Origin of the sequence: Ensifer meliloti (assembly GCF_030064585.1) — a bacterium.
Classification (GTDB): Bacteria; Pseudomonadota; Alphaproteobacteria; order Rhizobiales; family Rhizobiaceae; genus Sinorhizobium; species Sinorhizobium meliloti.
In genome coordinates this window covers 625,594-739,495 of record NZ_CP120366.1, presented here as the reverse complement: position 1 = coordinate 739,495, position 113,902 = coordinate 625,594, and the positions used below count along the sequence as shown (strand labels likewise).

Here is a 113,902-nt window from a genome sequence, read left to right as displayed (position 1 = left end):
TACCGCTCCTTTCATCGCATTCCCACAAACCCGGTCAAGCTGAGGATCGTGGCACCGCTCGGCGCAACCGCGGGGTTCCTGGATGCCGCTGGTGGCGGCGGATGGGGCCCCGTCGCGACCACCGGTCTGCTCGGCGCCGGTGGACAGCCGCGCTTCGTGATCGGGACGGTCAATGCGAGCGAGTTTCTGATCGCACTTTCAGTGTCTCTGAGCTTCCTGGCCACGGTTCTAACCGGTCACTGGGAACAGGCTGGCGATTTCCGCGATCATCTTACATCCATTGGCGGGCTGATTACGGGGGGTGTGGTGGCGGCGCCTTTTGCAGGGTGGGTGGTCAAGGCACTGAAGGAGAAAACTCTCCTGCGGCTCGTCGGATCTTTGATTACGCTTTTGGCCGGCTATCAGACGCTCGAACTTACCGGGTTTCTCTGAACACCGGTTTCTCAGATGGCATAAAGCTCAATCGGCTTCTCAAAGCCCTTGAGGCGGTATTCCCGGCCCTCGCTTGCCGCCGTTTGGCTCTGCGCGCGCTCGCAAACGGCCCTGGTCACGAGGATTCGCCCCGCCTCGGCGGCGGATTGGGCCCGCGCGGCCGTATTCACAACCGTTCCGATAGCAGTCAGATCGCGGTGCGATCGGCCGAACTCTCCGAAGCTGGCTTCACCGGTGTCGATGCCGATGCCGACACCGAGCTCACCTCCGTCTAGGCCGGCACCTTCCGCGAGGCGAAGCTCACGGCGCAATTGGCATCGGCGCTGGATCTCCCGCGCGGCGAGCACCGCCCGCTCGGCGTGATCCTGGTGGGGGATCGGAAAGTTGAAGATCGCCATGATCGCGTCCCCGACCGTCTTGTTAAGAAGGCCGTCGAACTCCCAAATCGCCGCGGAACATTCATCGTAGAAATCGTCCAGCAGCGACGAAACAGTATCGGCCGAGAGTGACTGCGAAAGCGCGGTATAGCCTCGCAGATCTGCAAAAAGGACGGACACGTCAACAGTGATCTTGCGGGCCTTCATCACCCGTGTGAACATGAGTTCGCAGACCGTGCAGGTGTTAGGGTTCATCCGGCTCGGGCGGATTCCAAAGGCACGGAAGGGAATGGAAGCCGGTCCGCGCAGGGGCACGGGAATACGCATCTGCTCCCAGCATCCCTTGCAAATCCTGGATCGAGACATGTTGCCGCCGCCTTGCTTGCGTGACGCAATGCGACTTTCGCATAAATGGGTCACAAAATCTCGCGAAAATCCTTGGGTGTCTGTGACTGAAACCGCGATGGTCTGCTAACCTTCAGACAGTTCTTCGGCTGTTGCAGCTATAGGTGCATTCCACAAGGAATTATTGACGTACTTGAAAGCAAGTATGCTGATAATTGAGGCGACTATAAATAATATGACGAGACGCATGAAGCTTTTTTCCAGGTTCGTTGCCGTATCTAGCAACTCTCCGGTAGGCCTCGTAGTCCCAGCACATCCGGTTGGGTTGGGAATCGCCTACTAGCTGAGCAGTCATTCACGGATAAGCCTAGGGAATAGTTGCCTGCCTGCTCATTCGGCGGCAGCCGGCGTTTCCGGCCTGCCCGCGCGATCAGGTCCGACCAACTTTCCTCAACGATCCTGTGTTTGCGCGACAGGCAGATAGACTTTGGAACCGACGCGATCTCCACCACTCAAGGAGCCCCCGACCAGCAGGTAGGCTGATATTCCGAGGACCGACAAAAGCAGAATACTTACGGGCAGTCCCGTTGAGGCGTGATGTTCCGGTTCCTGATAATTCCATCCAGTCATTCGAACGTACTCCACTTTACACAAAGTGAGAACGAGCCAGCGATGCAGCAGTTCCTGCAACGATGGTTGAACCTGGGTAACGATGTTCGAGGTGTTGTAACGAGCCGACATTATACCATGCCGTCGCTGCCGCGGAGGGGTTATTGGCGGGGTATCATTCCGCCATGTTCACCGTCCGTTCCTAGCTATTTCAGGCGTGGCTCAGGCTAGAGCGGGATGAGGGAAAGTGCGTGCGGTTTCAGGTCGCTGGAGATGCGGACGCACTCCGCTAAGTTCCTTTACCAGAACACGTCGTAGAGGGTAATAAAGACAATCATTCCAATACAGACTGCTGGCGTCGACCTGATCGCGAAGTCGACTGGATTGAATTGGTATCCGAAGCCTTCAACATAAGATTTCATGACTTGTCTCCTCCCGGTGAGCTGTCTGGGACCCAAAACGGTTAGAGCACCCCAGGAAAGGTGTCGTAACGGTTCTCCGTCCGGACCTCTCGCTTCCTTCGGAAGCGACATTCGCAAGATTCGGTCAGGACTTGCGGAGCTTGTTGGGCTCCACGGCAGCACGAATAAGTGCCGCCATACTTTAGTACCTCAGCAGCAGAGAGAGCTTTCGCCAACTCTTGCGCCGTTGAGGATTAGATCGATTACCGAGAGTTTATCGTAGGACCTTAGAGCCACGCCCCTCAATGAGTACGGTATAATTGTTGGGGCATAAATATGGCGAAACCAAGTTTATCCAGGAATTCCTGATGAAAACCTAGAAAATCAACGCGAATTTTTTTAACGTCTCCGGATATTACTAGAGTGCCGACCTCCCATATTCTTGGTATTTTTCTCACGGATACCGATAAAGTTTCCTGCTCGGTCATTCAGGATTTTATTTTTACTTTGCAGCGGCAGGCCGCCGAAAACGCTCTCGGGCACGAGCTTCGCCTCGCGCATGCTGCATGGCTGGGTTGCGAATTCCGCTCTACGATCGGAGCGAGACTGTTGTATAGTCAATTCATCGAAGCGATGCACCTCCTCCCGCAGAGCTTCGATATGCGAGCGACCTTTCCTCCTCCCGAGCTCGCTTGCGGGATCAGCGCTACTCCTCCTCCCGGAATGCTGATCGGTTCTTTTGGAAAAGCCTGCCGCACCTCCTCCCGCGGCAGGCTTTTTCATTTCTGGTCAGCCCGAAGACTGCGTCACAGCGCCAGGGCGAGCTGCGGCTCGCTCCGATCGTCCACCGTATCGAGAGACGAGAGCGTGACCCCGAGCAATCGAATGCCTTTTGGGACTGGAAAGATTGGTGACAGGAGCAGCTCCGCGATTTCGCTCATTTCTGCGACGCTCGCTATCGGCGCGACGATGGTCTTGCTTCTGGTGATCTGCGTGAAATCTGCCCACTTCACCTTCAGTGTCATGGTCTTGCCGCGAATGCCGCTGGCTTCACAATAGTGCCAGACCTTGTCGATCAGAGGCTTGAGGCCCGCGCGGGCCGTCTCAAGATCATGAACATCCTCCCGAAACGTATCCTCGGCGCCGATCGATTTTCGGATGCGGTCGGGCTTGACCTCACGCTCGTCAATGCCGCGGGCGATCCAGTAGAAATACGGCCCCGACTTGCCGAAATGCTGCTGAAGGAAGGCGAGATCACGGGATTTGAGATCGGCGCCGGTTTCGATCCCAAGCCTTTTCATCTTCTCGGCCGTTGCCGGTCCGACGCCGTGAAACTTTTTGACAGGAAGCGCCTGCACGAAGTCTGGACCGTGCTTCGGCGTGATGACGAACAGCCCATCGGGCTTGCGCTGATCCGACGCCATCTTCGCAAGGAACTTGTTGTAGGAGACGCCGGCGGACGCGGTGAGGTGCGTCTCGGCCCTGATCCTGCCGCGGATCTCTTCCGCGATCTCGGTTGCGAGCTTCAGTCCCCTGAAGTTCTCGGTGACGTCGAGATAGGCCTCGTCCAGCGACAATGGTTCGACCAACGGCGTGTATTCGGCGAAGATCGCCTGGATTTGCCGCGACACGGCCCGGTAGACGTCGAAGCGGTGCGGAACGAAGATCAGCTCCGGACATTTGCGCTTGGCCGTCACCGAGGGCATAGCCGAGTGAACGCCGAATTTGCGCGCCTCGTAGCTTGCGGCCGCCACCACCCCGCGCGCCTCCGGATAACCGACTGCGACCGGTTTGCCTCGAAGCTCCGGATTGTCGCGCTGCTCGACCGAAGCATAAAATGCGTCCATGTCGATATGGATGATTTTGCGCACGCGGCCGCCGGGGGAAGGGGGCAAGTGTCCCATCGCTCTTGTCATCGTCCTGGCCCTCCGCCGGCGGGCATTCATTTGCGCTCGCTATAGCGCTGTCTATTCTATCCGAACCTCCATCGCCTTCTTAGCCGTAAAGTTGCTCGAAATTGATGTGGATGACCGCCACTCCAATTGGGTTGCCGAGGACGTGCGGAGACGAGCACCACGCGTCCTCGGACGATAGCTGTTTTAGCTGATTTCCGGAAGCTCGTTGATCAGCTTGTCGAGCGTGATGGGATACTCCCGTACCCTTATGGCGGTGGCATTGTAGATAGCGTTCGCCACAGCTGCCGCGACGCCGCAGATTCCGAGCTCGGCGATACCTTTGGCCTTGATCGGCGAGGACATCGGATCGGTCTCGTCGAGGAAGACGACCTCCTGATGCGGAATGTCGGCGTGCACCGGCACCTCGTAAGCGGCGAGATCGTGATTGACGAAGAAGCCGCGCTCCTTGTCGACGACGAGCTCCTCCGACAGGGCGCCGCCCACGCCCATTGTCATCGCACCGATCACCTGGCTGCGTGCGGTGATCGGATTGAGTATCCTGCCAGCGGCGCAGACCGCCAGCATTCGCCGGATCCGTGTCTCTCCTGTTGCGACATCGACCGCGACCTCGACGAAATGAGCGCCGAAGGTGGATTGCTGATGGGTCTTGGTGAGGTCACCAAATTCTATCTGGTCCTCCGCCACGAGCCCCTCATCGCCGGCAGCTTGCGCAAGCGGCATGCGCCGGTCTCCCGACCGGACTTCACCTTCTGCGAAGATCGGGTCGTCGGCGCTGTTGAAACCGAGCTTCTGCGCCACGGCTTCCCGCAGCTTGGCGCAGGCCGCGTATACGCCGGCTGTGGAGCAGTTTCCTCCGAACTGCCCGCCCGAGCCCGAGGAAACAGGGAAGCGCGAATCTCCCAGGCTGACGGCGACCTTCTCGATTGGGACACCGAGCATTTCGGCCGCCGTCTGGGCGATGATCGTGTAACTGCCCGTGCCGATATCGGTCATATCGGTCTCGACCGTGACGATGCCCTCGCGGTCGAGCCGGACGCGGGCGCCGGAGTTCAGCACAAGATTGTTGCGGAAGGCCGCGGCCACTCCCATGCCGATCAGCCAATTTCCTTCGCGCCGAGCGCCAGGTTGCTTGCTCCGCTCTCGCCAGCCGAAGCGCTCCGCGCCGGTGCGCAGGCAGCCGACGAGATTGCGGTGCGAGAAGGGCCGTTCGGGATTCTCCGGATCGACCTGGGTGTCGTTGATGATCCGGAATTCGACGGGATCGAGAGCCAACCTTTCGGCCATTTCGTCGATCGCGATCTCCAGCGCCATCATGCCGGGCGCCTCGCCGGGAGCGCGCATCGCGTTTCCTTCTGGAAGATCGAGTGTCGCAAGCCGCATGGCTGTCATCCGGTTCTCGCCGGCATAAAGCAGGCGAGTCTGCTGGACGGCCACTTCGGGACCACCGCCCGGGAGGTCCCCGGACCAGCTTTCATGCGCGATCGCCGTGATCTTGCCGTCGCGCCCTGCACCGATCCTTATCCTCTGGATCGTCGCCGGGCGATGTGTGGTGTTGTTCATCAGGAAGGGGCGGGGGAGGGCAACCTTTACGGGGCGCTTTGCTTCACGCGCGGCAAGCGCCGCCAACACCGCATCCGCGCGCAGGAACAGCTTCACCCCGAAGCCTCCACCAATGAACGGCGACATGAGATGCACCTTGTCCTTGTCGATCCCAAGCGTCGTCGCGAGGTCAGTCCGCCACCAGTCGATCATCTGGCTCGATGTCCAGACCGTCAGGTCGTCGCCGTTCCACGCGGCGATGGAAGCGTGCGGCTCCATCATGGCATGCGACTGGTCCGGGGTGGTATAGACCTGGTCCAACTTGACGGGGGCTGCTTCGAAGGCGGCATCAAAGTCGCCCGCCCCGGAGTCTCCGCCGCCTTCCGGCTTGACAGCGCTGTCCTTCGCCGCGGCCAGATCGAAGGCGCCTCTTTCCTCGGCATAATCGACCTTGACGAGCGCGGCGGCGGCGCGGGCCTCCTCGAATGTTTCAGCGACCACGACGGCAACCGCCTGGTGGTAGTGCTGAATTTCGGTGCCGCCGAAGAGCTTGGCGGTGTTATATTTGCCCTTCTTCAGTTCCCCCACGCCATCGGAGGTGACTACCGCTATCACGCCGGGAGCATTCCTCGCGGCCGCGACATCCATCGACCTGATCCGGCCCTTGGCGATTGCCGAACCGACGATATAGCCATAGGCATAGCGGGTATTCGGATCATGCCACTCATAGGCATAAATTGCTTTGCCGGTGGTCTTGAGCGGACCGTCGATGCGGGCGATGGGCTTGCCGATTACCTTGCCCTGATCAATCGGGTTCGTCGTTGCTGGTGTGTCGAATCTCATCATCTCATCCCTTCGCTTCGACAAGAACCGCGCTCAGCGCGCGTTCGACAAGCGTGAGCTTGAAGGCGTTCTGTTCCGTCGGGCGGGCACCGGCAAGAAGCATTGCCGCCACCGCCTTTGCTCCGTTCGCCAGCTCCTTTTCGGCCGCCTCGTCACGCCATGGTTTCGGCGCGATACCGCCAACCGCGACGCGGCCAGTCCCATCCGGCTGCACGACGGCGCCGACGGAGACGAGCGCAAAGGCGTAGGAGGCCCGGTCACGAACTTTGCGATAGATCTGCTTGCCGCCAGCCGGCTTCGGCAGGACGACCGCGGTGATCAACTCGCCTCGCTCAAGGACATGTTCGATATGCGGCGTGTCACCGGGAAGGCGATGAAGATCTCCCATCGGGATGCTGCGCGTCGTGCCGTCGGCTCGCACGGTCTCCACGACGGCGTCGAGGGCGCGCATGGCGACCGCCATGTCGCTCGGGTGGCTGGCAATGCAGGCATCGCTGACGCCAACCACCGCAAGCTGGCGACTGAAGCCAGCGAGAGCCGAACAGCCGCTGCCCGGTTGTCTCTTATTGCACGGCTGGTTGGTATCGTAGAAATACGGACAGCGGGTGCGTTGAAGCAAATTGCCCGCGGTCGACGCCCTGTTGCGCAACTGTCCCGATGCCCCCGCGAGCAGGGCGCGCGACAGAAGAGCGTAATCACGGCGGACCCGTTCGTCTGCGGCAAGATCCGTATTGCGGACCAGGGCGCCGATACGCAGACCCCCTTCCCGCGTAGCTTCGATCCTGTCCAGACCCAGTCCGTTGACATCTACGAGATGTGTCGGCGTCTCGATCTCCAGCTTCATGAGGTCCAGGAGATTGGTGCCGCCGGCGATGAATTTCGCGCCATCTGTGGCGGCCGCGGCCCGCGCCGCCGCTTCGATCGACGAGACGCGCTCGTAACTGAAAGCTCTCATGCCTTCCTCCCAGCGACTTCTGTGATGGCTTCGACGATGTTCGAATAGGCGCCGCAACGACAGATATTGCCGCTCATGCGCTCGCGGATCTCGGCGGGCGTGATTTCGGCCGGCGCCGTGAGATCCACTGTCACATGGCTTGGAATATTGGCCTTGATTTCATCGAGCATTGCAACGGAGGAACAGATCTGGCCGGGCGTGCAGTAGCCACACTGGAACCCGTCGTGTTTGACAAAGGCGGCCTGCATCGGATGGAGGTTCTCCGGCTGCCCCAAGCCTTCGAGCGTGGTGATGCTGTCGCCCTCGTGCATGATGGCGAGCGTCAGGCACGCGTTGACGCGGCGGCCTTCAATGAGAACCGTGCACGCTCCGCACTGACCGTGGTCGCACCCCTTCTTGGTACCCGTCAAATGCAGATGCTCGCGCAGCGCGTCGAGAAGCGTCGTTCGGTTATCGAGCTGAAGCTCCCGGCGTTCGTCGTTCACCATGAATGTGACCTTCGTGCTCTGGGGTGCGGTGGAGGCTTTGGTCTGCGCGTGACCGAGCGAGTGTGCGCTCACCACCGTCACGGTAGCGGCCGAGGCGGCGAGCAGGTCGCGCCGCGAGATTTCAAGTGCGCCAGGACTTTGCATATCCAACTCCATGTCTTGATGACGAAAGGTCTAAAGCGCGTCGCATCCATAGGATTTATACGCCGCGCTTTAGGTCTTGTTGTGCATGCCGTAGTCGCAAAAACCGCTGCACACCTCTGGCGACATGCATTGGGACCAAGCGGCCGTGAGCCGCGAATGCGCAACAACCAAGCCCGAGAAATGATCCGGCAGGCGCGTTCACAAGTGAGTTAGGGCGGGTAGCGCGTGTGACTACCGTCCCGATGCCGATAAGGCCTATGAACGGAGTTCATGAATGGCGGTGTTGAAGCAGGCGCCTTCCTAGAAGACGCGACTTGACGAAATGGGCATCATGTAACATAGTTTGTTACATGAGTGAGAGTGACCGCAGAATGAGATTTCCCAGCGTCAATGGTCCAGCTTTTACCGCGGCGCATGCCAGTTCGTATGTCGAAGGGACGTCGAGGAAAGTACCGGGGTTGGCCGCTCTCCATCGCATGACGTCGATGTTGGTCGCGGAACGTGCGCCGGTGCAAGCGCGGGTTTTGGTGCTCGGCGCCGGCGGCGGTATGGAGCTCAAAGCTCTCGCCGACGAGAATTCAGATTGGAGTTTTTGCGGCATTGACCCGTCGGCGGACATGCTTCGTGTCGCAGAACAGACGGTGGGACCCCATTTGCCGCGTGTCCATCTGCAGCAGGGCTACATAGGCGCCGCACCGGAGGGGCCGTTCGACGCGGCTGTCTGCCTGCTCACGCTCCACTTTGTTGGTCGCGCTCAACGTCTCGACACACTCGAACAGATTCGTCACCGTTTGGTGCCGGGCGCTCCGTTCGTCGTCGCGCACATTAGTTTCCCGCAATCGGAACCTGAGCGCTCGACCTGGATCGCCCGCCACGTCGCGTTCGGCGGAACAGCCTCCGGCGAAGCTGAAAGTGCAAGACAGGCGATCGCCACGAAGTTATCGGTTCTCTCGCCAGAGGAGGACGAGGCGGTGCTTCGCAAGGCGGGCTTCTCGGATGTTCGCTTGTTCTATGCGGCTATGACCTTCAGGGGCTGGGTGGGATACGCCTGAATTCTCAACATCCTGCAGTGCTCATGGTTTCCCCGTCCGGCGCCCGCGATAGAAGATCATACCGGCGTGATGCAGAACGCCGTCGATAAAATCTCCATCCGCGGTAAAGCCGGTATCGTCCCAATAATCGATATGCGTGCCCATCACTTGGTAGCGTCCCTCATAGGCGCGCTCACGCGTACCGCGGGCCTCGATATAGCGACCATTCGGCAGGAGCTCATGGCGGATGTAACCGTCTTCTGTGACCCAAAGGCCGACATAGGGGTGATTGGCCTGCATTTCGGCTTCCTCGGCTTTTACGGATTGGCTTAGGAGTGCGGCGGTCATCAAGGTCGCAAAGGTACGCTGCACGGCGATCTCCTCGTGATCGGTGATTGCGGGATTATGCTGCGGCTGCGCAGGGCCGAAACAGACATTTCGGTTCCGCCCCCGACCAGCGGTCATTGGGAACGCGGCTCGTTGTTGTCGACAACCGCGTGATAGGTGGCGAGATCGAGAAAAGCTTCGGCCTCGACCACCGCTCCGTTCTTCATCGGGAATATCCAGACGAACTTATTTCTGTAAGGCGCTCCCGAAGTCGTGGTTGCCGATCCGTCGAACCGGACGATGACCGTGTCTCCATCGGCCCAGATATGATGCACCCTTGGCACCAGAGGGGTTACGAGACGGCTGATCAGGGGAGCTGAGGCCCGCTCGACAAAATCCTCGACGCCACGGTAAGTGCCGGCCACGGGAGCGGAACCGTGGATTGTCCAGACGACATCTGGCGCGAGAAGCTCTGCAAAGATGTTGCCGCCTGCTCGCCATTTCTCGAATGCCGCGCGCACCGTGGTTCTATTCTGCGTCTCGATATCGGCGGCAGGATGGTATCGGCATGCGCCGGTCCCATGCTGCCCATAGCCGTCGAAGCGATCAGCAGCTTGCGGACGCCGCCGGCGAGGCGATCTGGCAATAAGGAAAAGATCATGGAATATTCCTTTCGTCGGGACGCGGGAAAAAGCCCCGAGATCGGTTCGCGCCGGGTCAATTGCCCGATGCGGTCGGTCTGATCGTGATCTCGGTGGTGTCCACGCTCTGCGGGCCTCGATCACCTGCCGGACCGCACGGGCGATGTCGGCAGGCTGAAGCGCGATGGCGCGATAGGTGTCCATCGCCGCCATGGTCTCCTCGTGGGTGATGGTTCCAGCAAGTTCGCTTTCGACGACGCCGGGATTGACGCAGGTGACGCGGATATTGGTACTCTCCTGGCGCAGTCCGTCAGAGATCGCGCGGACTGCGAACTTCGTTGCGCAATATACCGCGGCTGTGGGTACGACCGACAGCGCTCCGATCGAGCCGATATTGATGATCTGCCCGCTACGCTGTGCCTCCATGATTGGCAATACGGCCCCGATGCCCCAAAGCACGCCCTTGATGTTCACGTCGATCATGCGCTCCCACTCGTCCACCTTAACTGCGGCAAGCGGCGAGAGCGGCATGACGCCGGCATTGTTCACCAGGACGTCGATGTGTCCCCAAGTGTCGACCGCGGCCTGCGCAAAGGCTGCCATGGAGTGACGGTCGGTCACGTCCAGCACCTGCGCCAGGGCGGTACCTCCTGCGTCTCGAATCTCCGTGGCAATGGCCTCGATACGAGCCAGGCGGCGTGCACCCAACAATATTTTCGCACCGGCGACGCCAAGCTCTCGAGCGATGCCCTCGCCGATGCCGCCGGAGGCGCCGGTGATCAGAATGACCTTGTCCATGTTGTACTCCGTCCTTTGATTTGCACGGAGAAGATGGACTTTAATGACTGTCGCCGGTATCCATCGCTCAGTGAACTCGATGGTTAGCAGTGCTATACAATGAAGATAGATATGAACCTTCTGCCGCTCTTCCTGGCTGTCGCGGAGGAGGACAACTTCCGTGCTGCCGCCGATCGACTCGGTGTGACCCGCTCGGCTGTCAGCCAAGGAATTCGGCGGCTCGAAGATGCCTTTGGCACGACGCTCGTCACCCGCACGACGCGTTCAGTTCGCCTGACCGAAGCGGGGGAGCGTCTGCGCGAGGCTTTGTCGCAGCCCTTGTCGGACATTGGGACGGCGCTAGATCGGGTAGCGGGTGAGGATGAGCCCCGAGGTCTCTTACGGATCGCCGTCACCTCTATCGCCGAACAATTCCTTTCCGGTCCGCTCATCGCTTCCTTTGCTCAGGCCCATCCGAAGGTGGCGATAGACGTTACCGTCACGGACGAGGAGTTCGACATCGTGGCCGCCGGTTTCGACGCGGGCGTCAGGCTTGGCGAGGTGATCGAGCAGGATATGATCGCGGTGCCGCTGACGGGCGATCAGCGCGAGCTGGCCGTTGCTGCCCCCACCTATCTCGCAGTCCGCGGCACGCCGGCGCACCCGCGGGAGCTGGTCCATCATCGCTGCATAGGCTGGCGGCGAGCGCCGAATGTCGCGCCCTACAGGTGGGAATTCGAGGAGAATGGTGTGCCCTTCGACGTTGCGGTCGAGCCTCAGATTACCACCAATGACCTGCGCTTCATGCTCCGCTCAGCACTCTGCGGGGCCGGGATCACCTTCGCAACGGAAGAAACCTTCCGCCCGTTCGTGGAAACCGGTGAACTTGTTCCGTTGCTGCAGGATTTCCTGCCGCCGTTCCCCGGTTTCTTTCTTTATTTCCCTCAGCGCCGCAACATGACGCCAAAGATGCGAGCTTTGATCGATCATATACGGCGGTGGCGATAACCGGCGCTTCCGGCGCAGCGTCGAGAAGGTCCCACGCTCGCCCGAATTCCTTATCTTTTCTTTATGTGGTCGCCAAACCATCCCAATCGATAATTGACGCGGCGCGGGCGCATCATCCGGATCTTGGATCAATCTGGAGAGTACCCATGTCCGATTTTCTTTTCCTTGCCGCCGGTATTGGCGGCCTTGCCGCGCTCGCGCTTTATGCGCGCGCCCTGAGCCGGCTTTAGGAGGGTCCGATGGCCGAGGCTTTGATCGGGCTCGTCGTCGCCGTCGCGCTCGCGGTCTATCTGATCGTGACGCTTGTCCGGCCGGAACGCTTCTAGAGCGTTTCCGCTTTTCTCAGAACCGCGGAAACGCTCCAACCTTTCATTTTGCCGCAACTCCGCACGGAGAACCGCTGCGCGTTTTTCCTGGAATTGCTCGAGCGCTCCTTCACCCCACGGAGACTTCTCATGTCTGTCATCGGATGGCTGCAGATCAGCCTCCTTTTTCTCGCCGTCCTCGTCGTCGTTAAGCCGCTGGGGCTTTACATGGCTGCGGTTCTTTCCGGCGAACGCAATGTCCTTTCGCCGATTCTCGCACCGGTGGAGCGTGGTCTTTATGGTGCCGCCGGCATCGATCCGGCACGGGAGCAGGGCTGGCTCGCCTACACGCTCTCGATGCTCGCTTTAAGCATTGCGGGCTTTGCGCTGCTCTACGCGTTCCTGAGACTTCAGACATGGTTGCCCTTGAACCCGCAGGGCTTCGGCAACGTGCCACCGGACCTCGCCTTCAACACCGCCGTCAGTTTCGTCACCAACACCAATTGGCAGAATTACGGCGGGGAGACGACGCTCAGTCACTTCAGCCAAATGATGGGGCTGACCGTGCAGAACTTCGTTTCGGCCGCCACCGGCATTTCGATCGCGCTTGCCGTTACCCGCTCCTTCGCCCGCTCAGCCGTGCCGACGATCGGCAACTTCTGGGTCGATCTCACCCGTTCGACACTCTACGTCCTCCTGCCGCTTGCCGTGCTGGTGGCGGTCGCCTTCGTGGCGATGGGCCTGCCGCAGACGTTCCGCGCCTCGGTGGAGGCCACGACCCTCGAGGGGGTGAAGCAGACCATCGCTCTGGGCCCGGTTGCCAGCCAGGAAGCGATAAAGCAGCTCGGCACCAACGGGGGCGGCTTCTTCAACGTGAATGCCGCACATCCGTTCGAAAATCCGACTGCGCTTTCCAATTATCTTAATATCTTCGCGATGCTGTCGGTTTCGGCGGCGCTGCTCTACACATTCGGGCAACTCGTCGGCAACCGGCGGCAGGGCTGGGCCTTCATCGCCGTCACCTATGCATTTCTGATCATCGGTGTCGGGGTCGTCTATTGGGCCGAAGCGGGGGGAAATCCGGTCCTGTCGCAGCTCGGTCTCGACCCGGCTCTCGGCAACATGGAAGGCAAGGAAGTCCGCTTCGGCCAGGCGATGACTGCGCTTTACGCGACGGTTACGACCGGGCTTTCGGATGGCGGCGTCAACGGCATGCACGGCTCGTTCACCGGCCTCGGCGGTCTCGTTCCGATGTTCCTCATGCAGCTCGGCGAGGTCCTGCCCGGCGGCGTCGGCTCGGGCCTCTACGGCATGATTGTCTTCGCGATCCTCGCGGTTTTCGTCGCTGGTCTTATGGTCGGCCGCACTCCTGAGCTGCTCGGCAAGAAGATCGAAGCGCGCGAGATGAAATACGCGATGCTCGCCGTGCTCATTCTGCCGGCTGCAATCCTCGGCTTCACGGCGATTTCAGCCGTCACGCCCTCGGCCGTCGCCAGCATCGGTACGCCCGGGCCGCACGGGCTCTCGGAAATCCTCTATGCCTATACGTCGGCCGGCGGCAACAACGGCTCGGCCTTCGGCGGGCTTTCGGGCAACACGCTCTGGTACAATACGACGCTTGGCTTTGCGATGCTGCTCGGCCGCTTCGCCTATGCCGTGCCGGTGCTTGCCATCGCCGGCTCGATCGCCGCCAAGACGCGCGCCTCGGCATCCAAGGGTACGTTCCCGACCGATACGCCCCTCTTCGTCGGTCTCCTGATCGGTATCATCCTCATTCTCGGCGGGCTGCAGTTCTTGCCGGCGCTCGCGCTCGGTCCGATCGTCGAGCATTTCGCCATGCTCTCCGGCCAGACCTTCTGAAGGAACCAGGCATGTCAAACAAACCCAAGACCCCGAACCTCTTCGACCCGAAGATACTCTTCCCGGCAGCGAGAGCCGCTTTCGTCAAGCTTGATCCGCGCCAGCTCGTGCGCAATCCGGTGATCTTCGTCACCGAAGCCGTGGCGGCGTTGGTGACCCTCTTCTTCGTTCTCGATGTGGCAACCGACGGCGGCAGCCTGCTCTTCTCGGGCCAGATCGCCGCCTGGCTATGGTTTACCGTTCTCTTCGCCACCTTCGCCGAAGCCGTTGCCGAGGGGCGCGGCAAGGCGCAGGCCGACTTCCTCCGCCGTACCAAATCGGAGCTCAGCGCCCGCAAGCTTGTCGCCCCCGAGGGTCGGGAGACCAAGGAAACCCCCGCCACCATGCTGAAGGTCGGGGATCTCGTCCTCGTAGAGGCCGGCGAATTGATCCCGGGCGACGGCGAGGTCGTCGAAGGGGTCGCCTCGGTCAACGAGAGCGCGATAACGGGCGAATCGGCCCCGGTGATCCGCGAGGCGGGCGGCGATCGCTCCGCCGTCACCGGCGGTACCGAGGTGCTTTCGGATTGGATCAAAGTCCGCATCACGACCGCCCCGGGTTCGACCTTCGTCGATCGCATGATCGCGCTCATCGAGGGGGCGCAGCGGCAGAAGACGCCGAACGAGATCGCGCTGTCGATCCTGCTTTCCGGATTGACGCTGATCTTCCTGATTGCCGTGGTGACGCTCTGGGGGCTTGCCGCCTATTCGGCGACCGTGCTTTCGGTGACCGTGCTTTCCGCCCTGCTTGTCACGCTGATCCCGACGACCATCGGCGGATTGCTTTCGGCGATCGGCATCGCCGGCATGGACCGGCTGGTTCGCTTCAACGTGATCGCCACCTCCGGCCGCGCCGTCGAGGCTGCGGGGGACGTTGACACGCTGCTCCTCGACAAGACCGGGACGATCACCTTCGGCAACCGCATGGCAAGCGATTTCCTGCCCGTGCCGGGCGTAACCGTGGAGGAGCTCGCCGATGCGGCGCTCCTCGCAAGCCTTGCCGACGAGACGCCGGAGGGCCGCTCCATCGTGGCGCTCGCCACCGGCGAGTTCGGGCGCCGGGCGTCCGAGGCCGGGATAGATGCGATCGTGCCCTTTGCCGCTGAAATCCGGTTGTCCGGCGTCGATCACGGCGGCCGTCGGCTGCGCAAGGGCGCGGTCGACTCGGTTCTGAGATTTGCCGGCCTGTCCGACAGCAATACCCCCCAGGAATTCCGGCAGGCGGTCGACCGGGTCGCCCGAACCGGCGGCACGCCGCTCGCCGTCGCCGACGGCAACCGGCTGCTCGGCGTGATCCACCTGAAGGACATCGTGAAACCCGGAATCAAGGAGCGCTTCTCCGAATTGCGCGCCATGGGGATCCGCACGGTAATGGTGACCGGTGACAACCCGATCACTGCCGCGGCAATCGCCTCGGAGGCCGGCGTCGACGATTTCCTCGCCGAAGCGACTCCGGAAGACAAGCTCGCCTATATCCGCAAGGAACAGAAGGGCGGCCGGCTGATCGCCATGTGCGGCGACGGCACCAACGATGCGCCGGCGCTCGCCCAGGCGGATGTGGGCGTCGCCATGCAGACCGGCACGCAAGCCGCCCGCGAAGCGGCCAACATGGTGGACCTCGACTCGAGCCCGACCAAGCTGATCGAGATCGTCGAGATCGGCAAGCAATTGCTGATGACGCGCGGGTCTCTCACGACCTTCTCGATCGCCAACGACGTGGCGAAATACTTCGCCATCATCCCGGCGCTCTTCGTCACCACCTATCCGGCGCTCGGCGCGCTTAACATTATGGGCTTGGCGTCACCGCAGTCGGCTATCCTGTCGGCCGTCATCTTCAACGCGCTGATCATCGTGGCGCTCATTCCGCTGGCATTGAAAGGCGTCAGGTACCGTCCCGTCGGCGCGGCAGCCCTGCTTCGCGGCAATCTCCTCGCATACGGCCTCGGCGGCCTGCTCCTGCCTTTCGCTGGGATCAAGCTGATCGACCTTGCCGTCTCGAACCTCAACCTGGTGTGATCATGCTCAACCAACTCCGTCCCGCCCTCGTCCTGACCTTCGCGCTAACCCTCATTACCGGGCTTGGCTATCCGCTGCTGATCACCGGCGTGGCGCAGGCGCTGATGCCGGCAGAGGCGAATGGCAGCCTCGTCCGCAAGGGCAGCGTCCTCGTCGGATCGCAACTCATCGGCCAGAATTTCGCCTCGGAGAAATATTTCTGGCCGCGTCCTTCGGCGACCGGCCCCGAGCCCTACAATGCCGGCGCTTCGAGCGGTTCCAATCTCGGGACGACTTCCGGCAAGCTGAAGGAGCGTGTCAGGGCCGATATCGAGAGGCTTCGCGCCGCAGGCATGGGGAGTGCGATCCCCGCCGATGCCGGCATGGCTTCCGCATCGGGTCTCGACCCGCATATCTCGCCCGAATTCGCCAGGGTCCAGATCGCCCGGGTTGCGAAAGCGCGCGGACTTCCGGAAGCCGATGTGGGCGCGCTCATCGACAGGGCAACGCAGGGCCGTCTGTTCGGGGTCGTAGGCGAGCCGCGCGTCAATGTGCTAGAACTGAACCTTGCCTTGGACGCGCCGAGGACCTGATCGAGCTCGAGACGTTGCATGCCCGACAATGACCGCGACCTGAAGAGCCGCCCCGATCCGGACGCCCTGCTGGCGCTCGCCGAACAGGGCAGGAGAGGCAAACTCACCGTCTTTCTTGGTGCCGCACCCGGTGTCGGCAAGACCTATGCGATGCTGACGCGTGCGCGGCGCCTCAAGGAAGAAGGCGGCGATATCGTCATCGGGCTCGTCGAAACGCATGGACGCGGCGAGACCGCGGCCCTGCTCGAGGGGCTGGAAGTCCTGCCGCGTCGTCAGGTGCTCCACAACGGACGGACGCTCCACGAATTCGACCTGGACGCGGCGTTGGCGCGGCGCCCGCGCGTCATCCTGGTCGACGAGCTCGCCCATACCAATTTCGGCGAAAGCCGCCACCCCAAGCGCTACCAGGATATAGAGGAACTGGTCGATGCCGGCATAGACGTGTGGACGGCACTCAACATCCAGCACCTGGAAAGCCTCTCGGACGTGGTTGCGCAGATTGCCGGCGTGCCGGTGCGTGAGCGCGTCCCCGACACGGTTCTCAATCGCGCTGACGATGTCCTACTGGTGGACCTGCCACCGGCCGAACTGATCGAGCGGTTGAAGGAGGGCAAGGTCTATCTGCCCGACAGCGCCAAGCGCGCCGCCGATCGCTTCTTCCGCCTGGGCAATCTGACAGCGCTGCGCGAACTCGCGCTTCGCCGGACGGCCGACCGGGTCGACGACCAGATGGTCGACTATCTCAGGCAGAACGCGATCGAGGGTCCCTGGGGGGCCGCCGAACGGCTTCTCGTCTGCATCGGCCCCGACGCTTTATCCGAAAAGGTGGTGAGGACGGCAAGCCGGCTCGCTTCGGGCCTGAATGCCGACTGGCTCGTCGTTTCCCTCGAGCGCGCGGACGGGGAGGCGGAGAGCAGCGGGGCGATGCGACAGCTCGACGAGACTTTCCGGCTCGCAGAGCAACTGGGCGCCGAGACGCGCCGTATCATCGGCAACGACTTCGTTGAAGAAATTCTGAAGCTCGCAAGGCGGGAACATGCGACGCAAATCGTGATCGGCACGCGCCGCCACCGTTTCCCGCTGGGGCTCTTCCGCCGCTCCTTGCCGGATGCGCTTGCCGCGCGAGCGGCCGGCATCGCCATCCACCTCGTCACTGACGGGAGCGCACCCGCCGTAAAACCGGCGGCCAGACGCAGAAGCACGCTTCCGGAAGGGTGGGGGCGGGGGGTTGCCATCGCAGCCGGTACGGCTGCAGCCGCGACAGCACTTGGCCTGCTGATCGAGCAATTCGTCGTCCTGCAGAATATCTCGCTTCTCTTTCTTCTGGCTGTGCTCGTCTCGGCGACTTACGCGGGCTATGTCGCTGCGATCGCGGCCGCGCTCATTTCGGTTCTCGCCTATAATTTCTGCTTCATCGAACCGGTCGGCACTTTTACGGTTGCCGAACCGCACGAAGTCTTTGCCCTCTTCGTGTTCCTCGCGGCGGCGATGCTTGCCGGGGGGCTCGCCTCCCGCGTTCGCGAGCAGGCGAAGACAGCGAGGCGGCGGGCCGCCGCGACGCAGGCGCTTTACGATTTTTCCCGCAAGCTGTCCGGTACGGCAAATGCCGAGGACGTGCTATGGGCGGCCGTCACGCAAATCCACGCGACCCTTCGGCGCAACGCGGCGCTGCTGTTGCCGGAAGACGGAGATGTCCGCTTGATGGCGGCCTGGCCGCCGGATACGGAGCTCGGCCTTACCGACACGATGGCGGCGCGCTGGGCTTTCGAGAAGAAGGAGGCTGCCGGCAACGGTACCGGCACGCTGCCGAACAGTCCCTTCCAGTTCAGGCCGCTGATGAGCCCGCATGGAGTCGTCGGCGTCTTTGGTTTCCTCCAGGAAGACAAGCCGCTGGAAATAAACGAGGAGCGAGCGCTTGCCGCGATCCTCGACCAGACCGCGATCGCCGTAGACAGAGCACGTCTCTCGCGCGAGATCCTCGACCAGGCTGCGCAGCTCGAGGGCGAGAAGTTCCTCGCGGCGCTGCTTTCGTCCATATCCCACGACCTCAGAACACCGCTCGCGACGATCACCGGAGCTGTGACAAGCCTGCGGCAACTCGGCGAGCGGATGCCGGAGGAGAGCCGGGACGATCTCCTCAAGTCGATCGAGGAGGAGAGCGGCAGACTCACGCGCTTCGTTGCCAACCTGCTCGACATGACCCGCATCGAAGCCGGAACGGTAAACGCCAAGCGCGATTGGGTCGATGTCGCCGATGTGGTCCATTCGGCTGTGGAGCGTGCGCGGAAGTACTTCCCCGGCCGCGTCTTCGAAACGAGCATCGCTCCGGACTTGCCGTTGATCCGCGGCGATAGCGTGTTGCTTGGTCAAGTGATCTTCAACCTGCTCGACAACGCTAACAGGTTTGGGGGTGACGAGCCGGTCAGCATCTATGGGCGGCGGGAAGAAGATGAGATCGTGCTCTCGGTGACCGACCTCGGTAAAGGCATCGCCCCGGCCGACCTCGACCATGTGTTCGACAAATTCTTCCGCAAGGGAAAGCCGGACGGCCGTTCGCTCGGCACCGGGCTTGGCCTTTCCATCAGCAAGGGCTTCGTCGAGGCGATGGACGGGCGGATAAAGGCGGAGAGCCCGGCGATGAAGCGCCGCGGCACGCGCATTTCCATGCGGTTCCCGGTGGCTGAAACCGGTATCACGGAGAAGGAGCGCGGATGACCGCAGAGCGTATCCTCGTCGTGGACGACGAGCCGCAGATCCAGCGCTTCTTGCGCCCGGCGCTCGCAGCCGCCGGCTACGAGGTGATAGAGGCGGCAAACGGCGCGCAAGCACTCAAGGCGGCTGTGACGGCGGCGCCGGACGTCGTGATCCTGGATCTCGGCCTTCCCGACATGGACGGCAAGGATGTGGTGGCCAATATCCGCGCCTGGTCCCAAGTCCCGATCATCATCCTTTCGGCGCGTGACCGTGAAAGCGAGAAGATCGCTGCCCTCGACCTCGGCGCCGACGACTACATCGAGAAACCCTTCGGGATCGGCGAACTGACGGCGCGTATCCGCGCGGCGCTGCGCCATCGCATCCAGATGGCAGGAGGCCAGGCGCAGCTGTCAGCGGACGGCCTTTCGATCGACATGGTCAAACGCGTCGTGACGCGCGACGGCGCGGCGCTCCGGCTGACGCCAAAGGAATACGACCTTCTCGTTATGCTCGCACATCACGCGGGTCGCGTGGTTACCCACAGGACGCTGCTTACCTCCGTCTGGGGCCTCGCCCACGGGGAGGACCTGCATTACCTGAGAGTTTTCATCGGTCAGCTGCGTGGCAAGATCGAACGCGATCCCGGCAATCCGAAGATCGTCCGCACCGAACCCGGCGTCGGTTACCGCTTCGTCGGCGACGAGGATTGAGGAGCTCGTGCAGCCGACCACATCGCCAATTCCCGGAAACGCGCAAATTCTCTGCAGCCTAGAGCAATTCCAAAAAATGAGCAGCGGTTTCCCAATTGCGGCAAAACAGGGCGGGGCATTTCCGCGCGGAGAAACGTGAATTTGACTCTCGTCGCACTCCAACAGATCTACGTGACGTCTGAGGCGTTCATGTGCAGCCTCTCATTCGTTGGGCTCTGGTCTGTTACTTCGGGTCGTCGCGCCAGATGCGCTCGACGGCGATGAAGGTAAAAGACGCCGACCAGGCAATCAGAACGAGCCCATTCAGGCCCTCCAGACCGGCGAGAATTCGCATGTCGCCTGTCGCGTAGACATCGCCGAATCCCATCGTGCTGTAACAGGTCAGCGAGAAATAGAAGAAGTCTGTGGCGCTTGAGCCTGCCAGCCCTGCAAGTGAACCGAACTCAGGATGATAATGCATCCAGGCAAAAGCCAGAGCGTAAAGGCCTACGCCGAAGAGGTGAGCCACAAAGGCTGACCCGAGGAAAACGACCATTTCAGCTCGTTTTGAAAGCACTTTGCGTCGACGCAGGATCGCTACGCCGGTCATGATTTCAAAATGAGTGGCGCTCGTTACGATGATGAGTGCGGCGGAAAGCAGACAGACCAACACAATCCCTGGCACTTATCAACCTCGCCCTGTGCTTGCCGCAGTATGATAGGCGCTTACCTTCAAACGCACCAACTCGACTCGACGACGCTGGTACAGCCACCATAGCAGGACATATTGCGGATTGGGAGTTTCGGTCTATCGGGCCCATCCCTGTGTGTTGCCGTTGCCGAGGCTGACGGTGTAGGCAATAGCGGGTGTAAAGGATAATGCATCCCGGAGTCAGCGCGGTCCGCCGAGCATTTCCCCTTAGCTCTAACGGGCACCCCCTTCGAAGCGCCGTCAGAGGACAGCCACTGCACCAACCACGCATTGCTGAACTCTACCGCCACATGGTGCGCATCCGGGCTGCGACATCGATGCGGATCTGCTTTGCGCTACGCTCGGAAACATTGGGGCTGGCGACTGGCCAGTTTGCACTCTCGAAGAACTGAAGCAATGTCGCGGGGATGAAGCGTGTGCGGCTTGCGTAGACATGGCGGTCACCCTGCGCGTGCTGACCGCCGGTGAAGAAGCGTTGCGGCACCATCAGCGTCAGTTGGTCCTTGGCGCGTGTCATACCGACATAGAGAAGTCGCCGCTCCTCCTCCAGTTCGTGGCTGGTGCCTGTCGCCAGGTCTGACGGAATGCAACCGTCGACCACGTTGAGCATGAAGACGGAGCGCCATTCCTGCCCCTTGGCCGAATGGATGGTCGAAAGGATAAGATAGTCTTCGTCGAGTAAAGGCACGCCAGCCTGGTCGCTCGTCGCGTCCGGCGGATCGAGCGTCAACTCCGTGAGGAAGCGCTCGCGGCTCGGATAGCCTGCGGCGATCTGCTCGAGTTGCACGAGGTCGGCCCGGCGCGTTTCGGCATCCTCGTGTATTCGCTCGAGATGCGGTTCGTACCACACCCGTGCCATCTCTATTTCCGTCGGCCATGCGGAACCGGGTTTGCGCAGGGCCTGCAGCAACTCGACCAAGGACATCCAGTCCGTGCCGCTCCTCGGCGGAGCTGGGACTTCGCCAAGCGCCATCAACGGCTCGGGATCGGCCGCAATCGTGTCCAGGATCTTGCCCGCGGTCTGCGGGCCGACTCCCGGCAGCATCTGCAGGAGCCGGAAGCCCGCGACGCGGTCACGTGGGTTCTGTGCAAAGCGCAGCACGGCCAGCATGTCCTTCACGTGGGCGCTGTCGAGGAACTTCAAGCCTCCGAACTTTACGAAGGGGATGTTGCGGCGGGTCAGCTCCACCTCAAGGGGGCCGCTGTGGCTCGAGGTGCGGAACAGGACGGCCTGCTGTTTCAGGAGCATCCCGGATTCACGATTGGCAAGCACCTGCTCGACGATGCAGTTCGCCTGATCGGCCTCGTCCTTCACCGTCAGCAGCTTGGGACGTTCAGCCGACTCGCGGTCCGTCCAGAGGTTCTTGGTGAAGCGTTCCCGCGCCAGGTCGATAACCCCGTTGGCGGCTGCGAGGATCGGCTGGGTCGAGCGGTAGTTGCGGTCGAGCGTGACGATCTCGGCCGCCGGCGCGAATTGCTTCGGAAAGTCGAGAATGTTGCGGACCGTCGCCGCGCGGAACGAGTAGATCGACTGCGCGTCGTCGCCGACGACCGTCAAGCCGCGCCCGTCGGGCTTCAGGGCCAGCAGCACCGAAGATTGGAGCTTGTTGGTATCCTGATATTCATCGACGAGGACATAGTCGAACCGGTTGCCGATATCGTCGGCGAGGGAGGCATCGCTGACCATCTGCGCCCAATAGAGAAGCAGGTCATCGTAGTCGAGGACGTTCTGCGCCTGCTTGGCCTCCACGTAGCCGGCAAACAGCTCCTGCAACTGTTGTTCCCAGCCAGCTACCCACGGGTACCAAGTGCGGAGCACTTCATTCAGTCGCATTTCCGCGTTCACTGTCCGCGAATAGATCGCCAGACAGGTGCCCTTGGTCGGAAACCGACTTTCCGTCTTCGAGAAGCCGAGTTCGTGGCGTATCAGGTTGATCAAGTCGGCGCTATCCTCGCGGTCGTGAATGGTGAACTCCGCATTCAGTCCGATCTGTTCGGCATAGATTCTCAGCAACCGTGCGCCGATACCGTGAAAGGTCCCCGCCCATGAAAGGGCGTCCGTCATCATTCCGGAACTGCGGCCGAGCACCTGTGCGCAGATACGCTCGACGCGGCGCGACATCTCAGCCGCGGCCCTCCGCGAGAAGGTCATCAGGAGAATGCGGCGGGGGTCGGCCCCGTTGACGATCAGGTGAGCAACGCGATGGGCCAAGGTGTTGGTCTTCCCGGAGCCCGCTCCGGCGATGATCAACAGCGGGCCTGCTTGGGCGCCTTCTTCTGCTCCGATGCCATATTCGACTGCGCAGCGCTGTCTCTCGTTCAGTTTCTCCAGATGGGTCGCCGTCGCCATTCACGTACCTCGATAAGCTCTTTGATGTCCGGCCGCGGCCTTAAGAACGGAGGGGGAACATACAAGCCCGAGCGGCCGTTGGAAAGTGGGGCGTTCGCATGCGCATTTGCCGCGTTGTGCTCGCGAGTTCTTGCCAATTCCTGCCAATCCCTATGGTCTTGTCGCATGGGCACGATAAACATTTCCCTGCCGGACCAGCTAAAGAGCCTCGCAGATGAGCAAGTCGCCGGACGAGACTGTGGGACTAGCAGTGAGTATATCCGGGAATTGATACATCGAGACCAGGAACGCCTCGTATTGCGCAGGCGCCGGAGCCTCGTCGGCACGGACCGTCCCTGCCCACGCGGATTACTTCACCAGTCTGCGCGACCGGACCCGTGGTCTGCAGGGCAGTGAAGAAAGTTTCCCCGGGGACTAGCCCGCAGTACCGCTTGTAAGTAAACGGCCGACGCCGCTTGGCCAACCGTCAAGCTCCAGGCGCACGGCTGCAAGCACGCCGCGTAAGGCACTGGGCAAGCGCGGACTTTCGTCAGGCGGTCGGTGCGGCGGTGAAAACCGCCAGTTGAGCGACGAAAGCGCGCTTGTATGCGGGCCGAGCTTTGCCGCGGGCCACATAGGCCGAGAGGTTCGGATATTCCTCAAGTATGCCCGAGCCCTCCAATCTGCGCAGCACCGTCACCATTAGGAGGTCACCGGCGCTGAACGCCCCGTCGAGCCAGTCGGCGTTGCCAAGTCGGCCGGAAAGTTCGCCCAGCCGCTTGCGGATGCGTTCGTCAATGAAGGGCAGGCGCTGCTCGTACCAGGTCTCGTCTTCCAGGTACTCGGCGACCTCGCGATCAACGATCGGCGGCTCCACGGTGTTGAGCGCGGCGAACATCCACGTGATCGCGCGCGCCCGGGCATTCGCATCGTCCGGCAGCAGGCCCGCATGGCGCTCCGCGATATGGAAAACGATGGCCCCTGACTCGAACAAAGCGAGATCGCCTTCTTGATAGGTAGGAATCTGCCCGAAAGGATGGAGCGCGAGATGCGCGGGTTCCTTCATCGCCTTGAACGAAAGAAGGCGAACGCCGTAGGGCTGGCCCACTTCTTCGAGCGCCCAGCGAACGCGCATGTCACGCGCCATGCCCTGGCCGCCATCGGGCGACCGCTCAAAGGCGGTAATGGTAATAGTCATGCTGCTCTCCATAGCTTGTCCGTCTTGAAGACGGCCGGCCAAACGAGATTCCGACACCCTGATACCATAAAGCGGAAGAAGCTTCTTGGCAGCTTCCGACCCAAGCTTCATAGGAGTTCTAATACCCGCTGGCGCAGAAGTGTTGCTGTCCGCTCGGAAGCAGACTGCCGATTTCCCCAGTCGTCCCTGACCTTGCCCAGATAGGCCTCACGCGCATGGATCAGCGTGCCAGCCTCCTGGTCGGGCATCTGGTTTGCCGCCCATGTGGCTGCAGCATCCTTGGTGATGAAGTCACCGGTGGCCGATGTACGCCACATGCGAGCAAGGGTCAGCAAGACGTTCCGCTCGTCCCCCTGTAGACTGTCGACCAATAAGGGGAGTGCATCGCGCATGGCGCGGCGAACTTGTTCCGGCGGAATCGAGGGCAGAAACTCCTTTGCATCGGGACCGAAGAGTGGAACGGCCTCTTGTCGCGCCTGCGCAAGCACCAGCGTATTTTCCGGATCGGACACGGGAACCGGGAGTTCTTCGGATTCAAAGGCCTCCCGCAACCATTCGCCATAGATGAATTCAGCCCGAACAGGAAAATTCGGTGTGGCGATATCTGCCCGCAGAAACACCATCAGTTCGATGCATCGGGGAGTTCCGACCGCACGCGGATGACGACCGGAAATCCGCAGCAAAGCCGCCAGAAGATCGCGACGCTGTTCGTCGGCCACGGGGCAGTCGACGATGGCGAGGAGGTCGACGTCACTCTGCGGTCGCAAGCCACCCGAAACTGCCGATCCATGCAGATAAACCGCAAGAAGCGCCTCCCGAAGAATGCTGCGGATGGTTTCTGTCGCTGCCAGTGCCTGGTCAATCTGCTGTCTGTCCGCTCTCATTGCTGGGCTCGATTTACTTGGAATATGGCAAGGAAGCGTACCAAGCTGTTCAACTGATATGAAGACTCCTGTGGTGCAAAGCAGACCTCCCATGCGCAGCCGGCGCCGGAATTGGGCGCAGATTCGTTTGGATCAAGCCGCACTCGACTCGCCCGGGTCACCATCGCGCAGCCACTGCACGTCACCCGGGGAGAGCGTAACCGAGAAAGCGTCGAGGCTGTGGTTGAGCTCGGCGAGCAAGCGCGGGCCGATCAGCGGGATGACACGGCCTTTCTGCGCCAGAACATAGGCGAGCGCTATTTGAATGGGGTCTTTGCCGAGCTTGCGCCCGAGTGCGATCGCCCGGTCTCGCCGAGCGAAGTTGCCTTCGGAATACCAGGAGCGGGCGAGTTCCAAATCGTCCAGCTTGCCGCGGCCTGCACGGTCGGTGAAGAAGCCGCGCGCCTGGCTCGACCAAGCGAAATTGGTGACGTCATTTTCCTCCAGCCAGCGCATCCAGGCGTCGTCCGAGGACGAGATGCAGCCAGCCCAGACCGGCTGGACCATCTCGGCCAGCGAGAAATTATTGGAAAGCACGCTCGGTTTCGTCTTGCCCGCACGCTCGGCGTAGGCGATTGCCTCTTCGAAGCGTTCGCGTGTCCAGTTCGAACCGCCAATCGGGCCCCGGATGCGGCCGGCCTTCACCTCCGCGTCCATGGCGTCGACGAATTCGCCGACGGGGATGTCCGGATTGTCGCGGTGCATGAAATAGATGTCGACATAATCCGTGCCCATTCGCTCGAGACTGCTCGTCAGTTGCTTGCCGATCACGTCCGGATAGCAGAGCGGACTGTGCGCGCCCTTGGCGATGACGACCGTTTCCTGGCGAACGCCGCGGCTGCGCATCCACTCGCCGACGAGCCGGTCCTGCAGGCCATTGCCGTAGAGAAACGCGGTATCGACCAGATTGCCGCCCGCCTCGAAAAAGGCATCGAGTACGATGGCGGCGGATGAGAAGGTCGAAAACTCCATGAGGCCGAGCGCAGCAAGCGAGATCTCCTTCTGCAGGCCGTCGATGCGGCCGCTCCGCACGAGACTCGTCTTGCGGGCAAGCTTGTCGCCGCGCACCGTCCGGGTCCGCGTGGTGTGTTTCTCGCCTTCGTATTCCAGACCGATCGCCGCACGCCACTTGTCCATCACACGCAGATTTCCGAGTGTGTCGGCCCGGCTCATGCCCGGATATGCAAACTCCGTGCGACCCGCCCGGATCGCGTCGCCGGCGGCCTCGACCTCGAAGCTGTAGAGATGGCGCGGCTCGACGAGCGGGACTTCCTCCTGGCGGCCGTCGGCGTGGACAATGCGGATGATGCTGGTGCCTCCCGGCTTACCGCCCGCGAACCAGAATTGATCGACCTCGATGCGGCCTTTTGTGCCGAGGATCCGCAGCACGTTTTCCTGCTCGAGAGACACCGAGCAGGAAAGCTCGGCGATGATGCCATTCGGGAAGGAGAGGAGGCCAGAGGTCCACTCGTCGACGCCCGTCCGGCCAAGATGGCCGAGAGCCGTCACCTCGGCCGGCTCCATCACGCCCGATGACGTGCCGATGCCCGCAATAAGGCGTGCCATGGAGGTGGTGTAGCCGCCCACGTCCAGTATGCCGCCGCCCGCCATTTCATTGGAGAAGAGGCGATGCCCCTCATCGAAGGGCAGCTTGGCAAAACCGAAGCTCGACTGGATCTTGCGCACGTCGCCGACCATGCCGTTCTTCACGAGCTCGACGATCCTGGCGGTCAGCGGGTGAAGCCGATACATGTAGGCTTCGGCCATGAAGGTGCCCGCCTTGCGGGCGGCCTCGAACATGGCGTCCGCCTCCGCTGTCGACAGACCCATCGGCTTCTCGCAGAGCACGTGCTTGCCCTTTTCGGCGGCCTTGATCGCCCATTCCGCGTGAAGCGGATGGACCGTCGCGATGTAGACCGCATCGATTTCCGGGTCGTCGATCAGTGCATCGTAGCCGTCGACGATGCGCGCGCCCGGGAAATCCTCCGCAAGGCCGGACTTTGCCGGATTGCGGGCGCCGATCGCGACGACCTTTCCGTTGGCGGATTGCAGCGCGCCGGCGAAGAAGTCCTTCGCGATGGTGCCGGGGCCGAGAATGCCCCAGCGGATCCTGGTCGGTTCGTTCATATCGTACCTACTTTGGTTTGGTTTGAATGGATGGCCTTACGGACCGTCACTGTGCGCTGGCCGTCGCCGGCGAAGAGATAGGCGTCGTGCGGATCGATCGAGAGCGACACAGGGGCATCAGCGGCTATCGGCGTCACCTGGCCGATCTGCACCGTGACGTTGCCGGTGCCGCTCTCTGAACTGACGCATTGCAGGGCGCCAGCGTCGACATAGAGGATCGTTTCGCGGCCGAGATGTTCGACGAGGCGTACCTTGCCGGAGATCGCAGCCCGCGTGGTATCGTCACGGGAGAGGCGGATATTCTCCGGCCTGATGCCGAGCGTAGCCCTGTCGCCAGGCTTGAGGGCCACGCCATCGGCCAGCGACACGGTCATGGGCGCAAGACCGGGTGCCGAGATCGCGGCCGTCGCACCGGAGACACGGTCGACAGTCACGTCGAAGAAATTCATGCGCGGCGCGCCCAGAAAGCCCGCGACGAAAAGGTTTGCGGGGTTGCGATAGAGGTCGAGCGGTGAACCGACCTGTTCGATCGCGCCGCGGTTCAGCACGACGATGCGGCTCGCCATCGTCATCGCCTCGACCTGGTCGTGCGTGACATAGATCATGGTCGCGCCGAGTTCGGCATGCAGGCCCGATAGCTCCACGCGCATCTGCGTTCGCAACGCCGCATCGAGGTTCGACAGCGGTTCGTCGAACAGGAAGACGTCCGGCGAGCGCGTAATTGCGCGTCCGATCGCGACGCGTTGGCGCTGTCCGCCGGAGAGCTGCTTCGGCCGTTTGTCGAGCTGGTCCGTGATCCGAAGTATCTTCGCTGCGCGCGCGACGGCGGCGTCGATCTCCTCCTTCGGACGCTTCGCCATGCGAAGCCCGAAGCCCATATTTTCTGCGACCGTCATGTGGGGATAGAGGGCATAGGACTGAAAGACCATGGCGATGCCGCGATCGCCCGGTTCTTCCTTCGTCACATTGCGCCCGCTGATCAGGATCTGCCCAGAGGAGATCGTCTCGAGTCCGGCGATCGTCTTCAGGAGGGTGGACTTGCCGCAGCCAGACGGCCCGACCATGACGATGAACTCGCCTTCCTCGACGGAAAGGTCGATTCCGCGAAGGGCATGGTAGGCCGTAGCTCTTCTCGATTCGGTGAAGTTCAAGGCTCTTCATGGCGTTACGCTCGTTTTGGTTCCTGGGCTTGGCATGGATCGGCGAGGAAGCTGCAGTCATCCCTTCACGGCTCCCATGGTAAGTCCTGCGATGAAATGTTTCTGCATGAGGAAGAACATGACGACTGGCGGCACGGCGACGATGATCGTGCCGGCCGAGATCAGGTTCCAGGCGGAGACCCATTCGCCGCGCAGGTTCGCAAGGCCTGCCGTCACCGGCTTGACGTTGTCGCTGACCGTCAAGACCACCGCCCAGAAGTAGTCGTTCCAGATGAAGGTGAAGAGCAGGATGGCGAGCGCCGCCAATGCCGGCCGGACGAGGGGCACGACGACGTGGATCAGGGTCTGGAAGGGTGTCGCACCTTCGGCACGCGCGGCCTGGAACAGTTCGTCGGGCAACGCGGCGATGAAGTTGCGCATGAAGAGCGTCGCGAAACCGGTCTGGAAGGCGACGTGAAAGATGATAAGCGCCGTCGTCGTGTCATAGAGGTTCAGCCTCACCATGAGGTCGCGCACCGGAATCATCATGATCTGATGCGGCAGGAAATTGCCGCCGACGAAGAGCGCGAAGATCAGCATGTTGCCGGGGAAGCGGTAACGCGCGAGCACGAAGCCCGCCAGCGTCGAAAGGCTCAGCACGCCGATCACCGAGGGAATGGTGATGACGAGGCTGTTGAGGAAATAGCCCGCCATCGGCGTCTGCGTAAAGACGGCCGTGTAGTTCTCGACGACGGCGATTTCCGTGGGCCAGCCCCAGAGATTGCCGCTCATCACGTCCGCCATTGAGCGGAATGAGGTAAGGATCACGGCGAAGAGCGGCGCAAGCCAGATGATGAGGATCGCTCCGATAAGCGTCATGTACAGCCTGCGGCTCGCATGCGCCGTTTCGGGAACGGGACGGGGGTACATCAGGCGCCCCTTTCTTCCGCGCGGATGATGCGCGTGAGGTACCAGGTGATGAAGACGGCCATGATCACGAAGAGCACCGAGGCAATCGCGGCGCCATAGCCGAAGCGGTAGGAAAAGATCGACTGTTCGAACATCTGGTAGGCCAGCACGGACGACGAGCCGAAGGGGCCTCCCCGCGTCATGACCGAGATCATGTCGAAGGAGCGCAGCGCACCCACCACCGTCACGGCGAGTGCGATGAAGGTGACTTGTGTCAGTTGCGGCAGCACGATGTGGCGCAACATGTTCCACCCGCGCGCGCCGTCGACGCGGCCGGCACCGACCAGTTCCTCGCTCAGGTTGTTGAGTCCGGCCAGGTAGAGAACCATGCAAAAGGCGATCTGCGGCCACAGGGCGGCGATGACTATGGCAAAAGTGACTAAATGTTCGTCCGACAGCAGGGCCGGAGCGTTCGCCCCGAATGCTCGGAAAATGAGCGCCAGTAGTCCGAACTCCGGAGTGTAGACCCAGGTAAAGACCACGCCGACGGCCACCGAGGCGAGCACCAGCGGTATGAAGAACATCGATTTGACCACGCGCATCCCCTTGATCTTCTGGTTGACCAGTAGCGCGATCGCGAGCCCTATCGGCGGCGCGAGCATGAACATGACGAGCCAGATGAGGTTGTTCTTAAGCGAGACGTAGAATTGCGGATCGTTTATCAACTCGCGGTAATTGCCCAGGCCGATCCAGATCATGGGACCGAAGCCATCCCAGTCGTGCAGGCTGATCCACAGGCTTTGGACGGAGGATGCCAGGATAACGACGGCGAAGAGGATCGCGCCGGGCAGGATCAGGAGTGTCGGGGTCAACCACCAGCGGTGGCGGCGCCAAAGGCTCGTCATGCATGGAAGTCCCTGTTCATGGGGAATGAAAGGACCGGGACCGTAGCAGCCCAGCCCCGATGCTATTGAGGAAGGTCTCAAAGCTTGAAGATCCGCCGGCGAGTTCCTTCGAGCCGCTGCAGGATGGCGTCCCGGCGCTCCGGTCGTGCCATGAACTCTTGGAAGCCGACAAGACCGGCCTGAGCCATGTCAGGATCGGTGTCCCGATCGTAGAATTGCGAGGTGCCGGCAACTGCTTTGAGGCTCTCGACGGCGGCGTTGACGAGCGGATCCTTGCTTGGCGGCAGGTCGTTGCGCGGCGGAACATTGCCGCCCGGTTCCAGATAGGCGGCCAGATTCTCCGGCTTGTAGAAATGTGTCAGGAATTCGCGCGCGCCCGGCTTGTTCTTGGCGTTTGTCGGAATGTGTACGGAGTTCAGCGAGAATTCCTCATAGCGGCCGAGGCCATCCTCGATCACCGGGAAGGGAGCGAAGGTAAGTTGCGGCAAGTCTTGTTGAGGGAAGGCCGCCCGTACAAACGCGCCGAGGTTCATCATTCCGGCCCGCTTCTGAGCGAGGAAAGCGCCTGCCTCCTGCCAGCCGAAGGAGGTATGGTCGGGCGTGAAGAAGCCCTGCTTGATCAATTCTTCCCAATGTTCGAAGACCGGCTTCAGCGTCTCATCCGTGTAGGCCATCTCGCCGTTCATCAGCGCGAAACGCTTGTCGAGACCATTGATACGGAGGTTCATCTGGTCGAACCATCCGGCCGCTGGCCAGAGGTCCTTCGTGCCCATGGCGACCGGCGTCAGGCTCGCACTCTTGCACTTCTCGCCGAAAGCAAGGAGATCGTCCCAGGAAGTGGGAACCTTCAGCCCGTGCTCGTCGAAAACGTCCTTGCGGTAGAACATGCCCCAGAGGGTGCCGCCTGTCGGCAGGCCGTACTGCTTGCCCTCGACCGTCACCGAACCGGCGGTAGCGCCCAGCACATCGGCGTATTTCTCCTTTTCGAAAAGGTCGGAGATGTCGTCGAACAGGCCGCGCGTCACGAAGGCGCGCATGCGGTTGCCCGAAAACCAGAAGCAGACGTCCGGCGCACCGGCGACGAGGTAGTTGCGGATCGCCGTTTTGTGGGCCTCGTGGTCCATATTGTTGACGACGACCTTGGTGCCGGCCGCCTTTCCGAAATCGGCTGCAATGCGCCGCAGAACCTCCGCCGTATTGGCATTGCTCTCGGCGGAGATGATCGTCACCTCGCTCGATTGCGCGAGAGCGGGAATTGGAAACCCGCTCAAGGCGGTGGAAACCCCGGCGGTGCCCTTGAGGAACGTACGTCGGGACAGGCTGCGCTCAATCCAATTGAAAGTCACTCGATAATCCTCCCTGGAATGGCTCGATCGAGGCGCTCGCCCCGTCTCCTCCCAGGGCTGGCCGCCGGCAAAAAGGATCCCCGCGCCGGCGACGCAATGCGTCGCCTGCATTCACTGTAGGGATTTCTGCATTTCGGCCGATCGCGGGTGATGCCCGGTTGATCGGCGCGCTCAGTTATGCATAGTCGGGAGAACGAGGCAATATTTAATTTACAAAATAAAATAATATGAGCGACGTGAGAACCAAGGGTGACCAGAGCACCACGCGTGCGATGAACCGCCGCCTTATCCTGAACCTGCTCCGGCGCGAGGGCGCAAAGAGTCGTGCCGAAATAGCCGCCGCCACGGGCCTCAGTCCCGCGGCTGTCACCTTCGTGGTGAGCGACCTCATCGAGGAAGGATTGCTCATCGAAGGTCAATCCGTAGCCGGCGCACAGGGGCGGCGTCCGATTCCGGTCGCCATCGATTATGCGGGCGGCGTAGCGCTGGGCTTCAAGTTGATGGCAGGCAGCGTCGAATGCGTAGTCACTGATTTAGAGACGACACCGCTCGCTTCACTGCGGCTGCCGCTGCCGGCGCATGATCCCGATACGATTGCCGAGGCACTCGCCGCAGCGGCGCCGAAGCTGGTTGCACTCGCCAACCGGCCGGCCGCCCGGCTCGCCGGGATTGGCATCGCTATGCCCGGCGTCATCGACAACCAGCGGGCGGTGTGTGTCCGGAGCAATCGGTACGGTTGGGACAATGTACCACTGGGCGATCTCGTGGCGAGCCGGATCGGGGTTCCCGTTTGGCTGGAAGACGACACGAATGCCTATGCGATCGCCCAGCAGCTCTTCGGCCTCGGACGGCATTACAAGACCATGGGTGTGCTTGCGATCGGGGTAGGGGTAGCCTGTTCTTTGGTGCTGGATGGTAAGCTTTATCGCGGTGCGCACGGCGCGGCCGGCAAGTTCGGCCATTTCCCGCATATGGAGGGCGGCAGACCCTGCGAATGCGGCAAGCGCGGCTGCCTTATGTCCTACTTCTCAGAGCCGGCGATGCTTCAAACCTGGCACGAGCGCAGCGGCCGACCGGAGACGGACGGACGAGCCGAAATGGTCGCCGCCATCGCCGCGGGCGACAAGGCCGCTCATTCGGTCATGCGTGAAGCGGGTGAAACTTTGGGCCGGCACCTCGCCGGTCTGATGAACGTCATCGATCCGGAGGTAATCGTGGTCGGCGGCGAAGCAGTCGCCTACGGCGACGCGCTCTTCGGACCCTTGCGAGCGACCCTTGAACGCTTTGCATTTCGTCAAGCACCGCCTGTTCTACTCGATTGGGAGGACGATTCCTGGGCCCGGGGTGCCGCGGCGCTCGTCACTCAAAAGCTATTCGACTTCGAGACAACGGCGGGCAATGCTTGAGCGCGCCTTAATCGCGGCCTCGCACCGTAGCCGCCACGTCTTCCAATGCTCGCGGCGACCACTGCCACGATTTGCCATATGAAATGCAACTCGCGAGTTCATCCGCCGGTGATCTTGCCAGCAGGAGGTGCTCCCCTAGATGGGCAAGGATGGAACTTCAGGAAAGTGCAGTTGCTGCCAGTCGCATGAGCGCCTCCCCGCAGGTGCGGTATCAGCCGCGCAGCCCGGCTGTCATGGCCGAAGTGGAGCGCCTTCTCGCGGGCCGCACGCGTGACATCCGTCTCAGGGGTGAGCTCGGTCGCCTGTTCCAGGAGCGTTCGTGGTCGCGGACGGCCAAGATCATTCGCGCGTGGATGATATGGGTGACCTTGCTGGACGTACTGACGCTGGGTCTCAACGCGATCTTGCTGCCGAAGGCGGTCGCGCTGTCCATGCTTCCGCCGGCCTGCCTTCTCCCGCCCGCGGCTCTGGCCACCGCCTTCATCTGGCGAAAGCCGCGCGGCGTCTGGCTGCAAAGAGTGTCTTTGCTTGCAGGCTTGTTCCTCATCCTCCTGTCGGTTGCGCTGGTTGGCGTGAGCGCGGGCGGCGAGTTCTATGAACGCCACTTGAACATCATGCTGTTCGTCGCCATCACGGCCATCATCATTTTCGCAATTCCTCTGGCCTGGACGATGACCGTCGCCTCTTTCGCGCTCGGCCTTTACCTGATCTTTCAGTTGCAGAATCCGGGCCTGGAGAGGGGCAGTGCGGTGGCTGGGACGCTGTTTTTCGCCAGCGGGATTATCGCGACCGTCGTTGCCCGACGTACGATAACGATCCTCGCCCAGAAGACCTTCCTTCTCGAGCTTCGCGACATGCGGCGGGTGGCGGAGCTTGCCGACGCCAATGCCCGCCTCGAGCGCCTCGCCAAAACTGATCCCCTGACCGGGATCGCCAACAGGCGCTGGATGATGGAGACGCTCAATCGTCTCTGGAGCTCAGGCGCGGAGCGGCGGCCGGGTACCGCCATGCTGATGTGCGATATCGATGACTTCAAGAGCCTGAACGATCGTCTTGGTCACGCCGAGGGTGACCGATGCCTGGTGAAAGTTGCCGGGATCATTCAGAGCAGCGTCAGGCGAAACCGCGACCATGTAGCCCGCTACGGCGGTGAGGAATTTCTCGTAGTGCTTCCGGGCGCCAATGAAGAAGCTGCGGTGGCGACGGCTGAACGTATCAGGGCAAGCGTCGAAGCCGCCTCCCTCCCGAACCCCGCATCCCGTGTAGCGCCTTACGTCACCCTCAGCATTGGCGTAGCGGCGCAGGCGCCGGGTGAAGAGATCGTTGCGCCGGAGAAGCTTCAGAACCAGGCCGACGCGGCACTCTACCTGGCCAAACAAGCGGGCCGCAATCGCGTGGTGCTCTACCAGCCCGATCTGCCGACCGTATAGCGGCGCGACGAGAGCGGGATTAGGAAAGGTCCGCTTTGACGCCGGTATGCAGGTGCCGGGACGAGGCGCGCGGCGCGCAACGCACAGGGCGCTGGGCCTTTGTTGTCGCCGGGCCGGTCCAGAGATCGGACAAAGTGGCGCTGAGAGCAGAATCTCATTCGTGCGGATCCCGCTGAACAGAAAGAATTTTCCAAAAGTTACGCGATCGCGGGCCGGCCATTCATTCGTCGGCATCTGGATGCGCCCGCTTTTCGGTCTCGACGGGTTCAAGAAGAAATGACGACAAGGAACACGCTTCTTTTCGGTGCAGCGCTGGCGGCGGCGACCGCCGCTGTGGCAGTCGATCACCACAATCATCCCGTTCCGCGCGCCCAGCCAGCAGCGACCTCCGGTTCGGCAGGAGGGGCAGCACCCTGTGCCGCAGGTGCCCCGTGCTCCGCTGCCGCGCCGTGCGCCGCCGGCGCTCCGCTCGCAGCACCACCTCCACCACCCGCGCCAATGCCGTCCGCGCCTTGTGCCGCGGGAGCGCCCTCAACGGCAGCGGCACCCAAGCTCGCGCCTCCGCCGCCGGCTCCCCTGCCGACCGAGGGGAAGAAGCTTCCGCCGCCTCCGCCGCCCGCTCCCTTGCCGGTCCAGGGAAATGGCTGAGGAAGCCGTAGAACTCGCGCGCCGCGAGATCGCCTACTGCGAAACCTTGCTCGCCAAGGGCGGCCTCAACGTGCTCAGCGAGACCTTTCGCGACACGGCTGAAATCAAGGCCTGGGACCACTACCCGACCGGCGATGTGTTCGACCCGACGAGCGGCGCGCAGTGGTTCTATCACTGCCACCCGGCTGAAGAGGGGGCGGAAGAACACGGCCATTTCCACTGCTTCTTGCGACCGCAAGGACCGCAAGGGCCGATCCACCATCTCGCGGCCGTCGGGGTTGACGCTCACGGGCGCCTTCTGTGGCTGTTCACGGTGAACCAGTGGGTGGTCGGCGATGACTGGCTCGGCGCGGAAGGCACGATCGCTCTTTTGCCGCGCTTCGACGTGCAGATGCCGCGGCCGTCTTATCTCGTGAACCGTTGGCTGACGGCAACTTTCACCGCCTACGAGCAACAAATAACCGAACTGATCCGCGAGCGCGACCGCGCCTTGATCGCACACCGCCCGCCTGAAGGCGTCGAAGCGCGCCAGGACCGTGCGCTGGAGGTCACTTCGGAGCTCAAGCTCTCAGGTCGATAGGTGTACCCGACCCCTTGCGGCCGACGCGCGGTGGCGGCATTTCAACCGCTCCCGGGCCGCATTAGTTCGGGCAGCCCGGTTCGCCCGGTTGGCAGACTGGTCGCTGCGGTCTGCGACGGTCACTGTCACCACCGCGGTTACGATTGTCGTCGCCGCGGCGGATGACGCGATCGCCATTATCACCCCGACGTTCGAAGTTCTGGCGGTTGCGATCTCCGCGGTTGCGCAGTTCACGGTCGGAGTCCGGCTGCGTGTCGACATTCGGCCTGCGGCTGGGCGCGCGATCGAGACCGGGTAGGCGGTCCGGACGATCGTCAAAGTCCCGGCGTCTTTCAGGGGTGCGGCTAAAATCGGGACTCCGCTCCAATCTCCGGTCGAATTCCGGGCGCGGAGCCGGCCGCGGCTCGAAACCAGGTCTGCGGCCGGGCGGCCGGTAAGGTTCCGCACGGCGATCCGGGCTGCGATAGACGTCTGGTCCGCGGCGCCAGCGGTCGCGGTCGCGATAAAAATCGCGGTCACGGTAGTGGCGATCCCAATAGCTGCCGAAGCTGAAGACAACGACGGGAATACCGAGCGGGCGATAGTATCGAGGCCCGACCGAAATGCGGCGCTGTTGATAAAGTGCTTGGATATACCGTCCATGCACCCAGCCACGACCGTCGTAGAACTCCACGTCGCACCATGGCACGTCGGCAAGACAGCCGTAGATTTCAATGGATTCGCCGGCCGGAATCACGGTGACCGCCGGATATGCTGTGCTTGGGCCCGCGCGCATATTGACGTTCGCCGTCGCGAAGCCTTCTGCCGCCTGAGCGATGGCCGGAGCAAGCACGAGCAGCCCGGTCGTGACAATTTTCAAAAGCGTGGATTTCATGTTTTCAACTCCCTGGAGGCATGCATCGTGCCACCACATCCGGAATTTGATTTACTTCGGGCTTTTTTCCGGTTCCCGGGCATCGTCGGAGCGCCTGCCGGCTTGTGTCAGGCGGCCACCATCCTCTTGTGTTTCAATGGTTTATAGCGCCTTTTGCATGAACCCAGCTTGAACGCTGGGGCCGCGCCCCCCGCAGGAAGCCGATGAGCTTGACGACGGACGCTTCCAGTCTCTTCAGCGCCTGTGCCTGGCAGAAATGGGCTCTGAGTGCGCCGAGCCTGCCAGGGAGCATCCACGGGACGTCGGTAAAATGCGCCTCACACCAAACAATAAGGGCGGGCACGAAACCCAGCCGCAATTGAATGAGGATCATCCAAGCGACGACCGTCCCGCGAGCATTCACATGTCAGTCGCTTGACGAATCATCTACGGACGGTTCTCCCGTCGCGACGGGAACGGCTTCGGCACCTGAAGGGGATGGAAAAACGGGCTTGAGGAGCATTGGGAGGATGCGATGCAAGAGGGCGCCGCCGAGCGGCACGGCATTCCACCCGGAGGTGCGGTTGCCATAGGTTTCCGCCAGGCCACGGGGCTCGTCCAGGAGGGTGAGCAGCAGGTACCTGGGATTGTCCGCCGGTACGATGCCCATGAAGGAGGTCACGTTGAGAACCTTGGAATAGCGGCCCTGGACCACCTTTTCAGCCGTGCCGGTCTTGCCGCCGATTACGTAGCCGGGGACATCGGCCTTCGTGGCTGAGCCGACGGCGGCGTTGAGGCGTAGGAGGTGGCGTATCGCCTCACTGGTGTTCGCAGACAAGAGACTCTCCGCTATGGTCCGTTCGGACACGGGACTGTCCTTTATGAAGGTGGGCCTGATCAGCCTTCCGCCGTTCGCCAGAGCGGCGACGGCCATGCTGGCTTGCAGTGGCGTGACGGCGATCCCGTGGCCGAAGGAAACGGTTGCCGTGGTCACCTCGCTCCAAGAGGATGGCCGCAGCGGTGCGGCGCTCTCCGGCAGCTCGGTCGCAAGCTGAGACAGAACGCCGAAACGTCCGAGAAAAGTCCGCAACGCTTCGGGGCCGAGCGTCATTGCCATTTTCGCCATGACGATGTTCGAGGAGTGAATGAAGGCTTCGGGAACGGTGAGCGGCCTATATTTCCCGCGATAGTCATGGATGCGTTGCCGGCCAAAGCTCAACGGTCTGCTTGCATCCACGACGGATTCGAGATCGAACCGGCCCGACTCCAGCGCCATTGCGGTCGTCAGAGCCTTGAAGGTCGATCCCATCTCGAAAACGCCGGCGGTAACGCGATTTATCCGGTCGGGCTTGAAGGCATCCACGGGATTGTTCGGGTCAAAGGCCGGATAGGAGGCGAGCGCCAGTATTTCGCCATTCGTGACGTCGAGGAGGAGCCCGGCACCCGCAGCAGCTCCGAATTTCGTGACGGCTTTACCGAGTTCCTGCTCCATGGCGTACTGAACGCGCAGATCGATTGAAAGCTCGACCGGCTGGAGATCACGCCCCTTAAGGGCAAGGCCGGCGCCGCGTAGGTCGGCAAGCCAGTTTGCATCGATCCATTTTTCGATGCCGGCGATGCCGAAATTGTCGATGTCCACGGCGCCAAGGATATGGGCAGCCAATGAGCCGTTCGGATAGAGCCGTTGATTTTCTGGCCGAAAACCGACCGCCGCCAGTCCCGAATCGATGACCGCCTGCTGCTTGTCCGGAGGTATCTGCCGTTTGATCCATGTGAAGGCGTCTTTGCTACGGAGGCGGGAGTGGAGTTCGCCCGCGTCGAGTTCCGGGAAGATCGCCGTGAGTTTCTCGACCGCCTCGTCCAGATCGGGAATCGATCGCGGCTCGATGTAGAGTGACGCGATCGGAATGTCGGTCGCGAGCAACTGCCCATTCCTGTCGACGATTGCGGGTCGTCCACCTGGAGCCCTGTCATAGGGGAGGCGGGTTTCGCGGCCTGCCTCTTCCTCCATGCCGAGTTGCGCAAGTCGTATGAACGCGCCGGCGAAAATGGCCGCAAATGCTGCCATAATGCAGACGATGCGTAACCGCCTGCTGCGTGCCCTGCTCCGCGGGGCGAAGGCGTGCTTCCTCATTTCGATCCCTCGACGAGATAAGAGGCAATTGGCTCAATAGAGGCCGTGGGGGGCGGTCAGAAGCTGCTCGCGCAGCGCGGCAGGGAATTCGGCTCCCTCCGCTCCGAACCCGTCTATGACGGGACATTCGGTCAAGCACGGCCCGGTTCCCGGTTTGAATACCTCGACAGCCGAACCGGGATCTCCTGAAGCGGCTCGCTTGCCCGTGCGGCGGTTTACGCTCGCGAAGGTCAAGCCTTGCGGAACGGGAAAGTCCACGGCAGGTCTGCCGCTCATCGCCACCTTCATGAAGTCAATGAAGATCGGGGCCGCAAGTCCGCCGCCCGTTTCGCCATAGCCCATCGGCTTCGGTGCGTCGTAGCCCATGAAGATGCCGGTCACGAGCGTCGGGGTGTAGCCGACGAACCAGACATCCTTCTCGTCGTTGGTGGTCCCGGTCTTGCCGGCGACGGGGGCGCCGAGCTGCGACACTTGGTGCGCCGTTCCACGCTCGACCACGCCGCGCAGCATCGATGTCACCTGATAGGCCGTCATTGGGTCGAGCACCTGCTTGCGGGTGTCGCGAAGCACCGGCTCCTCCTGATGCAGCCACCTTGTGCGTTGCATCGATCGCAGGCGCGATCCGTCGTGACGGAAGATCGTACGCCCGTGACGATCCTGGATGCGGTCGATCATCGAGGGCTGCACGGCGTGTCCGCCATTGGCGAGGACCGCATAGGCCGAAACGAGCCGCGTCAGCGTCGTTTCGCCGGCTCTGAGCGACATCGGCAGATAGGGAGCGAGCTTATCGTAGAGGCCGAAGGCGCGGCCGTATTCGGCAACGAGGTCCATGCCAAGATGTCGGGCGAGGCGCACCGTCATCAGGGTTGCGGCTCATCTCAAGCCCTGTGCGCAGAGTGGAAGGACCGCCGAATTTTCCATCGTAGTTCTTCGGTTTCCACAGACGGCCCGCCCCGTCCGGCATCGAAAAGGGTGCGTCCATGACCAGCGTCGCCGGGGTGTAGCCGGTATCCAATGCGGCCGCGTAAACGAACGGCTTGAAGGCTGAGCCGGGCTGACGAGATGCCTGCGTCGCACGATTGAAGCGTGACTGTGCAAAGGAAAAACCGCCAACGCTCGCCAGCACGCGCCCTGTATTCGGGTCCATCGACACGATCGCGCCCTGAACTTCCGGCATTTGGCGCAGGAGATAACCGTTTCCCACCTTCTCGACATAAATGACGTCCCCTGGCGATAGGACCTTGTCGATGGAGTCGACCTGCCTAATCTTGCCTCCGGCAGCAAGCTTCAATGCCCAACGCATGGTATTTCTGCCGATAAGGCCCGTTTCAGGGCTGGTCGGCGAGTGCTCGGGACCAAGCTTTGCACGGCGCAGTCCGATGCCCACACCTGCATCGGAACAGGAGAGCACCACGGCGAGCTGCCATTCCTTCATATCCGTGAATGTCTCGTGCTTAGCCAACGCCGTCGCCCAGTCTCCGGAAATGTCGATATGCGCGACCGGCCCCCGAAAACCCCGCGCTTGGTCATAGTCGACGAGGCCGGCGCGCAGCGCCATCAGCGCAGCCGCCTGAAGGGTCGGGTCAAGCGTCGTGCGCACGGAAAGCCCGCCATCATAGAGAGCCGCCTCGCCATATTGCCCCGCGACTTCCCGGCGCACTTCCTCAACGAAATAGTTTGCCTCTGCCATGTCGGGGTTTTTGGCCTGAGGCTTAACCCCGAGAGGTCTCGCCATCATGTTGCTTGCCTGCGCGGCGCTAACGAAGCCGTTGCGTTGCATCTGGCCAATCACCCAGTTGCGCCGGCTGACCGCGCGTTCGGGATGCCGGTGCGGGTTGTAGTTGTTGGGTCCCTTCGGCAGGGCAGCGAGATACGCTGCCTCGGCAACGGTCAGCTCGCTGACGGACTTGTCGAAATAGGTCAGCGCACCGGCGGCGATGCCGTAGGCCCCGAGCCCCAGGTAGATGTCGTTCAGATAGAGCTCGAGGATTCTGTCTTTGCTGAGCGAGTGCTCGATGCGGATGGAAAGCACCGCCTCCTTGATCTTGCGTCGAAGGGTTCGATCCGAAGAAAGCAGAAAGTTCTTGGCAAGTTGTTGGGTGATTGTCGAGGCGCCGATCAACCGTTGGCCGGAACCCAGGTTCACGGCATTGGACCAGGCAGCCTTGAAGACACTCAGGACATCAATTCCGGAATGGGAGTAGAAGCTCTTGTCTTCCGCCGAGAGAAAGGCTGCCTTCACGCGCTCGGGGATCGCGGCGATGGGCAGATATAGACGCCTTTCCCTGGCGTATTCGGCAATGGGCGTTCCGTCATACGCGTAAAACCGCGTCATGAGCGCCGGCTCCCATTCTGCAAGCTTGCGGTGATCCGGCAGGTCGTTCGCGACTTCCCACAGATAAACGACACCGATGCCGAAGATACCCAGCAATGCAGCCGAGGTGATGCCGAAGATATAACCGATGAGCTTCATGCTGATACCAATGGTTCAGACCAGACAAAAACTTGACACAGGAATAGGCGCCGTCCGTCGCAGATGCCGCGAAGGTCGTGATTGAATGCATAGAGCGGGGTGAAGAAAGTGTGCGGTTTTCTGCTCGAAGCCCGATCTAACCTATTGGAATCGATCACGTTCATGGTTTTAGGTCGACCCAGCCTAAGATCATCGTGATCTTGTGTTGCTTTGAACTGCGGAGAGAATGGCAGAAGCGATAGCACTCGACAAACGAGCAATCTTGCGGCTAGGCATGAATCAGATTTGGCCTTAACCGAAACTGATTCCATGGAACTCCCAAAACTGCCCCTCAATGCATTGCGTGCCTTCGAGGCATCGGCGCGGCACTGCAGCTTCACCCGTGCGGGCCTGGAGCTACGGGTTTCGCAGACTGCAATCAGCCATCAAGTGAAGTCGCTCGAGGATCTGCTTGGCGTCAAGTTGTTCCGCCGGCTGCCCAGGGGCCTTGCCCTCACCGATGAGGGGTCGGCGCTTGCCCCGGTAATGAGCGATGTATTCAAGCGCATGTGCGCGACCCTAAGCCGTTTCGAGGAAGGAAATTTCCACGAAGTCGTGACCGTTGGCGTCGTCGGCACCTTTGCAATTGGGTGGCTCATGGAGCGGTTGCCGGATTTTCATGATGCACATCCGAGCCTGGACCTGCGCATCCTGAGCAATAACAACCGCGTCGATCTGGCCGGCGACGGTCTCGACTTCGCGATCCGGTTCGGCGACGGGTCATGGCATGGCACGGACGCAATGCACCTGTCGGCCGCACCGCTATCGCCAGTCTGCTCGCCTCAGATTGCCGCTCGGCTGAAGGAACCGGTCGACCTCGCTCGAATCGAGCTGTTACGTTCGTACCGATCTGATGAGTGGGCGCAATGGTTCCGGGCAGCGGGAGCCCAGCCTCCAATCCTGCGCGGCATGGTTTTCGATACCTCGCTGGCGCTGGCAGAGGCGGCCGCCCGGGGCTCAGGTGCAGCCCTTCTGCCGATAACCATGTTCGGGCATTATCTCGAGAGCGGGCGTCTGGTGCAGCCTTTCGACATCACGGTTGCAGCGGGTGACTACTGGCTGACATGGCTGAAGTCACGCCAGTTCACCAGGGGTATGATCGCGTTCAAGACGTGGCTGAAGCAACAGTTGCCTGACCGTTCCGGCGTGCTATAGGCGGCAGCGTGGCGGCGAGGTAGGCACGCCTGCTCTCGCGATCTCTGCCTTCAAGCTGGTCGCCGCGCCCTCATATTAAAGGGCGAGCTCGCTGTCCTTGATGTCGCTGATCGGTGCGAGCATCGAAAGTTCGAACGGGCGCAACGCGCTGCGGGCGGCCGTGAGGTGCGGCCAATCGGGATTGACGAGCGCGCCGCGGCCCAGCGCGATCATGTCCGCTCCTGATTCCATCACCTGTTCAGCGCGCGCAAGATCGTGCAGGCTGCCATTGGCGATGAGGAAGAGACGCGGCGCATGGCGGCGGGCAAGCGACACGAGAGAAATTTCGCCCCCTTCGAAGGCCGGTCGCCATGCTTCGAACTCCGTCACATGAGCGAAATCAGCCGGGCTCTCGGCCAGTGCCTCGAATACTCTCGCCGCGCCCTGTTCCCGCTCTGCCCATTTGTGCCGGAAGTCGTTGACCTTCCCCTGAGAGAGACGCAGTCCGAGCGGCACCGATGGGCCGATCGCCGCGCGCACGGCCTTGAGCACTTCGAGCGACAGGCCGAAGCGAGCGACGATGTCGCCACCCCAACGGTCCTGGCGATGGTTGGTGTAGTCTGTGAAGAACTGATCTAGGAGATAGCCGTTGGCGCCGTGGATCTCGATGCCGTCGAATCCGGCGACCTCGATCGCCAGGCGCGCCGCACCGGCGAAGCCCTCAATCGCCGCGGCGATCTCTGCTTCGCTGATCTCGCGCGGCATGGCATAGGGACCGTCGCCGCGGTAGCCGGTCATCTGACTGCCCTTCGGGCGGATCGCCGAGGGACCGATTGTGTCGGAACGATAAGGATTGCCCTGCGACAGCGCGCCGCCATGCATGAGTTGTGCGAAGATGCTGCCGCCGGCCGCATGGACCGCATCGACGGCGCGGCGCCAGGCATCCGCCTGTTCCCGGTCGGTCAGGCCAGGCTGACCCGAATAGGTCTGCGCATAGGCCTTGTCGGTGTAGATGCCTTCGCTCGTCACCAGGCTGAAGCCGCCGCGTGCGAAGCGCTGATAGTAGCGCACCATGCGTTCGCCCGGCACACCAGCGCACGAGGCGCTGATGCGTGTCATCGGCGCGACCGACAGGCGGTTGGCGAAATCGAGACCTTTGAGGCTGGTACCGGTGAAGACCGGTGAGGGGATGATCGCCGGTGCGTTCATGTCAGTGGCTCCCGTCGAGCGCAATCGCCTCGATCTCGATCATTGCTTTTGGCGAATAGAGCGAGGAAACCTCGATGATGCTGTCTGCGGGATAGGGCGCGGAGAACCACTTGCGGCGCAGCTCTACGATCTTTGTGAAGTTTTCCATGGAGCGCAGGAAGATCGTGACCTTGACGACTTTGTCGAGCCCAGAACCGGCGGCCTTCAGGGCGCGATCGAGATTGCCGAAAGCCTGCTCGGCCTGGCGATCGAAGTCGCCTTCGCCGACGATCTCGCCATTGTCACCGATCGCCGCCTGACCCGAAACGAAGACGAAGCCGTTAGCCTTGATTGCCTGCGAGAGCAGGAACGGCGCACAAGGATCTGGCTTCGTGACGACCTGTTCGAGAAACATGGGTGTCCTTTCATGCTTGAGTCATTCTCAGCTCGGCACTGTCGCCTTGCTTGTCGAGGGCAATATGTTGGTCCCTTCGTGCATTGACAAAGGAACATTTCTCAGTCGATAGATGAGATGTACTCATGCGTGGGGAAGTGATGAGAAAGCTGCCGCCACTTGGCGCATTGCGCGTCTTCGAGGCTGCTGCCCGCCGGCTGAGCTTCAAGGACGCTGCCGAGGAACTCAACGTTTCCGCGACCGCCGTCAGCCACCAGATCCGCCAGCTGGAGGAGATGCTGAACGTCAAGCTCTTCGAGCGCGCAACGCGGCAGGTGCATCTGACCGCCGCGGGAAAGACGCTGTTTCCAGTGCTGCGCGAGGGCTTGGATCGCTTCGAACAGGCGATCGCAGACGTGCACCGCCAGCAGGCAGGCCAGGTGGCGCGGCTCACTTCCACCGTCGCGTTCGTAGCGAAGCGGCTGGCGCCGCTCGCGGGTTCGTTTCGCGAGATGTATCCCGATTGGACGTTGCGACTCGACGCCTCCAACCGGGCCGTCGATCTGGAGGCAGATGCGGACGCCGCCATCCGTTTCGGTGGTGGGAACTATCCGGGCCTCGTCACGGAGCCGCTTTTTGCGGATCGCTTTGCGCCGGTCTGCGCGCCGAGCCTCGCTCAGACCAGCGCTGCTGATCTCCGGCTTGCGACGCTCATCCATTTCGATTGGGGTCCGGCACGGCGTGACGATCCGCGCGCACCTGTGTGGCGGCAATGGCTGGCACGGGCCGGCGTCGAGGACATTGACTCGAGTGCGGGTATTTCCTTCACCGACGAGATCCATGCGGTCCAGGCCGTGGTGGCCGGGCAAGGGATCGGGCTGCTGAGCCTTACGCTGGTGGCGGAGGAGCTTGCCTCCGGCATCCTCGTCCAACCATTCGAGTTATCGCTTGAAGGCGACCGCTACGATCTCGTCTACAGCCCGCGCATGGCGGACCGGCCTGCGACGCGCGTGCTGCGCGACTGGGTGATGGCGCAGTTCGGCGGCACGGTCCATCAACTCGGCCCACGGCCAGCTTCGCAGCCTCGCGCTTAGAGTAGAGCGTTGAAGCTACGCCCATCCGCACGGAAAACCGTTTCGCCCTTTCCTGGAAGTGCTCTAACGGACCTCAGGCATCGTGACCGGCATGCCAGCCGACAGCGCCTGCAATCGTAGTTCGCTGCCAGTCAGATCAGCAACCGTGCCGCTCGTCCTTGCTTGCGTTCCGCATTGTTGTAATAGGTCGCCGCCTGCATCACTGACTTATGCAGTGACTGCTGCATCGCTTCACGCCGCGGTTTGCCGCCCCGGTCAGATAGCCGGATCTTAGGCCATGAGCCGGCCGGGTCGCCAAGTACAGGATCGTCGTCAACGAGGTCATCTACACGCAATCCTGCAACTTCGGACCGAGGCCGCCCGCCAGAAGCAAACGCGGTCAAAAACAGCGCGCGATGACGCACGTCAACCAGCCGATCGCTGGCACAGGCTTCGAGAAGTTTTGCGAGTACGTCGCCGGTGACTGCCTTCCGGCTCTTGCGCTGCCGTGGCCGAGCGCTGGCGAGGACGGCAAGCCGCAGGGCGGATTCCAGCGACGGCGCGCCGAAAGCGCCGGTCAGGCCGCGCCAGCGGGTGAGGATCGACCAGGTGGTCAGCCGGCGGCGCACCGTCCCCGGTGCGTGCGGGCGCAGGGCACGCAATCCGGCCGCGGACCTCCGCCGGCATGCCGTGGGTAAGGTCCTCCTTGCGCTTAACCGGATGCCACAGGTGATGGGCAACGAATTCCGGGGGCAGCGATTCCGGCGCAGGCCCGGGGAGGGCGCTCCCGTTGCGAGCCGGCACCAGGCCTGGATAGCCGAGCTCCGTGAGCGTATTTTCGCCCATGCCCTCACTGGCGAGGTGCTTGAGGGTCGCCAGGTCGTCGTCGGTCAGCAGCGCGGCGAGCTGGTCGCGCCGGTCGAACGGCAGTATGGCGTCGAGCGCCGCGCCGCGGCTGGCAATGGCTGTCGATGGCACGATCATCGCGGCAGCCCGTCTTCGTCATAGAGATCATCGTGCGCCGACGTCATATCATGTTCCCGGCCCGGCTTTCCTTCCGCAGCGCGCAAATGGCGTCAGTCTTGCCAGATGCCTCACGTGCGACTATATTTCGCCTCAAGTGAGCGGAGATCAACAAATGTTAGCTTTTGAGAATGTTGCCGATGTCTTGGGTTTGCCGGCGAAGGAAGCGGCGGCCCGCTCTCCGCTCGGACTGATTACGCGCATAGAGGGAGGGTTGCCCGTCGCGGCATTGGAGCGCGTGGTCCACCTTCTGGCTCCCAATGACAGCCAGTTCAAGTATCGCTTGGTGCCGAAGGCGACCTATGAACGCCGAAAGGCGACGCTTCGGCTCTCACCGGACGAGGGGATGCGCGTCGCGCGTGTCGCCCGTGTCTGGAATCTGGCGCTGGATGTTTGGCAAAGCGAGGAGGAGGCCCGTGATTTCCTGTTTCGGCCTCACCCCATGCTTGAGGACAAACGTCCGATTGATGTGGTCATTCAGAGTGAGATCGGCGGCGAACTCGTCCTGGAAACCCTCGCAAACCTGAAGTACGGCAGTGCTGCGTGAGCGCCCAGATTCTTGATCGGACGCTGTCGGCGTTTCGAATAGGCGACCCGAAAGGGACCTATCCCATATTCGACGCAACCGGCTCAACCATAGCCCCGGGGCGCTGGAACACGCCGGCAAGTCCGATCATCTACAGCAGCGAGCACTATTCAACGGCGGTGCTCGAAAAGCTGGTGCATGGCAGCGGCCGATTGCCGCCAAACCAGCACTACGTTGAAATCACAATACCGCGCGGCTTTACCTATGAGGTCTTTTCGCCGCCGGACATCCCAGGCTGGGATATGATGCCGCCAACAGTGAGCAGGGGATTTGGCGAGCAATGGTGTCTCGAAAGGAGGAGCGCAATCTTGCTGGTCCCCAGTGTTGTCGCCCGGCTCGACCAGATTATTTTGATAAATCCAGCTCATCATGAGTTCCCTGAAATACAGGTCAGCCTGCATCAGCCGGTTTACTGGGATCGGCGCCTCTTCGGATCGTAACTGTGCGGGTCACCGCGCCTGCTCGGCTCAGATGATCATACTGGCCGCTCTGCCCTGGTTACGGTCGGCGTCATCGTCTTTGTTCGCCACCTGCGTGGCAGGCTTTGCTTTTATCGTTTCCGCAGGAGGTCTAGCGCGATTTTGCCACTCTCATTGATCAATTTCCCAATGAGGAATTCCAAGGAGGAGGGATCGTGGAAGTCAGCGCCAGTGACAGTGAGCTCGTCGCGGTGATGAGACAGTATTTGTCGCCAAAGCCGAGCTGGAGAGCTTGAAAGCACAACTGGAGGCGGCACGACAGAGCCGGCGAGGCGATCGCGTACTCCACGCTTCTCGTTAGAACGCTGAGCACGCCGCCGACCTGCAGCGCTCGCATCGCCTCAAGAGAGAGAGGGCGTCGCTGATGCAGCGTGCTGAAGTCTGGGGCAGGGCAGCATCGGGTGCTGACGAGCACGATAGATGGACGCGGAAGCGGAGTCGGAAGAATTGCGGTCGTTTGAGAAGCGGACCGATGCTCTCTTCCGTACTTAGTCACGCTTAGACGATCAGCCGGGCCGCTCGTCCATTCTTCGCTCCGCGTTGTTGTAGTAGCTCGCCACTTGGGTCACCGATTTGTGCAGTGACTGCTGCCTCGCTTCGGGCAGGGAAACACCGCGGTTTGCCGCCTCCGTCAGATAACCGGATCTCAGGCCTTGTCCCGAAAACAGCGCCGGATCGAGGCCGCCTGTTTGCAGCGGGCTTTCAGGACCAGGTTGCGCTCTGCCGGATCATCTCGTCAAATTGACAAATGTGCTACTGAGTAGCAAATTAGGCTCAAAGGAGTTAAACCGATGAGTGTCAAATCGTCGATTTCGCTGACCGACCAGCAGGATGCCGCTGCGCGACTTGCCCGACCTCGAATGGTTGGAGGAAGCGGTACTGCTCAGCTCGGCCGGCCGGCGCTCGTAGAGGAGGAGTTCGCGGAGGCAGGTTCGGATGGTGACGACCAGGGCTAGCCCAAGCTCATCTGGTTGCGGCGAACCGGCCAAGTGCACTCCGCTTCCCGCAGAGGGCGGCTACTCGATCATATAGCCCAGCGCCCGATCACCCGCGCGTCGCTTCGCAGCCATGCGGGCCAGAACCGGAATGGTGTTGCGACATAATCAACGACCACGACGCTGCGATTTGCGGGTCATGGCCGAGCTGCTTTTGCACATTTCTCTCCGCCTTTGGCATGGAGACGGTTTGCCCGTTCGCTGGTGGAGAGCGGCCGGTATTCCAGCATGAGTTCCGTTCTTCAGCAGGGCCTAGAACTGCTTCGCCAAAAGACGGAAACTGAGACCGTCGAAACGGCAGCGCTTGGCGAATTGGTCCAGCGGCGATTGAACGGACCAATGATTTCTGCGACGGAAATGGAAAGCCGCGTCGCGGCAATGATTGAGCGGAAGCGACGGGTTGTTCGTGTGGACTCTTGAATATTCTGAGGATGCCGAACGCGATTTCGAGTTGATCTTCGATCATCTGTTTGACGCCTATGTCGAACTCGGGGACTCGCCTGACGAGGCTGTGGAGCGCACAGCTGAACGGATCCGCAAATTGCGTGTCGAAATCGATCGTCTAGTCGATACGCCCTATATCGGGACTCTGCGGCCTGATATTCATTCCGGAATCCGGTTTCGTCGGCGGGACAAGGCGGCTATTTGGTTTCTACGGGCAGAACATAGCCGCACAATCATTGTCGCGGCAATTTTCTACGGCGCGCAGGACCACATCAGAAATATGCTCGCACGTATGCTTGCGGGATAAGGTCCCTACAGCCCCGAGGCCGTCGTCAGATTGACCCTAAATCGGTCGCGTCGGCCGATCGGCATCGTCAAGAACAACATGTCGAGCCGGGCATCATCGAAGCCTTCGCCGATATAGCGGCCCGTCGCAAGGATCAGGCGCTCAGCGTCGTCAGGGACATTCAAGCCGCACTGGCTTGCTTGCGGTCTTTTGCGGACATGCCGCCGCGCAGCACTACGAGATTTCTCACCAACTTTGATGCCTGGCCCGGGCGACCATTCCATTTTCGTTCGCCTACCCGCCTATAGCGGCATCGAGTCTAACGGCGAGTGAACCACACAAATTGAGGAAGACCCCAATCAAATGCCAAACGACACCCGGATGCCCGCCCGGTGTCGGGGCACCTCAAGCGTCCGTTGTTAGACCAGACGATACCTTGTAGGTTGGAACGACACCCTGGAGATTGGAACGTGGCGCTCAAGCGGATGGACAACGTCGGAATCGTCGTGGAAGACCTCGAAGGAACGATTGAGTTCTTTCGCGAACTCGGCCTCGAGCTCGAAGGAAAGGCCACGATCGGAGGAGAATGGGCCGGACGTGTCACTGGGCTGGGCGATCAGCATGTCGAGATTGCGATGATGCGCACGCCTGATGGACACAGCCGGCTTGAGCTCTCACGCTTCCTCACGCCACCTATCGTCGCAGATCACCGGAACGCCCCGGTCAATTCCCTGGGCTACCTGCGCGTCATGTTCACCGTAGACGACATCAGCGAGACGCTGGAGAGGCTCCGCACCCGCGGCGCGCAGTTCGTAGGCGAAGTCGTCGACTATGAAGACGTATATCGGCTTTGCTACATCCGTGGCCCCGGAGGACTTCTCATCGGACTCGCCCAGGAACTCGGCTGAGCGCGATGTTAAGACAAATAGCGAAGGGTGACCCAATGTCAGCGAGCGCGTCCGGGACCCAGTTTACTCAACTTTGGTCCGCGATGGTCGCTCTGAGTGGCCGACGTGGCTGCACGGGATGAAGGTTCGTAGTGGCAGCTGGACAGGAGCAGGATCATGAAGGACGAGCGTCTCTCGGTACAGAAGTCTCGTCATGATGGTTTCGGCGAACCTGCGGGTTCATCTGGCGAGCAACTTTCAGCGCGGCTTCGCATTTATCCTGGAAGGCCTTTAAGACCTCATCGAGGTATTCCAAGCCGTGAGTTTTCATGACGCAAGCGATGTCGAACATGTCGCGGGGCTGCATCGCGGCGCCGCGGTGTAAACCTTCTTTGCCATGATCTCGCCGGGGGTCTCGAGCAGAACCTGTCGGCCGCGCACCTCCGCTCTCACGGCCGGGTTGCCGGCAGGCTGCGGGCACAAGTCGATCTCGCCAACATTCTCGAAAACAATCTTCAATGTCCGCGATCCATCGGACTCATAGCCGTCAGGGTTGATGTCGAGAGCGTATCCCTGTGTCTTCGGATTCAGATATGGCAGAAGCTGCGGATCATCTAGGAAAATGTCGACGTCGAAACTCTCATGGTGATGGATCTGGAGCATCAGGGCCGTACCGCCCCCAAAAGTCCAACCGCCGATCATAGTAAGTTCGGAGTTTGCTTGTTCGATGATGCGGCAAGCCTGTTCAAACAGGTCGCTCCATCTGCTGACCGGGTTTTCGACCAACTACGCCGCCCGCGCCAAAGGGAGGGGGTATCCGGCAAGTACGGAGAACTTCCGTCCCAGATCGGAGGCGGCCGTCGGATCAACGTGCATTTCGTCCAGGAACGAGATCTGAAGACTCTCGTCGGCCTCGGAAAAGAAGGAAAATGCTGAACGATCGAAAGAGACTGCGCCGGCAGGATCGGAAATCTTCGACGCCAGCTGCTCAGCCGAAAGGGTTGTCCCATAAGCGGCGTTGACAGTGGACAGAACCTTTACTGCAACGATCGACATCTTCCTGAAACATAGAACACCTGGAATTCTACACATACCGCGGCGATGTCTGCGAAACAAGGATCGCAGGCGAAGAGGTAGACTCCGGCGAACTTGAGTTCTGCCGGGGCCGCACGCGACGGCCGCAGGCTTTCCGGATGGTTTTTGTTTCGGCGTTCTGTTTAGGAGGAAGGCTGGCGGATCGTTAGGTCAGTCCGGCCGCAACGGCTCTGAAGCTTCCTTCCCGGCCGAAAAAGATCGCCGGAAATGTCGATGGCGACGACATGTCATGAGAACGTGTCGATGGGATCACAATTTATCGACATGTCGCGTCGTCAGCAATGCCGGTGGGCGCAAATTTCCGCCTGCCGACGGCTTCAAAGCACGCTGACGTGGCTCGGATGCCTCGCCACGCAGCATCCCTTCGACTGGTAAGCGGTGCGCCCGCTCCGACCCGCTCGGTCCGACCGACAGCTCTCCTCCTCGCAGGCCTGTCAGTCACTATGCAGCCCGGTGGATCTTTTCCCGCGCCAGGCTTTTGTCTTTTTCGCAGGAACTCTATCGCGATTTTGCCATCCTCATCGGTCAATTCCTCAAAGAGGAATTCCAAGTAGGAGGGATCGTGGAAATCAGCGCCAGTGACCGCGACCTGATCGCGGTGATGAGACGGTATTTTGCGGCTCATGCCGAGCTGGAGAGCTTGAAAGCACAATTGGAGGCGGCACGACAGGCGGCCGGCGAGGCGATCGGCGTGTTCTACGATCCCCGCCAGAACGCCGAGCACGCCGCCGACCTGCAACGCTCGCATAGCTTGAGGGAAGAGATGGCGTCGCTGATGCAGCGTGCTGAGGCCTGGGGCAGGGCAGCATCGGGTGCTGACGAGCACGATAGATCGGCGGCGGAAGCGGAGCCGGAAGAATGAGGGTCGTTTGAGAACCGAGCCGATGCTCTCTTCGGGGCGTAGTTACGCCTAGACGATCAGCCGGGCCGCTCGTCCATTCTTTCGCTCCGCATTGTTGTAATAGCTGGCCGCCTGGGTCACCGACTTGTGCAGCGACTGCTGCATCGCCTCTGGAAGAGGGATGCCGCGGTTGGCAGCCTCGGTCAGATAGCCGGACCTCAGCCCATGGGCCGAAAACAGCGCCGGATCAAGGCCGGCCTGTTCACAGCGTGCTTTCAGGACCAGATTGACAGACTGCGGCGTCAGCGCCCGTCGGTCGATGTTGCCCCACTGATCGATGCGCCGGAACACCGGGCCGTCCTTGATTTGCGCGTCGGACAGCCATCGCTTCAACACGGTCACCGGCCGGCCGATCAACAGCACATGTTCGTTCTCATCGGCGGTCGTCGTCTTGGTGCGGCCGAGGCGGATCGACAGGCAGGGCAGGGGAGGGGAGTTTTCGTCGGCGGGATTGGCGCGCACCGGCTCCTCGTCGGCGAGATCCTCGACGCGCAGCGCCGCCACTTCCGAACGGCGCCGGCCGCCGGAAGCGAAGGCGGCTAAAAGCAGTGCCCGGTCGCGTGCATCCACAAGTCTATCACCGGCGCAGGCCTCAAGCAGTTTCGTCAGGATATCGAGGGTTACCGCCTTCTTGCTCTTGCGCTGGCGCGGGCGGTTGCTCGCCTTGACCGCCAGCCTCACTGCGCTCTTCAGCGACGGTGCACCGAAGGCGCCGGTGAAACCGCGCCAACGGGTGAGGATCGACCAGGAGGTCAGCCGCCGCCGCACCGTGCCCGGCGCGTGTGGCCCGTCGGCCCTGAGCAGGCGCTCGGCGCGCAATCCGACCTCGACATCCGCTGGCATGCCATGGCTCGGATCCTCGGCGCGCTTGACCGGATCCCAGAGGTGATGGGCGACGAACTTCAGCAGCAGTGCTTCCGGCGCCGGCCAGGGGAGGGGGTCACCGGTGGCGAGGCGGCACCAGGCCTCGAGGTAACCGAGGTCGGAGGCCAGCGCGCGTAGCGTATTCTCGCCCATGCCCTCCTGCGCCAGGTGTTTGAGTGTGGCGACGTCGTCGTCAGTCAGCAGCGCGGCGAGCTGGTCGCGGCGGTCGAAGGGCAGGATGGCGTCGAGCGCGTCGAGTTCTTCGGCGCGGCTGGCAATGGGTGTCGATGGCACGATCGTCATCGCGGCAGCCTGTCTTCGTCATAGAGATCATCGTGCGCCGACGTCGTATCATGGTCCCGCCTCGGCTTTCCTTCCGCAGCGAGCATCCAAACCGCGTCGACCGAAGAGACTTTTCCATCCTCAACCAGTTTGCTGCCCGGGCGGTGGGCCGTGTCAGGAAGAGTCCCTGCGATTTCGTCTGAGGGGGAATCATCCCCTCCCGAAAAGAAGCTGAGCTCAGCTATAGGCCATCCGGCCCGGCACACATAGACTTCGTCCTGCCGGCACGCCAAATCGATCAGCTCTTCCAGCCGTTCTGTCGCTTCCTCGACGTCTATGAATATCTTCATCGGCATCGCTACCAAACCCGTTCATGCAGCACCGCATCGAAGGCGCCGTCGACTGAAACAAGGGCGCAATGTTCGAGCCGCGCCTGTGCGGCGAGTATGCGGTCCCACGGATCGCGGTGATCCCATTCGAAAGCGGCCGCCAGTTCGGCATGCAAATCGGTGATGGCAAGGGTCTGCAAACCGCTAGCCGAGACTGCGGCACGCAACTCCTGTGGTTTGAGATCAAGCTTTTTCAGGCGCATCTTGTTGTCCAGCTCGTAGAAGGAGACAGCGCTGACAAGGATGGTGTTTGCCTTGTCCTCGATCAGCGATCGTGCCGTTAAGGAAAGGCGGTCACTGCCGATTGTCCACCAATAGACCGCGTGGCTGTCGAGCAGCACCTTCATTTGGAGGTCTCGCGGCCGTCGCGTCCGCCCCGCCAGATGCCGACATCGTCATTCCAGTCGCCGGCGTCGATTGCAGCCTGCTCAGCGTCGACCTCGTCGAACAGGTCATCAGGCAGACCGCGCTGGCGAAGGAGGCCGAAGGGGCGTTTTCCGCCATCGGCCGGCCCGATGCGTGCATAGACTTCGTTGCCGCGCATGATCGTGATTTCCTCGCCCTGGTTGGCGCGTTCGAGCACCTCGGCGAAATGCTTGCGAGCTTCGCTGATCTTGTACGTGGTCTGGGGCATCAGGGCCTCCGTCGTTCGGCGCGTATGGCCACCATATCATTGGTTTGAGAAGCGTACAACCACGATGTACATCGCACTATCGATACTGGAAACCTATCGATAATGAGAAGCAGAGGAAATGGCCGTCCGGCTGACGGAAGCAAAACTGATGTTTGTTTCCGTTTGGAGGATTTTCAACGACGATTCATATGGTTAATCGTTTATGAAATCTGTGTATGGGAAGCCTTGGAGGCATGGGTTCAGCGGCGGGCATGAGGTGCTGCCCGACTAAGCGCGCGCACCTTCGTCTGCCGCTGTACATTGTAGAAACCGGATGCGAGGTTGGGCGCTTCGGAAACGAGCGGGGATAAGGGGACATCATGCGCGTATTCGGCATTGATTTCACCAGTGCGCCGCGGCGACGCAAGCCGATCACCTGCGTTGACTGTGAACTTGAGGATGACCTGTTGATCGTCCGGAGCCTGATTGAGTGGGCAGACTTTGAGGGGTTTGAGGGCGCTCTGCAGGAACCAGGTCCCTGGATTGCCGGCATCGACTTCCCGTTCGGGCAAGCAAGCCGATTCATCGAAACCATCGGTTGGCCGAAGCGTTGGGCCGACTATGTCGCATACGCACACGGTCTTGGACGGCTAATTTCCGGGCGGCGCTCGATGGGTATCGTACAACGCGACTGAAGGGTGACAAGGAGCATCGTCGCCGCACCGACATTGCCGCCGGCTCGATCAGTCCGCAGAAGCTGTTCGGAGTGCCGGTCGGCCTGATGTTCTATGAAGGCGCGGCCCGAGTCTTGCGGTCGGGTGCAACAGTGCCCTCTCTGTTGACGGGTGATCCGCATCGTATTGTCGTTGAAGCCTACCCGGGTGTCTTGGCGCGCCAGATTATTGGTCGACGAAGCTATAAGCAGGACACGCGCAGCAAGCAGACGGCGGCGCACGCTCAAGCCCGTCGCGACATCCTTGTCGCCTCGCGCAACGGAATCCTGTCATCAACCCACGGCATCTTCGTGGAAGCGCCGGACAGCCTCTGTGAGGATCCAGGCGCCGACAGGCTGGACGCCCTGTTGTGCGCGGTGCAGGCCGCTTGGTCCTGGCGGCGTCGTTTTGACGGTTTTGGCGCGCCCGCCGATGGCGATCCCAACGAGGGCTGGATCGCCGATCCGACGCTGTCGGGCTATACGGCTCCCTCACACTCGATTGAGGGCACCCTCGACGTGACGGCGCAGGCGGCGCGGCGGATTGTTGGCGAACTCGGCCTGTGGGAGATGTCGGGGAGGGGAGGTTTCGGGTATAGGGCGTGATATGACCGCACCACCACGTTCGGGGCGTGTGGGTTGCGTGTTCGAATCGCGCCACTCCGACCATCCGATAAGCCTTGCCCGAAACGCTTTTTCGCTTCCCTTATGATTTTTTGAGGCCTCTTAGGGTCTCGCCGACAGAAGTCTTTTTGATCTGTCGGCATGCTGGTTTTTCAGAGTCCCTGGAATCGGTTAGCGATAAATCCACGGACTTAGAGTGGAGGCTGAGGTGAAAGTTATTTTTGCAGTCCTGATGACAGCGCTGACGACGTCAGTTGCGCATGCTGATGACGTTTCCATCCTCAAGAAAAAGGCTCGGGCCAAGGGCGGGCAGAGCGGCTACGTTATCAACTACAAGCACGACGGAAAAGTGGGCCAGAACGCCAAGGTTTATTGTGTCAGCGGCGGCAAGCCAATCTATCTGGTTGAGGGACTGGATAGGGGAGACGGAAAGAAGCTCGACATAATGGTAGATGGCGATAACGGCGGCCTCGCGACTGATCTTGCTCCCGGGTATATGCGCTGGGCGATAGACGTTTGGAGACTGACCTGCAGATAATTGTTCCGGCGGCCAGAATCGAACTGGCGCACGATCGAGTGACTAAGTCGATCCCTTGCAGCACCTCTGACCAGTCTCGTCAGTGGCCGCTATGTCCAGGCCGGTCAGGCCTGCGCACTACCAGACTGAGCTACGATTCGCAGGAATATGGTTTGCTATCGGCGCGAATAGATCAAGCGTCGCGCCTATTCGGAGGACCGGAATTCAGGACGGCGTCCAAGGCTCCCTCGATATGCGCATCGGTCAGACTGATGACGGCATACCAGTCCGTTCTGTCGGATGGCTGAAAGGTCGGGAGGAATAGCTCTGGCCAGCTGACGAGCAGCAGGTCTCCCCATTTCCGATTGTTGTGCTTCAGAGCGTTTGCGAGATGCCGCAGACGCTCCAGGTGTGGGGCGATGGCGATGCCATTCAACGCGGCATGCTTAACGATGGTCTCGTGATTGCCGTGTGGAACGCCACAGTAGGATCGGAGGCAGCGTTCCCAGTAATGATAGATCGCGAGGGCAAAAGATTTCCGGAACTCGTCGAACGCTATTTCGGCCTCTTCCAAATCCATATCCAGGAGCTTCTCGCGATCCCACAGGACATAGCCGTCATCGTCGCGTTCGCCGATCCATTCACCGCCAGCTGCCAGGGAGTGGCGATAGGCAGCCAGTTCGTTGCGCAAGCTGTCGGCCTTTACATGGATGCCGTTCAGAGCCGAATAGTACGTCTCCTTGAGAGACTGAACCCCCCGCTCGAATCGATAGCCTGACAGGCTGAATGGAAGTGGGGCCACGTTAGTCGCCGCAGATTTCACTAAGCGTACGGAGGACCGCCGATACCGCTGGTTCAGAAAGGTGTTTAGGATTGCGGGACATATAAGAGATCACCGCATCGAGCAGGGTGTCTGGTGTGATCTGACCGTTGTTGATGCATACCGCCTGTCTGGATTTGCGAGCACGAACATTGGGATTGTCGTCGTATGTACTCAGCCAGAATTCGATCTGGCCCTGCACGTATCCCATTGCGAAGTGCCGGTTTTCTTGCTGGAGCTGCGCACCGGAGAGCGCAAATGCTGGCGACGCCAGAGCGGCCGTAACCGCAGCCGTGTACACAAGTGTTTTCATGGTTCCCCCAATCACGTTGACTGTAGCGTGCCGCTATGCAAACTCAACCCACCCACGAATTTTGCAGGGCTCGCAATGCATCCGCGTCATTTCGTTTTGCCAGCGCTTACTCTCCTGGCCGCATGCAACCCAGCCGATGGCGGGACCAGGAATGTCGACTATTTTGTTATCGGCGACTTCGATACGCGCAAAGGTGTCGAGGCAAATATCGATTTGCTCAAGGACGCGAAGAAGACAGAAATTTTTGGTGGCGCTTACGTCGTCGAGGGTCTCGACAGAAACACCGGGAAGCACGTCGAAATAGAGGTGTTTCGCGACGAGATTTATGTGCTCACCTATTCCTTGGCAATGAACACCTACTTGCATGCTGGCGAAGACCTTCGGGCAGTCGAGGCGAAGTACGGCTTCGACTTGCTACCAGGCAGGGATGTGACCGATTTCTCGCCAACCGCTGGCGGTTTTGTCATTAACTATGCCTGCGACGGCAAGAAGTCAGACCTGTGCTCGATGACGCTTTACTCAATGAACGATGCCAAGACTCCGATCACGAACATCACGTGGACCAATCGGCCGCTGTGGGATCGAGTCCAAGCGGATCGCCTTAAAGAGACACAGGCAAAGCTTCCATAGCGCTATCTCTGTAAACTACCGAAAAAGATATCGAGGGCGCTGGATACCTGATGAAAATTCCCTGTCATGTTCGTATGCGCCACCGTCTTGCTTGCTGCGCGTGACGACTCCGAAACCAACGGCACCGACCATACACGGCCTTCGACTCACGGAATGAAGGCGCCGCCACACGCGCAGAAAAGATCGCTGATGCTCCAACGGTTCAACGGTTCGATTACGCACCGTTTCGACCGAGCCCTTAATGTTGACAATGTCGGCTTCAGTGGAGCTGACCCCACTTTTCAGCCCGTTGATCTTTGCGTGTTGAGCAGACTGGGATTGCAGAAAGCCGCCGATCTCGGCAATCGACGTGTTGTTTGGAGAGCGGGAACTTTTAATCGATGACCATTCAAAGGGCTCGCACTGGCAGGGGTCAATTTGTCCAATGCCAGCAGACGGCGGTGCAAGATTCGTGCCTTGACGGCGCAATTTGGAGACGATTCGGTGGCTCTAGGGCTTCAACATTCATAGTTCGCAAGTGGCTGCAGAGTGAATCGAATCCTTGTCAAGGGAAAAATCCCTTGACGAGACTCGCTTAAAAATGAATGGTGTCCTTACAAAGTCTGTAGGGACCGGTGCTGGTAACACCGATCCCCTTTGGCAGCAGTAGCTGTTACGGCTTTGCATCATCAGAGCCGTGACGAGCAATCGCCACGGCTTCTTTTATTTCGCCCCAGGCGTGGATAGCGTAGTACGCCGCCACCGTCAGGAACGCTGCTGCCAACCAAACCTTCAAGACCATGAGGGCCTCCTTGTCGTTCGTTGGCGATATCAGTAACGCTGGTTTGCGGTTGAATCGCAAGAGGTGAAACTTCCCCGAAATGTGAACGTTCGGCGCAAAATCGGCGTAACACATTGAAAATAGGCGAGAAAATGCCGAATCAATTTTAGGAGCGACTGTGGAGAACCTGTGAATTGCGGGCATTTCCTTCCCACGAATCTGTTCCCATTTCGCAGAAATTTCAGTCCAACTGAACGAATTCATTGACAGGAGTGACACTAGTGATTCCCTACGCTTCCGGCGGTGCGTAGTCACCGAAATTTCGATCACAGCATAACTGACATCGCTGCCTCCGATGACCAGTTCCTGCGATTGGTCATGATCCGGAATGCTGATCGAAGTGCCGCGACGACGCGGCCGGGCCAACTGATTCTTCACCACTTGATGTCCGATAAATGATTTCAGCGTGCTAACCTGGCTCATGGCAGCTCGGGATTTAGATCGAGTCCTTTGGCGATATGGACGGGCAGAGTCGGCAGAGTCGTAGCGCTCATGCGGCGAGTGATGAGGTCTTCCTGGCGCTGCGGATCATAGTAGACGCGAATCCTGGTGGGGTTGTCCTCGATAGCTTTCACGGATTCTCGCGGAAGGATGCTGCGGTGAAGGCGAACCCGTTCTGCGCATCCGCCCGGTTCTCGATCTCAAGAATCGAGGTGCCTTAATCGAGAGACCGAAGACATCGACCGGGGCATTAACCGCCGGAGCGCGTACGGGATAGGCGATATCTTCTCCCGGCCATCGCCCGGATCGGCAGGTGCTTGGCCAGTGCCAATGCCAGCAGCAAGGGTCAGGACAGTCGACCGACGAGCGCTGTCGATCCGCAGTTCAACGGCGGTAATCTTGCCGAGGACTTCGCCGCCGGGGAAATCCTTGTTCCCAATCCTGGCTGCGGCGGCGCAGGTCATCGACCTGCCGACTACGCGTGGCGACATCAACGGACGACGGCAGGCCATCAAGCGAGCGCTTGATCAGCGGATAGCCGTTCTGCTGGTATCGAGGGCAGTGTGCGCATCGGCGGATGCAAGGTTCGATGATAGCCGCCCCTAAAAAGATTATAGAGCCGACAGCAATTGCCGGATTACTTTTGCGTTTGCCCCCGCGCCCTGACCGTATCCCTGGGCGGCGAACACACCGACGATTGCGGGTTCAGGTCCGAAAAGGGTGAGCGTTGAGATCATGGGTCCGCCAGACAAACCGCTTGGCTTCGGTGCGGCCGGTATTCTGACGCCAGTGAAACTGTTTTTGTTCCGTCGTTTGGTGTACCTGACGGCCACTAGACCCAGATCATCCGATGCGTTCAAACCTTTTACTTCAACCAGTTTCGTCACTAGTTCCAAATTTTTCGCGGGCTTCATCCGTTGATCAGTGTGTATGGAAGGTTTCGGCGCTAGGGTGTCGCCTGACCTCTTAAAATCTTTGGCAAGGTATCCGCCGATAGTGATGTACGGCGGTAACGGATCGCGCCATACGATGCTCGTCTCATTTAGTTGGGGTTTTGTAGCCAGCTCGTCGGCATAGAATGCGGCTATATCGTAGTCCTTCTCCTGGGCAATCACTCGCGCTACGGCATCAACGCAGTGCAGCTGACCGTCCCAGTGGAAGCTCTTCTCCCCCGGGTCCTCTGCACCGGACGAACCATACAGCGTATGCATCGCAGTGATAACTACAGCCCTCCCATTGTGTTTGACGAGGAACCCGGTCCCGACCTGTTCGACGATGTTCGGGCGGTTGGAATACGGGGCATAGATCGCAACCAGGCTCGGCTGAATCTTAATCTTGAAGGCACGGGCAATGAGTACAAAAGGCGAGGAACTGGCCATCCATTCATCCATCAAGCGGGTAGAGCGTGTTACCTAGCGCGACCTGATTAACACAATGCAACCTCGCGGACTGAAGCCGAAGAGAGTCCGGCCCTTTTCGGTGTCAACCGATATCGCGTCGTCCTAGGCGGCCAGGTTATAGCGCTGGTGCTGCCACCTGTTCGCTGCCCTTGGCAGACCGGATCCCGGAGGTAGTACAGTGCGGAGGTCGCGGAGTGATCAGATGGTCTGGCGGACTTCAAGGCCATATAAATACGGAGCCCTCGGCCAAGAGCGGGAGGCCGATCCAGTTCACATTGGCATTGCAGGGCTACCACGACAACTATACTTCAAGGATGCCGAACACTTGTGTTGTGACGCCGTAGGTTATGATGGAATAAACTCGCTGTCGCACCAGCTTGGAGCGATCCAAGTCGCATCTGATAGCAATTGGGTCCAAACAGGATCGCGACTTTTTCCGAAGTTGGCCATCGGTTCGCCAGACCAAGTCGCTGCGAATTTGAGGAGACCATCTAATACCCAACAAGCAAGTTTAGAGCGCAAAGCGACGTACTGCGAGCAACGGTGGTCTTTAGCCTACGTCACGAGTTTCACAGGGGTGTGAGGGCCCGGATTCCCACCTTCCTGTCGAGGCAGTATCCCATGAAGAAGCTTTTCGATTTCATGGATTGGAAGGGACAATTGTGCTGCGACGCTCTCCAAGCTTTTGCGCTCTGACCAGAGCTCTGTGAGCACCTTCCCCCACAGAATCGATGTTTCGCGGCCAACAGTGTCCGGCTCTGCAGTGCGATACCCGCGCTTACCAAGCTCAATACAAATGGCTCGATACTGCCATTCCGAAAGCATAGGCTTAGGTAGGTGTCGCAGGCGGTAGGCCAACGCCATCGCTGAAACGCGCCATCTCTTTTTGGCCCGAACGATCAATTCGGCTGTAATTAGGCGCGGCATTCGTACACGAATATCCTCCTCCGGCATCAAAAAAGCGGCCGCAAACCGGTTTGCTTCAATCTCGGCAGTTCGGGTGTCCTCATCTGCGCCGGACGTTTCACCATGACGGTGCAGGACCAGATGGCCTAATTCGTGAGCAGTATCAAAGATGCTTCGTTCCGCGGATTTGAATGAGTTGAGAAAGACGTAGGCCTTGTCACTTTGCCAGAATGAAAAGGCGTCAACATTCGCCGTACTCTCTTCAAGTCCTAAAATGCGAATCCCTTTTGCCTCCATAAGCTTCATCAGGTTCGCAATGGGTCGGTAGCCAAGCCCCCAATGCTGGCGTAGGGCGTCAGCAGCCGCTTCAGGGGTCAGCCCGGGATCGAAAGCAGGCAGGTCCAGGTGAGGCAGATTGTAGTGGCTTTCTAGCCACTCGTAGAGTTCGACCCCGGTGTCACCAGCAGCAAGAGCTGCGTTTCTCTCCTTGGCGGTCATGCTCGACAGACTGCGAAAACTGACGATTTCGGATGAAAGCAGTGCGGGATCTTCCTTGAAGAAGAACGTGCCTGGGTAGCCCAAGACTTCGGCTAGTCGGTCGAGGGTTGCCGGGTCCGCTTGGTTTTGCCCGGTCTCGAGCCGAGTGATCGTAACAGGCGATACGCTCGCTCTCTCTGCGAGTTCTTTTGCTGTCAGCCTCTGCCTTTTTCTGGCAAGGCTGAGTCTCTTTCCATTGAACATATTCTTTCAGCCTCACTTGCGGCTGATTACGACGTCCAAGTCAGGATTGCTACTGGGCTCATCGATACTGAATTCCGCCTCGCCGAGATTTCCACCTTCAATCAGGAAGATGCGCTCAATGCAGCGGAGAAACTGACCATTCTTGACCACCGGAAGGCTGAGCTCCATCGCTCCCGACTGGTCGACCATCAAATAGTAAGTTTTGTAGTCGCCGTGAAACTTCACGACACTCACTGGCAGGTCCAGGCCGGCAGCTTCAAACATGTCGCCACAAGCGACACGCTCCGACCCAGCTCCTTTCCTTGAACGGGCTTTTGGATGGGGCTTGCCGCACGCCTGATTTACGTTCGCAAAAAGCACTCTGACCTTCAGTTGGTCGTTGCTGATCCCTTCTACGCCTTCCTCACGAAAGAATTCCCAGTTTCCTCCCAGTTTCTCGGCGCGAAGTCCTTTGACTCCGTCCATGTAGGCGAACATACCGGCGGCGTTGGCAGGATGGAGCGGTGACGCGCTGGATGCGGCGGCCAAGGCATGGTGACCTGCTGCAACCAACTTCTCGCGTTCAAGTTGGAGTTGAGTCAGGCGACGATCGATGGCCTCGACCTCAGAGATCGTTATCGGGTTGATGCTTTCCATAATCGCTTTCCGATGTTAATTTTCTCCTCCTCGTTTGTGGACCAAAAAATTAACACCGTCAAGCGCATTGATCCAGATTCCGGGAATGAGCCAGTAACGGTCGTCTTCAGAAATTCCCGCCCGAACTCTGACGCATGTAATCAGGCAACAAGCGTAGGGTGAGCATCAAAGGGCATTTCGCGTTGATCGTGAATTCGCTATTGTGCCCACGGCACTAATGGGAGGCTGCACGATGACCCGCGAAACGGGCCACCTCAAAACCGTAAGATTTGCATTTTGAGGGAATAAGACTTGCGTCAGGAGACATTAGCGCGACTGCTCGCATCAATGAATGCTCGTCGTCTTCTTGTGGTCTGTGGAGCCGGCCTTTCGATGGCACTGCCAAGCAGCTTGCCTTCTGCTCGGACAGTGGCTGAACGCTGCTTCGACAAGTACCAGCTTGAAGTCGACCGTGGGTGCAATATCGAGCTGCGCGACAATCTTGAAGCGTTGGCCGAGCATTTCGTGGCCACGAACACACTCCAGTCCGTTTTCATCGATCATCTCGTGCCATGGCCCGCATTCGTCCGGCCATCCAACCCCGGTCACACTGTGATCGCAGACTTCTTGCTGACGCGTGCAGCGGCGGCGGGCATTTTCAGCAACTACGATACCCTCATCGAACGTAGAGCTTGCGACTTTGATGGAGCTCGTGCCACGTGGGGTAAATCGTCGGACTTCATCCTTCATCTATATTTGATACCCGTCCGGGGGGGACTTGGTTCATGAAACTTGTTCGATTGCGCCTGAGCAATTTCCGCTCGTTTGGCGTGACTGCCACCACCATCGATCTTTCAGATTTGACCTTTGTGCTCGGACCCAACGGTTCGGGCAAGACCGCCGTTCTGCAGGCATTGGCCAGACTGTTCAGCCTGGATCCTGGCCAGCGCAAGGTTCGAAAATCGGACTTTCATGTTCCTCATAATGAAAAGGAGCATCCCCTCGAGCGTCGGCTGTGGATCGAGGCCGATTTCGAGTTTCCGGAGCTTGTCGCCGACAACGGTGTTGCCAAGCCGGCGGTGCCCCTCGCCTTCGCCCATATGCAGCTTGTGGCAGCGGAGGGGCCAGTTCGCGTCCGCTTCCGTCTATCGGCGACGCTCGATCAGGATGGTGAGGTCGAGGAGAACTTCACTACCGTGCAATCCGTCGACGCTAATGGGCACCCGACGACGGAAACACGAGTCGGCAAGCAGGATCGAAACAGCATCCAGGTCCACTATCTACCGGCGCGTCGAGACCCCGCCGACCATATTTCTTACTCGGCCAGCGCGCTGCTCGGCCGGGTCATGAGAGCAGCGAACTGGACGAAAGAGCGCACTGTTGTCGATGGTCTCACAGAGCAGATCAGCGAGGCATTGGCCGGCAACCCTGCTATGACCAGTGTGACCCAGGCGCTGTCGGGGTCATGGACTGCGCTGCATAGGGGGACGCATTTCACGAGTCCTGCGGTGTCCTTCGGCCGCAGCGAGATCGAAGCCCTCCTGCGCCATATGAGCCTTGCTTTTGCCCCTGGACATGAGCAAGAGAATGTCGACTTCTCCCGGCTTAGCGACGGTCAGCAATCCATCTTGTATCTGTCGATTGTTCTGGGCGTCCACCTTATCAATCAGCGGGTCCTCGCCGGTGAGTTGAAAACCGAATTCGACATCGACAAGCTTCGGCCAGCGCTGTTCACCTTGATCGCGGTCGAAGAACCCGAGAACAGTCTTTCACCCCACTACCTTGGTCGGGTCGTCGCCAGCCTAACGAAGTTTTCGAAGAGCCAGGATACCCAGGCGCTCCTTGCAACCCATTCTGCATCGATCATGCGGCGCATCGATCCCAAGGACATTCGCTATCTGCGTCTATCGGCCGAACGCACCACTCGCGTTCGGACAATCAAGCTTCCTGATAAAGAGAAGGAGGCTGACGCCCATAAGTTTGTTCGTGAAGCGGTCCAAGCGTATCCCGAGCTCTATTTTTCACGCTATGTCATCCTCGGCGAAGGCGACAGCGAAGAGGTTGTGCTGCCTAGTCTTAGTCTAATCAGGGCTGCTGGTACCAAGATCGACGATGCGTCCATCTCGGTGGTCCCCCTTGGTGGCAGGCATGTGAACCACTTCTGGCGCCTCTTATATGGATTAGAGATTCCCTTCGTCACCTTGCTAGACCTTGACCTAGCCCGATTCGGCGGTGGATGGGGACGGGTGCGATACGCTTGTCAGCAATTGCTTGCATACGCCGATGTTAAAGCTACCCAGCTGACATCGGCACACATAGATAAAATCCCTGCTTGGGATGCGGAGCCTCGATTGATGGATGACAAAGTAGGCTGGATGAAATGGCTCGAAGGTCAAGGGGTTTTCTTCTCTTCACCGCTCGACCTCGACTTTGCAATGATGACGGCGTTCCCCACTGCATTCGACGTAGAGGCTGACGAACTCGTGGCCCCGGATGCGGCTACGCTTAAGTCTGTGCTGGGCAAAAAACACGATGTGGTAGATGGCCAATACAGCGCTGAGCAATTGTCCTACTTTGACGCCTATCACACGAGATTCAAAATAGGCAGCAAACCGACTTGGCATATTCGGGCGATGTATAAGCTTGATGATGACGTGGTTGTGGCGAAAATGCCCGGCTCGCTGCGAAGACTGGTTGAGCATGCACTGGCCGCTCTTAAGGTCATTCCGGAATGATCCATGAAGATCGCTGGGAGCCGGCGGGCGACCTTGCCCTTGAGCCAAATGCCCTCATCGCAGCCAAGACCACTGACCAACACCTCGCTCTGACCGCCGGGCCTGGAGCCGGCAAGACGGAGGTGTTGGCACAGAGGGCCGACTTTCTCCTGCGTACTGGTACATGTCGATATCCAAGCAGAATTCTAGCCATCGCATTCAAGGTCGATGCCAGCCAAAATTTGAAGAACAGGGTCAGGCAGCGATGCGGCCCCGAATTGGCAAGCCGGTTCGATAGCTACACCTTCCATGGCTTCGCAAAGCGGGTCATCGATCGCTTCCGCACAGCGCTGGTAGGTGTCGATCAGCTCGATGAAAATTACAGCGTCGCCGAGAGGCGTGTGCAAGGTCAGTCGATCACATTTCTGGACATGGTACCGTTAGCCACCACCATCGTGCAAACCAGCAATTTTGCTAAAAACGCTATTCGCTACAGCTATAGTCACGTCTTTCTCGATGAGTTTCAGGATTGCACCGGCGAGCAGTACGAGTTCATCAAAACCTGTTTCCAAGGAACGGCGGTGAAGCTCACTGCGGTTGGCGACACACGACAGCGGATCATGGGTTGGGCAGGCGCACTCGAGGGTATCTTCGATCAGTACGCTGGTGAATTTGGGGCAGTACCGCTCAATCTTTATCAGAATTTTCGCTCCAAGCCGCGCCTACGGCGCATGCAGAATGCGATGGTCCGAAGAATGGACTCCAAGGCTGCGCTGGACGATGCTGCAATACCTGGGGACGAGGGCGTTATCGGCTTCATCCATGGCGAGGATGCCTCGCAGGAAGCTGATCTCATCGCGGCGAGTGTTAAGAGCCGGATTGACGATGACGGGGTCCCTCCTTCCGAGATCGCCATCCTCGTCAGCCGTGATCAGCAATATGTCTGCCAGCGGCTACGTCTCGCCCTGCAAGCGGCCGGCATTCCTTTTCGCGAGGAAGATGAGATCCACGTATTTGCGAACGAACCCATTGCTAAGGTCGTGACGGACCTGCTGCTCGTGGCGGGAACGACCGCCAGCCCAGAGGCTCACAAGCGGCTCCTCGACACACTTGTGTATAGCCAGCCGATGGAAGAGGAGCAGGAATACCGCGCCCGTTCACGTTGGACCAGATTTGTCACCGAGGTGCGGTCCGCCATCGCGCAGGGGACTATTGCCAACGGTGACAAAGCCGGAGTGCGAAAGATCATCGATGATCTTTTCAACGTCGTAGGGCGCGATGCGATCGTCGCCATGTCGAGCGATTACGCGCAGGGAAATCGCCTCGATGAACTCGTGACGGAATCGGTTGAACGGCTTCATGAGCTTCTCAAGGATGGGAATGACATTGGAACCGCTCTATCCGCATTTTCTGCCGACCGAGCAGTTCGGGTCATGTCGATCCACAAAAGCAAGGGGCTCGAGTTCGATACAGTCTACGTCTTGGGCGTTGAGGCCCAAACATTCTGGGGTGATCCCGCGGAAGAAAGATCTGCGTTTTTTGTAGCCATATCACGTGCAAAGGAGCGATTGATCCTTACGATGGCGTCTGTCCGGGAACGACCTGACAGCTGGCCTCGCTATCGGTGGGATACCGATCGAACTGGCCACGTCGAATTCTTGGAGTATGCATTGCAGTACCAGTAGCCGCGATCGATGAATCAGCGCAATTGGTAGGCTACAACATTGTGGGGCCGGACCGGAAGCTCGCCTATAACAAGGCGATGAACCGAACTACCTGTCCGTTAGATGTATGACTTTTGTGTTCCACTGTTGAAACGGGAACGGCTGTATCCGGGGAATCGATGTAGCAGAATGAACGACCGGAATGGAGGCGCAATGCTGCCGTTCACAGACTTAAGCGTGGACGTCGCTTTAGGGCGGATAGAGTCCTGCTTCCACGAGCCCTGCGCGCATGTTGCTGCGTTGTTCACCTTTTGGGCCAAGAAGATCGCATAATGTATCACCCGGAACTGGCGCTCACCCGAGCAGCTTTACAGTTCCGCTCTCTTCGGCCAACTGTTTAGGACGACGGCTTCACGGCGCATAGTTCAGATGCGATCCGGGAACTCAGGCACTAGGATGATTAGTAGCGCGGTCGCATTCGCGTCTACGAAGGGAGCGAGCTGTCGGCGACAGTAGTGCTGATCGCCGGGTTAGAGGAACAGCTCTGCGCCCTCGATCTCTCGGGCGGCGTCGATGTCGCCCCGCCGACCAAGATCGGGTCGTTGTCCATTCCGTGAATCTGGACCGCGACGCCGTCCGGCCAGCCGCCACTGATTGGCAGGAAAGAGTAGAAGAGCAGGGCTCCGCGGGCTCCGGGCCGTGCCTGTACAAGCTTCTGTGCCGGCAGACACCGAACGAGAACCCAGCGTAGACGAGTTCGGGAGGCAGTTCGTCGGCGAGATGATAGGCCCTTCGTCATGACCAACGGGGATGAACCTGTTGTCCTCCAAGAGGTCGTAGACGCCGATCGCCCGCTCGCGTTCGATGTGCACGCGAGCGCTCTGCAATGAGCCATCAAGGGAAAAATCGCAAAGCTGGAACCGTGTGTCTGCCATTGAGATACTATGTTGTGGCGGTGCTTTGCGCGAGAGGCGCCATCGTTGCGTGGACAGCGACCAGGCCCGTTTCATCGAATGTGATTGTCGAGCTGCGCCCGGCGGTCTTGCAGAGGATATGCCCGGCGGCGCAATCCCAGAGGTTGGTGCCGTGTTCGACGTAGCCGGCCAATCGGCCTGCGGCGACCATCGCCAACGAGGCGGCGCAACTGCCAAGGTTGGTGATATGGAACCCTTGGGCTTCGAGCCTCGCTTCGAGTTCGAGGCGGTGTTCCAGCTTCCAGACACGGTTACGTCCGATGCCGAAGGCCATGGGCATGCGGCCTGGCAGCTGGGGGAGTGCTCCGCTTCCGTGCAACGGCCCATCAAGCGCCGACCAGAACAGGGCGTCCAAGGCCGGCAGAGCAATCGCTCCCAGGACTGGTTCGCCGTCACGCACATAGGCGATCGAGACGGCCCAGAACGGTATCCCGCTCAAGAAATTGGCGGTGCCGTCGATCGGATCGATCAGCCAGTACTCCGCCGCCGCCTCGCCGGCATGTTCTTCTCCGACGATCGCATCGTCAGGGTAGGCCAGCCGGATGAGGCGGCGCCCCAGTGTCTCGGCGTCGCGGTCGACGGCACTGACATAATCCGCGATGCCCTTGGTCTCGACGGCTACCTGCGCCAGCCGATGGAAACGGCCGAGCGCAAATGCGCCAACCTCGGCGGTTACGCAGCGCAGCATCTCAAGTCTCGCGTCGAATGCACCTGTCACTCGCCAATCTTTCGCCGTGCTGTTGCAATCATTTCCTCGAGACGTGCCGCCACCGCATGGGCACGGTGGTAGAAGACGGCATCCGGAACGCCATACCGGTCCATTGGCGTCTCGAAATTGAGCGGCGTGACATAGTCAGTAGCCGCGATCGCCTTGGTGATCGCGTTCCAGTCCAGTCGGCCGTCAAAGGGCAGAAGGTGATTGTCCTTGGCGCCGAAATTGTCGTGGATATGCGTCGCGATGAGCCGGTTGCCATAGCGTTCGAGGACAGTGAGCCCGCCTGGCTCCAGCAATTCCCAATGACCACTGTCGTAGCAGAGGCCGATAAAGGCTGCCTCGTAGCGCGAGAACAGCCGATCATAAAGCTTCAGGAAGCTGCCCCCGCTGGCGTCGAGCAGGGTCTCGGCCGCGATCTGAACCTTCCGCTCAAGACAATAGGGGAGCAGTTCATCCAGGGATCTGTAGAGCGGCGCGAAGAATTTCGTCTCGCTTTCGGGGCTGCGGAAGACGTCATCGCTGATGTCGACGTGCAGGACGATGTTAGGCGCGCCGAACGCCGCCGCCAAGTCGATTCGGTTCTTCAGCAGTTCCACGCCGCTGAGGCGCTGCCATTCGTGCGGCGAGCGGATATCCTTGCGGCTCTCGAAGGTGAACGGCACGGGCCCGATAAGCTCGCTCACCGTGTTGCGGCCATTGGTGGAGTGGACCGAGTGCACCTTGAGACCTGCTTCAGCAACGATCCGGCGCGTGAACTCGATCTCGGCATCCGCCATCCAATACGAACTGCCGGCATCGGGATTCCAGTTGATATGGGTAAAGCCGGCGTGCCGGACCAGATCGAGCGAGGTGCGGATGCCCTCGTCGAACCAGCGTTCCTGCGTAGGCCAATGCCAGACGGTGATGCAAGTATCCATTACTGTCTCCATTCAAATCTTGCTTGTTTCGGGTGCACGCCCCAGAGCGAGCCGCTCGGCGAGCAGGATCACTACCAACGAGAACGCCATGATCAGGGTGACGTAGACCAGGCTGATCGCGGCCTGCTCCGGGTCCGCCGAAACGGAGCCGTCAACGATCGCGATCGGTAGCGGCTTGTTGTGGACGTTGTAGAGAAACGCCGAGAGCGGATACTCTGCCATCAGATCGTTGAACGTCATGCCGGCGACGAGGGTCGCTGTCGGCGCGACCAGCGGGAGGATAACGCGCCGGAAGCGATAAAACCCGGAGGCGCCCATGGCACGTGCGGCTTCTTCGTAGGCTGGGTCGATGCCAAGGAAGGCGGCGCGCATGAAACGTACTGTGAGCGGCAGAATGATGACCGCATAGCCGATCGGCAGGAGCCAATAGCGGCCGAGCAGCACCGCATTGCCGACGAGCGGGTTGGGCAGATCGAAGGCCGCAATCAGGCCGATCGCTAGCAGGATACTGGGAACGACCCAGGGCAGCAAGAAGGTCAGATCCAGTGCCCGTGTCAGCCAACTGCGCTCACGCAGGATCACCGGAACCGCAAAGAGCGTCATGGCGAGCGCGGCTGACACCGCCAGCACGGCCATAAGCATCGAGTTTAGAAACGGCTCGAAAGTCGCCCCGGTGGAAAGGACGCGAATGTAGTTTTTCAGGGTTAGCGTCGAGGGCAGGACCTCTACCCCGACGCTTGAAGCCGGCGCTAAGGAAAACAGCACGACCAGCAGGACCGGAACCAGGTAGACGGCCACCAAGGCATAGGCGATGAAGTGTAGAATGGCGTTCGCTAAGGGGTTGCGCAGCTTCCGCAACTGAATCCGCGCGGTTGCCTTGGCGCCGGCCGTGCAGGGGCGTTTGCCCTCGAAATATTGCGAGAGCAGGATTAAAGCCATCAGCACCAGCGCCATCAGCAGGGCCAGCAACGCCGCCATGTCGGGCCGCCGCAAGCTCTGCAGCGTTAGCACCATCTGGCTCAGCATATGAAAGTCGCGGCCGCCGAGGACTTGCGCAGCGGCGAAGGAGGCAATGGAGGTGTAAATCGTCAGCAACGTCACCGCGAGCATCGTCGGCATGATGACCGGCAGCACGACCCGGCGGAGGACCGTGAGCTCGGTTGCGCCCATGCTGCGCGCCGCTTCGATCGTGGCATAGTCGACGCGGTGCATGGCTGCCCGGAGGAAAAGGAAATGGAAGCTGGTCAACAAGAAGGTGTGGGCGACAAGCACGCCAAGCCACCCAATGAACCAGTCTCGCGGAAGGGTGGGGATCGCCCGCGTGAGCGCCGCCGTCACCGCACCGCCGGGGCCATACGTGAAATTGTAGCCGGCGGCGGCGACAACCCCGCCAAATATCAGTGGCGTGGCGTAGGCGATCTTGAGCAGCCAACGGCCGCGCACATGGAAATATTCGAGCACGGCGATCTGGAAGACACCGACGATGGTGACGGTGACGATCGAAGCGGCGGTCATCCATGTCGTGTTCCAGACCGCGGTCCGGACCCGTTTCGAGGCAGCGAGCTGGCCGATCGTTTCAGAGAGCGCCCAGGCGCCATTCTTGAAGAGAGCGGTATGGATTGCCGCCGCCAGCGGTACAACGATGAAGCTGACGACTGCCCAGACTACCACCCCCAGGGCCAACCAGCAGAGCGCCCGCTCAATTCTGCCGCGGGTCATAGGCAGGTCCCGCCGAAGACATGAACCGCGCCGGGGCGAATGCTTACCCAGACCTCGCTGCCGACGTCGGGCAGATCGTCACCAAGGAGCATGGCGGAGATCGTGTCACCCTCGACGATCATGTAGACGCGGCTGTGCGAGCCAAGAAACTCGATATGGCTGACAGTGGCACGCGCCCCCCCGCCGCCATTTTCAGCAATAAGCACGTCCTCGAGCCGCACGAACGATCGGCCCTCGCCTTTCGCGCCGAGGAGCCGCCTTGCGACGGGCGGCGAAAGCTCGTTGGACGCGCCGATGAATTGGCAGATGAACGGCGTGGCCGGTTGGCGGTAGAGCGTGCGTCCATGGCCGATCTGCTCGGCGCGGCCGCCATTCAAGACCACGATCCGGTCCGACATGGTCAGTGCATCTTCCTGGTCGTGGGTCACGAAGATCGCTGTGAAGCCGACTTCCCGCTGCATCCGCTTGATCTCACGGCGCATCGTCACCCGGACCTTTGCGTCGAGATTGGAAAGCGGTTCGTCGAACAGGAGCACGCGCGATCCCGTGACCAGGGCGCGTGCAATGGCAACCCGCTGCTGCTGGCCGCCGGACATCTCGGCCGGATTTCTGGTCAGTTGCTCGTCAATACCCGAGAGCGTCGCCATATCGCGAACGCGTTTTTCCACCTCTGCTTGCGGTCGCTTCGCCACCCGCAACGCGAACGCAATGTTCTCGAAGGCGGTCATCGTCGGGAACAGCGCGTAGTTCTGGAAGACGATCCCGACATTGCGTCGCTCCGGCGTTTCGCCGGTGATGTCTCTACCTTCCAGAAGGATGCGTCCACCCATCGCTGGTAAAAAACCGGCGATGGCACGCAACACGCTCGACTTGCCGCTGCCGGACGGGCCAAGCAACGAGACGAACTCGCCAGCGGCGACATCGAGGCTGAAGTCTCGGACCACGGCCTTGCTGCCGTATCCTGCTTCCAGTTTTTGTATTGACAGGACTGCGTTAGACATCTTGGATCTCCGGGCGCCCTGGGGTCGCCAGTCGCGTTTTAGCGAATCTCAAGCTCAATCTTCTGCAGCCAGCCGTCCAGTTTCGGCGCGATCTCATCCCAGTCGAGCGGCTGCGCCTTCACAAGGTTGGCATTTTCCTGAACCTTGGCCGGCGACTTGGCAAGCGCCGCAGGATGCGCAGGCGTCTGGCCGAACTTCTCCGCATAAGCCGCCATCACTTCCGGCGATCCCCACCAGTCGACAAACGCCTTGGCCTGATCGATCTGATCGGTGTCAGCCATGATCGCAATGCCTTCGGCGATAATCGGCGTGCCGTCTCCGATTTCGATGACCTTGAAGTTCGCGCCGAGATCCTTGCTCATCCTGACGACCCCACCAAACCAATCAGGACTGATCGACGCGCCGCCAGCCTTAAAGGCTTCGAGCCGCGCGTCCCCATCATTGACTACGGTGGCATTGGCAAAAAGCTTGCCCATGAAGTCCCAGCCTTCCTGGGTGACCTCGCCATTACCGTCGAGGAAGCGCGCGAGGATCCCGGCGAGGTAGACGCGCGTGGTCTGCCACGCGGTGCTACCGATCACATATTTCCCCTTGTACTCGTCCTTGGTGAGGTCGAGCCAACCTTTCGGCGCCTGTGCTTCGGGCAGCTTGGCGGGATCATAGGCGAGCACGATCGGCGTCTCCCAGAATTTGTGAACGATGCCTTCCTTGTCCTTGTGCTGAGCCGGCAAACCCGTCGCCCAAGATGGCGAGTAAGCTTGGAACAACCCCTCCCCCTTCAGCAATGCCATCGAGGAATCGATCATGCCCAATACGACGTCGGCCTGGGGATTGTTCTTCTCGGCGATCAATCGGTCGAACAGCTCACCGCCGGCTGCGTTCAAAAGCTCAATGTCGTGGCCGCCGGCTTTCGCCTGCTCGGCGATCCAGGCTCCGCGCTCCCCGCCCTGCGGCGAATAGACGGTCAGGCTCTCCGCCAAAGCAGATCCTGTCATGAGTGCGAGGGCCGTAGTTGCCAAAAAGCGCGTATATTTCACGAGATGTTTCTCCCAAATAGAAATTGTAATTACGCTTTTACGGTGGCTCCGTGACAGGTTAATTACATTGCGAAATTTAATTTGGTTTGCAATAACGATTTCGAAGCCGTCTTTGGACCCGATCCATTATGTCTATCCCAACCCTTTCTCTTAATGAGCGACGACTGATCGAGATGATCTCCATGCAAGGTGAGATCGCACGGGTGGATCTCACCCAGCGTTCCGGTATGACCGGCGCGTCGGTCACGCGTCTAACGGCAGGCCTGATCGAGATGGGGCTGCTGTCGGAGGAACCCGAACGTACCGGCGCGCAAGGCCAGCCTCGCCGGCTGTTACGGCTGCGAGCCGATCGCTTCATCGCTGCGGGCGTAACCTTTTCTCTGTCGCGCATGGAGGTCGCCGTCGTGAACCTAGCGGGCTCAGTGCTGGCGTCGCGCTCGCTCAGCGTCGACGCCACGACAGCGTCAGGCGTGGCCACGGGCGCTCAGGGCGCAGTTCAATCGATGGTCGCCGATCTATCCATCGACCAAAGCCGGCTGGTGGGAATCGGCTGTTCGGTGCCGGGCAATTTCGGTACAGTATCGCACCTCCTTAAGGCGCATCCGTTTTTCCCGGCGTTCGAAGACAGTGGCGCTGTCGAGGCATTTCGCGACTCGTTCGACATCCCCTGCTACGTCGAAAACGATGGCGCGGCGGCCGCACTCGGCGAGTATGTATTCGGGCGCGGAGGCGAAGCCGACGACCCGCTCCTCTTCATTCATATCGGCCACGGTGTCGGCGGCGGCGTAATCATTGATGGCCGACTCTATAGGGGCGCACACGGGAATGCTTGCCTGCCGGGCGTTCTCTATCCCTACGATCTGCCGCGTCCCTCCGGACAGGATTTGCTCGTATGTCTTTCCCGAGCGGGATTCCCTGTCACTGATTTCGATGGAATCCCTGGATTGCCTCACGATGCGCGGCCGGAACTTGACGCTTGGGTCAAGCGTGCGGCCGCGCAATTGCGCCAAGCTGTCCGCGTTGCGACGGGATTTTTCGACCCTGCGCTCATTGTCATCGGTGGTCGCCTTCCGTTGGATCTGAACGAGCGCCTGGCCGCCGCTATCCTCGTTGAACCGATGGAAGGACCGTCGCGTGGACTGCTGGTGGCGCCGGTCGTGGCGTCACGGCTCGGCGCCCAGGCCGGCGCGATCGGCGCCGCCTGCATACCACTGTTCGCTACATTCTTCTCCGGTGCTGTTTCCGACGGCGGCAGCACTCACATCAACGGGCGGCGGCGATAAGTGCTATAGGCATTTTCGGCATCAGCAAGAATACCGTCGCGGATGTTGTGCACCGACATGGAATGACCGAGCCGGACCGGATACGATCAGAGCGATAGTTTCACCGATGGTGCAAAAAATCGGGCGACAGGACCCCGATGCTATATGGCGTAGCGTTGCGATTTTGGCGCCGCCGCACTTGATGGCTATCGTCGGCGGCGGGCAGCTTCCAACGACCAAGTTCTGCCCCGCCTTCGGAGCAAGGCATTGCTGTCGAAATTCTCCAGCCCGACGCCACTAAGAAGTTCGTCAGAGAACGACCCACATTTCCGATCCAGCGACTGCACGGGTGAGGGTACTTCGAGGCCTTTAACCAAGCGATGTTAAGACCATCGTAGTTGGGGCGTAAGCGACAAGCCGAGGCCGTTCAGGCGGCGTAATTCCACGGCATGAGTGCGTCGATTTCGCTGCTCGGCCAGCCATTGGCAATGCGCTCGAGGGTCTGAGTGAGCCAGGCAAGCGGATCGAGGTTATTCATCTTTGCCGTCTGCAGCAGCGTCGCGATGGTTGCCCAGGTCCGTCCCCCGCCGTCGCTGCCGTGCGACTGCCGGAGGTTGCCGATAGCGACAGCCGATGCTCGACAGCAGCAAGGACCTGCTCAGCCGTCAACGCCTCGAGGTCCTGGTCGGGATGGTCATGGCGGAACCAATCCAGAAAGCGGCGGCCGCCCAGAAGAACGCCTTCGCGGGTGTTCGGCTCCAGCCCCCGTACCCTATGCAGATAGTCCGAAAAGGAGGCCAGAAGCGGAGCATCCGGATCATCCTCTTCACTTGGAACAGCAATAATGAACCGCTCCGGAGCCACTCGCCGTGCGTGTCCTAGCGCCGACACAGCTCCAATGCGCGGCGTATCCGCAGGAAACGTGCGCAAATAGCTATCGACGACATCTTGATGGATCGGCATCGGACCGCAGCGTGTCCCGGCAAACCGGCTGAAGCGCGCAATTCGGCTCAGATAAATCTTGGCCGACGCTCGTTTGTAACCAAGTCTGAAAAAATGCTCCGCGAGGCGATCCATCTCGCCACCGAGCGCACCACTACGCAGGCGCTTGAGCACCCCACGATACAAGAAATAGAACTCGAGCATATTACCCCTCCGGAATAGCGGCGCGGGGGGATCCCGCACCCTTCCGAGAGGTAGGAAATAATATGTGGCGGAGAATTCCAGATTTTGGCAGGCCTCGGCTGGCGCCGAGACGGGCTCCGCCACATAATCTCGCTCGACGCATAAGAACGGATCATTGCCGGCATCCCGCACCAGCGACAGCAAGCTGTCGGGACCCTTGCGGTTATGCGGAGCTCCGCATAACCGCAATTATGTGAAGCGTGCAGTTATGTGGAGTCCGCCGCGGCTCGAGCTGCTTCCTCGTTTTTGTCCAATAGCTTAGATCGGTCATGAGCCTTCCCCACTCGGCATAATTGTTGTCGTCTCGAGACGTTCTTTTTGTCATCGAGAGGAGACCACCCGTGCCAAAATCGACGGAAGTTCTACCGGAATGCACGCAACTGATGGACCCAGGCAAATTGCGTCCGTTCCTTGAGGCGTTCACGAGCCGATTGTTGAACTTGGGACATACCCGCCTGACGGTGTCAGGCTACGAAGCGTCGGCCCGTCATTTCGGACAGTGGCTACAAAGCACGAAGTTTGCCATCACGGAGATTGACGACGATGTCGTCCGCCGCTTTGCGCAGCACCGATGCCGTTGCCCTGGCAGCCGGCAAGCCGATCGTCTGTCGGCAAAATATGTCAATCGCGCACGCCGGTTCATTGGCTTCCTGGTGGAATACGGGGCGGTGACGCCGTCGACAGATGAGCTGCCAGGTGTGGACCTTCACGAGGTCCAAATTGTTGCTTTCCAGACTTGGCTGAGACGGCATCGGGGGATATCCGAGCGCACCGTCCGTCGCCACGGTCGTATGGTCATGCGGCTGCTTGCCGGCCTCGGTCCTGATCCAAAACTGTACGATGCCCGTCTTGTTCGGCAGGTGATTCTTGACGAGGCCCAGCGAAGTTCGCGCGCCAACCTCAAGACGATGACGATGGCGTTGCGAGGCTACCTCAAGTATCTGGCTACCCAGGGCTTGTGCCAACCGGGGCTTGATCAGGCCATACCGACGGTCCCGCAATGGCGGTTATCGGCCTTGCCGCTCTACATCTCCACCGCCGACGTTGATCGGGTGGTTGCGTCGTGCGACGTCACGACACCGATCGGCATCCGCGATCACGCGGTTCTGCTGCTGCTCGCACGTCTCGGCCTGCGCGCCGGCGACGTTTCGAGCATGTGCCTTGAAGACATCGATTGGCGAGAGGGCACTTTATGTGTGCGCGGCAAGGGCCGCCGCGAGATCCGGCTTCCGCTGCCCCAGGACGTCGGTGAAGCGATTATCGACTATCTACGCGAGGCCCGTCCGCCCGCCGCCTGGGAGCAGATCTTCCTGCGGGCTGTCGCGCCGCATCGGCCGTTAGCGAGCGCGACTGTCTCTAGCATCGTCAAGCTTGCGCTTGTAAGGGCGGGTATCGACAACGCTCCCTCCCGAGGCGCCAATCTCCTGCGGCACTCCGCGGCGACCAGCATGCTTCGGGCCGGCGCCACGCTGGATATGATCGGGGCCGTGCTTCGCCATCGATCGGTCGACACGACTGCCCACTATGCGAAGGTGGACATCGACATGCTGCTCCAGGTCGCCCAGCCTTGGCCGGGGAGTGCGTCATGCTGAGCCAGGATCTCTCGCGATATGTGGAACTCCAGCGCACGGTGGGCTTCAAGTTCCGCGTCCAGCACACGCTTTTGCGGAGCTTCGTCACCTTCGCCGAGAGGCATGGCGATCGGCACATTGAAGTCACTCGTGTACTTGAATGGGCGACGCTTGCGCCATCCCCACAGCAGCGCCGCAACCGGCTGGTGACGGTCCGCCGCTTTGCGTTGGTGCTAGCAGCCGAGGACCTGCGCCATCAGATTCCTTCCGCCGAAGCTCTGGGGCGCAACCTGCTCAAGCGGCGGATCCCGCACATCTATACCCGGAATGAGATCACCGCGTTGTTGCAGGCGGCCGCACAATTGAAGCCGTCAGCCACGATCCGGCCGCTGATGTACGAGACCCTGTTCGGATTGCTGGCCGCCACCGGAATGCGCATTTCCGAAGCCCTCGCGCTTCGATTTGAGGACGTGACCGCCGATGGGTTGGTTATCCGACAAACCAAGTTCCAGAAGAGCCGCTTGCTGCCGCTCCACGACACGACGCGGGACGCCCTGGACAAATATTTGTTGGCGCGTCGTCGGCTCGGAACCTTGAACAGCATGCTGTTCGTTTCCGCTACGGGCGCGCCGCCGGCCTACAGTACCGTGATTGCTGTCTTCCTCCGCCTCGCACGATCGCTCGGTGTGCGGGGAGAGCCCGGGCAAACGGGCCCCCGCATTCACGATCTGCGGCACACATTCGCCGTGCGCTCCCTCGAGCAATGCCAGCACGATCACCATGCCGTCGGCCGCCATATCGTCGCCCTCAGCACCTACCTCGGCCATGCCCACGTCACTGACACCTACTGGTATCTGCAGGCAACGCCGATCCTGTTGAGGCAGATCGCAGCGGCTGGCGAGGCCTTGCATCAAGGAGCCGTCACATGACCGCGCTGGCTCCGCATCTCACCACCTTTCTACGAGAACACCTGCCGCGAGAGCGGCGGGCAAGCCCACACACCTGCGAGGCTTACGCCTACAGCTTCCAACTGCTGCTGTGCTTCGCCGCTAGCCGGTTGAGGACCACCCCGTCCCGCATCGAGATCGAGCAACTCGATCCGCCGCTGCTCCTTGCGTTTTTGGAGCACATTGAGAGGGAGCGCGGCAACTCGGCGCGCACCCGCAACGCCCGTCTTGCTGCCATCAAAGCCTTCTTCCGCTTCCTCGAGTACCGGCTCCCTTCCTGTCTGGATCAGGCGCGCCGGGTTCGGGCGATTCCGATGAAGAAGGTCGACGAGGCGCTCGTCAGCCATCTCAGCCGCGATGAGATGCAGGCTTTGCTTGATGCACCGAACCCGCGTCAGGTATCCGGCATTCGCGATCGAGCGATGCTGCATCTGGCCTTCGCTGCAGGGCTGCGCGTCTCCGAGCTCGTCAGCATCCGCCTCGACCAGATTGACCGCCAGACGGTCACCAGCATCCACGTCATGGGTAAGGGACGCCGCGAACGCGTGTTGCCCTTGTGGAAAGAGACCACGGCGGCGTTGAAGGCCTGGCTGGCAGTCCGTCCGGCGAGTGGCGACGCCGAACTCTTCCTCAATGCCATGGGACGCGCGATGACCCGGGCGGGATTCGAATATATCCTCGCCAAGCACGCCGCTACCGCGGCGCAGAAGCTCCCATCTCTCGCCGATAAACGCATTACCCCACATGTTTTGCGCCATACCTGCGCCATGCACACCCTGAAAGCGACCCGCGATGTGCGCAAGGTGTCACTCTGGCTCGGTCACGCCAGCCTGCAAAGCACGGAAATCTATCTGCGGGCCGATCCAACCGAAAAACTGGAGGCGCTTGCCGCAATGGCGCCGCCGTCGCTCAAGCCAGGTCGCTTTGCTGCTCCCGACAAGCTGCTCGCGATGCTGAAGTCCATCGGACGATCGACAAATTATGTCGAGTAATCCCACTCTCAAACACCGCAGGCGGCAAGCAATTGCCGCGGCGGACTCCACATAACTGCACGCTTCACATAATTGCGGAAGTCGACAGGATGACTGGCGAGGAACACCTTCACGCCGGAGGGGATCATGCCGACCGCACCGCTCGGATCACCCGCTGCAAGTGCGCCTCCTCGACGTCCGCACCGGCACGTACGACGGCATCGCCAATGACGACCTCCACAACGCGTTCCCTAATTGCCGCAGATCTCGGCTGTTGTTCTCTCGCCAGAGCAGAGCTTTGCTCACCATCTCCACTAAGCTCCCGTCGCCATCGAAAGAGCTGCGAAGGCAGAATACCGATCTGTCGAGCAACCGCCGAAATGTTCGCTCCCGGCCTGGACGCCTCCTCGACCGCAAAGGCCTTGAACTCGTCCGACCAAAAACGCCGCAACTGACGAGGTGAACCCTCAAGGCGTTCCGGCACAGCTTCAATCATATGGATCGTTCTAGGGCTAGCTATAGGCGCAGACATAGATGCTCACACTCGGTGAAATCGTCTCTCCGCCATACCGTACCCGACCCCGATGCTGCTAGACGGGGTCTCCTTGTCGCTTACGTTGGGGCGGCGGACGGTCCGGTTATTGCCTCTCCGCAGATCATAGCTCTTATTTGTAACCGTCGTTCGCTTGCAATTCACGCCCTAGCGCTTGATATTGGCGCCGATGCCATCCTGACCGACAGAGCTCACGTTCGACGGAGGATTGCCAGGACTAGCCTTACCGCAAGGAGTTCTAATCTGGCGGGAAAGATACTGACCGCTGTTGCAGGGCAGCATGCTGACGTCGAGAAAATCACTTCCCTTCAGAGACTTCTGATAAGCTACGACTTCTTTCACCGACAGCGGAGCCGAAAATATCGTCGCTCCCTCAAAGCCCGGCAACGCCTCTGTCGGCTCGATCGTCGGCGACGTTTGCCCGGGGACATTGGCAGCGCCAATAAGCCATGGCCCGACCGACCCGAAAATGACGGACTTCGGCCGGTCTGTCGGCCCACCAGAGTTGAAGGGAAAATGTGGAAAGCCACTGTCGAGCACTGCCTCATCCCATTGGTAAGCGGTAAACGCCAGAAGATAAGTGTACGGCGCAAAACGGTCGATGCGAACCTTGCCGTCTGGAGTGAAGGTATAATAGATCCACTCGGTTCCGGAGAAGTTGCCTGTTGGTCCCAGGAGTTTCATATCCCACGGCTTCTGCCAGTAAGCTGATTGCGCCATCTTGCTTTGAAGCAAGCTTTTAGCAACAGCCCACTTTTGCCCACTCGCACTAGGCTTGGCTCCCAAAGCGAATGACAGGTAAGCGTCATTGGAATTGGAACTCAATAGCGATAGTGCACTACCGCCATTGGGAACGGTATTATCGCCGGTCTTTTCGACCAAAAGGACTGTGAAGCCCGTGGTCGGGCTGATCGGCGCGATCTGCCTGGTCTCGATTGACGATCTGGGTGGAAAGTTAAAAGACGTCTTATTGGTATAGAAGTCAAATGCCTGCCTTGTATTATTAGGCACCGGATAATCCGCCTCTGCCGCAGAGTCGTGTATATACAACTTTGGGTAGTCGCCGAAAATGGGCACGACCTTGGGGGTGAGTGTCTGCGACACCTTTGTAGACGCGCTTCTAAGGCAGTCAGCCTGATTGGCGCATGTACCGGCGTGGCTTGCGCCAGCAACCAGACACACCGTTACAAAGAATGGCAGGGATATTATATTTGCAATTTTCATTGGAAGATCCGTCTTTGAAGCGCAGGTCTTACTTTAGCGGGTCAGTTCGCTGGTGTTGCGGCGCCCTAACTCGCGCAGCATGTCGCCAACCACGTCGGGCCAGTCAGTGGTGATCAGATTGGTACGGTTGATGATCGCCATTTCCGGATCTCCGCGATAGTCCGGCACAATGCCTCCTGGAGCGGTCGATGTGGGATCGGTGTTGTGCCCGAAGCAGCATTTCCCAGCGCTGTTGGCTACGCCCTCCGGGTAGTAGTTGCTTTCATGATAGGTGGCGAAGCCCTGCTTTTGATCGACATAGTCAAAATACCCTTGAAGCCCGTCGCCTTTGTAGAATTGGTTCATTTCAAACTGAACGGGGAACAGCGCCACATTCCACTGATCGTAAATCGTGTCCTGGTGAGGATCATGGTTTGAATCCTCCACGTTCTTGTCGTCCGGGTTTTCAACTATGATCAACCCACCGATGATACTGGGGTCATATGTAGTCCGGTTCAGAAACGTGCCAATGTCTACCGCATCCTTCGCTTTCAGCTTGAATACTACAGCCTTGCTGAGCTGCGGATCTTGCTTGGCCGCGAGGATGTCAAGGCAGCGTTGCGTGAGTTCGATAGGATCAGTGGGATCCTGATCGTCCACCGCCCCTTTCACGTCGACGATCATCACATATCCATGCCCATCATTGGTGACATATCCGGCGAGCAGATCAAGCGCCGCGGAAAACGTCAGGAACTTGGCCACGCGCCCTTGGGAATCCTTGAACACGCGCCCATGACGGTCGCGTAGATTGGCTTGCTGTACTTGCGAATAGTTCTGCTTGTACAACAAGCCGCTTCCAGTGGATTCCCGCTCAATCCTGTAATCGTGAGATAGAATGACTTCTTTGTCGGCGGTAAAGCGGACATCGACCTCGACGGTCTCGATCTGTGAATTCCAGGCATCTTGCAGGGCGTAGGCTGAATTCTCGGGATAGATCTCCCAAGATCCGCGATGCGCGGATAGTAGAACCAAGTCCTGATTAGGTTCTGGCAATCTAAACATGTTTCTCGTGATGGCGCCGACGAGATATGGTGAAGGCTTTACCGGAAGTACCGCCTCTGCCTTCGCATAGGGTGAACAAGACAAGGCGAAAATGGAAGTAGAAATAAGTGACGCACGCAAGTGCAAATCCCAGGACGCGAACCCCAGAAGATAACCAAACCGCGAAGAACAATAACTGTGAACTGATGGCAACAAGCTTTTTCTACGCATAATTAGACCTGTTTGGGTGACGGATTGAACTAAAACGAGGAAGACGCGACACTGGGACCGTTCGCCAGCAGCTGAACTGTTGCCGGCCCCGATTCGCCCTGAACGTACAGGTGTTTCATGTTGGAGGCGATCGCCTCGACCACCTGCTGCGCGAGCAGCTTCACCTTGCGGTCGTTGAAGGCCGGCGCCACGATCGTGCGTAACCGAGCATGCTCGCCCGCCTTGTGCGAGACCAGTCACCCCGAGAATCACCGACTCCGGGGGAAATGCCACCGGCGGCCAACATCTGGGGCGAAGGCTCGATGTGATCGACGCGCCACATGGGCAACGTCGGCGAGGTTTGTTCGGACATGGTAGCACTTCACTCTCTAAGCGATGCAAGGGCGGAGGTGAGCGGCAGACGCGGTGGGCAGCGAATGACGTAAGACAGGTCTTTACCAGTAACGAATGTTTTAACAAGAGTAGAATAAGATATATTTGGAAATATATCTGTATATTTTATGAAGGGGCCGATACGACGGGAAACTATATTGAAAAAAATATATTGCTGCTTATTTTGTTACCTGGAACTGAAATTCACTTCATTGTATGCTTGGCCTCTTCATTGGAGGTTGAGGCATGGCAAATGCGACTGGCCGACCAACGGCCCCATTGGTTTTGAGCGAGGCGGAGCGGGAATATCTGGAGCGACAGGTGCGCAAGCATCGTGTTGCACGCTCCCTGTCGGAGCGGTGCCGGATCATTCTTCGCTGTGGCGAGGGAGTTCCGAGCAAGGTCGTTGCGGACGAGCTCGGCGTGCATGAACATACGGTTGGCAAATGGCGACGGCGCTTCCTCAAAGACCGACTCGATGGGCTGCTCGACGAAGTTCGCCCTGGTCGGCCCCGAACCATCGACGACGATCAGATCGCGGCTGTGATCGAGCGCACGCTGCGTTCAACGCCAAGTGATGCGACCCATTGGTCGATCCGCTCGATGGCAGGGGCCACAGGCTTTTCGCACACGACGATCCGCCGGATATGGAACGCTTTCGGCCTGCAGCCGCATCGCACAGAGACGTTCAAGCTTTCCAGCGATCCTTTGTTCGTCGATAAGGTTCGCGACATCGTCGGTCTTTATCTGTCACCTCCCAATCGGGCGCTGGTTCTCAGCGTGGACGAGAAGAGCCAAATCCAGGCTCTCGACCGCGAGCAGCCAGTGTTGCCGATGATGCCCGGCGTGCCGGAACGGCGCACGCATTCCTATGTCCGACACGGCACAACCACGTTGTTTGCCGCTCTGGATGTCGCCTCCGGCTTTGTCATCGGCAAATGCTACAAGCGGCACCGTGCCACCGAATTCCTGGATTTCCTCAAGCAGATCGATGCGAGCGTACCGTCCGATTTGGACGTTCATATCGTGATGGACAACTATGCGACCCACAAAACTGCATCGGTCAAAAACTGGCTGATGCGACGGCCGCGCTACCACGTGCACTTCACCCCGACCTCGGCGTCATGGATCAATCAGGTCGAACGCTGGTTTGCGGAACTGACCCGCAAGCAGCTCCGTCGCGGCGTCCACACTTCGACAATGCAGCTCGAAGCCGACATCCGAAGCTTCATCGAACGCCATAATCAGAACCCGAAGCCTTACAGGTGGACGAAATCCGCAGACGACATCCTGGCCTCCGTCAAACGTTTCTGCCAGAAAGTCCAGGACTTATGACACGAATTTCGGATTCGGATGACTAGGCTCAGGACTCAGTGATCAAAGCCAGAAGATGACGGTAGCGGCGATGCAGATTGCCGAGAAGAAGGTGTGGGCACCGCGATCGTAGCGGGTAGCGATGGGCCGCCAGTCCTTGAGCTTGCCGAACACGTTTTCGATCTTGTGGCGCTGGCGAGCTTGTCGTAGTCGATCGGCTGCTTGAGACTTTTGGTCGGCGGAATGCATGGTTCGATGCCCTTGTCGGCGAGGGCTTTGCGGAACCAATTGCTGTCATAGCCTTTGTCGCCGAGCAGGCTGAAAGCGGTTGGCAAGGCGTCGACCATGAGCCGGGCGCCCTTGTGGTCGCTCATCTGACCTTCGCTCAGAAGCAGGATGAGCGGTTGCCCTTCGCCATCACAGACAGCGTGCAGCTTCGAGTTCAGCCCGCCTTTGGTTCGCCCGATAGGGCGGGGAACATCCCCTTTTTTAAGAAGGCTCGCCGCCGTGCGGTGGGCCTTCAGATGGGTGGAGTCGATCATGATGCGTTCGGGCTGCGACCCTTCGCCGGCGAGCGCGGCGAAGATGCGGTCGAAGACCCCTATCCGGCTCCAGCGCAAGAAACGGTTGTAGAGTGTCTTGTGCGGGCCGTATCCCTTCGGAGCGTCCTTCCACTGCAGGCCGTTCTTGATCACATAGACGATGCCACTCACCACCCGCCGATCGTCGACCCGCGGAACGCCATGGGACAGCGGAAAATGCGGCGATATCCGCGCCATCTGGCGCTCGCTCAGCACTTGACAAGCTCAACGCAATCCTCCCGTGGCCTGTGTTCGAGAAGCCTTTGGCCAAAGCGCTGAAGCGCTCCGACGGATCGAAGGGCGGGCGTCCGCCGTTTTCCAGCGGTGCTGCTGTTCAAGATCCGGATGCTTCAGGCGCTCTAGAATCTCTCCGACGACCAGGCTGAGTCCGTCATCCAGGACCTATGGAAGAGACGATACTGAGGGCGGCAGAACCTGTCGATAAGTCTTGCCTTTCTCGTACACTGCCTTCCTTCCGACCGAAATATCTGCAGGTTGCATCCTCGATCTCAATTTGTAACAGCTTGTGGAGAAGATCATTGACGGAATCGCGCTCAAACGAACTAAGGCTTGAGCTCACCAGCCGCATCGTGTCCGCTTACTTGAGCCGCAATGTCATAGCTCCCAGCGAACTTCCCCATCTTATTCAGCAAACCTACGGCTCGCTGGGTAAGACTTCTGAACCAACGAAAACTCCGGCCACAGTCGAGGAGCAACGCCCCGCCGTGCCGATCAAGAAGTCTGTGACCGACGACTTCATCGTCTGCCTTGAGGACGGCAAGAGCTTCAAATCTCTGAAGCGACACTTGATGGCAAAATACGCACTCACGCCGGAGCAGTATCGAGAAAAGTGGAAGCTCCCGGCCGACTACCCGATGGTAGCTCCGAACTATGCCAGAAAGCGATCCGAGCTCGCACGCGCGACCGGCCTGGGAAGAAATCGGCGACAAAGCTCACCGCTTCTGCAAGCGGTAAGATCGGCCTGAAGTTCGGCTGATTTCGGCTGATACGTGAGGCGAGAGGTGCCGAGCGCAAGCGGGTACGTCACCAAAGGAGGGAAATCCGCCGCAGAACCTACGTCGTGCGCATCTTTCCCAATACCGAGAGCTGCCTACGCCTCGTCCGCGCGCTCGCCGTCGAAACCCACGAAAACTGGATGGAGGCCAATCGCTACATCAACATGGACGACCTGCGAGAGCACAAGAAACTCGCACTCCGTCAAGCCGCATGACCAGCACGCATGACCGCCCAATTTTGCAGAACTTGACGCACACAACCGGCCGGGCCCGCGCTTTCCGCCACGGAGCAGTCGGTGCTCTGGTCGCCTTTGACCAACCCGGGGATCGTTATCTTGGGACCTCTGCACCCGGGTATTGGCATCGCGCGCGATAGCCCTGATGGCCGGCACGTCATCGGCGATTCGGACGTCGTGCTCGATGGCGTCGATCCGAACCAGGCGGTTTCTTATGTCATTCTTGACCGGAACACGCCCGACCGGCTTGATGCGACGGACCGGACCTGGCGCGCCTCGAATGGCCTTCCCGTGCCGGCTGATAGACGTATAACGCCCGACAGGCGGCGCCGATTGCGGCATAAGATTCAGGCCGCTGATGGGCACAGCAACGGCGCCACCTAGCGCGAAATCGCCATCGTTATCTTCGGCGAGGCACGGGTGGCCGAAGAGCCGTGGAAAACCTCTTCGCAGCGTGACAGGGTGGTAGGGTTGGCCAAAGGCTCCTCCGACCTGATCGCCGGCGATTATGTTGGCCTCCTTCGTAAGCGCCGCCGATCCTAGCGGATCGGACTGGCACAAAGGGGGGATTTTTAGATCCCCTTAGTTCCCCATCCCCCCTGAAGGCTTTCCGCTGGTATTTGGCAGCCGTCCGCCGCTGATCCGCAGCGGCGGCCCTGAACCCGACGGAGGCCCTACCAATGCGACCCGATTTTGCCCCTCTACCGCCGCGCTTCCTGCGCACCAAGGAAGCCGCCTACCGCAAGCTGGGCGACCGTGTCTTTTATGCTGTTAACGATCTTGAAGTCTGGGCCACGCGAGGCGCCGTTACCTCGACGTTCGATCCGCGTGGTTCCGTCCATCCGGGCAAGAGCCAGGCGCTGCCGGCCGTGCCGAAACGCCGCCGCGACGCACGTTGATCGCCATTCCCGAATGGCGGCACGGCATCGATCTTCTTCGCTGCGCGGACAGCTCTACCTGTTTCGGGCGCTCTCCGGCAACTTCGCGGCCCGAGAACAGAATCAATCAAGGCGCTCCCAATGAACAGGTGCAGCGATTTGCGCGCACCAGTGCAGGGCGAGCAGCCTCAGACGATCCTGTATGTCTCTTCGCCGGTCGCCGCCCGCCCAGTCACCAGGTTTCCCGCGGACTTGTCCCAGGATGACGAAACGGTCCTGGTTTCGACGACGCTTGTATTCTTAGAGGCTGCCTCAAAAAGAATTGAGTGATTTCAGCCAGTTGTGATTCCGTCGGATTTGCAAAGATTCGATGGAGATCACGATGGCCTGGACTGAAACCACCCGGCGCAATTATGTCCGGCGGACGAGCGGATATGCAAGCGATGTCACGGATCGCGAATGGGATTTTGTTGCACCGTTCACGCGTCTGGGTCGTCCGCGCAAGACTGATTTGCGCAATGTTTTAAACGCCCTTCTCTATATCGCTTCGACAGGCTGCCAGTGGCGGATGCTGCCGAAGGACTTTCCGCCCTGTTCGACGGTGCAGCGATATTTCTATGAATGGCGGGCAATGGGTCTTTGGCCACGGATCAACCATCACCTCGTCATGGAGGCGCGGGAATTGGAGGGGAAAGAAGCCTCGCCGACAGCGGGCGCGATCGACAGCCAAAGCGTTAAAACGACGGAAAGCGGCGGTATTCGTGGCTTTGATGCAGGCAAGAAGATTAAGGGCCGCAAGCGCCACATCATTGTCGACACGCTCGGGCTGATGGTCGGCCTCATGGTGCACAGCGCCGATATTCAGGATCGCGACGGCGCTCCCGATCTCCTGAAATCCATCAAAAACCGGTGGCCGTGGTTGCTTCATGTCTTCGCTGATGGCGGCTATGCGGGCGACAAGCTCAAAAAGCGGCTGCAGAAAATCGGGAAATGGACACTCGAAATCATCAAACGTTCCGACAAGGCCAAGGGTTTTGAAATCCTGCCGCGCCGCTGGGTCGTCGAGCGGACCTTCGCCTGGCTGGGTCGATGCCGCAGACTGGCCAAGGACTTCGAAAAATGCGTCGCTTCAGCAGAAGCGTGGATCACCATCGCTCACATCCGCATGCTCACCAGACGCCTTGCAAGATATGGATATCGTTGAAACCTTTTCGAGTCCGACTCTCAGTTGAGACAATAAAACAGGAGAATATTTTTAAATATATTTTTCGTACGTTTCCAGATCTTGACGATATATAGAAGACGTATTGTCGCGCTATCAAATAACAGAATATATTCTTAAATACATCTCTGCTCCTCTTGCCTTAAACAAGTACTACTAGTAGAGCTTCGTCTTACGTCATTCGCTGCCCAGCGCATGCCGGTCCCGCCCTTCCATCGCTTAGAGAGTGAAGTGCCACCATGTCCGAACAACCCTTACCGATGCTGCCGATGTGGCGCGTCGATCACATCGAGCCCTCGCCCGAGATGTTGGCGCTACGCGCCAAAGGTCCGATCCACCGCGTGCGCTTCCCGTCCGGGGACGAAGGCTGGTGGGTGACAGGCTACGACGAGGCCAAGGCGGTACTGTCCGACGCGGCGTTCCGGCCCTCGGGAATGCCGCCAGCGGCAGTCACCTCGGCTACGGTGATTCTCGGTTCGCCGGGGTGGCTGGGCTCGCACGAGGGGAGCGAGCATGCCAGGCTACGCACGATCGTGGCGCCGGCCTTCAGCAGCGGCAGGGTGAAGCTGCTCGCGCAGCAGGTCGAGGCGATCGCAGCGGAGTTGTTCGAGACGCTGGCGGCCCAGCCGCAGCCCGCCGACCTGCGCCGCCACCTCTCCTTTCCGCTTCCGGCCATGGTCATCAGCGCGCTGATGGGCGTGCTCTATGAGGATCACGCCTTTTTCGCCGGGCTGTCCGACAAGGTGATGACGCACCAGTATGAAAGCGGCCCGCGCAGCGCGGCGCGCCTGGCCTGGGAAGAATTGCGCGCCTACATTCGCGGCAAGATGCGAGACAAGCGCCAGGATCCGGGCGACAACCTGCTGACGGATCTACTCGCGGCGGTCGACCAGGGCAAGGCGACCGAGGAAGAGGCGATCGGCCTGGCGGCTGGCATGCTGGTGGCCGGCCACGAGACCACTGTCGCGCAGATCGAATTCGGCCTACTGGCCATGTTTCGCCATCCGCAACAACGCGAACGCCTGGTCGGCGATCCATCTCTGGTGGACAAGGCGGTGGAGGAAATCCTGCGCATGTACCCGCCGGGCGCGGGCTGGGACGGCATCATGCGCTATCCGAGGACCGACGTGACCATCGCGGGCGTACATATTCCCGCAGAGAGCAAGGTGCTTGTCGGTCTGCCGGCGACATCGTTCGATCCGCGCCATTTTGACGACCCGGAAATCTTCGACGTCGGACGCGAGGAAAAGCCGCATCTGGCCTTCTCCTACGGCCCGCACTACTGCATCGGCGTGGAGCTGGCCAGGCTGGAACTCAGGGTGGTGTTCGGTTCTATCTTCCAGCGATTTCCCGCGCTGCGCCTGGCCGTGGCACCCGAAGAACTGAAGCTGCGCAAGGCGATCATCCCGGGCGGGTTCGAAGCGTTCCCGGTGCTCTGGTGATGCGCGGACGCCGCCGCGCATCGCGATCTTTTCCGCAATTTGCCGGGGCGCCTGGCGCGCACCGCCCGGATCAGCCAGCCAAGAGGTAATCAAGATGGACGTGCCAGAAACCACGGCAGCATGCCGGGACGCCTTCGCCGAAATGGCTTCGCCAACCTGCATCCACGACCCGTATCCGTTCATGCGGTGGTTGCGCGAGCATGATCCGGTGCATCGCGCGGAGTCGGGCCTCTTTCTGTTGAGCCGCCACGCCGACATCCACTGGGCGCTCAAGGCGACGGGCGATGCGTTTCGGGGACCAACGCCGGGCGAACTGGCGCGCTATTTTCCACGTGCGGCGACCAGCCTGTCGCTCAATCTGCTGGCATCCACGCTGGCGATGAAGGACCCACCGACGCATACGCGTCTGCGTCGGCTGATCTCGCGCGATTTCACCAGGCGCCAGATCGACAACCTGCGGCCGAGCATCGCGCGCATCGTCGCAGCGCGCCTGGACGGCATGGCGTCCACGCTGGAGCGCGGGGAGGTGGTGGACCTGCATCGGGAATTCGCGCTGGCCTTGCCCATGCTGGTCTTCGCCGAACTGTTCGGGCTGCCCCAGGACGACATGTTCGGGCTCGCCGCCGGCATCGGCGCGATTCTCGAAGGCCTGAGCCCGCACGCCAGCGATCCCCAGCTCGCCGCGGCGGACGCGGCCAGCGCCAGGGTGCAGGCCTACTTCGGCGACCTCATACAGCGCAAGCGCACCGATCCGTGCCACGACATCGTATCGATGCTGGTAGGCGCACACGACGACGATGCCGACACGCTGTCGGATGCGGAGTTGATCAGCATGCTGCTGGGCGGCTTCGCCACCACTGCTGCGACCATCGACCACGCGGTCCTTGCGATGCTGGCGTATCCCGAACAGCGGCGCTGGCTACAGGGAGACGCCGTGGGCGTGTCCGAACGGGCCCGCAACAATTCGGGCCAATCCTATTGGTTACGGGGCCTTCATGGACCCCCTTTTGCCGTCGTAAACCCCTACCGCGTTTACCTAAAGTGACATTGGTAGCGCGGGCGAGGACTGCGTCCCTCTGCTTTTCTGCTTCAGTCAGCATAGCTACAAAGGCTGTCGCCGTCAGGGTGCGAACCGGAGCCGGGAACTTCTGAAGAATTTTCGAATCTTCTGTCTAGCGGATTTTGCATCCGAAAGCATTGTAAGCACGGACTCGGCGCAATCAGTAGTTTTACAGGGGTGTGCGAGACACCGCTTTGCGCTATATAGTTTGCGAGGCTGAAAAGTAATGCACCTGTAACCATCGGATGACCCTCTGGTTCTGATGGGTAACCTTCTCATTGGTGAGAAGATTGGGTCGGACAACTTCCTTCTATAAACATACGGAGATGAAGTGATCTTAGACCTCAAGCTGAGGGCCTGTGTGTGTATCACTAACGTCATAGACAATACCCGCTGTCTCGCTCTTGCACGTTTGGGAGGTTTGATTGTTTGTATCTCACAAAATTGCGCTCTTCGGTGTGGCGAGCGTTCTTTCGGCCGCCCATGTGCTATCGGCTGTTACTCAAGAGGCCCGGACTGTGAGTAACCCACCAACCTACATATTGGAGCCGATCACGAAATCGCGGGCGAAGCTGGAAACCTTCGCGCAGAACCGGGCGACCTTCCCGGGCGAGGTTCTGCTTGATATGAACGTCACATACCTCGACCGTCAGGTCTACAATCCGGCCACCGCGCGATATGACCGAGTGAGGCTCCGCGGCTATCAGGACGCCCGCCAAGCCCGCCCATCCGGTGCCGACACGCCGTTGGTCGGGCCGACGATCGATGTGCGCCCAGGTGAGACGGTGCGGATAACACTGAACAACATGCTCCCTCAGGATTCGACCTGCGGCATCGGCGGGGGCAGTGCTAATACCCCCCATTGCTTCAGCGGTACGAACCTGCATTCTCACGGTCTCTGGGTAAATCCGTCGGGCAATGGCGACAATGTGCTGGTTTCGATCCGCCCCGGCGTCGAGTTCCAATATGAATACAACATCCCCGCCGATCATCCCGCGGGCACCTTCTGGTATCACCCGCACCTGCACGGATCGACCGCATTGCAGGTGTCGAGCGGCATGTCGGGAGCGCTGATTATCCGTGGCGATCGCATGCCGACCCCGACTGAAACCGGAGATCTCGACCGCCTGCTAAAGCAGCCAGACGGCTCCGATATCCCCGAGCGGGTCCTGGTGCTACAGCAGATCCAATATGCTTGCACCGACAGCGACGGCGGCATCACCTATGATTGCAAGCCAGGGCAGGTGGGGGGCATCGAAAGCTACGATCAGTTCGGACCTGGCAGTTGGCCGGCCTCGGGTCGCTTCACCAGCATCAACGGTCAGGTGCTGGGCCAATTGGCGCCGGCGGTGGCTGGATCGATCGAGCGCTGGCGGATGATCCATGCCGGTGTTCGCGACACCATCAATTTCGAGATCCGGCGGAAGACCGGTACGGCCGCATTGCGCACGCTTACCGCGGCGGACACCCACAGATGGATTGACCAGAATTGCGGCAAGGATGCCATCCCGTATGGCGTGGTGGCCCAGGACGGGCTGACAATGGCGCAGGTGCAGATGCGGCAGCAGGCGGTGCTGCAGCCGGGCTACAGGGTTGATGCCTTAGTGGTGCTGCCTCAAGCGGGTGACTACTGCCTCGTCGATGCCGCCGCGCCGGCAGCGGCGAGCGTCAACCAGATTGCTCCGAGCCGCCGCCTTCTCGGCATAGTCACTGCAGTGGAAGGCAATGCGGTCAATGGCGAGATTGGCACCTATCTGCAGGATTGGTTGATTTCGGCGGCTGAGCGCACCATGGCGCAGGATGTTGCCGGCAAGGTCATCGACGACCTCAAGGGTGAAATGCGGCTTTCAAGTTTCATTCCCCATCCGGACATCGCACCGGGGGAGGTCACGGGCGAGCAGCAGCTGGTGTTCAACATTGATGTCAAGCAGCCGGGCGGCACCTTCTTCGAGATTGACGGTAAGCCCTATGATACGAGCCGCATCGACCGGACGCTGCCGCTTGGCGGAGTCGATGAATGGACGCTCAGGTCGGATTTCGTCAGCCATCCGTTCCATATCCATGTCAATCCGTTCCAAATCATCAAGATCGTCGATGCGGCCGGCAATGATGTCAGCGCCCTTGGTGCCAATGATGACGGCGACCCGCAATATGCGGGACTGAAGAATGTCTGGAAGGACACGCTGTGGATTAAGAATCCCGGCACCGACCCCTCGACGAGTTACACGATTACCGTGCGGACGCGCTACCAGCGCTACATCGGCGAGTTCGTCTTGCATTGCCACATTCTCGATCATGAGGACCAGGGGATGATGCAGAACGTCAGGATCACCCTGCCGGACGGCCATGGCGGCACCGTTACCGGCCATCACTAGATAGCTGATCGCCTTTTGGGAGGACATATGAGCTTCGTCGGCACTTGGAGTTATCGGAGCCTGATCAACAATCCCGACCTGTCGGCCGATTTCAGTGCCCTGGAATTTGGTCAGGGAACGCTGGTGCTAACCGAGTTGGAGCCGGGCAGGGTTGGCGGAACCATCGGCGGGCCGGGCTGGTCGTTAGAATTGACCGGCGCCGTGCAGCCGGGCGACCCGGTCGAACTGCAATTTACCGGAAAAGGCGAGGTGGCCGGAGAGACCTGGATCTACAGTTATCGCGGCTACGTCGTGCCGAACTGGCCGAACGGCGTCGACCAGAGAGATGCCATTGTCGGCAGCGTCGTCCGCGACGTCCCGCATTCGCACGGGACTGCTGCGGCCGGCTACGTCGCCTCTTGGTATGCCGTGCGGCAGTGATGTTCCACCCCTTGCCGTAGCTGCAAGACATTCTGTCTAACACCTGTTCAGGGGATAATCTCGATGACACGCACGCGATTTCTGACGGTTTCACGCCGCTCTTTCGTCAAAGGCGCAGCCGCTGCCGCTGGCACAGTGCTCTTCGCACCGAGCATTCTGCGGGCGGCGACCAAGCATAGGCGCAAGAACATGACCAGCGCCGATGGGCAGAAGGACTTGCAAAGTTATATGGATGCCGTTACCGCGATGCTGAAGCTTCCGCCTTCGGATCGGCGCAACTGGTACCGCAATGGCTTCATCCACCTGATGGACTGCCCCCATGGCGACTGGTGGTTCACCAGCTGGCACCGCGGCTATCTTGGCTATTTCGAAGAGACTTGCCGCGAACTGAGCGGCAATCCGGATTTCGCCCTCCCATATTGGGACTGGACGGCCAATCCCGAGGTCCTGCCGCCGCTGTTCGGCACGATTCTCGATCCCGTCAACAGCTCCGCCTACATTCCCGACCACAACCGCTTCCAGGACATCATGCAGGAGCCGATCAAGGCCTATTGGGACAGTCTCAGCCCCGCCCAATTGCAGCAGCAGAACCTGCGCGGCTATCCGGATTTTGATGCGCTATGGAGCGACGCAATGGCGAGCTTCGCCAACCAGCCGAACGCCCGCTTCCTGACGGCGCAGAATCCGAAACTCAATCCCGCCACCCAAACCGCAGTCGACATCGACACCATCAAGGCATCGCTGGCGCCAACAACCTTCGCCAACGACGCGGGCGCTCCGGGTCTCGCTTTCAACAGTCCGGTATCGTCCAGCCACCAGGTGGCACCGGTCGGCTTCTCCATTCTTGAAGGCCAGCCGCATAACCGCGTCCATATGAGCGTCGGCGGCCAGAGCGCTCCCTATGGGCTGATGTCACAGAACCTGTCACCGCTCGACCCGATCTTCTTTCTGCATCATTGCAACATCGATCGGCTGTGGGATGTCTGGACCCGCAAGCAGCAGGCGATGGGCCTGCCCGTCGGGCCAACGGCTGACCAACAGACGCAGTACGATCCGGAACCCTATCTCTTTTATGTCAACGCTGACGGCAGCCCGGTCAGCGACAAGACCAGGGCCGCCGACTATCTCGAAATCGGCGACTTTGACTATGATTATGAGCCCGGCAGCGGCGAAGAGGTGATCCCGGTTGCAACCGCCGGCCGCTCGGCCCCCATTCCGGCATTGGAAGCAGCCGTGTCTGCGTCCGCGGCCGTGGCCATAAACAAACCGGCGACTGCCAAGCTCACCGTTTCGCAGGAGCTCGTGGATGTTGCCGCGAAGCCTTCGGAACAGTCGCGTCAATTCGCGAAGGTCAGCATCGCGCCGCCCATGGACGTTGGCGGCCTGAATTTCCTCGTTTTCATTTCCCCCGAGGGAACGACGCCTGATCTCAACCCGGACGGACCGGATTTCGCCGGCAGTTTCGAGTTCTTCGGTGTTCGTCATCATCATACCGACACGGTCAGCTTCACCATACCGATCGACAAGGCGCTCGACAGGCTGATCGACGATGGTAGGCTCAAAGCAGGCGAACCGATCGACTTCGCCGTTGTGGTCGCGCAAGAGGGCAAGCGTGTTGAAGGCAGCATGCCGGCGAAGGCACAGCTGACCGACATTCAGGTGGGCTCGTTCTGAACCGCGCGAGGCACAGAAATCCGGGGGTTATGTTTTCGGTGATGCGCTGGTCGCAAAACATGCTCGCGGTTTCACGCTGCCTGGCACAGAGATAAACGGCAGCGCGCTGCTTGGGATTTAAGGCGGAGATGGCCGATCAACGAAGAATTGTCATCAACCTGCCGCGGGCGCCGCAGCCCGACGAGATCGTGGGGCTCAATATCGTGACCGGTCCGTTACCGCTTGGTGCGGAAATCCGCTTTCGAACCACCTCCGGCCGCCCTATCGGTTCCGCCACTTCATTCGGCAGGGCCGATCCCAAGAACCAACTGGTATTCCAGCTATCGCTTCCCGGCCGCTATCTCAATGGCTCCCGACTGGAAATCTTTGCGGACATGCTCGACGCCGGGAGCTCCTTACCACGGGCGCCGACCGAACAGGAACTGGTCTCGGTGACGGGGTGGATTGTGCAACAGTGAAGTTCCACCGTATGACCGCTCGGAGCACCAGGGCGGCTCGATCTTGGCAGGCTGTTCGATCGGAGCGAAATCGGGAGCTGTTGTTTGCCGGTTAAAAGGGGCGTGTCGCAAGCTGGCGATAGGACGCGTTGAGCCGAGATGCACCCTGCCTTCACGCTTTGTTAACCTTTTGAAGTCCGAAGAGGCGCGCGAGCAGATCGTTCTGATCGTTGCCGGTCCAGCCTCCGGCGAAGCCGAAGCCTTTCCGCAGCCACAACATCGCTTCGAAACCCGCGATCGTCCGCCGCGCCGTTTGGAAGGATTGAAAGCCGCCGATCTTCGGCATGTTCTTCTTCACTCTGAAATGGTCGCTCTCGATGCCTTGCTGCAGATGTTTGGTGACATAGTAGCGGCTCCTCCTTGAGCATTTTACGGAAGAACCGTTTGGCGGCATCGAGGTCGCGCTTTGCAGTGAGCAGGAAATCAACCGGGCTTCCGTGCTTGTCGAGATACAGATAGCGCCACCTGCCGCGGATCTTGACGTAGGTCTCGTCAATCCGGACCGAACCGCAATGGGGTCGGCGAAACTGGCGCAACCGCTTTTCGATCATCGGCGCATAGGCGAGCACCCATCGGTTGATCGTGCTGTGGTCTACTTCGAATCCACGCTCTCGGAACATCTCCTCCAGGTTTCGGTAGCTGAGCGGGTAGCGCAAGTACCACGCAACCGCCTGGACGATCAGCCACGCCTCGAAATGTCGACCCTTGAAATCGTCCTTAGACTGGCGCTTCAGCTTCTCGGCAATGGCATTCAGAATCATCTGTACGCTCCACGACACTGGAACGGTAATTTCTCAGCCGATCGTCAACATGCCGTTAACCAAGAAAATTTGCGACACGACCGGTTGACGCCTGCCCCGTCCCCGAAGCCCGCCGCCTTGATAAAAAAAGTCGATTGCAGCACCGGATTGATGCTGCAACTGGATTTGATGGACCGGAGCGTGACTCCGCTTGACCGGTAGCCGCGTTCTGATCCGCGGACAAGAGACATCCGCTATCCAAACTTGACACGTGACTTGTAGCAGCGCGAATCTGCCTCGGATCTCATGGAATGCGCTCGCCTTTCAAGCATAGGAGTTAGCACCAGCTCAGAGCCACCCGGATTTCTTGAATCGGTAGAAAAGGAAGGCGCAAAGCCCGGCAATCGTTGCAAGGACAGCGAAATAGCCGTACCGCGTCTTCAACTCGGGCATATACTCGAAATTCATGCCGTAAATTCCTGCTATTGCCGTCGGAACGGCGAGGATGGCGGCCCAAGCGGCAAGTTGGCGGGTGATGGTGCCCTGCCGCTGCTGTTCTAGCAGGTTGCTCGCCTCGAACACTGAGGTAATCACCTCGCGCAGACCATTGACCATGCCTTCGACGCGCATGACGGGGTCATGGACGTCGCGGAAATAGGGCTTTGCGTGGTCGTCAATGCACGGCAAGTCCAAGTGTACCAGCTTGCCCACCACTTCCGACATGGGTCCAAGAATGCGCTGAAACAGGATCACTTGTCGACGCAGGCGAAATATACGACGGATCTGATCGCGCTCAAGAAAGGCCACAAGCATGTGCTTTTCCATCGCCAGGACCTTGTCCTCGATCGTCTGTACGACCGGAAGATAGCCATCGACGATGAAGTCGATAATCGCATGCAGAACGTAATCTGGTCCCTTCTGCAACAGTTGCGGCGAGGCTTCGAGTTGAGAACGAAGCTGGGAATGCGCACGCGCTGACCCTTGCCTGACGGAAATGATGTGGTGTCGTCCGACGAACAGCGCTGTCTCGCCATAGGCGATTTTATCGCCTTCGAGGTGTGCGGTCTTGGCGACCACGAACAGTTGCTCGCCGTAAACGTCGACCTTCGGAATTTGCTGCGAATGGACCGCGTCCTCGACCGCAAGTTGATGAAGAGAGTAAGCCTGCTGGAGGACGCCCATCTCCTCGGCCGTCGGGGCTTGCAAACCAATCCACGCGAACTCATTGTCCCTGAAGGAAATCGGCGTGGGGGAGAGCGGTAAATCCTCTGCGCGCTTTCCGTCGCGATACATGAAAGAGGCGACGACAGGCATGCGATTTCCTTCTTGTTGCCGTGGTCGAGCTAAGAACCGCCCAATTTGATCAATCTACTTCCCGGTCCGACATGCCACCTCAGGCAGAGTTTTCAACCGAACTTCGGGCCATCTCCTTGCGACCAGATGCTGGAGGATCGATGGGCGTCGATGCCGTGTTCTTTCCTAGCCCAGACGCGCGTGCGAGTTCCGAGCGTTGTCTGGCATAGTTCGGAGCTACCATCGGGTATTCGGCCGGGAGCTTCCACCTTTCTCGATACTGCTCCGGCGTCAGAGCGTACTTTGCCATCAGGTGCCGCTTCAGCGATTTGAATTTCTTGGCATCGTCAAGGCAGACTGCATTCAGCCCCACCTGTTCCAAGAAACACAATCATTCCCTCTGCACCCGCCCCAGGGGTAGCTGAACGCAATTCAAATGTCATCATGTCCTGGAGGTCGAACGCAGGTTCTCGAACTGACGAGCACACTCAAACTCTTCGCCCTGCGGATCATGTCCCAGGGAGTGGTGTAGGTGGCGGCTGGGTCGCCGCGTTCTCCGGCATGGGCCGGGATGATCAGCGCGCCACGGCTGGCAGGCTGATGAGCGGATCATCGCTCATCTGGCTGATGGTTTCCAGCGTCATGTATCTGGCGCGCTGCACAGCCCATTCGTCGTTCTGCTCGAGCTGGATCGCGCCGACGAGGCGGACGATGGCGTCATCATTGGGGAAGATGCCGACGACCTCGGTCCTGCGCTTGATTTCGCCGTTGAGGCGCTCGATCGGGTTGGTCGAGTGCAGCTTGGCGCGGTGCTCCTTCGGGAAGGTCATGTAGGCGAGAACGTCTTCTTCGGCATCATCCATGATGACGGCGAGCTTGGGCACCTTCGGCCGGATCTGGTCGGCGACGGCGCGCCATTGGGCGCTTGCGGCTTCCGGCGTCTCCTGGGCGAAGGCGGTGGCGATGAAGGCGGAGACGACACGGCGGCCGCTCTTGCCGGCATGGGCGAGAACGTTGCGCATGAAGTGGACCCGGGGGCTGTTGAAGAAGTGCTATGTATCTGATTCAATTGAGTAGTCGTTGATTCTCTGGAGCTTCCACGATGCTCGGCCGTAAGGAACGCGATCAGCTGGAACTATACATGTGCGGCTCGCTTCGGGATCTGGTCCCGGACGATCACATATTGGTCAAAGTCGATCGAGTTCTTGACCTCTCCTGGCTACACGAAGAGGTGGCTGAGAGTCGGACTCGAAAAGGTTTCAACGATATCCATATCTTGCAAGGCGTCTGGTGAGCATGCGGATGTGGGCGATGGTGATCCACGCTTCTGCTGAAGCGACGGATTTTTCGAAGTCCTTGGCCAGTCGGCGGCATCGACCCAGCCAGGCGAAGGTCCGCTCGACGACCCAGCGGCGTGGCAGGATTTCAAAACCCTTGGCCTTGTCGGAACGTTTGATGATTTCGAGTGTCCATTTCCCGATTTTCTGCAGCCGCTTTTTGAGCTTGTCGCCCGCATAGCCGCCATCAGCGAAGACATGAAGCAACCACGGCGACCGGTTTTTGATGGATTTCAGGAGATCGGGAGCGCCGTCGCGATCCTGAATATCGGCGCTGTGCACCATGAGGCCGACCATCAGCCCGAGCGTGTCGACAATGATGTGGCGCTTGCGGCCCTTAATCTTCTTGCCTGCATCAAAGCCACGAATACCGCCGCTTTCCGTCGTTTTAACGCTTTGGCTGTCGATCGCGCCCGCTGTCGGCGAGGCTTCTTTCCCCTCCAGTTCCCGCGCCTCCATGACGAGGTGATGGTTGATCCGTGGCCAAAGACCCATTGCCCGCCATTCATAGAAATATCGCTGCACCGTCGAACAGGGCGGAAAGTCCTTCGGCAGCATCCGCCACTGGCAGCCTGTCGAAGCGATATAGAGAAGGGCGTTTAAAACATCGCGCAAATCAGTCTTGCGCGGACGACCCAGACGCCGTGGCGCAGGCATGAACGGTGCAACAAAATCCCATTCGCGATCCGTGACATCGCTTGCATATCCGCTCGTCCGCCGGACATAATTGCGCCGGGTGGTTTCAGTCCAGGCCATCGTGATCTCCATCGAATCTTTGCAAATCCGACGGAATCACAACTGGCTGAAATCACTCAATTCTTTTTGAGGCAGCCTCTGAGCTTTATGCGGCGGGCTTCGGCCGACCCGGCATCGACCCGGAAGTAGCAGTCCGGCTGATGCTTGCAGGCTTTCTTCTCGGAATTGTCCATGACCGTCGGCTGATGCGCGAGGCTCAGGTAAACATCGCTATTCGCTGGTTTATCGGCTTCGGTCTGCACGAAGTTCTCCCGGACCATTCGTCGTTGACGCGTATCCGTCAGCGCTGGGGTGCAGAACGTTTCCGAACTATCTTTGAGCGGACGGTAAAGGTCTGCGTAGCGGCCAAAGTCGCGAAGGGTGAGGTCGTTCATGTCGACGCCTCACTCATCCGGGCCGACGTCAGCTGGGAAAGTCTTGCGGTCCGCCACATAGATGCGGTCACCGACGCCAATGAAGCCGCTGAGAGCGAACGAAAAAGCCGCAAAACAGGCAAATACAAGAAAGTCTGCGTCACCGACCCTGATGCGTCCATGGCAACCAACGGGCGTAATCGGAGACTGGAGCCGGCCTACAAGCAACATGCCGTGGTGGATGATGCTTGCGGCGTAATTTTAGATGTGGAGGTCACCACAGGCGAGATTAATGAGGGACAAGTCATACTCGGTCGTCTCGACGCGGTCGCCGCGATGACCGGCACGACAATCAAAACGGCAACGGCCGACGCCGGCTATGCGTACGCTAAGGTGTTCGCAGGTATGGAGCAACGCGCGATCGAAGCCGTTATTCCGGCAAAGGCAGAGCCAATTCGTAGCCCTGTGCCTATGCGCCGCTTTCGTTATGACGCCAAGCACGACACCCTTAAATGTCCGCGCGGCAAGATGCTGAAGGCGGGCCGTGCCGTTAAACATGGGCGCTTCTTTACATCTCGCGCGGCCGACTGTCGGCACTGCGATCTGGCGCGACTTTGCCTTTCCAATGGCCGTGTGAACAAGGCGGTAGTGCTCGGCGATGACTATCCGGCACTCCTGCGAGCTCGTCGCCGAAGAGAACGATGGTCGGACGAGGACCGAGCTTTGTACCAGCGTCACCGCTGGCGCTCAGAGGGATATCACGGCGAAGCGAAGACTTGGCACGGGCTATCGAGAGCGATCCGGCGCGGCCTCATAAATATGAAAACCCAAGCCTATCTGACGGCCGCGGCAGTCAACTTGAAACGACTGGCGAGTGCTTTTCTGTCAATTTTGCTGTTCGTGTACAGCCAAGAAGCCACCAGTTCAGCCCGACATCCCTTCAGGCAAAGGAAAGTTTTTGGAATCGGCTTGTCGGTGGCTTCCGCATAGCTCCGCCGACGATTGGTTCTTCAACAGCCCCACCCGGCAGCGCTGCCAGGTCGCGCTGAGCACCTTGGTGACGGCGGCCTTCAGGCCTTCGTGGGCGTCGGAGACGACCAGCTTGACGCCTCTGAGGCCACGGCGGGTCAGCTTGCGTAGGAACTCGGTCCAGATCGGCTCGGCCTCGGAGGTGCCGACCTCCATGCCCAGCACCTCCCGGCGACCGTCGCTGTTGACACCGACGGCGATGATCACGGCGACGGAGACGATCCGGCCGCCGCGGCGGACCTTCAGGTAGGTGGCATCGATCCACAGATATGGCCAGTCGCCCTCGATCGGCCGATCGAGGAAGGCCTTGACCTTGCCGTCGATCTCCTCGCACAGCCGACTGACCTGGCTCTTGGAGATGCCACTCATGCCCATGGCCTTGACCAGATCGTCGGCCGAGCGGGTCGAGATTCCCTGCACATAGGCTTCCTGGATGACCGCCGTCAGCGCCTTCTCGGCCATGCGCCGCGGCTCCAGGAAGCCCGGAAAGTAAGAGCCCTTCCTGAGTTTCGGAATGCGCAGCTCGACGGTTCCGGCGCGCGTCTCCCAATCCCGCTCGCGGTAGCCGTTGCGTTGGGCCGTCCGCAGTGGGTTCTTCTCGCCATAGCCGGCACCGGTGGCGGCGCCCACCTCCAGCTCCATCAGCCGCTCGGCGGCAAAACCGATCATCTCGCGCAAAAGATCGGCGTCGGGGGACTTCTCCACGAGTGCACGCAGGTTCATCATGTCGTCGGTCATCGGTGGTTCCTTCGAATCAGGTTGGTGTCAGCAACCCGACCCTACCGGAGAACATCGATGACCACCGCTCCGCCGCCCGCTCACTACGGCGCTGTTAAGGGCGCGCTCGCGAGCGGCTTCGCTACCGCCGAGCTACACCACCTGTGGGGACACGACCGCCCTGCGTAAGGCCCGAGGAGAAGCCCCCTGAACCATGGTGCTCGTTGCGTGGACCTGTGAGCGCCCCTTGAGATGGCCGCTATCGGCCGGTCTACCCGATCGTCTAAAATGAAGTCGAATATACCCGTTGCCGTAAGTCGCAGGAGGGTCACAGGAGACCTCGAAGCGTCGGACACGCCGCGCGCTGTCCCAATTGGACCTCCAGCGATTTCTGCACCGCAACAATCGAACGCTCTGCACGCTTGCTGACATCTGAGCTAGTCCATTTTGAGTAGAAATAAACGGAGCGATAACTATCGGAACTGGGCGGTAATGACAATGGCGCTCGAAGATTGTATTGATAAAACATAATTAGTACCAAGTATTGAGTGACGGCGCGCTAGCCTGATCTGAACGTATCTAATTTCAGTAACGAATTAATTACAATACTGGATCAATATCGTACTGAAGGATTCTTCCGAAATATTTAGACAATGTTCTCTGTAGGAATTTTAACGCACTCAGACATCGACACAGAACCCGGAATCTATAGGGAGTGCCAGGGAGGGACAAATGTACCCGACGAGATCGACCGACTTTGAAGATAGCAACAAGGTATTGCCGAAGAAAAGCAAGATTGTAATGCTCGCAAAGAACGACCTGTTCGCCGAATGTTTGACACAGGCGATCAGCGCGCGTTTTCACGATCAGGACATCGTAAGCCTTTCCGATGCCGACGATCTCCTGGACGGCAATCTTATCGACGTAAGCCTGGTCATGCTCTACCGCCTGCCGGCGGCAGCATTCCCGTCGATCATCAGGACGATCCACGAGTTCCATCCCAAGGCCGCGATCGGCCTGATGGTGCAGAACGCGGACGAGCTTGACCCGTCGATCGCGGGTTTTGTCGACGAAGGGTCGGTCAACGGCGTCCTGCCCCTGAATCTCAATCTCGACCTATGCCTTACCGCCATCGATCTCTTGATGAAGGGCGGCGAGCATTTTCCCGCCGCTTTGCTTCGGCGCCCGGCGCCAAGAGGGCTGGCAGGGGGCGGCCTTGTCGCGCAAAAACAGGCGTCTTTGGAAGACATCGATCTAGAACGCAAGATCGACTTTGGCCAAGACCTCCTGACGATGCGCGAGACCCAGATTCTCGATCTCATATGCGTTGGCATGCAGAACAAGATCATCGCCGATCGTCTCGGGCTTTCCGAAAACACCGTCAAGGTGCATGTCCGCAACATCTACAAGAAGATGAACGTGCGCAACCGGACGGAGGCGGCGGCGCGCTACTTCCGGAGCGACGCTGATCACGCCTCGCTCCGCACACCATCGCACTAAGCGCGCGGAAAACAGCCCCTTCGACATGAAAGACCATCTGAAGGCGCCCGGCTATCGCTGGTCGGACGGCAGACGGCGGCCCGAGATCCTTGTGGATCGAGATTGCGGAAGAGCACTCGACGATGAGCTTCGGTATCTGCGGGCGGAACCAGTGGGTATAAGCCGATCCACCGGGACGGCCGCCTGCGCTATGGCCGAGCAGACCGACAATCTCGGAGACCCTCCTTGTCCGGCGCGCATAAGGGGAAGCAATCGTCGGCAGTCGGTCGGTGAACGTTTGTCGTTCACATTTCTGATGCGCGCACCGCCAGCGGCTCAACCGAAGCTTTACCGTTACGGTTTTGCCCTGGACCGGCAGACCTTGGAGGCTTCGGTTGGACCAGCCATGCCGATATCGGGTCCGCCGTCCGCAATCAGGGCAGATGCCGAAAGCTGGCCCGGCAGCGGAAACAACCCAACTTTCGTCATCTGTGAGCGCGACACCCAGAACTTTTGCCCCTCGGCCGGGCGACCATTTCATTTTCGTTCGCATACCCGCCTATAGCGGCATCATGTCTAACGGCGAGTGAACCACACAAATTGAGGAAGGCCCTAATTGAATGCCAAGCCACAGTCAGATCGATGCTCGGGCTCAGTCCGAGCGCCTATCAGGAGGATTGCGAGATCCTTGGACCGGAGAACGCCGCCGCGGTCACGGCCCGCATCCTCGAAAGGGCAGGGCACATCAACTCGGCCGGCGGTTACCTGCGCGATCTGACGCGCAAGGCTGAGTGCGGCAAGTTTTCGCGGGGCCGATGTTGATGGCCCTGATTGCGGGCGAAAGCGTTTGCCGGCGGCAGGGCGTGCTAATGGATCGCTCCCATATCCGTCCGAGGTCGGCGATGAATGGCGTCTTGAGGTGCACTCCGTAGATTGTTGGGGGTACTATCTGTGATCCCTGTAATATTCAGGGGTACTAATTTATGGTTGCAAAAAAAGTGGCGCTCTGTTAGTGTATTCAACGTGCAAGGCTCGCCCGTGAGTTGACGCTGAGGGCTCAGCAATCCGATAAAATGAACTCTCTCCAGGGAGTATAATCGACGGTCAAAGCACGTCTGCGATCTGCTGCATTCGCATGCAAATGAATCATATAGTGCCGTAAAATCTCTGCGCCACTCTAGGGATAGGAGACTGGTAAATGACTTCTGCTGCTTTGAAATTCATATCAGTAACGAAACTTCCAACAGACGATGATCTTGGGGAGCTGCTGGACAAGCTGCGGGGTGCTGCTGGCTATTCCGCGCCGCTCCGTTCTCTGGCAGACAATACACAAACTGCCCAGGTTAACGCGGGAAGCCTGACTTCCTTCACCCAGAATCTTTCTGGCGAAAACAAAGCCGACGTGCAGAACTCAACCCTTTTTGCCCAGTTAGCATCAGACAGAGCTTTCGATCGTTATAGGGCCCCCATGGACTGGTACAGAAACTATATCAATGTCCTGGGTCAGATTGGTTGGAACCAGCCAGCCTTTGCCTTTGATACCTACACATCTGGCGGTTCCACGGTAAAGCTCGACGAGGCCGTTCTTGGTATTCTCGCAGCGATTGCAACCGGAGACGAAGTCGCCATGGTGGCCGCTACGATGGAGGGGCTTAAAGGTCTTAGCGACGATTCGAAGCAAATGACTATTTGGGATGCAAAGTCCAGTGACGGCAACAACGGAAATTTTCAGATATTCCCCGTTGACGCGCTACCCAACGGTGACGTTGTGATGGTGCTTGATGGGATGCAGTTTAATGCATCCACTAGCCATGGCCGGTTCTTGTGGTGGACATGGGAGTCTACGAGCATCCGCATACAGCGAGCTGCTAACAAATTTGTGCTCAACGAAAGCGTCTATTCACAAGTTCGGCAGGCCATTATCGATAAACTCGGCGAGCGCGCCCAGCAGCTGGTCGCCGACATTCCAATTTAACGCCAGGCGCAGACTCAACGTCGTGACCGTCAAAGATGCACTGCCTTTGCATCCGGGACGGCCACGACGATCGTTGCGTGAACCGTCGTCCCACCTGGGTCCTTTGCAAGTCTGTGCCGAGAGTGCCGCTTGCGTGACGCCCAAATCAAGCATGAGGCTTATGATGTCCGTACATTTCGATGCGATCACGCTCCCTGAGCTTTCCGCGCGGGAGCGCGCACTTGAGACCGCTTCACCACCCGAGACTACCCAGTTCTCACTGGTAGGAACGGCTTCAGCGCAGATTAATGAAGGAGCACTGTTGGCTTTCGACAGCGCTCTTCCAAAGCAAATGATCGATGATATCAGCAACTCACTTCTCTTCGCACAGCTGGCTGCTGACAAACAGTTCAACAGGCATACAGCGACGGGCGATTGGCAAAGGACTTTCTTCGGCACGCTTTCAGTGATGGGATGGATAACTGGCAGCTTGAGCGAAAGAACTGAAGTTGCGGCATCACCGGTCGACTGGGCGGAGCTGATTACATCGTACATGCCGGAAAATGTGGATCAACTCGTGCTCTCCAGCATCGCGGCATCTCAACAGCTGCCCACCACAAGCAGTGCAATCCGCATATGGAGCAATGCAGCCTTGGTTGGTGACGAAGGGGTCGTCATTGTCGGGCCGAGTTACATTTCTGGCGACAACCCAAATATGGCAATCGCACTTCTAAAGTTCACATTTGAGAAAGAAGTGGCAGGTTTTTTAAGGTGGGACGTCAACTTCAACATCACGACATCGATCGTGACCATGGAACTGAACGAGAGCATTTACTCGAAAGTGCGAAACTCGGTCATAGCGAAACTTGGCAATCGTCCGAAATACCTAATCGCTAGTGTGCCGATGAAGTGAAGGGGACTCCAAAATGCCACATGTGACGGATGCTAACGTTCCACCTATAACGCAATCGGATTGCTGCAGATTCGCTTCGGCAGTCTCGGGGCATGGGGAACCGCGTTACTCATTGACGAGCGATGTCTGTTGACGTGCGCTCACAACGTATTTTCTAAGGGGCAGGCCGCAGTGTCGGCCAGCTTTCACCGCGCCTACAATTCGGAGATGCCGCCCGTGACGACCGGAGTTGAGGTGGATTGCGCTTTCATCAAGCGCGTGTTCAAGGTAGGTCATGACAGAACCTGGGACATTGCCGTCCTGCGACTGGCCGAGCCGATCTACAAAGTCCAACCGCTCCGACTTGGAGTGGTCACAGAACATCAGCAGCCTGACCCTAATTTGACTGTCGCCGGTTATCCTGGCAGCAGACATTATCGGATGTGGGAGGAACAGGAACTGGTTAGAGGTGTCGCTTGGCAGATAAATGTGAGAATGCGGCTGTTTCAGGCAGGTTTGGCATTTAAAGATGAGAATCCGAGCGACGGGATTGTCAAAACAACTGCAATTGCGAAGACGCCACCGATCGGCATGTACGGGTGATGATCTCGTCGATAGTGCTGCTGAATCGCACTTGGTTCTGACCCATCATTTGGCCGCGCAGCATTTGCAGCATCTCCGGTCCTGCCCGCTCGACGAGCCGCTGAGGGCTGCCAAGTAGAGGTTTCATTATGTTCGATCCTCGCGAGAAAATAGCGCTCTTTATCGACGGCGCCAATCTTTTCGCCGCATCCAAAAGCCTGGGCTTCGACATCGATTATTGCAAACTGCTCGAGGCTTTTCGCAACCGCGCCTACCTCTTGCGGGCCTATTATTACACGGCCATCATCGAAGACCTGGAATTCTCCTCAATTCGGCCGCTGATCGACTGGCTTGATTACAACGGCTACACCGTGGTCACCAAACCAGCCAAGGAATTTACCGACGCCCAAGGCCGACGCAAGATCAAGGGAAACATGGACATCGAACTGGCAATCGATGCCATGGAGCAATCGCGAACCGCCGATCATCTCGTGATCTTTTCGGGCGATGGTGATTTCACCACACTCGTCGAAACTCTGCAGCGCAAGGGGCGCAAGGTTTCCGTGGTCTCGACCATGTCAACACAGCCGCCGATGATCGCTGACGAGTTGCGCAGACAAGCGGATCATTTCATTGATCTGGCTTCGCTTCGCAGTGAGATTGACCGCCATCCGCGAGACCATTTGACTCGTCCAGCCGCTCCGGTTTCAGGTGAGGTCGGCGTCGACGCTGGCGCTTGAGCGAGAACGATCGCTCGCCACGTTTCTGAGCTGGTGTGCGATATCTGTCCGACACTCCCACGGCGCATAACAGGCGCAGCACGAGTAGAATGACAAAGTCGGGAGCAAGGATGTCGAGAGCCGGGAGGCGAGAAGCTTCGGTGGCGCAGGGCTGCGTTCCCAAGATTGTATCCTCACGGTAGGACAGCTGTCGGCAGTCGATCGATGATCGGCGGTCGTTCTGTTTCAGTGGCTGCTGCGCGGCAATACGAGGTCACAAAATTCAATTCGTGGGAGGACTGATAATGAATAGCTGCAAGCTGAGCCCTTCAGGCGGCGTAGTTTCAAGGCATGAGCGCGTCTATTCCGGCTCGGCCACCCACTGGCAATGCACTCAAGGGGTCTGAGTGAACGAGGTAAGCGGATCGACGTTGTTCATCATCGTGGTCTGCAGCAGCCAGCAACAGTGCTCGCGGAGGATGAGGCGTTATTGCTGCTTGGTTTCGAACAGGCGCTCCCCGAAGCAGGCTTCGGTGTCAAGCGGTCTCGATCGGATGGAAGGCGACGGTGCTTAAGCCCGTTGTTCCGAAACGCCTCAGCTGGTCGCCGTTCTTCGTTGGGGCCGACCAGGGCCGCTGTCGCGAGCGTCGAAAATCTAACAAAACTCCGAACGGATCAAAAAGAAACCCTCTATAAGTGTAGGGTTGCTTATGATCAGATCGTGCGTTGTATTATGCATTTACGGATCTGCCCTGCTCGATGGGGTTCTGCATCACTTCATGAATGCAAGGGAGCATTCCATGCTGATCTCCGCCAGCCCTACACGTTCTTCGAATCCTTTGATCATTCTTGCTGGCGGAAGCTATGAGGAAGCCTCGTCGGTCGCCCGCAGCCTTCGGGAAATCGGGTATTCGTGCGTTTGCTCTCCAGACTACCGGACCTTTGAGCAACATGCGCGCCTGGTAAAGCCGGACCTCCTATTGCTGGATAGCGATATCCATGGCGAAATCTTGAGAGATGGAAAACGTTGGGAGGAGTTTCAATCTGTTCCAATGATCCATCTCGTTTCGAGTGCCGCCGAGAGAGAGAACGCCTTTGCCGCGGGTGCGGTGGACTGCGTTGTCAAACCTGTGTTGACAGAAGAACTGCTGGCACGTGTAAAAGGCCGTCTCGACCTGCAGCAGGCGCAGAAACAGCTTGACCAGCGCAATATTCAATTCGCCACAACCCTCGAAAATATCGGCCAGGGGGTCTGCTTTTTCGACGCGGACCAGCGGCTGATTCTATCAAATCGGCGGTATGCGGAGGTATACGGCCTACCACCGGAGATGATCAAGCCGGGCATGACTTTAAGCGAGATCACCGAACTGCGCTATGCGGTCGGTGCCTGCCCGGTCGTGCCGCATGATGAATATCTGGCCTGGTGCGATGCGATCAATTCCAAGTCATCCCCGCAAGATTGGTCGATGGAGCTGAAGTCGGGCAAGGTCATTCGCGTCCATCACGAGAGGACATCCGACGGCGGATGGGTTTCCACGCACGAGGATATTACCGAGCACCGAAACGCCGAACGGCAGATAGCGCGTCTGGCGCTGCATGATCCGTTGACCGACTTGCCCAACCGCGCCGCGTTGAAGCAGAAACTCGATACACTGCTCGAGCAGCACCAAAAGCAAGGCACCCAGTTTGCGGTCCTGTGCCTCGACCTCGACCGCTTCAAGGAGGTCAATGACCTCTTCGGTCACCATGTCGGGGATCAAGTTTTGTGCCTGGCTGCCAAACGCCTTTGCGCAACTGCGGTGGGTGCATTCGTCGCGCGCCTGGGTGGCGACGAATTCATGGTCTTGGCAGAAGCTGACGCGAGCTACGCGGCACAGCTTGCCGACCTGATCATCACCATTCTGAGCGAGGACGCCGAAATCGAGGGCACCCGGATCCGCATGGGTACGAGCCTTGGCGTAGCAATCTTCCCCGCCGACGGGGACAACGCCGCCGAACTCATGGGCAATGCCGACGCAGCTCTCTATCGTGCGAAGGCTGACGGACGCGGTACGGCCCGTTTCTTCGAACCGCAAATGGATAAATGGCTACGCGAGCGGCGAGCACTGCAACGAGATCTGCAGGCTGCGATTTCTCAGCAGCAGCTGTCTATTGTTTATCAGCCACAGGCTGACATCGGCGGCGATGTCATTGGCTTCGAAGCACTGCTGCGGTGGAACCATCCGACCCGTGGCAATATCCCGCCTTCAGTCTTCATTCCGATCGCCGAAGAGAGCAGTTTGATGATCGAGATCGGCGAGTGGGTGCTACGAGAGGCCTGCCGAGAGGCAGCTGCTTGGCCACGGAAGCTTTCGGTTGCCGTCAACCTCTCTCCGGTGCAATTCAAACACGGCGATCTCGATAGGCTCGTAAAGTCAGTTCTGATCGAAACGGGACTTGAGCCAGAACGGTTGGAGCTCGAGATCACAGAAAGCGTTTTGATCGACGACCTGGAACGTGCGATCTCGACGCTGGGGCATGTGAAGGCGCTGGGTGTGCGGATCGCAATGGACGATTTCGGGACCGGCTATTCCTCGCTTTCGTATCTGCAATCCTTTCCGTTTGACAAAATCAAGATCGACCAGTCGTTTGTCCGCAACATCGGGCTTTCCCAATCTTCAGCAATCATCCGAGCCGTAATCGGACTTGGGCGCGGCCTCGATCTGCCCATCATCGCTGAAGGCGTGGAATCGACGGATCAGCTTGCATTCCTGACCCGCGAGAGCTGCGATCAGGTACAAGGTTATCTTGTGGGCCGGCCCCGCCCGATTTCGGACTATGCCAAATATGTGGGCCGCGCAGAGGACGTCGAGCAGCTTGCGCGCGTCCGGCCGGCGATCTCGGCCCGGCAAGAGCAAAGCCATGGTGCCGATTCCAGGCAAAACAGCGGCATTGGCTGAGGCCGCTTCCTAGAGTGCGGCATTTTCTCGATTACCGATCTGTGGGGAAGGTGGGGTGGGCGCTGTCACTCGATCTGCCCGGCTTGTATCACTTCGAACACCTGCTCCGCAGAAAGAGGGCGGGCGAATAGATATCCCTGCGCCTCATCGAACCCTTCGGCGTTGACGGCGGCTAGTTGGGTCTGTGTCTCCACGCCCTCCACAGTGGTGGTTATTCCTAAACTTCGTCAAATACCTGCCACGGCCCTGACAACTGAGAGAGGAGTAGCCAGTTCCAAAATCATCCATCGCGATTTTGGCGCCGACCTGCCTGATTTCCTGTAGGAGATGCAGGTTATTGTCACTTTCGTCGAGCAGCACCGACTCCGTTATTTCGAGCTGTAGGCGCGAAGCATCCAATCCGGCCTCTCGAAGTGAATCTGCCACGAGAGCGGCAAGTTTACGATTTCGAAATTGCAGTGGCGAAAGATTTACCGCCACGCTGATGTGCGGCGGCCATTTGGCGGCTTCCCTGCACGCCTCGCCCAGGGTCCACTCCCCAAGCGGAATGATCAGTCCCGTTTCCTCCGCTATCGGAATGAACTCGACAGGCGAGATCAATCCTTTATCTGGATGTCTCCAGCGCACGAGCGCCTCGCAGGTCGTGATCTGCTTAGTTCCGAGGTTTATCAGCGGCTGATAGAACAGCTCCAGCTCGCCCCTCTCGAGGGCGCGACGAAGTTCGATTTTCATTTCTTGCTTGGCTCGCAGGTGAGCGTCCATGCCCGGGGCAAATTGCCTGTAGGTGCCGCGGCCGTTTGCTTTCGCCCGGTAAAGGGCAATGTCGGCAGCCTTGATCAGCTCATCCGCGGACCGGCCATCCTTCGGGGCAAAGGCAAGCCCGACACTTACTCCGACATCTGCATGCGTTCCATCGAGATCATAGGGTGCTCCAACCAAATCTATGATGCTCTTTGCCAGGCTAATTGCTTCTTCCTCATTGTGGAGGTCGGCCCTCAGGACAACGAACTCGTCGCCTCCCAGCCGAGCAACAACGTCGTTCTCATTGGCGCAGGCGCGCAGACGTTCGGCCACGCGACGTAGCAACAAATCGCCAGCCGGATGGCCATAGGCGTCATTGACTGCCTTGAAGCCGTCGAGGTCCAGGTTGAGAATTGCCGTTGTGGCCTTTCCCTGCGACTCGTCCAATAGCCGTTCGAATGCCTCGCGCAGAAACTGACGATTAGCCAAGCCGGTCAGGGCGTCGTGCCGGGCCATATGATGAATTTGCCTGTGGGCGAGGGAGCACTCCTGCTCCGCCTTGCGCCGTTACGTTATGTCCCTGAAGAACAGCGACATACCCTCCGAAGTCGGCGCGGCATGCATTTCGAGCCAGATCCCACGTGGCTCCAGATATTCTTCGAAGCTTACGTTACTGCGATCCGCCATCGCCCACCGGAACTCGATCGCAAATACCGAGTTTCCGTCCGCAGGAAAAACCTTCCATAAATCGAGCCCGATCGCGTGTTCATCAAGTTGCAGGAGGCGCATGGCTTTGATGTTGAAATAGCTGATGCGCCAGCTTCGGTCGACGACCAGCACGCTGTCCATCGTGCTCTCGAGCACCGCTGAGAGCCGTTCAGCCAGGCGTTCGGCTTCGTGGCGCGCGGCTTCCGCCTCGTCCCTTGCCTTCCGAGCTTCGGTCACGTCGCGCCAGATTGCCAGCATGCGGATGGGCTTACCGGAAGCACCGAACACCGGGGCGGTGATGACGTCCATGTATCGTTTGAAACCCGCGCTGTCCCGTATCGCCGTTTCGACACGCGTCGTCCGGCCCTTCCGCACTTCGGTGCACCAGATCTCGCCACGCGACATCTTCGAGTGTCGCGTTCTCATCGAGCCCAAACAGTTGCCTTCCCGCGCGGTTCATAAGCAGGGGACGGCCATCGATATCAAGCAGGCGGATGCAATCGGGCGTGCTTTCAAACACGCTTGGATCAAGGCTTCGCTCCTCCCGGGCAAGTTCGGCCTGCCGCCGTTCCGTTATGTCGAGGACATTGCCGACATAACCGAGGAAGGCTCCGTCCGATGCAAATCGTGGCTGTCCGACGTCAATGACGCAGGCGTAATTCCCGTCGGCGCGTCGAAGACGGTACTCGGTGCGAACCGCTGTGCGGAGCCGGGCCGCGTTGGTGCACGGATCGTTTAGCGGTCGTGGTGTAGGCGATCGGCAACCTCAATAACCGATCTGTGACCTTGATGCCTTCCAAACATAACGCCGCCCGCCGCCATCACATCGGCAGGATGAAATTCAAGGTGACGAACTGGCCGGAATATGAGGCCGGGTTACGGCGACGTGGCAGCTTGACCCTGTGGCTGACACCGGAGGCGCTTGCCATGTGGCTTGCTCCACGCCGAACGACGCGTGGTGGCCAGCCGCGTTATTCCGATCTAGCCATCGAGACCGCCTTGACGCTGGGCCTGGTGTTCGGCTTGCGGCTGCGTCAGGTCGAAGGATTATTAGGATAGGTGCTGCCCTTGATGGGCTTGGCGCTCGCTATCCCCGATCATACCACCCTGGGCCGTCGGGCGCGAACATGGCAATCGCCCCAACAAGGCGCATGACCTCCAGGGTCGACCGGACGGGCCAGTGCATATTCTTGTCGACAGCACTGGACTGCAGGTCTACGGCGCGGGCCAATGGTTGGGGGAGAAGCATGGCGCCAGATCCCGCCGTGGTTGGCGAAAGCTGCATGTGGCACTGGATGCCGATAGCAGCGAGATCATTGCACATACGATGACCGACCAGGACGCGGGCGACGCATCGCAGGTGGAGCCGTTGCTCAACCAGATCGATGGTCGGATCGGGCAGTTCACAGCCGACGGCGCCTACGACGGGAAGCCCACCTACGACGCGGTCACCGACCACAGTGCGGCTACCGTCATCGTCATTCCCCCGCGCGCCAACGCGATCGAACCAGCCGGCGGATGCATGAGAAGAAGATCAGTCAGGCGGAGATCGCGCCCGCCCCCTTGGCCGAGACCCTTCGACGATCTGCCGCGAGCTACGACGGAATCTCCGTTATCCTTGATTGGTACTGCGACAGACACGTTCGGAGTTGGAAAGAGACGTATCGGGTTTCCTAACACGCCATGCTGGTCAGCGGTTACAAAGGCCGAAGGCAAATTGCTGTTCTAAGCCGTCTATCCGTTTGGTCCGCGCTGGGGTTATCTCATCCCTGGGGAAACGTGCGCGGATCCACGGAAGTTTTTCGTTATAACAGTCGACGAGGACAGCCTGATCCGACACTATTCGTTTTCACTGTCGGATCGACTGGAGATCGAACTGCGGAGGCGTGATCATAATCGGCTCGGCTTGCCATTCAGCTATGTAATGCGATACCGGGCCGGTTAACCTGACGGTGCCAATCAGCCGTCCCTGTAGTAATAGCTATAGCCGTTGAGCGCCGGGGCGCCGCCGAGATGGGCGTAGAGCACCTTCGAGCCCTCGGGGAAGAAGCCCTTGCGCGCGAGATCGATCATCCCCTGCATCGACTTTCCCTCATAGACCGGGTCGGTAATCATCGCCTCGGTGCGCGCCGCGAGCCGGATCGCCTCGTTGGTCTCCTCCGAGGGCACTCCATAGGCGGGATAGGCGTAGTCAGGGTTGATGACGATCTCGTCTTCACGCACCGACCGACCAAGGTTCACGAGTTCCGAGGTGGCATCGACGATCTTCCGCACCTGATCCCGCGTCTGCTGGAGGGTGCCCGAGGCATCGATGCCAATGACCCGGTCGGCCCTGTCTAGTGCGGCAAAGCCGACGATCATTCCGCCCTGGGTTGAACCGGTGACAACGCAAACGATGATATAGTCGAAGATGAAGCCGAGGTCCTTCTCCTGTGCCGCGACTTCCTCGGCGAAGCCGACATAGCCGAGGCCTCCGAACTTGTGTACCGAAGCGCCAGCCGGGATCGCATAGGGCTTGCCGCCCGCATCCTCTACCGACTG

97 protein-coding genes and 24 pseudogenes (2 of these 121 running past the window's edge) are annotated in these 113,902 nt (G+C 59.9%); 55 read left to right on the top strand and 66 right to left on the bottom strand.

Going from position 1 to position 113,902, the window contains the following annotated elements:
* On the top strand, nt 1-432 hold the 3' portion of the coding sequence (locus PZL22_RS28070; protein ID WP_017277348.1) for a sulfite exporter TauE/SafE family protein. The gene continues 345 nt to the left of window position 1, outside the view; the window shows 432 of its 777 coding nt (coding positions 346-777); its start codon lies off the left edge, out of view; it ends in the stop codon at nt 430-432.
* A gap of 11 nt (nt 433-443) precedes the next feature.
* On the opposite strand, the gene PZL22_RS28065 is transcribed toward PZL22_RS28070, so the two are convergent.
* The 5 genes from PZL22_RS28065 to paoA form a co-directional block, all read right to left on the bottom strand.
* A complete protein-coding gene (locus tag PZL22_RS28065; protein ID WP_164843033.1) occupies nt 444-1,175 on the bottom strand; it encodes an adenylate/guanylate cyclase domain-containing protein in 732 nt (243 codons plus the stop codon).
* Nucleotides 1,176-2,970: 1,795 nt separating this feature from the next.
* Nucleotides 2,971-4,080, bottom strand: coding sequence for a DNA polymerase IV (dinB, locus tag PZL22_RS28060; protein ID WP_027992052.1), 1,110 nt, complete (start codon nt 4,078-4,080; stop codon nt 2,971-2,973).
* Nucleotides 4,081-4,263: 183 nt separating this feature from the next.
* Nucleotides 4,264-6,462: an aldehyde oxidoreductase molybdenum-binding subunit PaoC gene (paoC, locus tag PZL22_RS28055; RefSeq protein ID WP_127700938.1), complete on the bottom strand. Its 2,199-nt coding sequence runs from the start codon at nt 6,460-6,462 to the stop codon at nt 4,264-4,266.
* 4 nt (nt 6,463-6,466) lie between these two features.
* Nucleotides 6,467-7,417 (bottom strand): FAD binding domain-containing protein, encoded by a 951-nt coding sequence (locus PZL22_RS28050; RefSeq protein ID WP_127700940.1) that lies wholly within the window; start codon nt 7,415-7,417, stop codon nt 6,467-6,469.
* Complete coding sequence (paoA, locus tag PZL22_RS28045) at nt 7,414-8,061, bottom strand: aldehyde dehydrogenase iron-sulfur subunit PaoA (RefSeq protein WP_127666616.1); 648 nt, start codon at nt 8,059-8,061, stop codon at nt 7,414-7,416. The genes PZL22_RS28050 and paoA overlap by 4 nt, the downstream gene beginning before the upstream one ends.
* 359 nt (nt 8,062-8,420) lie before the next feature.
* Here paoA and PZL22_RS28040 point away from each other — a divergent pair, with 359 nt between their 5' ends.
* Entirely contained in the window at nt 8,421-9,101 is a 681-nt protein-coding gene (locus PZL22_RS28040; protein WP_017277343.1) for a class I SAM-dependent methyltransferase, read from the top strand.
* Between the two features lie 21 nt (nt 9,102-9,122).
* Here the strand turns inward: PZL22_RS28040 and PZL22_RS28035 are convergent, their stop codons facing one another.
* The 3 genes and pseudogenes from PZL22_RS28035 to PZL22_RS28025 form a co-directional block, all read right to left on the bottom strand.
* Nucleotides 9,123-9,545, bottom strand: a complete 423-nt coding sequence (locus PZL22_RS28035; protein ID WP_017277342.1) for an Atu4866 domain-containing protein — start codon at nt 9,543-9,545, stop codon at nt 9,123-9,125.
* The gene (locus PZL22_RS28030; RefSeq protein ID WP_234842989.1) at nt 9,542-9,928 is read right to left on the bottom strand and encodes a nuclear transport factor 2 family protein; all 387 of its coding nucleotides are present in this window, start codon (nt 9,926-9,928) and stop codon (nt 9,542-9,544) included. The genes PZL22_RS28035 and PZL22_RS28030 overlap by 4 nt, the downstream gene beginning before the upstream one ends.
* Before the next feature lie 196 nt (nt 9,929-10,124).
* A pseudogene (locus PZL22_RS28025) lies at nt 10,125-10,846 on the bottom strand (SDR family oxidoreductase).
* Between the two features lie 99 nt (nt 10,847-10,945).
* Between PZL22_RS28025 and PZL22_RS28020 the strand changes: the two are divergent.
* Nucleotides 10,946-11,833 (top strand): LysR family transcriptional regulator, encoded by an 888-nt coding sequence (locus tag PZL22_RS28020; protein ID WP_017277340.1) that lies wholly within the window; start codon nt 10,946-10,948, stop codon nt 11,831-11,833.
* 128 nt (nt 11,834-11,961) lie between these two features.
* On the opposite strand, the gene PZL22_RS28015 is transcribed toward PZL22_RS28020, so the two are convergent.
* Nucleotides 11,962-12,198: a hypothetical protein gene (locus tag PZL22_RS28015; RefSeq protein ID WP_234836230.1), complete on the bottom strand. Its 237-nt coding sequence runs from the start codon at nt 12,196-12,198 to the stop codon at nt 11,962-11,964.
* A 90-nt stretch (nt 12,199-12,288) separates the two neighbouring features.
* Between PZL22_RS28015 and kdpA the strand changes: the two genes are divergently transcribed.
* The 5 genes from kdpA to PZL22_RS27990 are packed head-to-tail and all read left to right on the top strand — an operon-like array spanning nt 12,289 to nt 20,028.
* Nucleotides 12,289-13,998 carry a potassium-transporting ATPase subunit KdpA gene (kdpA, locus tag PZL22_RS28010; RefSeq protein WP_127700942.1) on the top strand — a complete coding sequence of 570 codons (1,710 nt, stop codon included), beginning with the start codon at nt 12,289-12,291 and terminating at the stop codon, nt 13,996-13,998.
* Between the two features lie 11 nt (nt 13,999-14,009).
* Nucleotides 14,010-16,052, top strand: a complete 2,043-nt coding sequence (gene kdpB / locus PZL22_RS28005; RefSeq protein ID WP_127700944.1) for a potassium-transporting ATPase subunit KdpB — start codon at nt 14,010-14,012, stop codon at nt 16,050-16,052.
* A 2-nt stretch (nt 16,053-16,054) separates the two neighbouring features.
* Nucleotides 16,055-16,624, top strand: a complete 570-nt coding sequence (kdpC, locus tag PZL22_RS28000; protein ID WP_127700946.1) for a potassium-transporting ATPase subunit KdpC — start codon at nt 16,055-16,057, stop codon at nt 16,622-16,624.
* An 18-nt stretch (nt 16,625-16,642) separates the two neighbouring features.
* Nucleotides 16,643-19,339 carry a DUF4118 domain-containing protein gene (locus tag PZL22_RS27995; RefSeq protein WP_027992042.1) on the top strand — a complete coding sequence of 899 codons (2,697 nt, stop codon included), beginning with the start codon at nt 16,643-16,645 and terminating at the stop codon, nt 19,337-19,339.
* Nucleotides 19,336-20,028, top strand: a complete 693-nt coding sequence (locus PZL22_RS27990; RefSeq protein ID WP_013845200.1) for a response regulator — start codon at nt 19,336-19,338, stop codon at nt 20,026-20,028. The genes PZL22_RS27995 and PZL22_RS27990 overlap by 4 nt, the downstream gene beginning before the upstream one ends.
* Before the next feature lie 223 nt (nt 20,029-20,251).
* On the opposite strand, the gene PZL22_RS27985 is transcribed toward PZL22_RS27990, so the two are convergent.
* Nucleotides 20,252-20,692, bottom strand: a complete 441-nt coding sequence (locus PZL22_RS27985) for a potassium channel family protein (protein WP_017264029.1) — start codon at nt 20,690-20,692, stop codon at nt 20,252-20,254.
* A gap of 307 nt (nt 20,693-20,999) precedes the next feature.
* Nucleotides 21,000-23,069: an ATP-dependent helicase gene (locus PZL22_RS27980; RefSeq protein WP_127700948.1), complete on the bottom strand. Its 2,070-nt coding sequence runs from the start codon at nt 23,067-23,069 to the stop codon at nt 21,000-21,002.
* 165 nt (nt 23,070-23,234) lie between these two features.
* Between PZL22_RS27980 and PZL22_RS27975 the strand changes: the two are divergent.
* A pseudogene (locus PZL22_RS27975) lies at nt 23,235-23,487 on the top strand (ribbon-helix-helix domain-containing protein).
* A 111-nt stretch (nt 23,488-23,598) separates the two neighbouring features.
* Here the strand turns inward: PZL22_RS27975 and PZL22_RS27970 are convergent.
* From PZL22_RS27970 to PZL22_RS27940, 7 genes and pseudogenes are all read right to left on the bottom strand, one after another.
* Nucleotides 23,599-24,246 carry a glutathione S-transferase family protein gene (locus PZL22_RS27970; RefSeq protein WP_010968191.1) on the bottom strand — a complete coding sequence of 216 codons (648 nt, stop codon included), beginning with the start codon at nt 24,244-24,246 and terminating at the stop codon, nt 23,599-23,601.
* Nucleotides 24,247-24,353: 107 nt separating this feature from the next.
* Nucleotides 24,354-25,130: an aminoglycoside adenylyltransferase family protein gene (locus PZL22_RS27965; RefSeq protein WP_284718721.1), complete on the bottom strand. Its 777-nt coding sequence runs from the start codon at nt 25,128-25,130 to the stop codon at nt 24,354-24,356.
* A gap of 132 nt (nt 25,131-25,262) precedes the next feature.
* On the bottom strand, nt 25,263-27,296 hold the full coding sequence (locus tag PZL22_RS27960; protein WP_127700950.1) for an aldo/keto reductase: 2,034 nt from the start codon (nt 27,294-27,296) through the stop codon (nt 25,263-25,265).
* Nucleotides 27,293-28,457, bottom strand: a pseudogene (locus PZL22_RS27955) (ABC transporter ATP-binding protein). The gene PZL22_RS27960 and the pseudogene PZL22_RS27955 overlap by 4 nt, the downstream one beginning before the upstream one ends.
* Before the next feature lie 56 nt (nt 28,458-28,513).
* Entirely contained in the window at nt 28,514-29,365 is an 852-nt protein-coding gene (locus tag PZL22_RS27950) for a carbohydrate ABC transporter permease (protein ID WP_127700952.1), read from the bottom strand.
* Complete coding sequence (locus PZL22_RS27945) at nt 29,365-30,249, bottom strand: carbohydrate ABC transporter permease (protein WP_284718806.1); 885 nt, start codon at nt 30,247-30,249, stop codon at nt 29,365-29,367. Before PZL22_RS27945 ends, PZL22_RS27950 begins: the two co-directional genes overlap by 1 nt.
* Nucleotides 30,250-30,326: 77 nt before the next feature.
* Nucleotides 30,327-31,595: an ABC transporter substrate-binding protein gene (locus tag PZL22_RS27940; protein WP_127700956.1), complete on the bottom strand. Its 1,269-nt coding sequence runs from the start codon at nt 31,593-31,595 to the stop codon at nt 30,327-30,329.
* Between the two features lie 227 nt (nt 31,596-31,822).
* Between PZL22_RS27940 and PZL22_RS27935 the strand changes: the two genes are divergently transcribed.
* The 3 genes from PZL22_RS27935 to PZL22_RS27925 all read left to right on the top strand — a co-directional run bounded on the left by PZL22_RS27935 (nt 31,823) and on the right by PZL22_RS27925 (nt 35,659).
* Complete coding sequence (locus PZL22_RS27935; protein ID WP_013845209.1) at nt 31,823-33,001, top strand: ROK family transcriptional regulator; 1,179 nt, start codon at nt 31,823-31,825, stop codon at nt 32,999-33,001.
* A gap of 185 nt (nt 33,002-33,186) precedes the next feature.
* A complete protein-coding gene (locus PZL22_RS27930) occupies nt 33,187-34,431 on the top strand; it encodes a GGDEF domain-containing protein (protein ID WP_014989481.1) in 1,245 nt (414 codons plus the stop codon).
* A 640-nt stretch (nt 34,432-35,071) separates the two neighbouring features.
* Nucleotides 35,072-35,659, top strand: a complete 588-nt coding sequence (locus PZL22_RS27925) for a DUF6969 family protein (RefSeq protein WP_164843034.1) — start codon at nt 35,072-35,074, stop codon at nt 35,657-35,659.
* A gap of 61 nt (nt 35,660-35,720) precedes the next feature.
* On the opposite strand, the gene PZL22_RS27920 is transcribed toward PZL22_RS27925, so the two are convergent.
* From PZL22_RS27920 to PZL22_RS27905, 4 genes are all read right to left on the bottom strand, one after another.
* Complete coding sequence (locus PZL22_RS27920) at nt 35,721-36,533, bottom strand: SH3 domain-containing protein (RefSeq protein WP_127700960.1); 813 nt, start codon at nt 36,531-36,533, stop codon at nt 35,721-35,723.
* A 406-nt stretch (nt 36,534-36,939) separates the two neighbouring features.
* Nucleotides 36,940-38,646 carry a peptidoglycan D,D-transpeptidase FtsI family protein gene (locus PZL22_RS27915; protein WP_127700962.1) on the bottom strand — a complete coding sequence of 569 codons (1,707 nt, stop codon included), beginning with the start codon at nt 38,644-38,646 and terminating at the stop codon, nt 36,940-36,942.
* A 33-nt stretch (nt 38,647-38,679) separates the two neighbouring features.
* Nucleotides 38,680-39,477 carry a penicillin-binding transpeptidase domain-containing protein gene (locus tag PZL22_RS31695; protein ID WP_284718805.1) on the bottom strand — a complete coding sequence of 266 codons (798 nt, stop codon included), beginning with the start codon at nt 39,475-39,477 and terminating at the stop codon, nt 38,680-38,682.
* Nucleotides 39,431-41,119, bottom strand: coding sequence for a penicillin-binding protein 1A (locus PZL22_RS27905; RefSeq protein ID WP_234842991.1), 1,689 nt, complete (start codon nt 41,117-41,119; stop codon nt 39,431-39,433). Before PZL22_RS27905 ends, PZL22_RS31695 begins: the two co-directional genes overlap by 47 nt.
* A gap of 309 nt (nt 41,120-41,428) precedes the next feature.
* Between PZL22_RS27905 and PZL22_RS27900 the strand changes: the two genes are divergently transcribed.
* Nucleotides 41,429-42,313, top strand: coding sequence for a LysR family transcriptional regulator (locus PZL22_RS27900; RefSeq protein WP_127700982.1), 885 nt, complete (start codon nt 41,429-41,431; stop codon nt 42,311-42,313).
* Between the two features lie 75 nt (nt 42,314-42,388).
* Here the strand turns inward: PZL22_RS27900 and PZL22_RS27895 are convergent, their stop codons facing one another.
* Both PZL22_RS27895 and PZL22_RS27890 read right to left on the bottom strand, forming a co-directional pair.
* Complete coding sequence (locus PZL22_RS27895) at nt 42,389-43,501, bottom strand: NADH:flavin oxidoreductase (protein WP_014528095.1); 1,113 nt, start codon at nt 43,499-43,501, stop codon at nt 42,389-42,391.
* A 1-nt stretch (nt 43,502) separates the two neighbouring features.
* The gene (locus tag PZL22_RS27890) at nt 43,503-43,895 is read right to left on the bottom strand and encodes a RidA family protein (protein ID WP_127700964.1); all 393 of its coding nucleotides are present in this window, start codon (nt 43,893-43,895) and stop codon (nt 43,503-43,505) included.
* Between the two features lie 125 nt (nt 43,896-44,020).
* On the opposite strand from PZL22_RS27890, the gene PZL22_RS27885 reads away from it, so the two are divergent.
* Nucleotides 44,021-44,968, top strand: coding sequence for a LysR substrate-binding domain-containing protein (locus tag PZL22_RS27885; RefSeq protein ID WP_164843035.1), 948 nt, complete (start codon nt 44,021-44,023; stop codon nt 44,966-44,968).
* A gap of 131 nt (nt 44,969-45,099) precedes the next feature.
* Here the strand turns inward: PZL22_RS27885 and PZL22_RS27880 are convergent.
* Nucleotides 45,100-45,931: pseudogene (locus PZL22_RS27880) on the bottom strand (hypothetical protein).
* A gap of 154 nt (nt 45,932-46,085) precedes the next feature.
* Between PZL22_RS27880 and PZL22_RS27875 the strand changes: the two are divergent.
* Together PZL22_RS27875 and PZL22_RS27870 are read left to right on the top strand one after the other, a co-directional pair.
* Complete coding sequence (locus tag PZL22_RS27875; protein ID WP_127700966.1) at nt 46,086-46,517, top strand: Xre family toxin-antitoxin system antitoxin; 432 nt, start codon at nt 46,086-46,088, stop codon at nt 46,515-46,517.
* The gene (locus tag PZL22_RS27870; protein ID WP_127700968.1) at nt 46,514-46,996 is read left to right on the top strand and encodes an RES family NAD+ phosphorylase; all 483 of its coding nucleotides are present in this window, start codon (nt 46,514-46,516) and stop codon (nt 46,994-46,996) included. Before PZL22_RS27875 ends, PZL22_RS27870 begins: the two co-directional genes overlap by 4 nt.
* A 537-nt stretch (nt 46,997-47,533) precedes the next feature.
* Here PZL22_RS27870 and PZL22_RS27865 read toward each other — a convergent pair.
* Nucleotides 47,534-47,762 (bottom strand): annotated as a pseudogene (locus PZL22_RS27865) (site-specific integrase); the annotation flags it as partial.
* Between the two features lie 64 nt (nt 47,763-47,826).
* Between PZL22_RS27865 and PZL22_RS27860 the strand changes: the two are divergent.
* The 3 genes from PZL22_RS27860 to PZL22_RS27850 all read left to right on the top strand — a co-directional run bounded on the left by PZL22_RS27860 (nt 47,827) and on the right by PZL22_RS27850 (nt 48,781).
* A complete protein-coding gene (locus PZL22_RS27860) occupies nt 47,827-47,991 on the top strand; it encodes a hypothetical protein (RefSeq protein WP_164843036.1) in 165 nt (54 codons plus the stop codon).
* 213 nt (nt 47,992-48,204) lie between these two features.
* Nucleotides 48,205-48,450 (top strand): type II toxin-antitoxin system ParD family antitoxin, encoded by a 246-nt coding sequence (locus tag PZL22_RS27855; protein ID WP_127700972.1) that lies wholly within the window; start codon nt 48,205-48,207, stop codon nt 48,448-48,450.
* Nucleotides 48,431-48,781 (top strand): type II toxin-antitoxin system RelE/ParE family toxin, encoded by a 351-nt coding sequence (locus PZL22_RS27850; protein WP_127700974.1) that lies wholly within the window; start codon nt 48,431-48,433, stop codon nt 48,779-48,781. The genes PZL22_RS27855 and PZL22_RS27850 overlap by 20 nt, the downstream gene beginning before the upstream one ends.
* A 5-nt stretch (nt 48,782-48,786) precedes the next feature.
* Here the strand turns inward: PZL22_RS27850 and PZL22_RS27845 are convergent, their stop codons facing one another.
* Nucleotides 48,787-49,044 (bottom strand): hypothetical protein, encoded by a 258-nt coding sequence (locus PZL22_RS27845; protein ID WP_164843031.1) that lies wholly within the window; start codon nt 49,042-49,044, stop codon nt 48,787-48,789.
* A 186-nt stretch (nt 49,045-49,230) separates the two neighbouring features.
* Between PZL22_RS27845 and PZL22_RS27840 the strand changes: the two genes are divergently transcribed.
* On the top strand, nt 49,231-49,668 hold the full coding sequence (locus PZL22_RS27840; RefSeq protein WP_040120556.1) for a VOC family protein: 438 nt from the start codon (nt 49,231-49,233) through the stop codon (nt 49,666-49,668).
* Between the two features lie 306 nt (nt 49,669-49,974).
* Here PZL22_RS27840 and PZL22_RS27835 read toward each other — a convergent pair whose 3' ends face one another.
* Entirely contained in the window at nt 49,975-50,433 is a 459-nt protein-coding gene (locus PZL22_RS27835; RefSeq protein ID WP_234842992.1) for a nucleotidyl transferase AbiEii/AbiGii toxin family protein, read from the bottom strand.
* Nucleotides 50,434-50,703 carry a hypothetical protein gene (locus PZL22_RS27830; protein ID WP_017271873.1) on the bottom strand — a complete coding sequence of 90 codons (270 nt, stop codon included), beginning with the start codon at nt 50,701-50,703 and terminating at the stop codon, nt 50,434-50,436.
* A 517-nt stretch (nt 50,704-51,220) separates the two neighbouring features.
* On the opposite strand from PZL22_RS27830, the gene PZL22_RS27825 reads away from it, so the two are divergent.
* Nucleotides 51,221-51,604 (top strand): hypothetical protein, encoded by a 384-nt coding sequence (locus PZL22_RS27825; RefSeq protein ID WP_127700976.1) that lies wholly within the window; start codon nt 51,221-51,223, stop codon nt 51,602-51,604.
* 48 nt (nt 51,605-51,652) lie between these two features.
* On the opposite strand, the gene PZL22_RS27820 is transcribed toward PZL22_RS27825, so the two are convergent.
* The 4 genes from PZL22_RS27820 to PZL22_RS27805 are packed head-to-tail and all read right to left on the bottom strand — an operon-like array spanning nt 51,653 to nt 53,812.
* Nucleotides 51,653-52,810 carry a site-specific integrase gene (locus tag PZL22_RS27820; RefSeq protein WP_127700978.1) on the bottom strand — a complete coding sequence of 386 codons (1,158 nt, stop codon included), beginning with the start codon at nt 52,808-52,810 and terminating at the stop codon, nt 51,653-51,655.
* Nucleotides 52,807-53,145: a hypothetical protein gene (locus PZL22_RS27815; protein WP_127700980.1), complete on the bottom strand. Its 339-nt coding sequence runs from the start codon at nt 53,143-53,145 to the stop codon at nt 52,807-52,809. Before PZL22_RS27815 ends, PZL22_RS27820 begins: the two co-directional genes overlap by 4 nt.
* Before the next feature lie 2 nt (nt 53,146-53,147).
* Nucleotides 53,148-53,525, bottom strand: a complete 378-nt coding sequence (locus PZL22_RS27810) for a type II toxin-antitoxin system VapC family toxin (RefSeq protein ID WP_017263206.1) — start codon at nt 53,523-53,525, stop codon at nt 53,148-53,150.
* Entirely contained in the window at nt 53,522-53,812 is a 291-nt protein-coding gene (locus PZL22_RS27805) for a type II toxin-antitoxin system Phd/YefM family antitoxin (protein WP_017263207.1), read from the bottom strand. The genes PZL22_RS27810 and PZL22_RS27805 overlap by 4 nt, the downstream gene beginning before the upstream one ends.
* A 359-nt stretch (nt 53,813-54,171) precedes the next feature.
* On the opposite strand from PZL22_RS27805, the gene PZL22_RS27800 reads away from it, so the two are divergent.
* The 3 genes from PZL22_RS27800 (at nt 54,172) to PZL22_RS27790 (ending at nt 55,665) form a co-directional block, all read left to right on the top strand.
* Nucleotides 54,172-54,486 carry a hypothetical protein gene (locus tag PZL22_RS27800; protein ID WP_201271920.1) on the top strand — a complete coding sequence of 105 codons (315 nt, stop codon included), beginning with the start codon at nt 54,172-54,174 and terminating at the stop codon, nt 54,484-54,486.
* Nucleotides 54,487-54,572: 86 nt separating this feature from the next.
* Complete coding sequence (locus PZL22_RS27795; protein WP_324280231.1) at nt 54,573-55,109, top strand: DUF429 domain-containing protein; 537 nt, start codon at nt 54,573-54,575, stop codon at nt 55,107-55,109.
* A gap of 226 nt (nt 55,110-55,335) precedes the next feature.
* Nucleotides 55,336-55,665, top strand: coding sequence for a hypothetical protein (locus PZL22_RS27790; RefSeq protein WP_127701568.1), 330 nt, complete (start codon nt 55,336-55,338; stop codon nt 55,663-55,665).
* Nucleotides 55,666-55,837: 172 nt separating this feature from the next.
* Here PZL22_RS27790 and PZL22_RS27785 read toward each other — a convergent pair whose 3' ends face one another.
* Complete coding sequence (locus tag PZL22_RS27785) at nt 55,838-56,335, bottom strand: hypothetical protein (RefSeq protein WP_127701567.1); 498 nt, start codon at nt 56,333-56,335, stop codon at nt 55,838-55,840.
* A gap of 112 nt (nt 56,336-56,447) precedes the next feature.
* Complete coding sequence (locus PZL22_RS27780; RefSeq protein ID WP_127701566.1) at nt 56,448-56,777, bottom strand: Rap1a/Tai family immunity protein; 330 nt, start codon at nt 56,775-56,777, stop codon at nt 56,448-56,450.
* A gap of 75 nt (nt 56,778-56,852) precedes the next feature.
* Here PZL22_RS27780 and PZL22_RS27775 point away from each other — a divergent pair, with 75 nt between their 5' ends.
* Nucleotides 56,853-57,407 carry a hypothetical protein gene (locus tag PZL22_RS27775; RefSeq protein WP_127701565.1) on the top strand — a complete coding sequence of 185 codons (555 nt, stop codon included), beginning with the start codon at nt 56,853-56,855 and terminating at the stop codon, nt 57,405-57,407.
* Nucleotides 57,408-58,059: 652 nt separating this feature from the next.
* On the opposite strand, the gene PZL22_RS27770 is transcribed toward PZL22_RS27775, so the two are convergent.
* From PZL22_RS27770 to PZL22_RS27750, 5 genes are all read right to left on the bottom strand, one after another.
* A complete protein-coding gene (locus PZL22_RS27770; protein WP_127701564.1) occupies nt 58,060-58,650 on the bottom strand; it encodes a hypothetical protein in 591 nt (196 codons plus the stop codon).
* Between the two features lie 629 nt (nt 58,651-59,279).
* Nucleotides 59,280-60,047 carry a hypothetical protein gene (locus PZL22_RS27765; RefSeq protein WP_127701563.1) on the bottom strand — a complete coding sequence of 256 codons (768 nt, stop codon included), beginning with the start codon at nt 60,045-60,047 and terminating at the stop codon, nt 59,280-59,282.
* Nucleotides 60,048-60,623: 576 nt separating this feature from the next.
* Nucleotides 60,624-61,715: a helix-turn-helix domain-containing protein gene (locus PZL22_RS27760; RefSeq protein WP_127701562.1), complete on the bottom strand. Its 1,092-nt coding sequence runs from the start codon at nt 61,713-61,715 to the stop codon at nt 60,624-60,626.
* Between the two features lie 12 nt (nt 61,716-61,727).
* Nucleotides 61,728-62,351, bottom strand: coding sequence for a hypothetical protein (locus PZL22_RS27755; RefSeq protein ID WP_127701561.1), 624 nt, complete (start codon nt 62,349-62,351; stop codon nt 61,728-61,730).
* Between the two features lie 324 nt (nt 62,352-62,675).
* Entirely contained in the window at nt 62,676-63,080 is a 405-nt protein-coding gene (locus PZL22_RS27750) for a hypothetical protein (protein WP_164843111.1), read from the bottom strand.
* A gap of 35 nt (nt 63,081-63,115) precedes the next feature.
* On the opposite strand from PZL22_RS27750, the gene PZL22_RS27745 reads away from it, so the two are divergent.
* A complete protein-coding gene (locus PZL22_RS27745; protein ID WP_127701560.1) occupies nt 63,116-65,065 on the top strand; it encodes an ATP-dependent nuclease in 1,950 nt (649 codons plus the stop codon).
* Nucleotides 65,062-66,729, top strand: coding sequence for a UvrD-helicase domain-containing protein (locus PZL22_RS27740; RefSeq protein ID WP_127701559.1), 1,668 nt, complete (start codon nt 65,062-65,064; stop codon nt 66,727-66,729). Before PZL22_RS27745 ends, PZL22_RS27740 begins: the two co-directional genes overlap by 4 nt.
* A gap of 404 nt (nt 66,730-67,133) precedes the next feature.
* Here the strand turns inward: PZL22_RS27740 and PZL22_RS27735 are convergent.
* From PZL22_RS27735 to PZL22_RS27710, 6 genes and pseudogenes are all read right to left on the bottom strand, one after another.
* Nucleotides 67,134-67,500: pseudogene (locus PZL22_RS27735) on the bottom strand (dienelactone hydrolase family protein); the annotation flags it as partial.
* A 150-nt stretch (nt 67,501-67,650) separates the two neighbouring features.
* Entirely contained in the window at nt 67,651-68,400 is a 750-nt protein-coding gene (locus tag PZL22_RS27730) for an inositol monophosphatase family protein (protein WP_234706434.1), read from the bottom strand.
* Nucleotides 68,397-69,314, bottom strand: a complete 918-nt coding sequence (locus tag PZL22_RS27725) for a sugar phosphate isomerase/epimerase family protein (RefSeq protein ID WP_046067103.1) — start codon at nt 69,312-69,314, stop codon at nt 68,397-68,399. The genes PZL22_RS27730 and PZL22_RS27725 overlap by 4 nt, the downstream gene beginning before the upstream one ends.
* A 12-nt stretch (nt 69,315-69,326) precedes the next feature.
* Nucleotides 69,327-71,033 (bottom strand): ABC transporter permease, encoded by a 1,707-nt coding sequence (locus tag PZL22_RS27720; protein WP_046067104.1) that lies wholly within the window; start codon nt 71,031-71,033, stop codon nt 69,327-69,329.
* Nucleotides 71,030-72,034 (bottom strand): ABC transporter ATP-binding protein, encoded by a 1,005-nt coding sequence (locus tag PZL22_RS27715; protein ID WP_088194772.1) that lies wholly within the window; start codon nt 72,032-72,034, stop codon nt 71,030-71,032. Before PZL22_RS27715 ends, PZL22_RS27720 begins: the two co-directional genes overlap by 4 nt.
* A 38-nt stretch (nt 72,035-72,072) precedes the next feature.
* Nucleotides 72,073-73,071, bottom strand: a complete 999-nt coding sequence (locus tag PZL22_RS27710; protein WP_088194773.1) for an extracellular solute-binding protein — start codon at nt 73,069-73,071, stop codon at nt 72,073-72,075.
* Between the two features lie 128 nt (nt 73,072-73,199).
* Here PZL22_RS27710 and PZL22_RS27705 point away from each other — a divergent pair, with 128 nt between their 5' ends.
* Nucleotides 73,200-74,354, top strand: coding sequence for an ROK family transcriptional regulator (locus tag PZL22_RS27705; protein WP_046067106.1), 1,155 nt, complete (start codon nt 73,200-73,202; stop codon nt 74,352-74,354).
* A 406-nt stretch (nt 74,355-74,760) separates the two neighbouring features.
* Here PZL22_RS27705 and PZL22_RS27700 read toward each other — a convergent pair.
* Both PZL22_RS27700 and PZL22_RS27695 read right to left on the bottom strand, forming a co-directional pair.
* Nucleotides 74,761-74,931 (bottom strand): annotated as a pseudogene (locus tag PZL22_RS27700) (transposase domain-containing protein); the annotation flags it as partial.
* Complete coding sequence (locus PZL22_RS27695) at nt 74,868-75,479, bottom strand: hypothetical protein (protein ID WP_284718804.1); 612 nt, start codon at nt 75,477-75,479, stop codon at nt 74,868-74,870. The pseudogene PZL22_RS27700 and the gene PZL22_RS27695, both read right to left, overlap by 64 nt.
* Before the next feature lie 380 nt (nt 75,480-75,859).
* On the opposite strand from PZL22_RS27695, the gene PZL22_RS27690 reads away from it, so the two are divergent.
* From PZL22_RS27690 to PZL22_RS27680, 3 genes are read left to right on the top strand one after another with little or no spacing between them, the layout of a single operon-like run.
* Nucleotides 75,860-77,110 carry a tyrosine-type recombinase/integrase gene (locus tag PZL22_RS27690; protein WP_127701869.1) on the top strand — a complete coding sequence of 417 codons (1,251 nt, stop codon included), beginning with the start codon at nt 75,860-75,862 and terminating at the stop codon, nt 77,108-77,110.
* Nucleotides 77,104-78,018, top strand: a complete 915-nt coding sequence (locus tag PZL22_RS27685; protein WP_027994007.1) for a tyrosine-type recombinase/integrase — start codon at nt 77,104-77,106, stop codon at nt 78,016-78,018. The genes PZL22_RS27690 and PZL22_RS27685 overlap by 7 nt, the downstream gene beginning before the upstream one ends.
* A complete protein-coding gene (locus tag PZL22_RS27680; RefSeq protein ID WP_127701868.1) occupies nt 78,015-79,028 on the top strand; it encodes a tyrosine-type recombinase/integrase in 1,014 nt (337 codons plus the stop codon). The genes PZL22_RS27685 and PZL22_RS27680 overlap by 4 nt, the downstream gene beginning before the upstream one ends.
* A gap of 124 nt (nt 79,029-79,152) precedes the next feature.
* Here PZL22_RS27680 and PZL22_RS27675 read toward each other — a convergent pair whose 3' ends face one another.
* The 4 genes and pseudogenes from PZL22_RS27675 to PZL22_RS27660 form a co-directional block, all read right to left on the bottom strand.
* Nucleotides 79,153-79,503, bottom strand: a complete 351-nt coding sequence (locus tag PZL22_RS27675; RefSeq protein WP_015061533.1) for a transposase — start codon at nt 79,501-79,503, stop codon at nt 79,153-79,155.
* 204 nt (nt 79,504-79,707) lie between these two features.
* Entirely contained in the window at nt 79,708-80,784 is a 1,077-nt protein-coding gene (locus PZL22_RS27670) for a hypothetical protein (protein WP_088194774.1), read from the bottom strand.
* A 33-nt stretch (nt 80,785-80,817) separates the two neighbouring features.
* A complete protein-coding gene (locus tag PZL22_RS27665) occupies nt 80,818-81,945 on the bottom strand; it encodes a glycerophosphodiester phosphodiesterase family protein (RefSeq protein ID WP_088194922.1) in 1,128 nt (375 codons plus the stop codon).
* Nucleotides 81,946-82,151: 206 nt separating this feature from the next.
* Nucleotides 82,152-82,387, bottom strand: a pseudogene (locus PZL22_RS27660) (cytochrome P450); the annotation flags it as partial.
* A gap of 266 nt (nt 82,388-82,653) precedes the next feature.
* Here PZL22_RS27660 and PZL22_RS27655 point away from each other — a divergent pair.
* A complete protein-coding gene (locus tag PZL22_RS27655; protein ID WP_088198005.1) occupies nt 82,654-83,742 on the top strand; it encodes an IS630 family transposase in 1,089 nt (362 codons plus the stop codon).
* Between the two features lie 42 nt (nt 83,743-83,784).
* On the opposite strand, the pseudogene PZL22_RS27650 reads toward PZL22_RS27655, so the two are convergent.
* A pseudogene (locus PZL22_RS27650) lies at nt 83,785-84,500 on the bottom strand (IS5 family transposase).
* A 341-nt stretch (nt 84,501-84,841) separates the two neighbouring features.
* Here PZL22_RS27650 and PZL22_RS27645 point away from each other — a divergent pair.
* From PZL22_RS27645 to PZL22_RS27595, 11 genes and pseudogenes are all read left to right on the top strand, one after another.
* A complete protein-coding gene (locus tag PZL22_RS27645; protein ID WP_046067108.1) occupies nt 84,842-85,288 on the top strand; it encodes a Ros/MucR family transcriptional regulator in 447 nt (148 codons plus the stop codon).
* Between the two features lie 71 nt (nt 85,289-85,359).
* Nucleotides 85,360-85,533, top strand: a pseudogene (locus PZL22_RS27640) (transposase); the annotation flags it as partial.
* A gap of 81 nt (nt 85,534-85,614) precedes the next feature.
* Nucleotides 85,615-86,097 (top strand): annotated as a pseudogene (locus tag PZL22_RS27635) (DUF2285 domain-containing protein).
* Nucleotides 86,098-86,234: 137 nt separating this feature from the next.
* Nucleotides 86,235-86,453 carry a DNA-binding protein gene (locus tag PZL22_RS27630; RefSeq protein WP_127702049.1) on the top strand — a complete coding sequence of 73 codons (219 nt, stop codon included), beginning with the start codon at nt 86,235-86,237 and terminating at the stop codon, nt 86,451-86,453.
* A gap of 361 nt (nt 86,454-86,814) precedes the next feature.
* The gene (locus PZL22_RS27625) at nt 86,815-87,636 is read left to right on the top strand and encodes an IS5 family transposase (RefSeq protein ID WP_284718803.1); all 822 of its coding nucleotides are present in this window, start codon (nt 86,815-86,817) and stop codon (nt 87,634-87,636) included.
* A 257-nt stretch (nt 87,637-87,893) separates the two neighbouring features.
* Nucleotides 87,894-89,096 (top strand): cytochrome P450, encoded by a 1,203-nt coding sequence (locus tag PZL22_RS27620; RefSeq protein WP_284718802.1) that lies wholly within the window; start codon nt 87,894-87,896, stop codon nt 89,094-89,096.
* Nucleotides 89,097-89,190: 94 nt separating this feature from the next.
* Nucleotides 89,191-90,039 (top strand): annotated as a pseudogene (locus tag PZL22_RS27615) (cytochrome P450); the annotation flags it as partial.
* Between the two features lie 542 nt (nt 90,040-90,581).
* Nucleotides 90,582-92,531, top strand: a complete 1,950-nt coding sequence (locus PZL22_RS27610) for a multicopper oxidase family protein (RefSeq protein ID WP_127701981.1) — start codon at nt 90,582-90,584, stop codon at nt 92,529-92,531.
* A gap of 27 nt (nt 92,532-92,558) precedes the next feature.
* Nucleotides 92,559-92,951: a hypothetical protein gene (locus PZL22_RS27605; RefSeq protein WP_003532611.1), complete on the top strand. Its 393-nt coding sequence runs from the start codon at nt 92,559-92,561 to the stop codon at nt 92,949-92,951.
* Nucleotides 92,952-93,014: 63 nt separating this feature from the next.
* A complete protein-coding gene (locus PZL22_RS27600; protein WP_014528051.1) occupies nt 93,015-94,625 on the top strand; it encodes a tyrosinase family protein in 1,611 nt (536 codons plus the stop codon).
* Nucleotides 94,626-94,753: 128 nt separating this feature from the next.
* Nucleotides 94,754-95,083 carry a hypothetical protein gene (locus PZL22_RS27595; protein WP_015061230.1) on the top strand — a complete coding sequence of 110 codons (330 nt, stop codon included), beginning with the start codon at nt 94,754-94,756 and terminating at the stop codon, nt 95,081-95,083.
* Nucleotides 95,084-95,234: 151 nt separating this feature from the next.
* Here the strand turns inward: PZL22_RS27595 and PZL22_RS27590 are convergent.
* The 4 genes and pseudogenes from PZL22_RS27590 to PZL22_RS27575 form a co-directional block, all read right to left on the bottom strand.
* Nucleotides 95,235-95,883: pseudogene (locus tag PZL22_RS27590) on the bottom strand (IS6 family transposase).
* 327 nt (nt 95,884-96,210) lie between these two features.
* The gene (locus PZL22_RS27585; RefSeq protein ID WP_127701979.1) at nt 96,211-97,176 is read right to left on the bottom strand and encodes a magnesium and cobalt transport protein CorA; all 966 of its coding nucleotides are present in this window, start codon (nt 97,174-97,176) and stop codon (nt 96,211-96,213) included.
* A gap of 79 nt (nt 97,177-97,255) precedes the next feature.
* Nucleotides 97,256-97,513: pseudogene (locus tag PZL22_RS27580) on the bottom strand (MucR family transcriptional regulator); the annotation flags it as partial.
* Between the two features lie 217 nt (nt 97,514-97,730).
* A pseudogene (locus tag PZL22_RS27575) lies at nt 97,731-98,189 on the bottom strand (transposase); the annotation flags it as partial.
* A 68-nt stretch (nt 98,190-98,257) separates the two neighbouring features.
* On the opposite strand from PZL22_RS27575, the pseudogene PZL22_RS27570 reads away from it, so the two are divergent.
* Nucleotides 98,258-98,395 (top strand): annotated as a pseudogene (locus PZL22_RS27570) (IS5/IS1182 family transposase); the annotation flags it as partial.
* A 19-nt stretch (nt 98,396-98,414) separates the two neighbouring features.
* Here the strand turns inward: PZL22_RS27570 and PZL22_RS27565 are convergent.
* Nucleotides 98,415-99,248 carry an IS5-like element ISRm4-1 family transposase gene (locus tag PZL22_RS27565; RefSeq protein WP_284718800.1) on the bottom strand — a complete coding sequence of 278 codons (834 nt, stop codon included), beginning with the start codon at nt 99,246-99,248 and terminating at the stop codon, nt 98,415-98,417.
* A 77-nt stretch (nt 99,249-99,325) separates the two neighbouring features.
* Between PZL22_RS27565 and PZL22_RS27560 the strand changes: the two are divergent.
* A pseudogene (locus tag PZL22_RS27560) lies at nt 99,326-100,591 on the top strand (transposase); the annotation flags it as partial.
* Between the two features lie 15 nt (nt 100,592-100,606).
* On the opposite strand, the pseudogene PZL22_RS27555 reads toward PZL22_RS27560, so the two are convergent.
* Nucleotides 100,607-101,368, bottom strand: a pseudogene (locus tag PZL22_RS27555) (IS256 family transposase); the annotation flags it as partial.
* A 711-nt stretch (nt 101,369-102,079) separates the two neighbouring features.
* On the opposite strand from PZL22_RS27555, the gene PZL22_RS27550 reads away from it, so the two are divergent.
* Together PZL22_RS27550 and PZL22_RS27545 are read left to right on the top strand one after the other, a co-directional pair.
* On the top strand, nt 102,080-102,847 hold the full coding sequence (locus PZL22_RS27550) for a helix-turn-helix transcriptional regulator (protein ID WP_003532599.1): 768 nt from the start codon (nt 102,080-102,082) through the stop codon (nt 102,845-102,847).
* Nucleotides 102,848-102,851: 4 nt separating this feature from the next.
* Nucleotides 102,852-102,995: pseudogene (locus PZL22_RS27545) on the top strand (3'-5' exonuclease); the annotation flags it as partial.
* A 21-nt stretch (nt 102,996-103,016) separates the two neighbouring features.
* Here PZL22_RS27545 and PZL22_RS27540 read toward each other — a convergent pair.
* A pseudogene (locus PZL22_RS27540) lies at nt 103,017-103,379 on the bottom strand (transposase family protein); the annotation flags it as partial.
* Between the two features lie 77 nt (nt 103,380-103,456).
* On the opposite strand from PZL22_RS27540, the pseudogene repC reads away from it, so the two are divergent.
* The 5 genes and pseudogenes from repC to PZL22_RS27515 form a co-directional block, all read left to right on the top strand.
* Nucleotides 103,457-103,758 (top strand): annotated as a pseudogene (gene repC, locus PZL22_RS27535) (replication initiation protein RepC); the annotation flags it as partial.
* A gap of 266 nt (nt 103,759-104,024) precedes the next feature.
* Nucleotides 104,025-104,801: a hypothetical protein gene (locus tag PZL22_RS27530; RefSeq protein ID WP_003532595.1), complete on the top strand. Its 777-nt coding sequence runs from the start codon at nt 104,025-104,027 to the stop codon at nt 104,799-104,801.
* Between the two features lie 163 nt (nt 104,802-104,964).
* Nucleotides 104,965-105,693 (top strand): hypothetical protein, encoded by a 729-nt coding sequence (locus tag PZL22_RS27525; protein WP_013845255.1) that lies wholly within the window; start codon nt 104,965-104,967, stop codon nt 105,691-105,693.
* A gap of 216 nt (nt 105,694-105,909) precedes the next feature.
* Entirely contained in the window at nt 105,910-106,275 is a 366-nt protein-coding gene (locus PZL22_RS27520) for a S1 family serine peptidase (protein ID WP_324280232.1), read from the top strand.
* Between the two features lie 128 nt (nt 106,276-106,403).
* A complete protein-coding gene (locus tag PZL22_RS27515) occupies nt 106,404-106,994 on the top strand; it encodes a LabA-like NYN domain-containing protein (protein WP_003532589.1) in 591 nt (196 codons plus the stop codon).
* A gap of 323 nt (nt 106,995-107,317) precedes the next feature.
* On the opposite strand, the pseudogene PZL22_RS31690 reads toward PZL22_RS27515, so the two are convergent.
* Nucleotides 107,318-107,430 (bottom strand): annotated as a pseudogene (locus tag PZL22_RS31690) (transposase domain-containing protein); the annotation flags it as partial.
* A gap of 676 nt (nt 107,431-108,106) precedes the next feature.
* Here PZL22_RS31690 and PZL22_RS27510 point away from each other — a divergent pair.
* Complete coding sequence (locus PZL22_RS27510; RefSeq protein ID WP_127701508.1) at nt 108,107-109,912, top strand: putative bifunctional diguanylate cyclase/phosphodiesterase; 1,806 nt, start codon at nt 108,107-108,109, stop codon at nt 109,910-109,912.
* A 65-nt stretch (nt 109,913-109,977) separates the two neighbouring features.
* Here the strand turns inward: PZL22_RS27510 and PZL22_RS27505 are convergent, their stop codons facing one another.
* From PZL22_RS27505 to PZL22_RS27490, 4 genes are read right to left on the bottom strand one after another with little or no spacing between them, the layout of a single operon-like run.
* On the bottom strand, nt 109,978-110,106 hold the full coding sequence (locus PZL22_RS27505; RefSeq protein ID WP_164829331.1) for a hypothetical protein: 129 nt from the start codon (nt 110,104-110,106) through the stop codon (nt 109,978-109,980).
* On the bottom strand, nt 110,057-111,169 hold the full coding sequence (locus PZL22_RS27500) for a putative bifunctional diguanylate cyclase/phosphodiesterase (RefSeq protein WP_050543918.1): 1,113 nt from the start codon (nt 111,167-111,169) through the stop codon (nt 110,057-110,059). Before PZL22_RS27500 ends, PZL22_RS27505 begins: the two co-directional genes overlap by 50 nt.
* Nucleotides 111,170-111,220: 51 nt before the next feature.
* Nucleotides 111,221-111,670, bottom strand: a complete 450-nt coding sequence (locus PZL22_RS27495; RefSeq protein WP_234706440.1) for a PAS domain-containing protein — start codon at nt 111,668-111,670, stop codon at nt 111,221-111,223.
* Entirely contained in the window at nt 111,630-112,007 is a 378-nt protein-coding gene (locus tag PZL22_RS27490) for a PAS domain-containing protein (protein ID WP_234706441.1), read from the bottom strand. Before PZL22_RS27490 ends, PZL22_RS27495 begins: the two co-directional genes overlap by 41 nt.
* A gap of 143 nt (nt 112,008-112,150) precedes the next feature.
* On the opposite strand from PZL22_RS27490, the pseudogene PZL22_RS27485 reads away from it, so the two are divergent.
* Nucleotides 112,151-112,877 (top strand): annotated as a pseudogene (locus PZL22_RS27485) (IS5 family transposase); the annotation flags it as partial.
* Between the two features lie 249 nt (nt 112,878-113,126).
* A pseudogene (locus PZL22_RS27480) lies at nt 113,127-113,305 on the top strand (DUF4158 domain-containing protein); the annotation flags it as partial.
* Between the two features lie 15 nt (nt 113,306-113,320).
* On the opposite strand, the gene PZL22_RS27475 reads toward PZL22_RS27480, so the two are convergent.
* Nucleotides 113,321-113,902, bottom strand: the 3' portion of a protein-coding gene (locus PZL22_RS27475; RefSeq protein ID WP_013845262.1) for a 1-aminocyclopropane-1-carboxylate deaminase. Its footprint extends 438 nt past the window's final position; 582 of the gene's 1,020 nt are visible here — the last part of the coding sequence; the start codon falls outside the window, past its right edge — the gene reads right to left on this strand; its stop codon occupies nt 113,321-113,323.

What these genes read in the sequence shown, in the direction of transcription:
- PZL22_RS28065 (WP_164843033.1), bottom strand. Translation starts at nt 1,175, where the DNA reads ATGTCTCGATCCAGGATTTGCAAGGGATGCTGGGAGCAGATGCGTATT.
- dinB (WP_027992052.1), bottom strand. Translation starts at nt 4,080, where the DNA reads ATGACAAGAGCGATGGGACACTTGCCCCCTTCCCCCGGCGGCCGCGTG.
- paoC (WP_127700938.1), bottom strand. Translation starts at nt 6,462, where the DNA reads ATGAGATTCGACACACCAGCAACGACGAACCCGATTGATCAGGGCAAG.
- PZL22_RS28050 (WP_127700940.1), bottom strand. Translation starts at nt 7,417, where the DNA reads ATGAGAGCTTTCAGTTACGAGCGCGTCTCGTCGATCGAAGCGGCGGCG.
- paoA (WP_127666616.1), bottom strand. Translation starts at nt 8,061, where the DNA reads ATGGAGTTGGATATGCAAAGTCCTGGCGCACTTGAAATCTCGCGGCGC.
- PZL22_RS28040 (WP_017277343.1), top strand. Translation starts at nt 8,421, where the DNA reads ATGAGATTTCCCAGCGTCAATGGTCCAGCTTTTACCGCGGCGCATGCC.
- PZL22_RS28035 (WP_017277342.1), bottom strand. Translation starts at nt 9,545, where the DNA reads ATGACCGCTGGTCGGGGGCGGAACCGAAATGTCTGTTTCGGCCCTGCG.
- PZL22_RS28020 (WP_017277340.1), top strand. Translation starts at nt 10,946, where the DNA reads ATGAAGATAGATATGAACCTTCTGCCGCTCTTCCTGGCTGTCGCGGAG.
- kdpA (WP_127700942.1), top strand. Translation starts at nt 12,289, where the DNA reads ATGTCTGTCATCGGATGGCTGCAGATCAGCCTCCTTTTTCTCGCCGTC.
- kdpB (WP_127700944.1), top strand. Translation starts at nt 14,010, where the DNA reads ATGTCAAACAAACCCAAGACCCCGAACCTCTTCGACCCGAAGATACTC.
- kdpC (WP_127700946.1), top strand. Translation starts at nt 16,055, where the DNA reads ATGCTCAACCAACTCCGTCCCGCCCTCGTCCTGACCTTCGCGCTAACC.
- PZL22_RS27995 (WP_027992042.1), top strand. Translation starts at nt 16,643, where the DNA reads ATGCCCGACAATGACCGCGACCTGAAGAGCCGCCCCGATCCGGACGCC.
- PZL22_RS27990 (WP_013845200.1), top strand. Translation starts at nt 19,336, where the DNA reads ATGACCGCAGAGCGTATCCTCGTCGTGGACGACGAGCCGCAGATCCAG.
- PZL22_RS27980 (WP_127700948.1), bottom strand. Translation starts at nt 23,069, where the DNA reads ATGGCGACGGCGACCCATCTGGAGAAACTGAACGAGAGACAGCGCTGC.
- PZL22_RS27970 (WP_010968191.1), bottom strand. Translation starts at nt 24,246, where the DNA reads ATGACTATTACCATTACCGCCTTTGAGCGGTCGCCCGATGGCGGCCAG.
- PZL22_RS27965 (WP_284718721.1), bottom strand. Translation starts at nt 25,130, where the DNA reads ATGAGAGCGGACAGACAGCAGATTGACCAGGCACTGGCAGCGACAGAA.
- PZL22_RS27960 (WP_127700950.1), bottom strand. Translation starts at nt 27,296, where the DNA reads ATGAACGAACCGACCAGGATCCGCTGGGGCATTCTCGGCCCCGGCACC.
- PZL22_RS27950 (WP_127700952.1), bottom strand. Translation starts at nt 29,365, where the DNA reads ATGTACCCCCGTCCCGTTCCCGAAACGGCGCATGCGAGCCGCAGGCTG.
- PZL22_RS27945 (WP_284718806.1), bottom strand. Translation starts at nt 30,249, where the DNA reads ATGACGAGCCTTTGGCGCCGCCACCGCTGGTGGTTGACCCCGACACTC.
- PZL22_RS27935 (WP_013845209.1), top strand. Translation starts at nt 31,823, where the DNA reads ATGAGCGACGTGAGAACCAAGGGTGACCAGAGCACCACGCGTGCGATG.
- PZL22_RS27930 (WP_014989481.1), top strand. Translation starts at nt 33,187, where the DNA reads ATGAGCGCCTCCCCGCAGGTGCGGTATCAGCCGCGCAGCCCGGCTGTC.
- PZL22_RS27925 (WP_164843034.1), top strand. Translation starts at nt 35,072, where the DNA reads ATGGCTGAGGAAGCCGTAGAACTCGCGCGCCGCGAGATCGCCTACTGC.
- PZL22_RS27920 (WP_127700960.1), bottom strand. Translation starts at nt 36,533, where the DNA reads ATGAAATCCACGCTTTTGAAAATTGTCACGACCGGGCTGCTCGTGCTT.
- PZL22_RS27915 (WP_127700962.1), bottom strand. Translation starts at nt 38,646, where the DNA reads ATGAGGAAGCACGCCTTCGCCCCGCGGAGCAGGGCACGCAGCAGGCGG.
- PZL22_RS31695 (WP_284718805.1), bottom strand. Translation starts at nt 39,477, where the DNA reads ATGGACCTCGTTGCCGAATACGGCCGCGCCTTCGGCCTCTACGATAAG.
- PZL22_RS27905 (WP_234842991.1), bottom strand. Translation starts at nt 41,119, where the DNA reads ATGAAGCTCATCGGTTATATCTTCGGCATCACCTCGGCTGCATTGCTG.
- PZL22_RS27900 (WP_127700982.1), top strand. Translation starts at nt 41,429, where the DNA reads ATGGAACTCCCAAAACTGCCCCTCAATGCATTGCGTGCCTTCGAGGCA.
- PZL22_RS27895 (WP_014528095.1), bottom strand. Translation starts at nt 43,501, where the DNA reads ATGAACGCACCGGCGATCATCCCCTCACCGGTCTTCACCGGTACCAGC.
- PZL22_RS27890 (WP_127700964.1), bottom strand. Translation starts at nt 43,895, where the DNA reads ATGTTTCTCGAACAGGTCGTCACGAAGCCAGATCCTTGTGCGCCGTTC.
- PZL22_RS27885 (WP_164843035.1), top strand. Translation starts at nt 44,021, where the DNA reads ATGCGTGGGGAAGTGATGAGAAAGCTGCCGCCACTTGGCGCATTGCGC.
- PZL22_RS27875 (WP_127700966.1), top strand. Translation starts at nt 46,086, where the DNA reads ATGTTAGCTTTTGAGAATGTTGCCGATGTCTTGGGTTTGCCGGCGAAG.
- PZL22_RS27860 (WP_164843036.1), top strand. Translation starts at nt 47,827, where the DNA reads ATGAGTGTCAAATCGTCGATTTCGCTGACCGACCAGCAGGATGCCGCT.
- PZL22_RS27845 (WP_164843031.1), bottom strand. Translation starts at nt 49,044, where the DNA reads ATGGAATGGTCGCCCGGGCCAGGCATCAAAGTTGGTGAGAAATCTCGT.
- PZL22_RS27830 (WP_017271873.1), bottom strand. Translation starts at nt 50,703, where the DNA reads ATGTCGATCGTTGCAGTAAAGGTTCTGTCCACTGTCAACGCCGCTTAT.
- PZL22_RS27820 (WP_127700978.1), bottom strand. Translation starts at nt 52,810, where the DNA reads ATGACGATCGTGCCATCGACACCCATTGCCAGCCGCGCCGAAGAACTC.
- PZL22_RS27815 (WP_127700980.1), bottom strand. Translation starts at nt 53,145, where the DNA reads ATGCCGATGAAGATATTCATAGACGTCGAGGAAGCGACAGAACGGCTG.
- PZL22_RS27810 (WP_017263206.1), bottom strand. Translation starts at nt 53,525, where the DNA reads ATGAAGGTGCTGCTCGACAGCCACGCGGTCTATTGGTGGACAATCGGC.
- PZL22_RS27805 (WP_017263207.1), bottom strand. Translation starts at nt 53,812, where the DNA reads ATGCCCCAGACCACGTACAAGATCAGCGAAGCTCGCAAGCATTTCGCC.
- PZL22_RS27800 (WP_201271920.1), top strand. Translation starts at nt 54,172, where the DNA reads ATGCGCGTATTCGGCATTGATTTCACCAGTGCGCCGCGGCGACGCAAG.
- PZL22_RS27795 (WP_324280231.1), top strand. Translation starts at nt 54,573, where the DNA reads ATGTTCTATGAAGGCGCGGCCCGAGTCTTGCGGTCGGGTGCAACAGTG.
- PZL22_RS27780 (WP_127701566.1), bottom strand. Translation starts at nt 56,777, where the DNA reads ATGAAAACACTTGTGTACACGGCTGCGGTTACGGCCGCTCTGGCGTCG.
- PZL22_RS27775 (WP_127701565.1), top strand. Translation starts at nt 56,853, where the DNA reads ATGCATCCGCGTCATTTCGTTTTGCCAGCGCTTACTCTCCTGGCCGCA.
- PZL22_RS27770 (WP_127701564.1), bottom strand. Translation starts at nt 58,650, where the DNA reads ATGAGCCAGGTTAGCACGCTGAAATCATTTATCGGACATCAAGTGGTG.
- PZL22_RS27765 (WP_127701563.1), bottom strand. Translation starts at nt 60,047, where the DNA reads ATGGCCAGTTCCTCGCCTTTTGTACTCATTGCCCGTGCCTTCAAGATT.
- PZL22_RS27760 (WP_127701562.1), bottom strand. Translation starts at nt 61,715, where the DNA reads ATGTTCAATGGAAAGAGACTCAGCCTTGCCAGAAAAAGGCAGAGGCTG.
- PZL22_RS27755 (WP_127701561.1), bottom strand. Translation starts at nt 62,351, where the DNA reads ATGGAAAGCATCAACCCGATAACGATCTCTGAGGTCGAGGCCATCGAT.
- PZL22_RS27750 (WP_164843111.1), bottom strand. Translation starts at nt 63,080, where the DNA reads ATGAAGGATGAAGTCCGACGATTTACCCCACGTGGCACGAGCTCCATC.
- PZL22_RS27745 (WP_127701560.1), top strand. Translation starts at nt 63,116, where the DNA reads ATGAAACTTGTTCGATTGCGCCTGAGCAATTTCCGCTCGTTTGGCGTG.
- PZL22_RS27740 (WP_127701559.1), top strand. Translation starts at nt 65,062, where the DNA reads ATGATCCATGAAGATCGCTGGGAGCCGGCGGGCGACCTTGCCCTTGAG.
- PZL22_RS27725 (WP_046067103.1), bottom strand. Translation starts at nt 69,314, where the DNA reads ATGGATACTTGCATCACCGTCTGGCATTGGCCTACGCAGGAACGCTGG.
- PZL22_RS27720 (WP_046067104.1), bottom strand. Translation starts at nt 71,033, where the DNA reads ATGACCCGCGGCAGAATTGAGCGGGCGCTCTGCTGGTTGGCCCTGGGG.
- PZL22_RS27715 (WP_088194772.1), bottom strand. Translation starts at nt 72,034, where the DNA reads ATGTCTAACGCAGTCCTGTCAATACAAAAACTGGAAGCAGGATACGGC.
- PZL22_RS27705 (WP_046067106.1), top strand. Translation starts at nt 73,200, where the DNA reads ATGTCTATCCCAACCCTTTCTCTTAATGAGCGACGACTGATCGAGATG.
- PZL22_RS27695 (WP_284718804.1), bottom strand. Translation starts at nt 75,479, where the DNA reads ATGCTCGAGTTCTATTTCTTGTATCGTGGGGTGCTCAAGCGCCTGCGT.
- PZL22_RS27685 (WP_027994007.1), top strand. Translation starts at nt 77,104, where the DNA reads ATGCTGAGCCAGGATCTCTCGCGATATGTGGAACTCCAGCGCACGGTG.
- PZL22_RS27680 (WP_127701868.1), top strand. Translation starts at nt 78,015, where the DNA reads ATGACCGCGCTGGCTCCGCATCTCACCACCTTTCTACGAGAACACCTG.
- PZL22_RS27675 (WP_015061533.1), bottom strand. Translation starts at nt 79,503, where the DNA reads ATGATTGAAGCTGTGCCGGAACGCCTTGAGGGTTCACCTCGTCAGTTG.
- PZL22_RS27670 (WP_088194774.1), bottom strand. Translation starts at nt 80,784, where the DNA reads ATGAAAATTGCAAATATAATATCCCTGCCATTCTTTGTAACGGTGTGT.
- PZL22_RS27655 (WP_088198005.1), top strand. Translation starts at nt 82,654, where the DNA reads ATGGCAAATGCGACTGGCCGACCAACGGCCCCATTGGTTTTGAGCGAG.
- PZL22_RS27630 (WP_127702049.1), top strand. Translation starts at nt 86,235, where the DNA reads ATGCGACCCGATTTTGCCCCTCTACCGCCGCGCTTCCTGCGCACCAAG.
- PZL22_RS27625 (WP_284718803.1), top strand. Translation starts at nt 86,815, where the DNA reads ATGGCCTGGACTGAAACCACCCGGCGCAATTATGTCCGGCGGACGAGC.
- PZL22_RS27620 (WP_284718802.1), top strand. Translation starts at nt 87,894, where the DNA reads ATGTCCGAACAACCCTTACCGATGCTGCCGATGTGGCGCGTCGATCAC.
- PZL22_RS27605 (WP_003532611.1), top strand. Translation starts at nt 92,559, where the DNA reads ATGAGCTTCGTCGGCACTTGGAGTTATCGGAGCCTGATCAACAATCCC.
- PZL22_RS27600 (WP_014528051.1), top strand. Translation starts at nt 93,015, where the DNA reads ATGACACGCACGCGATTTCTGACGGTTTCACGCCGCTCTTTCGTCAAA.
- PZL22_RS27595 (WP_015061230.1), top strand. Translation starts at nt 94,754, where the DNA reads ATGGCCGATCAACGAAGAATTGTCATCAACCTGCCGCGGGCGCCGCAG.
- PZL22_RS27585 (WP_127701979.1), bottom strand. Translation starts at nt 97,176, where the DNA reads ATGCCTGTCGTCGCCTCTTTCATGTATCGCGACGGAAAGCGCGCAGAG.
- PZL22_RS27565 (WP_284718800.1), bottom strand. Translation starts at nt 99,248, where the DNA reads ATGGCCTGGACTGAAACCACCCGGCGCAATTATGTCCGGCGGACGAGC.
- PZL22_RS27550 (WP_003532599.1), top strand. Translation starts at nt 102,080, where the DNA reads ATGTACCCGACGAGATCGACCGACTTTGAAGATAGCAACAAGGTATTG.
- PZL22_RS27530 (WP_003532595.1), top strand. Translation starts at nt 104,025, where the DNA reads ATGACTTCTGCTGCTTTGAAATTCATATCAGTAACGAAACTTCCAACA.
- PZL22_RS27525 (WP_013845255.1), top strand. Translation starts at nt 104,965, where the DNA reads ATGTCCGTACATTTCGATGCGATCACGCTCCCTGAGCTTTCCGCGCGG.
- PZL22_RS27515 (WP_003532589.1), top strand. Translation starts at nt 106,404, where the DNA reads ATGTTCGATCCTCGCGAGAAAATAGCGCTCTTTATCGACGGCGCCAAT.
- PZL22_RS27500 (WP_050543918.1), bottom strand. Translation starts at nt 111,169, where the DNA reads ATGGCCCGGCACGACGCCCTGACCGGCTTGGCTAATCGTCAGTTTCTG.
- PZL22_RS27495 (WP_234706440.1), bottom strand. Translation starts at nt 111,670, where the DNA reads ATGGACGTCATCACCGCCCCGGTGTTCGGTGCTTCCGGTAAGCCCATC.